Annotated in this window: 116 protein-coding genes, 1 tRNA gene and 4 pseudogenes (2 of these 121 running past the window's edge); 40 read left to right on the top strand and 81 right to left on the bottom strand. The window is 70.9% G+C overall.

Features of this window, described 5'->3' with window-relative positions; all coding sequences use genetic code 11:
- Positions 1–671, top strand: partial view of a prolyl oligopeptidase family serine peptidase gene (locus ACIRPU_RS12940; RefSeq protein WP_403865634.1) — the 3' portion only. It extends 1,147 nt beyond the left edge of the window; only the last 671 of its 1,818 coding nucleotides appear in the window; the start codon falls outside the window, past its left edge; the stop codon is at positions 669–671.
- Positions 672–1,006: 335 nt separating this feature from the next.
- Here ACIRPU_RS12940 and ACIRPU_RS12935 read toward each other — a convergent pair whose 3' ends face one another.
- Positions 1,007–2,899, bottom strand: coding sequence for an NAD-binding protein (locus tag ACIRPU_RS12935; RefSeq protein ID WP_403866246.1), 1,893 nt, complete (start codon positions 2,897–2,899; stop codon positions 1,007–1,009).
- Between the two features lie 198 nt (positions 2,900–3,097).
- Between ACIRPU_RS12935 and ACIRPU_RS12930 the strand changes: the two genes are divergently transcribed.
- From ACIRPU_RS12930 to ACIRPU_RS12915, 4 genes are all read left to right on the top strand, one after another.
- Positions 3,098–4,174, top strand: coding sequence for a permease (locus tag ACIRPU_RS12930; RefSeq protein WP_403865631.1), 1,077 nt, complete (start codon positions 3,098–3,100; stop codon positions 4,172–4,174).
- The gene (locus tag ACIRPU_RS12925; protein WP_403865628.1) at positions 4,171–5,001 is read left to right on the top strand and encodes a TIGR03943 family putative permease subunit; all 831 of its coding nucleotides are present in this window, start codon (positions 4,171–4,173) and stop codon (positions 4,999–5,001) included. The genes ACIRPU_RS12930 and ACIRPU_RS12925 overlap by 4 nt, the downstream gene beginning before the upstream one ends.
- Before the next feature lie 117 nt (positions 5,002–5,118).
- Positions 5,119–5,514, top strand: coding sequence for a luciferase family protein (locus ACIRPU_RS12920; protein WP_403865624.1), 396 nt, complete (start codon positions 5,119–5,121; stop codon positions 5,512–5,514).
- A 280-nt stretch (positions 5,515–5,794) separates the two neighbouring features.
- Positions 5,795–6,316: a hypothetical protein gene (locus ACIRPU_RS12915; RefSeq protein WP_403865621.1), complete on the top strand. Its 522-nt coding sequence runs from the start codon at positions 5,795–5,797 to the stop codon at positions 6,314–6,316.
- A gap of 55 nt (positions 6,317–6,371) precedes the next feature.
- Here the strand turns inward: ACIRPU_RS12915 and ACIRPU_RS12910 are convergent, their stop codons facing one another.
- The 4 genes from ACIRPU_RS12910 to ACIRPU_RS12895 form a co-directional block, all read right to left on the bottom strand.
- Positions 6,372–7,142: a glycosyltransferase family 2 protein gene (locus ACIRPU_RS12910; RefSeq protein WP_403865618.1), complete on the bottom strand. Its 771-nt coding sequence runs from the start codon at positions 7,140–7,142 to the stop codon at positions 6,372–6,374.
- Between the two features lie 357 nt (positions 7,143–7,499).
- Positions 7,500–11,759, bottom strand: a complete 4,260-nt coding sequence (locus tag ACIRPU_RS12905) for a hypothetical protein (protein ID WP_403865615.1) — start codon at positions 11,757–11,759, stop codon at positions 7,500–7,502.
- A 614-nt stretch (positions 11,760–12,373) separates the two neighbouring features.
- Positions 12,374–12,655, bottom strand: coding sequence for an MFS transporter (locus ACIRPU_RS12900; RefSeq protein WP_403866243.1), 282 nt, complete (start codon positions 12,653–12,655; stop codon positions 12,374–12,376).
- 147 nt (positions 12,656–12,802) lie between these two features.
- The gene (locus tag ACIRPU_RS12895; RefSeq protein WP_403865612.1) at positions 12,803–13,207 is read right to left on the bottom strand and encodes a hypothetical protein; all 405 of its coding nucleotides are present in this window, start codon (positions 13,205–13,207) and stop codon (positions 12,803–12,805) included.
- Positions 13,208–13,521: 314 nt separating this feature from the next.
- Between ACIRPU_RS12895 and ACIRPU_RS12890 the strand changes: the two genes are divergently transcribed.
- From ACIRPU_RS12890 to ACIRPU_RS12875, 4 genes are all read left to right on the top strand, one after another.
- Positions 13,522–14,943 (top strand): DUF2252 domain-containing protein, encoded by a 1,422-nt coding sequence (locus ACIRPU_RS12890; RefSeq protein ID WP_403865609.1) that lies wholly within the window; start codon positions 13,522–13,524, stop codon positions 14,941–14,943.
- 111 nt (positions 14,944–15,054) lie between these two features.
- Complete coding sequence (locus ACIRPU_RS12885; protein WP_403865606.1) at positions 15,055–15,216, top strand: hypothetical protein; 162 nt, start codon at positions 15,055–15,057, stop codon at positions 15,214–15,216.
- Positions 15,200–16,087 carry a bifunctional transcriptional activator/DNA repair enzyme AdaA gene (locus tag ACIRPU_RS12880; protein ID WP_403865603.1) on the top strand — a complete coding sequence of 296 codons (888 nt, stop codon included), beginning with the start codon at positions 15,200–15,202 and terminating at the stop codon, positions 16,085–16,087. The genes ACIRPU_RS12885 and ACIRPU_RS12880 overlap by 17 nt, the downstream gene beginning before the upstream one ends.
- A gap of 98 nt (positions 16,088–16,185) precedes the next feature.
- Positions 16,186–17,868, top strand: a complete 1,683-nt coding sequence (locus ACIRPU_RS12875) for an FAD-binding oxidoreductase (protein ID WP_403865600.1) — start codon at positions 16,186–16,188, stop codon at positions 17,866–17,868.
- A 92-nt stretch (positions 17,869–17,960) separates the two neighbouring features.
- Here ACIRPU_RS12875 and ACIRPU_RS12870 read toward each other — a convergent pair whose 3' ends face one another.
- Positions 17,961–18,458, bottom strand: coding sequence for an Asp23/Gls24 family envelope stress response protein (locus ACIRPU_RS12870; protein WP_403865597.1), 498 nt, complete (start codon positions 18,456–18,458; stop codon positions 17,961–17,963).
- A gap of 233 nt (positions 18,459–18,691) precedes the next feature.
- Between ACIRPU_RS12870 and ACIRPU_RS12865 the strand changes: the two genes are divergently transcribed.
- Together ACIRPU_RS12865 and ACIRPU_RS12860 are read left to right on the top strand one after the other, a co-directional pair.
- Positions 18,692–18,886, top strand: a complete 195-nt coding sequence (locus tag ACIRPU_RS12865) for a hypothetical protein (RefSeq protein WP_403865594.1) — start codon at positions 18,692–18,694, stop codon at positions 18,884–18,886.
- Positions 18,887–19,311: 425 nt separating this feature from the next.
- Complete coding sequence (locus tag ACIRPU_RS12860; protein WP_384110032.1) at positions 19,312–19,710, top strand: DUF5994 family protein; 399 nt, start codon at positions 19,312–19,314, stop codon at positions 19,708–19,710.
- An 84-nt stretch (positions 19,711–19,794) separates the two neighbouring features.
- On the opposite strand, the gene ACIRPU_RS12855 is transcribed toward ACIRPU_RS12860, so the two are convergent.
- Together ACIRPU_RS12855 and ACIRPU_RS12850 are read right to left on the bottom strand one after the other, a co-directional pair.
- A complete protein-coding gene (locus ACIRPU_RS12855) occupies positions 19,795–21,345 on the bottom strand; it encodes a sensor histidine kinase (RefSeq protein ID WP_403865591.1) in 1,551 nt (516 codons plus the stop codon).
- Positions 21,342–22,064, bottom strand: coding sequence for a response regulator transcription factor (locus ACIRPU_RS12850; protein WP_403865588.1), 723 nt, complete (start codon positions 22,062–22,064; stop codon positions 21,342–21,344). Before ACIRPU_RS12850 ends, ACIRPU_RS12855 begins: the two co-directional genes overlap by 4 nt.
- Before the next feature lie 141 nt (positions 22,065–22,205).
- Between ACIRPU_RS12850 and ACIRPU_RS12845 the strand changes: the two genes are divergently transcribed.
- Positions 22,206–23,453, top strand: coding sequence for a DUF3500 domain-containing protein (locus ACIRPU_RS12845; protein ID WP_403865585.1), 1,248 nt, complete (start codon positions 22,206–22,208; stop codon positions 23,451–23,453).
- 5 nt (positions 23,454–23,458) lie between these two features.
- Entirely contained in the window at positions 23,459–24,796 is a 1,338-nt protein-coding gene (locus tag ACIRPU_RS12840) for a HupE/UreJ family protein (protein WP_403865582.1), read from the top strand.
- Between the two features lie 115 nt (positions 24,797–24,911).
- Here ACIRPU_RS12840 and ACIRPU_RS12835 read toward each other — a convergent pair whose 3' ends face one another.
- From ACIRPU_RS12835 to ACIRPU_RS12820, 4 genes are all read right to left on the bottom strand, one after another.
- On the bottom strand, positions 24,912–25,373 hold the full coding sequence (locus ACIRPU_RS12835; RefSeq protein WP_403865579.1) for a hypothetical protein: 462 nt from the start codon (positions 25,371–25,373) through the stop codon (positions 24,912–24,914).
- 923 nt (positions 25,374–26,296) lie between these two features.
- Positions 26,297–27,094, bottom strand: coding sequence for a maleylpyruvate isomerase family mycothiol-dependent enzyme (locus tag ACIRPU_RS12830; protein ID WP_403865576.1), 798 nt, complete (start codon positions 27,092–27,094; stop codon positions 26,297–26,299).
- 137 nt (positions 27,095–27,231) lie between these two features.
- A complete protein-coding gene (locus tag ACIRPU_RS12825) occupies positions 27,232–27,486 on the bottom strand; it encodes a hypothetical protein (protein WP_403865573.1) in 255 nt (84 codons plus the stop codon).
- Between the two features lie 334 nt (positions 27,487–27,820).
- Complete coding sequence (locus ACIRPU_RS12820) at positions 27,821–28,309, bottom strand: hypothetical protein (RefSeq protein ID WP_403865570.1); 489 nt, start codon at positions 28,307–28,309, stop codon at positions 27,821–27,823.
- Between the two features lie 610 nt (positions 28,310–28,919).
- Between ACIRPU_RS12820 and ACIRPU_RS12815 the strand changes: the two genes are divergently transcribed.
- Positions 28,920–29,090: a hypothetical protein gene (locus tag ACIRPU_RS12815; RefSeq protein WP_403865567.1), complete on the top strand. Its 171-nt coding sequence runs from the start codon at positions 28,920–28,922 to the stop codon at positions 29,088–29,090.
- Between the two features lie 117 nt (positions 29,091–29,207).
- On the opposite strand, the gene ACIRPU_RS12810 is transcribed toward ACIRPU_RS12815, so the two are convergent.
- The 3 genes from ACIRPU_RS12810 to ACIRPU_RS12800 form a co-directional block, all read right to left on the bottom strand.
- A tRNA-Pro gene (locus ACIRPU_RS12810) sits at positions 29,208–29,281 on the bottom strand.
- Between the two features lie 42 nt (positions 29,282–29,323).
- Entirely contained in the window at positions 29,324–30,109 is a 786-nt protein-coding gene (locus ACIRPU_RS12805; protein ID WP_403865564.1) for a Pr6Pr family membrane protein, read from the bottom strand.
- A 169-nt stretch (positions 30,110–30,278) separates the two neighbouring features.
- Positions 30,279–31,205 (bottom strand): metallophosphoesterase, encoded by a 927-nt coding sequence (locus ACIRPU_RS12800; protein ID WP_355702664.1) that lies wholly within the window; start codon positions 31,203–31,205, stop codon positions 30,279–30,281.
- A gap of 94 nt (positions 31,206–31,299) precedes the next feature.
- On the opposite strand from ACIRPU_RS12800, the gene ACIRPU_RS12795 reads away from it, so the two are divergent.
- Entirely contained in the window at positions 31,300–31,764 is a 465-nt protein-coding gene (locus ACIRPU_RS12795; RefSeq protein ID WP_403865560.1) for a GatB/YqeY domain-containing protein, read from the top strand.
- Between the two features lie 243 nt (positions 31,765–32,007).
- Here the strand turns inward: ACIRPU_RS12795 and ACIRPU_RS12790 are convergent, their stop codons facing one another.
- Complete coding sequence (locus tag ACIRPU_RS12790) at positions 32,008–34,287, bottom strand: transglycosylase domain-containing protein (protein ID WP_403865557.1); 2,280 nt, start codon at positions 34,285–34,287, stop codon at positions 32,008–32,010.
- Between the two features lie 407 nt (positions 34,288–34,694).
- On the opposite strand from ACIRPU_RS12790, the gene wblA reads away from it, so the two are divergent.
- On the top strand, positions 34,695–35,033 hold the full coding sequence (gene wblA / locus ACIRPU_RS12785) for a transcriptional regulator WblA (protein ID WP_020129278.1): 339 nt from the start codon (positions 34,695–34,697) through the stop codon (positions 35,031–35,033).
- Positions 35,034–35,047: 14 nt separating this feature from the next.
- Here wblA and ACIRPU_RS12780 read toward each other — a convergent pair whose 3' ends face one another.
- Positions 35,048–36,466, bottom strand: a complete 1,419-nt coding sequence (locus ACIRPU_RS12780; protein ID WP_403865554.1) for an ArsA family ATPase — start codon at positions 36,464–36,466, stop codon at positions 35,048–35,050.
- A complete protein-coding gene (locus tag ACIRPU_RS12775) occupies positions 36,463–37,440 on the bottom strand; it encodes an ArsA-related P-loop ATPase (protein ID WP_403865551.1) in 978 nt (325 codons plus the stop codon). Before ACIRPU_RS12775 ends, ACIRPU_RS12780 begins: the two co-directional genes overlap by 4 nt.
- A gap of 120 nt (positions 37,441–37,560) precedes the next feature.
- Here ACIRPU_RS12775 and ACIRPU_RS12770 point away from each other — a divergent pair, with 120 nt between their 5' ends.
- The 4 genes from ACIRPU_RS12770 (at position 37,561) to ACIRPU_RS12755 (ending at position 40,275) form a co-directional block, all read left to right on the top strand.
- A complete protein-coding gene (locus ACIRPU_RS12770; RefSeq protein WP_319299652.1) occupies positions 37,561–37,719 on the top strand; it encodes a DUF4177 domain-containing protein in 159 nt (52 codons plus the stop codon).
- The gene (locus tag ACIRPU_RS12765; RefSeq protein ID WP_355702669.1) at positions 37,716–38,180 is read left to right on the top strand and encodes a RidA family protein; all 465 of its coding nucleotides are present in this window, start codon (positions 37,716–37,718) and stop codon (positions 38,178–38,180) included. Before ACIRPU_RS12770 ends, ACIRPU_RS12765 begins: the two co-directional genes overlap by 4 nt.
- Before the next feature lie 165 nt (positions 38,181–38,345).
- Positions 38,346–39,260: an NUDIX hydrolase gene (locus ACIRPU_RS12760; RefSeq protein ID WP_403865546.1), complete on the top strand. Its 915-nt coding sequence runs from the start codon at positions 38,346–38,348 to the stop codon at positions 39,258–39,260.
- Between the two features lie 172 nt (positions 39,261–39,432).
- A complete protein-coding gene (locus ACIRPU_RS12755; protein WP_385558587.1) occupies positions 39,433–40,275 on the top strand; it encodes an MBL fold metallo-hydrolase in 843 nt (280 codons plus the stop codon).
- Between the two features lie 199 nt (positions 40,276–40,474).
- On the opposite strand, the gene ACIRPU_RS12750 is transcribed toward ACIRPU_RS12755, so the two are convergent.
- Positions 40,475–41,317 (bottom strand): nucleotidyltransferase domain-containing protein, encoded by an 843-nt coding sequence (locus tag ACIRPU_RS12750; protein ID WP_403865543.1) that lies wholly within the window; start codon positions 41,315–41,317, stop codon positions 40,475–40,477.
- 208 nt (positions 41,318–41,525) lie between these two features.
- Positions 41,526–42,200: a Crp/Fnr family transcriptional regulator gene (locus ACIRPU_RS12745; RefSeq protein WP_020129286.1), complete on the bottom strand. Its 675-nt coding sequence runs from the start codon at positions 42,198–42,200 to the stop codon at positions 41,526–41,528.
- Between the two features lie 329 nt (positions 42,201–42,529).
- On the opposite strand from ACIRPU_RS12745, the gene nth reads away from it, so the two are divergent.
- The 3 genes from nth (at position 42,530) to ACIRPU_RS12730 (ending at position 45,689) form a co-directional block, all read left to right on the top strand.
- Positions 42,530–43,441: an endonuclease III gene (nth, locus tag ACIRPU_RS12740; RefSeq protein WP_403865540.1), complete on the top strand. Its 912-nt coding sequence runs from the start codon at positions 42,530–42,532 to the stop codon at positions 43,439–43,441.
- A 232-nt stretch (positions 43,442–43,673) separates the two neighbouring features.
- On the top strand, positions 43,674–44,369 hold the full coding sequence (locus tag ACIRPU_RS12735) for an NUDIX hydrolase (protein ID WP_403865537.1): 696 nt from the start codon (positions 43,674–43,676) through the stop codon (positions 44,367–44,369).
- Positions 44,370–44,489: 120 nt separating this feature from the next.
- Positions 44,490–45,689: a MarP family serine protease gene (locus ACIRPU_RS12730; protein WP_403865534.1), complete on the top strand. Its 1,200-nt coding sequence runs from the start codon at positions 44,490–44,492 to the stop codon at positions 45,687–45,689.
- 89 nt (positions 45,690–45,778) lie between these two features.
- On the opposite strand, the gene ACIRPU_RS12725 is transcribed toward ACIRPU_RS12730, so the two are convergent.
- The 6 genes from ACIRPU_RS12725 to ACIRPU_RS12700 form a co-directional block, all read right to left on the bottom strand.
- The gene (locus tag ACIRPU_RS12725; protein WP_253267937.1) at positions 45,779–45,961 is read right to left on the bottom strand and encodes a hypothetical protein; all 183 of its coding nucleotides are present in this window, start codon (positions 45,959–45,961) and stop codon (positions 45,779–45,781) included.
- Positions 45,962–46,088: 127 nt separating this feature from the next.
- A complete protein-coding gene (locus ACIRPU_RS12720; protein WP_384110130.1) occupies positions 46,089–47,039 on the bottom strand; it encodes an alpha/beta fold hydrolase in 951 nt (316 codons plus the stop codon).
- Entirely contained in the window at positions 47,036–47,524 is a 489-nt protein-coding gene (locus tag ACIRPU_RS12715) for a phage holin family protein (protein ID WP_403865529.1), read from the bottom strand. Before ACIRPU_RS12715 ends, ACIRPU_RS12720 begins: the two co-directional genes overlap by 4 nt.
- Before the next feature lie 57 nt (positions 47,525–47,581).
- Complete coding sequence (gene nhaA / locus ACIRPU_RS12710) at positions 47,582–49,078, bottom strand: Na+/H+ antiporter NhaA (protein WP_403865526.1); 1,497 nt, start codon at positions 49,076–49,078, stop codon at positions 47,582–47,584.
- A 174-nt stretch (positions 49,079–49,252) separates the two neighbouring features.
- Positions 49,253–51,211 carry an acetate--CoA ligase gene (gene acs, locus ACIRPU_RS12705; protein ID WP_403865523.1) on the bottom strand — a complete coding sequence of 653 codons (1,959 nt, stop codon included), beginning with the start codon at positions 51,209–51,211 and terminating at the stop codon, positions 49,253–49,255.
- A 273-nt stretch (positions 51,212–51,484) separates the two neighbouring features.
- Complete coding sequence (locus ACIRPU_RS12700) at positions 51,485–54,151, bottom strand: bifunctional SulP family inorganic anion transporter/carbonic anhydrase (protein WP_403865520.1); 2,667 nt, start codon at positions 54,149–54,151, stop codon at positions 51,485–51,487.
- 336 nt (positions 54,152–54,487) lie between these two features.
- Between ACIRPU_RS12700 and ACIRPU_RS12695 the strand changes: the two genes are divergently transcribed.
- The gene (locus tag ACIRPU_RS12695; RefSeq protein ID WP_403865517.1) at positions 54,488–55,768 is read left to right on the top strand and encodes a hypothetical protein; all 1,281 of its coding nucleotides are present in this window, start codon (positions 54,488–54,490) and stop codon (positions 55,766–55,768) included.
- Between the two features lie 29 nt (positions 55,769–55,797).
- On the opposite strand, the gene ACIRPU_RS12690 is transcribed toward ACIRPU_RS12695, so the two are convergent.
- Positions 55,798–56,778, bottom strand: a complete 981-nt coding sequence (locus tag ACIRPU_RS12690; RefSeq protein WP_403865514.1) for an ATP-binding protein — start codon at positions 56,776–56,778, stop codon at positions 55,798–55,800.
- Between the two features lie 101 nt (positions 56,779–56,879).
- On the opposite strand from ACIRPU_RS12690, the gene ACIRPU_RS12685 reads away from it, so the two are divergent.
- The gene (locus ACIRPU_RS12685) at positions 56,880–57,704 is read left to right on the top strand and encodes an oxidoreductase (protein WP_385558623.1); all 825 of its coding nucleotides are present in this window, start codon (positions 56,880–56,882) and stop codon (positions 57,702–57,704) included.
- Positions 57,705–58,114: 410 nt separating this feature from the next.
- Here the strand turns inward: ACIRPU_RS12685 and ACIRPU_RS12680 are convergent, their stop codons facing one another.
- A complete protein-coding gene (locus ACIRPU_RS12680; protein ID WP_355702684.1) occupies positions 58,115–58,948 on the bottom strand; it encodes an HAD family hydrolase in 834 nt (277 codons plus the stop codon).
- A gap of 573 nt (positions 58,949–59,521) precedes the next feature.
- Here ACIRPU_RS12680 and ssd point away from each other — a divergent pair.
- Both ssd and ACIRPU_RS12670 read left to right on the top strand, forming a co-directional pair.
- The gene (ssd, locus tag ACIRPU_RS12675; protein WP_403865509.1) at positions 59,522–60,634 is read left to right on the top strand and encodes a septum site-determining protein Ssd; all 1,113 of its coding nucleotides are present in this window, start codon (positions 59,522–59,524) and stop codon (positions 60,632–60,634) included.
- Positions 60,631–61,254 (top strand): annotated as a pseudogene (locus ACIRPU_RS12670) (ATPase, T2SS/T4P/T4SS family); the annotation flags it as partial. The gene ssd and the pseudogene ACIRPU_RS12670, both read left to right, overlap by 4 nt.
- Before the next feature lie 233 nt (positions 61,255–61,487).
- Here the strand turns inward: ACIRPU_RS12670 and ACIRPU_RS12665 are convergent.
- The 3 genes from ACIRPU_RS12665 to ACIRPU_RS12655 form a co-directional block, all read right to left on the bottom strand.
- Entirely contained in the window at positions 61,488–61,613 is a 126-nt protein-coding gene (locus ACIRPU_RS12665) for a hypothetical protein (RefSeq protein WP_403865507.1), read from the bottom strand.
- Between the two features lie 23 nt (positions 61,614–61,636).
- Positions 61,637–62,107 (bottom strand): glycine-rich domain-containing protein, encoded by a 471-nt coding sequence (locus tag ACIRPU_RS12660; RefSeq protein ID WP_403866239.1) that lies wholly within the window; start codon positions 62,105–62,107, stop codon positions 61,637–61,639.
- A gap of 161 nt (positions 62,108–62,268) precedes the next feature.
- Complete coding sequence (locus ACIRPU_RS12655) at positions 62,269–62,583, bottom strand: DUF6415 family natural product biosynthesis protein (protein WP_403865504.1); 315 nt, start codon at positions 62,581–62,583, stop codon at positions 62,269–62,271.
- A gap of 257 nt (positions 62,584–62,840) precedes the next feature.
- Here ACIRPU_RS12655 and ACIRPU_RS12650 point away from each other — a divergent pair, with 257 nt between their 5' ends.
- Positions 62,841–63,605, top strand: a complete 765-nt coding sequence (locus ACIRPU_RS12650) for a helix-turn-helix domain-containing protein (protein ID WP_403865501.1) — start codon at positions 62,841–62,843, stop codon at positions 63,603–63,605.
- A 54-nt stretch (positions 63,606–63,659) separates the two neighbouring features.
- Here ACIRPU_RS12650 and ACIRPU_RS12645 read toward each other — a convergent pair whose 3' ends face one another.
- The 48 genes from ACIRPU_RS12645 to ACIRPU_RS12410 all read right to left on the bottom strand — a co-directional run bounded on the left by ACIRPU_RS12645 (position 63,660) and on the right by ACIRPU_RS12410 (position 95,733).
- On the bottom strand, positions 63,660–64,028 hold the full coding sequence (locus tag ACIRPU_RS12645) for a hypothetical protein (protein ID WP_403865498.1): 369 nt from the start codon (positions 64,026–64,028) through the stop codon (positions 63,660–63,662).
- Positions 64,018–64,449 (bottom strand): hypothetical protein, encoded by a 432-nt coding sequence (locus ACIRPU_RS12640; RefSeq protein ID WP_403865495.1) that lies wholly within the window; start codon positions 64,447–64,449, stop codon positions 64,018–64,020. Before ACIRPU_RS12640 ends, ACIRPU_RS12645 begins: the two co-directional genes overlap by 11 nt.
- The gene (locus tag ACIRPU_RS12635; protein WP_403865492.1) at positions 64,449–64,715 is read right to left on the bottom strand and encodes a hypothetical protein; all 267 of its coding nucleotides are present in this window, start codon (positions 64,713–64,715) and stop codon (positions 64,449–64,451) included. Before ACIRPU_RS12635 ends, ACIRPU_RS12640 begins: the two co-directional genes overlap by 1 nt.
- Before the next feature lie 35 nt (positions 64,716–64,750).
- Positions 64,751–65,800: an N-acetylmuramoyl-L-alanine amidase gene (locus tag ACIRPU_RS12630; protein WP_403865489.1), complete on the bottom strand. Its 1,050-nt coding sequence runs from the start codon at positions 65,798–65,800 to the stop codon at positions 64,751–64,753.
- A gap of 60 nt (positions 65,801–65,860) precedes the next feature.
- On the bottom strand, positions 65,861–66,352 hold the full coding sequence (locus ACIRPU_RS12625) for a hypothetical protein (RefSeq protein WP_403865487.1): 492 nt from the start codon (positions 66,350–66,352) through the stop codon (positions 65,861–65,863).
- Positions 66,349–66,771: a hypothetical protein gene (locus ACIRPU_RS12620; RefSeq protein WP_403865484.1), complete on the bottom strand. Its 423-nt coding sequence runs from the start codon at positions 66,769–66,771 to the stop codon at positions 66,349–66,351. Before ACIRPU_RS12620 ends, ACIRPU_RS12625 begins: the two co-directional genes overlap by 4 nt.
- Positions 66,772–66,779: 8 nt before the next feature.
- Positions 66,780–69,248, bottom strand: a complete 2,469-nt coding sequence (locus ACIRPU_RS12615) for a LamG-like jellyroll fold domain-containing protein (RefSeq protein WP_403865481.1) — start codon at positions 69,246–69,248, stop codon at positions 66,780–66,782.
- Positions 69,249–69,264: 16 nt separating this feature from the next.
- Complete coding sequence (locus ACIRPU_RS12610) at positions 69,265–72,429, bottom strand: hypothetical protein (RefSeq protein ID WP_403865478.1); 3,165 nt, start codon at positions 72,427–72,429, stop codon at positions 69,265–69,267.
- A gap of 136 nt (positions 72,430–72,565) precedes the next feature.
- Positions 72,566–73,048 carry a hypothetical protein gene (locus tag ACIRPU_RS12605; RefSeq protein ID WP_403865475.1) on the bottom strand — a complete coding sequence of 161 codons (483 nt, stop codon included), beginning with the start codon at positions 73,046–73,048 and terminating at the stop codon, positions 72,566–72,568.
- 8 nt (positions 73,049–73,056) lie between these two features.
- Positions 73,057–73,563 (bottom strand): hypothetical protein, encoded by a 507-nt coding sequence (locus tag ACIRPU_RS12600; protein WP_403865472.1) that lies wholly within the window; start codon positions 73,561–73,563, stop codon positions 73,057–73,059.
- 7 nt (positions 73,564–73,570) lie between these two features.
- Entirely contained in the window at positions 73,571–74,557 is a 987-nt protein-coding gene (locus tag ACIRPU_RS12595) for a phage tail tube protein (RefSeq protein WP_403865469.1), read from the bottom strand.
- A 3-nt stretch (positions 74,558–74,560) separates the two neighbouring features.
- Positions 74,561–74,782, bottom strand: a complete 222-nt coding sequence (locus tag ACIRPU_RS12590) for a hypothetical protein (RefSeq protein WP_403865466.1) — start codon at positions 74,780–74,782, stop codon at positions 74,561–74,563.
- Between the two features lie 26 nt (positions 74,783–74,808).
- Complete coding sequence (locus ACIRPU_RS12585) at positions 74,809–75,273, bottom strand: hypothetical protein (protein ID WP_403865463.1); 465 nt, start codon at positions 75,271–75,273, stop codon at positions 74,809–74,811.
- Positions 75,274–75,825, bottom strand: a complete 552-nt coding sequence (locus ACIRPU_RS12580; protein WP_403865460.1) for a head-tail connector protein — start codon at positions 75,823–75,825, stop codon at positions 75,274–75,276. It lies immediately after the preceding gene.
- Positions 75,826–75,840: 15 nt separating this feature from the next.
- Positions 75,841–76,068, bottom strand: a complete 228-nt coding sequence (locus ACIRPU_RS12575; protein ID WP_403865457.1) for a hypothetical protein — start codon at positions 76,066–76,068, stop codon at positions 75,841–75,843.
- A complete protein-coding gene (locus ACIRPU_RS12570; protein ID WP_403865454.1) occupies positions 76,068–76,457 on the bottom strand; it encodes a hypothetical protein in 390 nt (129 codons plus the stop codon). The genes ACIRPU_RS12575 and ACIRPU_RS12570 overlap by 1 nt, the downstream gene beginning before the upstream one ends.
- Before the next feature lie 44 nt (positions 76,458–76,501).
- On the bottom strand, positions 76,502–77,752 hold the full coding sequence (locus tag ACIRPU_RS12565; RefSeq protein ID WP_403865451.1) for a phage major capsid protein: 1,251 nt from the start codon (positions 77,750–77,752) through the stop codon (positions 76,502–76,504).
- Positions 77,753–77,817: 65 nt separating this feature from the next.
- Positions 77,818–78,573, bottom strand: coding sequence for an HK97 family phage prohead protease (locus tag ACIRPU_RS12560; RefSeq protein WP_403865448.1), 756 nt, complete (start codon positions 78,571–78,573; stop codon positions 77,818–77,820).
- A complete protein-coding gene (locus ACIRPU_RS12555) occupies positions 78,557–79,879 on the bottom strand; it encodes a phage portal protein (RefSeq protein WP_403865445.1) in 1,323 nt (440 codons plus the stop codon). The genes ACIRPU_RS12560 and ACIRPU_RS12555 overlap by 17 nt, the downstream gene beginning before the upstream one ends.
- Positions 79,876–80,058, bottom strand: coding sequence for a hypothetical protein (locus ACIRPU_RS12550; protein WP_403865442.1), 183 nt, complete (start codon positions 80,056–80,058; stop codon positions 79,876–79,878). The genes ACIRPU_RS12555 and ACIRPU_RS12550 overlap by 4 nt, the downstream gene beginning before the upstream one ends.
- A complete protein-coding gene (locus ACIRPU_RS12545) occupies positions 80,052–81,518 on the bottom strand; it encodes a terminase (RefSeq protein WP_403865440.1) in 1,467 nt (488 codons plus the stop codon). Before ACIRPU_RS12545 ends, ACIRPU_RS12550 begins: the two co-directional genes overlap by 7 nt.
- Positions 81,511–81,786 carry a hypothetical protein gene (locus ACIRPU_RS12540; RefSeq protein ID WP_403865437.1) on the bottom strand — a complete coding sequence of 92 codons (276 nt, stop codon included), beginning with the start codon at positions 81,784–81,786 and terminating at the stop codon, positions 81,511–81,513. Before ACIRPU_RS12540 ends, ACIRPU_RS12545 begins: the two co-directional genes overlap by 8 nt.
- Before the next feature lie 219 nt (positions 81,787–82,005).
- Positions 82,006–82,443: an AAA family ATPase gene (locus ACIRPU_RS12535; protein WP_403865434.1), complete on the bottom strand. Its 438-nt coding sequence runs from the start codon at positions 82,441–82,443 to the stop codon at positions 82,006–82,008.
- A gap of 4 nt (positions 82,444–82,447) precedes the next feature.
- Positions 82,448–82,732, bottom strand: coding sequence for an HNH endonuclease (locus ACIRPU_RS12530; protein WP_403865431.1), 285 nt, complete (start codon positions 82,730–82,732; stop codon positions 82,448–82,450).
- Between the two features lie 16 nt (positions 82,733–82,748).
- Entirely contained in the window at positions 82,749–83,249 is a 501-nt protein-coding gene (locus ACIRPU_RS12525; RefSeq protein ID WP_403865428.1) for a hypothetical protein, read from the bottom strand.
- A 207-nt stretch (positions 83,250–83,456) separates the two neighbouring features.
- Entirely contained in the window at positions 83,457–83,657 is a 201-nt protein-coding gene (locus ACIRPU_RS12520; protein WP_403865425.1) for a hypothetical protein, read from the bottom strand.
- A 389-nt stretch (positions 83,658–84,046) separates the two neighbouring features.
- Positions 84,047–86,143 (bottom strand): cell division protein FtsK, encoded by a 2,097-nt coding sequence (locus ACIRPU_RS12515; RefSeq protein ID WP_403865422.1) that lies wholly within the window; start codon positions 86,141–86,143, stop codon positions 84,047–84,049.
- 86 nt (positions 86,144–86,229) lie between these two features.
- Positions 86,230–86,409: a DUF6257 family protein gene (locus tag ACIRPU_RS12510; RefSeq protein ID WP_403865419.1), complete on the bottom strand. Its 180-nt coding sequence runs from the start codon at positions 86,407–86,409 to the stop codon at positions 86,230–86,232.
- A 14-nt stretch (positions 86,410–86,423) separates the two neighbouring features.
- Positions 86,424–86,594: a hypothetical protein gene (locus ACIRPU_RS12505; protein ID WP_403865416.1), complete on the bottom strand. Its 171-nt coding sequence runs from the start codon at positions 86,592–86,594 to the stop codon at positions 86,424–86,426.
- Between the two features lie 99 nt (positions 86,595–86,693).
- On the bottom strand, positions 86,694–87,008 hold the full coding sequence (locus tag ACIRPU_RS12500) for a hypothetical protein (RefSeq protein ID WP_403865413.1): 315 nt from the start codon (positions 87,006–87,008) through the stop codon (positions 86,694–86,696).
- On the bottom strand, positions 87,005–87,175 hold the full coding sequence (locus tag ACIRPU_RS12495; RefSeq protein WP_403865410.1) for a hypothetical protein: 171 nt from the start codon (positions 87,173–87,175) through the stop codon (positions 87,005–87,007). Before ACIRPU_RS12495 ends, ACIRPU_RS12500 begins: the two co-directional genes overlap by 4 nt.
- Positions 87,172–88,350: a helix-turn-helix domain-containing protein gene (locus tag ACIRPU_RS12490; protein WP_403865408.1), complete on the bottom strand. Its 1,179-nt coding sequence runs from the start codon at positions 88,348–88,350 to the stop codon at positions 87,172–87,174. Before ACIRPU_RS12490 ends, ACIRPU_RS12495 begins: the two co-directional genes overlap by 4 nt.
- Positions 88,347–88,601 (bottom strand): hypothetical protein, encoded by a 255-nt coding sequence (locus ACIRPU_RS12485; protein ID WP_403865405.1) that lies wholly within the window; start codon positions 88,599–88,601, stop codon positions 88,347–88,349. Before ACIRPU_RS12485 ends, ACIRPU_RS12490 begins: the two co-directional genes overlap by 4 nt.
- The gene (locus ACIRPU_RS12480; RefSeq protein WP_403865402.1) at positions 88,598–89,353 is read right to left on the bottom strand and encodes a DUF6907 domain-containing protein; all 756 of its coding nucleotides are present in this window, start codon (positions 89,351–89,353) and stop codon (positions 88,598–88,600) included. Before ACIRPU_RS12480 ends, ACIRPU_RS12485 begins: the two co-directional genes overlap by 4 nt.
- Positions 89,354–89,450: 97 nt before the next feature.
- A complete protein-coding gene (locus ACIRPU_RS12475) occupies positions 89,451–89,660 on the bottom strand; it encodes a hypothetical protein (protein WP_384110222.1) in 210 nt (69 codons plus the stop codon).
- Positions 89,661–89,731: 71 nt separating this feature from the next.
- Positions 89,732–89,908, bottom strand: a complete 177-nt coding sequence (locus ACIRPU_RS12470) for a hypothetical protein (protein ID WP_403865399.1) — start codon at positions 89,906–89,908, stop codon at positions 89,732–89,734.
- Positions 89,905–90,534 (bottom strand): hypothetical protein, encoded by a 630-nt coding sequence (locus tag ACIRPU_RS12465; RefSeq protein ID WP_403865396.1) that lies wholly within the window; start codon positions 90,532–90,534, stop codon positions 89,905–89,907. Before ACIRPU_RS12465 ends, ACIRPU_RS12470 begins: the two co-directional genes overlap by 4 nt.
- On the bottom strand, positions 90,531–90,731 hold the full coding sequence (locus ACIRPU_RS12460) for a hypothetical protein (protein ID WP_403865393.1): 201 nt from the start codon (positions 90,729–90,731) through the stop codon (positions 90,531–90,533). Before ACIRPU_RS12460 ends, ACIRPU_RS12465 begins: the two co-directional genes overlap by 4 nt.
- A gap of 8 nt (positions 90,732–90,739) precedes the next feature.
- On the bottom strand, positions 90,740–91,234 hold the full coding sequence (locus ACIRPU_RS12455) for a single-stranded DNA-binding protein (protein WP_403865390.1): 495 nt from the start codon (positions 91,232–91,234) through the stop codon (positions 90,740–90,742).
- Positions 91,227–91,565 (bottom strand): hypothetical protein, encoded by a 339-nt coding sequence (locus ACIRPU_RS12450; RefSeq protein ID WP_403865387.1) that lies wholly within the window; start codon positions 91,563–91,565, stop codon positions 91,227–91,229. Before ACIRPU_RS12450 ends, ACIRPU_RS12455 begins: the two co-directional genes overlap by 8 nt.
- Before the next feature lie 75 nt (positions 91,566–91,640).
- A complete protein-coding gene (locus ACIRPU_RS12445; RefSeq protein WP_403865384.1) occupies positions 91,641–91,931 on the bottom strand; it encodes a hypothetical protein in 291 nt (96 codons plus the stop codon).
- The gene (locus tag ACIRPU_RS12440; RefSeq protein WP_403865381.1) at positions 91,928–92,143 is read right to left on the bottom strand and encodes a hypothetical protein; all 216 of its coding nucleotides are present in this window, start codon (positions 92,141–92,143) and stop codon (positions 91,928–91,930) included. Before ACIRPU_RS12440 ends, ACIRPU_RS12445 begins: the two co-directional genes overlap by 4 nt.
- A 276-nt stretch (positions 92,144–92,419) precedes the next feature.
- Positions 92,420–93,595, bottom strand: coding sequence for a DNA primase (locus ACIRPU_RS12435; RefSeq protein ID WP_403865379.1), 1,176 nt, complete (start codon positions 93,593–93,595; stop codon positions 92,420–92,422).
- Entirely contained in the window at positions 93,592–94,515 is a 924-nt protein-coding gene (locus ACIRPU_RS12430) for a bifunctional DNA primase/polymerase (RefSeq protein WP_403865376.1), read from the bottom strand. Before ACIRPU_RS12430 ends, ACIRPU_RS12435 begins: the two co-directional genes overlap by 4 nt.
- Before the next feature lie 84 nt (positions 94,516–94,599).
- Positions 94,600–94,869 (bottom strand): hypothetical protein, encoded by a 270-nt coding sequence (locus ACIRPU_RS12425; protein ID WP_403865373.1) that lies wholly within the window; start codon positions 94,867–94,869, stop codon positions 94,600–94,602.
- Entirely contained in the window at positions 94,866–95,189 is a 324-nt protein-coding gene (locus ACIRPU_RS12420) for a hypothetical protein (RefSeq protein WP_403865370.1), read from the bottom strand. The genes ACIRPU_RS12425 and ACIRPU_RS12420 overlap by 4 nt, the downstream gene beginning before the upstream one ends.
- Positions 95,186–95,410 carry a hypothetical protein gene (locus tag ACIRPU_RS12415; protein WP_403865367.1) on the bottom strand — a complete coding sequence of 75 codons (225 nt, stop codon included), beginning with the start codon at positions 95,408–95,410 and terminating at the stop codon, positions 95,186–95,188. The genes ACIRPU_RS12420 and ACIRPU_RS12415 overlap by 4 nt, the downstream gene beginning before the upstream one ends.
- Positions 95,407–95,733, bottom strand: a complete 327-nt coding sequence (locus ACIRPU_RS12410; protein ID WP_403865365.1) for a hypothetical protein — start codon at positions 95,731–95,733, stop codon at positions 95,407–95,409. Before ACIRPU_RS12410 ends, ACIRPU_RS12415 begins: the two co-directional genes overlap by 4 nt.
- A 449-nt stretch (positions 95,734–96,182) precedes the next feature.
- Between ACIRPU_RS12410 and ACIRPU_RS12405 the strand changes: the two genes are divergently transcribed.
- The gene (locus ACIRPU_RS12405; RefSeq protein ID WP_403865362.1) at positions 96,183–97,070 is read left to right on the top strand and encodes a helix-turn-helix domain-containing protein; all 888 of its coding nucleotides are present in this window, start codon (positions 96,183–96,185) and stop codon (positions 97,068–97,070) included.
- A 27-nt stretch (positions 97,071–97,097) separates the two neighbouring features.
- On the opposite strand, the gene ACIRPU_RS12400 is transcribed toward ACIRPU_RS12405, so the two are convergent.
- Positions 97,098–98,597: a recombinase family protein gene (locus tag ACIRPU_RS12400; RefSeq protein WP_403865359.1), complete on the bottom strand. Its 1,500-nt coding sequence runs from the start codon at positions 98,595–98,597 to the stop codon at positions 97,098–97,100.
- A gap of 36 nt (positions 98,598–98,633) precedes the next feature.
- Between ACIRPU_RS12400 and ACIRPU_RS12395 the strand changes: the two are divergent.
- From ACIRPU_RS12395 to ACIRPU_RS12370, 6 genes and pseudogenes are all read left to right on the top strand, one after another.
- Positions 98,634–99,239, top strand: a pseudogene (locus ACIRPU_RS12395) (ATPase, T2SS/T4P/T4SS family); the annotation flags it as partial.
- Positions 99,232–100,092 carry a type II secretion system F family protein gene (locus ACIRPU_RS12390; protein WP_403865356.1) on the top strand — a complete coding sequence of 287 codons (861 nt, stop codon included), beginning with the start codon at positions 99,232–99,234 and terminating at the stop codon, positions 100,090–100,092. The pseudogene ACIRPU_RS12395 and the gene ACIRPU_RS12390, both read left to right, overlap by 8 nt.
- A gap of 39 nt (positions 100,093–100,131) precedes the next feature.
- Complete coding sequence (locus ACIRPU_RS12385) at positions 100,132–100,917, top strand: type II secretion system F family protein (protein ID WP_403865353.1); 786 nt, start codon at positions 100,132–100,134, stop codon at positions 100,915–100,917.
- 158 nt (positions 100,918–101,075) lie between these two features.
- Positions 101,076–101,285 carry a DUF4244 domain-containing protein gene (locus ACIRPU_RS12380; protein ID WP_307164619.1) on the top strand — a complete coding sequence of 70 codons (210 nt, stop codon included), beginning with the start codon at positions 101,076–101,078 and terminating at the stop codon, positions 101,283–101,285.
- A gap of 34 nt (positions 101,286–101,319) precedes the next feature.
- Positions 101,320–101,670 (top strand): annotated as a pseudogene (locus tag ACIRPU_RS12375) (TadE family type IV pilus minor pilin); the annotation flags it as partial.
- A 380-nt stretch (positions 101,671–102,050) separates the two neighbouring features.
- Positions 102,051–102,464: pseudogene (locus ACIRPU_RS12370) on the top strand (Rv3654c family TadE-like protein); the annotation flags it as partial.
- On the opposite strand, the gene ACIRPU_RS12365 reads toward ACIRPU_RS12370, so the two are convergent.
- On the bottom strand, positions 102,382–105,018 hold the full coding sequence (locus tag ACIRPU_RS12365; protein ID WP_403865349.1) for a DEAD/DEAH box helicase: 2,637 nt from the start codon (positions 105,016–105,018) through the stop codon (positions 102,382–102,384). The pseudogene ACIRPU_RS12370 and the gene ACIRPU_RS12365 sit on opposite strands and share 83 nt — an antisense overlap.
- An 81-nt stretch (positions 105,019–105,099) precedes the next feature.
- Here ACIRPU_RS12365 and bldG point away from each other — a divergent pair, with 81 nt between their 5' ends.
- The 5 genes from bldG to ACIRPU_RS12340 form a co-directional block, all read left to right on the top strand.
- Entirely contained in the window at positions 105,100–105,441 is a 342-nt protein-coding gene (bldG, locus tag ACIRPU_RS12360) for an anti-sigma factor antagonist BldG (protein WP_009189842.1), read from the top strand.
- A gap of 110 nt (positions 105,442–105,551) precedes the next feature.
- Positions 105,552–105,986, top strand: coding sequence for an ATP-binding protein (locus ACIRPU_RS12355; protein WP_351764785.1), 435 nt, complete (start codon positions 105,552–105,554; stop codon positions 105,984–105,986).
- 321 nt (positions 105,987–106,307) lie between these two features.
- Complete coding sequence (locus ACIRPU_RS12350; RefSeq protein WP_403865346.1) at positions 106,308–108,713, top strand: sodium-translocating pyrophosphatase; 2,406 nt, start codon at positions 106,308–106,310, stop codon at positions 108,711–108,713.
- A 194-nt stretch (positions 108,714–108,907) separates the two neighbouring features.
- Positions 108,908–109,510 carry a small secreted protein gene (locus ACIRPU_RS12345; protein WP_355702691.1) on the top strand — a complete coding sequence of 201 codons (603 nt, stop codon included), beginning with the start codon at positions 108,908–108,910 and terminating at the stop codon, positions 109,508–109,510.
- 56 nt (positions 109,511–109,566) lie between these two features.
- On the top strand, positions 109,567–110,818 hold the 5' portion of the coding sequence (locus ACIRPU_RS12340; RefSeq protein ID WP_403865343.1) for a methyltransferase. It continues 290 nt past the right edge of the window; the window shows 1,252 of its 1,542 coding nt (coding positions 1–1,252); it begins with the start codon at positions 109,567–109,569; the stop codon falls past the right edge of the window.

The following is a 110,818-nucleotide window of genomic DNA, read 5'->3' as shown; positions in this document are numbered from 1 at the left end:
TCGACATCCACGGCGGCCCCACCTGGCACGACAGCGACGCCTTCGCGGCGGCCCCGGCGGCCTGGGTGGACCACGGCTACGCGGTCGTCCGCGTCAACTACCGCGGCTCCACCGGCTACGGCCGTGCCTGGACGGACGCCCTGAAGCACCGGGTGGGCCTGATCGAGCTGGAGGACATCGAGGCGGTCCGGGAGTGGGCGGTGAGCTCGGGCCTCGCCGACCCGGCCCGGCTGATCCTCACCGGCGGCTCCTGGGGCGGCTACCTCACCCTCCTCGGCCTCGGCGCCCAGCCCGACGCGTGGGCCGTGGGCATCGCGGCCGTCCCCGTCGCCGACTACGTCACGGCCTACCACGACGAGATGGAGGCCCTGAAGGCGATGGACCGCACGCTGCTCGGCGGCACCCCGGAGGAGGTCCCCGAGCGCTTCCAGGCCTCGTCCCCGCTGACGTACGTCGACAAGGTGCGGGCCCCCGTCTACATCTCGGCCGGTGTGAACGACCCCCGCTGCCCCATCCGCCAGATCGACAACTACGTCAAGCGCCTGGAGGCGAGGGGAGCGGTGCACGAGGTGTACCGCTACGACGCGGGGCACGGCTCACTGGTGGTCGACGAGCGCATCAAGCAGGTAAGACTGGAACTGGAGTTCGCAGAAAAGCACCTCCCCCACTAGCCTCAGCCCCACTAGGCCAGAGCCCCACTAGGCCACAGCCCCTCCGGCCCTCTCAACCCCCCGGAACTCCAAAACCCTCAGCCCTTCCGGCCCCCTCAGCCTCTCCGACACCTCCGGCCCCCAACCCCTCCGGCGCCTCCAGCATTCTCAGCCCCTCCGGCGCTTGAGGAGCGGGGGTCCGGGGGCGGAGCCCCCGAGGACGGGAAGGGTAGGGGCGGCGGGGGCGAAAAACCCTCCGCAGCCCCCACCCACCCGTGGCAGAGCGTTGGGCCCGGTGGGCCCGGTGGGGCCGGGAGGCCGGGGGGCCGGGGGGCCCGGGGCTACGCGCCGTCCCCTTACCGTCGGCGCCGCAACAACTCCGCCAGCCCCCGCCGCGTCGCGGCCAGCACCACCCGATCCGAGCCCCGCAGGACATACGTGTCCGGCAGATCCCACACCAGCCCCGGCCCACCCTGCCGTTCCCGCCCCCTATCCAGCGCCAGCACCCGCCAGTACCCCGCCCGAAACGCCTCCCCGACCGTCTTGCCCTCCAACTGCGCATGTCCCTCGACATGCAGCGCGGCGAACAGCAACACCCGCCGCTCCACCGGGATCGCCCCCAGGATCTGCCGCCCCATCATCGCCCCGGCGAACGACGGCGCCGCGAGATGCGTCACGCTCCGGCTCCGGGTCAGCGCCTGCGGATGCGCGGCCCGCAGGGTGCGGTACACGGCGGTCGCGAAGTCGTCGTCGTACAGCCGCAGCACGACCCGTAGATCGGGCCGCAGCGACCGCGCGTACAACGCGGCCTCCAGATTCGTGGTGTCGGAGCTGGTCACCGCGAGCAGCGCATGCGCGCGGTGGATCTTCGCGGCCTCCAGCACCCCCTCCTGCGTGACGTCCCCCAGCACCACCGGCACCCGCAACCGCCGTGCCACCGCGAGGCCCCGCGCCTCCGGCCCGGCCTCGACGCACACCACGGGGATGTTCAGCTCACGCAACCGGATCAGCACCCGTGTGCCGATCTTTCCCAGCCCGAGCAGCACGACATGCCCGCCGAGGCCCCGGGGCGGCCGGCGCAACGCCCCCGCCCCACGGAAGGTCCCGAGCGCCTCCAGCACCGCCGCCAGCAGCACCGGCAGCAGCAGCAACCCCATCAGCCCGGAGAGGAGTTGAAGAACCTGACGTTCGGTGGTGGCCCCGACGGCCGGGTCGTTGATGGCGAACAGATCCAGCAGCGTCAGATACAGCGCCCCCAGCGGATGGATGCCGGTCACCAGCCACAAGGCCATCGCCAGCGCGAACACGCATCCGACGAGCCCGGCCAGCGACCACCGCATCCGCCGCGAGAACAGCGAGGCGAACGGCATCACGACCCCGACGCCCCGCCCGGCCGGCAACGCGGGCCCGGCCGAGTACGCGACCTGCTCCAGGACGACGGACCCGCGCCTCCCGGACGCGGCCGCCTCCCGCACGGCCGCCGCGTCGGGCAACAGCAACGGCCCCTGTTCACCGCTGGTCTCGGAACCGTCCGCGAAGGCCGGGTCGCTGCCGTCGGCCGACAGCAGCGCGAGCGTGGGCAGGCCCGGCGGGTCGGACTCCCCGGGCCCGGTCGGCGGTCGCTCCACGGCACGCAGCAGCAGCCCGTCCGTCTGGACGACCTTGCTGGTGCCGACGACGGCGGTCGCGGCGAGCGCGGGAGCGGCGGTGTCGGCGTCCGACAGCACGGTGGTCGAGGCGTCCCCGGGGGAGGCGTCGTAGGCGTCCCCCGTCACTCCCGCGCTCTCGGCGGCCAACGCGGCTGCCTGGTCGAGGAGTTCCTCGATGTGCTGGCCCAACCGCCGGTTGTAGAGCCGCAGGACGAGTCGCAGCCGGGGGTTGAGCCGGCGGGCGGTGAGGGCGGCACGGATGTTGGTCTCGTCGTCGTCGTACACGAGTGCCAGCGCGGCGGCCCGTTCCACACCCGCCTCGGCGAGCACCGCCTCGGTGGCCTCCAGGGCCTCCAAGGTCCGCTGGCCGCTCGCGGGTTCGCTCGGGGCGGTGGGCGTGCCGTTGCCCGCCGCCCGGTTGACGGCGGCGCTCACCACCCGGTCGAGCAGAGCCGCCGACACGGCGCGGGCCCGCCCCACGACCGGCGGCCGTACCGTCCGCTCGGCGGGCGGTACGACGAGCGTGACCTGCTCCTCGTACACTCCCCGCAGTTCGGCTGCGAGCCGGTGCGCCAGACCGTCGTCACCGCACACGACCATGTGCGCGCCGGCGGCGCCCGGCGGCTGACCCTGATTCGGAACGCTCCCCACGAGGGAGAAGACTGCCTCACCGGGGCGGGAGGTTCCACGGATGAGGTGAACACGCGTGAACACCCCGAAGGGAACTCCCGTATGAAAGGGGAGGGAATGCGAGATACAGGCATCAGGGAGAACACGGAAGCCGGAGGTGAGCGACCCGTGGCCATCACCAGAGCGGCCCCGCACGAGGAGGGCGCCCGCCGGGACCGACCGCAGGCACCGCCCGAGACGCCCGGGACGCCCGAGACGCCCGGGATGCCCGACGAGCCCGGCCGGCCCGACCAGCCCGGCCGTCTCACCTCGCCCCTGGTCCTGACCATGCTGTTGCTCCTGATGGTGCTGCTCCAGAGCCCCATCCGCCGCGCGCTGTCCGCCCCGGTGATGCAGAGCTGGACGACGGTGTTCGTGGCGGTGGTGGTGCAGGCCCTGCCCTTCCTGGTGCTGGGGGTGCTGCTGTCGGCGGCGATCGCGGTCTACGTACCGCCCTCCTTCTTCGCCCGCGCCCTGCCGTCCCGCCCCGGGCTCGCCGTCCCGGTCGCCGGGGTCGCGGGCGCGCTGCTGCCGGGCTGCGAGTGCGCGTCGGTCCCTGTGGCCGGCGCCCTGGTCCGCCGGGGTGTGACCCCGGCCGCGGCCCTCGCCTTCCTGCTCTCCGCCCCGGCGATCAACCCGATCGTGCTGACGGCGACGGCCGTGGCCTTCCCCCGCAACCCCGAGATGGTGCTGGCCCGTTTCGTCGCCAGTCTGCTCGTGGCGTGTGCGATGGGCTGGCTGTGGCAACGGCTGGGCCGCACGGACTGGCTGCGTCTGCCGGCCCACGCCCCGCACGAGGGGGAGACGAAGGGGGCGGCGTTCTGGGACTCGGTCCGGCACGACGTGATGCACGCGGGCGGCTTCCTGGTCCTGGGCGCGATGGCGGCGGCGACGCTGAAGGCCGTGGCCCCGGAGAGCTGGCTGCGCACGGCCGCGGAGAACCCGGCGGTCGCCGTCCTGACCCTGGCCGTCCTCGCGGTGGTCCTCTCCATCTGTTCGGAGGCGGACGCGTTCGTCGCCGCGTCCCTGACCCAGTTCTCCCTCACGGCCCGGCTGGCCTTCCTGGTGGTCGGCCCGATGATCGACCTCAAGCTGTTCGCGATGCAGGCGGGCACCTTCGGCCGGGGCTTCGCGCTGCGCTTCGCCCCGGCGACCTTCGTGCTGGCCATCGCGTCGGCGGTCCTGACGGGATGGGTACTGCTGTGAACCGACAGTCCCAGGCGGCCGTCCTCTTCCTCCTCGGCGCGGCCCTGCTGCACGCCGGCACCACCGACCTCTACCTCCGCTACGTCAAGGCGGGCCTGCGTCCGATGCTGCTGGCGTCCGGCGCGATCCTGATCGTCACGGCGCTGGCGACGGCGTGGTACGAGCACCGCAGGACGAAGGCGACGAAGACGAGGACGACGACGCAACAGAAGCACGGGCACGGGCAGGGGCATGAGCAGCAGGAGCTGAGGCAGGAGCTGGGGCAGAACGCGGTGGACGCCCCCGCCCACACCCCCGTCTCCACCCTCGCCCACGTCCATCCCGAACCCCGGGTCTCCTGGCTCCTGATCCTTCCCCTCCTGGCGCTGATCCTGGTCGCCCCGCCGGCCCTGGGCTCGTACAGCGCGACCCGCACCGGCACGGCCCTCCAAGAGCCCCTCGCCTACCCGTCCCTCCCCGCCACGGACCCGCTGCCCCTGAGCGTCGTGGACTACGCGGGCCGAGCCGTATACGACCACGGCCGCACCCTCACCGGCCGCGAGGTCCGCCTGACCGGCTTCGTCGCCCTGGACCACGACGGCACGCCCTACCTGGTCCGCATGGCCCTCAACTGCTGCGCCGCCGACGCCCAGCCGGTCAAGGTCGGCCTGACCGGCGACATCCCCCCGGTACTCCAGCCCGACATCTGGCTGACCGTCACCGGCACCTACACCCCTCGCACCACGCACGACCCGGTCAACAACGGCCCGATCCCCTTCGTCAGCGTCACCACCGCCGTACCGACCCCCACCCCACGGGATCCCTACGACGAGTCCTGGAACAACTGAGGGGAAACCGGTCGGGGTGCCGGTCGGGGGGCCAGGATCGCGGCCGCCGCGATACAGCACGGTTAAGGCTCCCTCAACCTCTGGTGGCCGGGCGGTGAGCGCTTCATGATGGGGGCCATGACGGCGGCCTCGCGTGCCTTGACGCAACTGGCGACCTGGTCGGACCTCGTGGAGGTCCGACCCAGCTGCGGCACCGGTCGGGCGTTGCGCTCGGGCGGGGTCGAGATCGCGCACTTCCACTCCGACCGGAGTGTCGACCTGCACCTCACCGGCAAGGCGATCCACCGGTTCGAGAGGGACCTGAGGCACTCCACCGCGATCCGGCTGCTGCCCGGCTCGCCCTGGGTGACCGTCCATCTGGAGTGCGAGACGGACATCGACCTGGTCATGACGCTGGTCAGCGCCGCTCTCCAGGCCCACCAGAGGCACCCGGCCGCGGACGTCGCCGTCCTCCCGCGCTGCAACGAGGACCGCGAGGTGGCGCTCACCCGCGAGAGCGCCGGCGGCATCTAGGGTCTGTCGTTTGGATCATGTCGCGCGTCGCGGTCGGCGTCCTCCGGCGAGAACGCGATGCGCTGGTACTTCTTCGCCCCCTTCGCTCATGTCCCCCAGAGGCAGGCCGCGATGGGCGCCCTGCGCAGGGCCGCAGAGGGTCTGGTGAGCTGACGGGCCGTCAGTTATGGTCGCCCTGACGAGCCGAGGCCGGGCCGAACCACAGGCAGAACCCGGGCCGACCCAGGCCGATGCCGAAGCCGAAGCCGACGCCGATGCCGATATGGAAGGGGCGAGCGTCATGGAGAGCGAACCGGACCGTCCGACCCGTGCTCCCCGGAGTCCGCAGCCGCCGGGCGCGCCCCGCTGGGTGGCGATGTTCTACGACCCGGCCTCGGTGTCCTGGCGACCGGGCGCCGAATCCCCCGACCGCACGCCCGTGCTGTACGCGATCGGCGAGATGACGCAGGTCAAACGGGCCCGGGGCGACGAGTTCGCGGTCGCCCTGTGGGGGCCGAAGGACGGTGAGTGGCAGCGCTTCGACCCGTCCCGGGCCGCGTCCGCTCCGGAGGCGGCGGTCACGTCGGAGGCCGCGTCCCCGTCGGCGGGCGACGGCACCGCGCGGCCCGGTCACGCCAAGCTCGCGGAACGCATGGAGGACCGTCGGCATCAGGTCCTCATGGCGGGCCTGAGCAAGGCCGGCCTCTACGATCTCGCGCCGGACGACGTGACGGCCGTCCGGACCCTGGTCGACCAGGTGGACGAGGCCACGCTGCGCAGGGTCGCCCACTGGATGGCCCTGGCCGGCGGGCCGGTCGAGTGATCCGGCCGGAGGTCGGACACGTCGTGTGACGGCCGAGCGCTGCCGTCGCGGGCCGTCAGTGTCCGGGGGTTTCCCGGGGCGGATAGCTCCAGCGGAAGGACTCCAGCGCCCGGGTCCGCGCCTCCACCACCGCCATGCGCGCCTCCCGTTCGGCGGGGTCGACATGTGCGGACTGGCCGGTCACCTGACCGTCCCACTTCCGGTAGAGCAGCCCGGTCCGCGCCGAGAACCAGCCACGGCTCACCGAGTTGAGCGCCAGCAGGACGCCGGTGTCCTCGGAGGCCGGCAGGGCCATCCAGCCGCCGAGCGCGGTCAGCAGGTCCCGCCGTACGAAGAGACTCGCGGGGTGCACCGGCGCGCGGAAGTCGTTCGCCTTCCAGTGGTCGAGGACGGCCCCCCGCTCGATGGGCCCTTCGGCGGGATCGCCGGGAAACCCGACCGTGGAGCCGTCCGGCAGAAGGTCGAGGGCGCTCGAGGTCGCCCAGCCGAGGCCCGGATCGCGTTCGAGGGCGGCCAGGTCGCGGGCGAGGGTGCCGGGCGCCAGCCGGTCGTCGGCGTCCAGGACCTTCACGTACTCGCCCTCGGCGTGCGCGAGCGCGATGGTGCGGGCGACTCCGGGTCCGCCAGGCCGTCCCTGACGGAAGGTCACCCGGGCGTCGTCGGGAACGCGGGGCGCGACCTCGTCCGTCGTGCCGTCCTCCTGGATCACCCAGTGCCAGTCCCAGCCGGTGGGTAACTCCTGTGCGCGCAGCGACTCGTAGGCCTCGGGCAGGTATCGGGCCGAAGGGGCGTGCACAGCGGTGACTATGACGATGCGTCGGCTCATGAGGGCACTTCCGGGTGAAGTCCCGGGAGGTCCGGGCGCCCTGAGCGCTCGTGCCCCCCGCCGTCCCGGACCGCGATCACTTTGCTGGGTATCGGCACGCCGTCAGCCTACGACTCCCGGTCACCGGAACTCACCGAGGGTTCACCGGGGACTCGCGGGGGCGGGTCGGGCGGGAAAGCGACGGGAAAGGAGCAGGGGAGGGCGGAAGAGGGGCGGGGTAGGGCAGGAAAAGGCCCGGTCGCTGGCGACGGGGGATGCACCAGCGACCGGGCTATAGCCAAGGCTAACAAGGCTGCCGGTTCGACGGGAGCCGACTTCTCAGCTGCCTTGTCGTTGTGATCGGGATCACTCTCCCGGTCAGTCCTCGCACGGGGGCTCGTAGGAGAGCCGGGGGAGGTACTCGTGCCATTTGTCGGCTGTCAGCACCCCGTGCGTGGTCGCGCAGATCCGGGTGATCGCCGCGTCGACGTCCAGGTTCCACAGCCGTACGGTGTCGGCGCCGCTGGAGACGCCGAGCATGTGGCTGCTGGGGCTGAAGGACAGGAAGTTGCCGGTCTTGGCGTTGGGGCTCATCGACTGCCCGATGGGGGAGGCCCCTGCCGGGCCGGTCACGTTCCACAGCCGGATCGTGTTGTCGTTGCCGCCGCTGGCGAGGGTGTCGCCGTCCTGGCTGAAGGTCAGCGACACCACCGCCTCGGTGTGGCCGGTGAGGGGCGAGCCCCGCCGGGACGCCCGCGCCGGGTCGGTCACGTTCCACAGCCGTACCGTGTCGTCGTCGCTGCCGCTGGCCAGCGTGTGGCCGTCCGGACTGTAGACGAGCGCGTTGACGGGGCCGACGTGCCCGGTGAGCGGCTTGCCGATGGGCGTGGTGCGCCGGGGGTCGGTCACGTCCCACAGCCGTACGGTGTGGTCCGCGCTGCCGCTGGCGAGGGTGCGGCCGTCCGGGCTGAAGACGAGGGCGTTGACGAACCCCCTGTGCCCGGTGAGCGGGGAGCCGAGCGCGTGGGTGTGGGCGGGGTCGCTGACGTCCCACAGCTGGATGGTCCGGTCGTCGTAGGCGGTCGCCAGTGTGCGTCCGTCCGGGGCGAAGGCCAGGGCGTCGGGGCCCAGGAACCGGGTGCGCAGCTCGACGGGCGGCCCCGCGGAGACCGGCCGGGCCGGGTCCGTCACGTCCCACAGGTACACCGCGCGGTTGGCCGTCAGCACCGCGAGCGTATGGCCGTCGGGGGAGAACGCGAGCGTGCGCTCGCTGCCGTCGTCGGGCATGAAGGGCGCGCCCAGTGTCACGGGCCGGTCGGGGTCCGCCACGTTCCACAGCCGGACCCTGCCGTCGCGGGCGGCCGTGGCCAGCACCCGCCCGTCCGGCCGGAAGGAGCCGCTGCGGCCGATCATGTCCGACGTCGGGATCGACCAGAGCCGGACCTTGCTGTCGCCGTTGCCGGTGGCGAGGGTCCGACCGTCGGGACTGAAACCGACGGCGTACATCTCCCCGCTGCCCCCCGCGAGCGGCTCGCCGACCTGCGAGGGGTACGCCGGGTCGCTGACGTTCCACAGGCTGGCCGTGCTGTCCGCGCTGCCGGCGGCCAGCATGGTCCCGGCGGGGTTGAACGCCACCGACCACACGGGCCCGGTGTGCCCGGTGAGCGGCGGGCCGAGCTGGCTCGCCCGCTCGGGGTCGGTCACGTTCCACAGCCGGATCGTGTCGTCCGTGCTGCCGCTGGCGAGGGTGTCGCCGTCGGGGCTGAAGTCCAGGGAGTGCACGGTGTCCGTGTGACCCGCCAGGACCCGGTCGATCCGTTGCGGCCGGCGCGGATCGGTCATGTCCCACATCAGGATCGTGTCGTCGTCGCCGCCGGCCGCGAGGGTCCGGCCGTCGGGGCTGAACGCCACCGAACGCACGGCGGCGGTGTGGCCGGTCAGCGCGCCGAGCGCCGTGGGCCGGACCGAATCCTGCCCCACGCCCGGCTTCGCTCGCGCGGGAGAGCCCCCCATGTCCCACAGCCGTACGGTGTGGTCCTCGCCCGCGGAGGCCAGGGTCCGTCCGTCCGGGCTGAAGGCGAGCAGATAGATCGTGCCGGTGTGGCCGGTCAGGGGCTTCCCGAGCGGGCGTGGACGGGCGGGATCCCGGACGTCCCACAGCCGGACGGTGCCGTCGTCGCCCGCGCTGGCGAGGGTGTGGCCGTCCGGACTGAACACCGCGCTGCTCACCCAGCTCTTGTGGCCGGTCAGGGGCTTGCCCAGGGGCTTCGGACGGGACCGGTCACTGACGTCCCAGAGCCGGACGGTCCGGTCGTAGCTGGCGGTGGCCAGGACCTTGCCGTCCGGACTGAACGAGGTGAGGTAGACGGCACCGGTGTGGCCGAGGAGCGGCGTGGCCAGCGGCGCGTTCACGATAGAGATCAGGCGGTTGTTGGTGCCCGCGTCGCCCGGCCGCAGGTCGTGGGCCACCAGGTCGAGCTGCGCGGACAGCGACGGATCCGTGTACTGGACCCGGTCGGCCTCCGCGACCACCTGCTCGAACACGGCGTCGTTGCGCTGCTGCCAGGCGACCACCGCCGCGCCGACGGCGAGGATCGCCAGCACCACCAGCGCCGACACCGCACCCCGGCTGATCCACACGATGCGCCGGCGCAGCCTGACCGACGCGGCCAGGAACTCCACCGCGCTGCGGGTCAGGAAGGTGTCGCCGGCGGACTTCGCCCAGCTGTGGGCCTGCTCCAGCCGGGAACCCCGGTAGAGCAGCGCCGCGTCGCGGTTCGAGCTGTCCCAGGCCCGGCCGTCCTCCTCCAGCCGCTGACGCAGCAGATGGTCGCTGCGGTCCTCGTCGATCCAGTCGCGCAGCCGGGGCCAGGCGTGCAGCAGCGCCTCGTGGGTGATCTCGACGGTCTCCGCGTCGAGGGTCACGAGCCGGGCCCGCACCAGGGCCTCGAGCGACTCCTCCGTCTTCCCGGGGTCGGCCGACTCCTCCGCCAGCTGCCGACGCGTGCCCCGGCGCCGGGTGGCCTGGGTGTCCTCGCCGAGCCGGACCAGCCGCATCAGGAGCAGCCGGGCCGCCGTGCGCGCCGCCGGGTCGAGCCCGGACCAGGCCCGCTCGGCGGTCGCCGCCACCGCGCCCTGGATACCGCCCGCCGCGCGGTAGCCGGCCAGCGTCAGCCGCCCCGCCTTCCGGCGCTGCCAGGTGGCGAGCAGGGCGTGCGAGAGCAGCGGAAGCGCGCCCGCGTGCGCTCCGCGCTGACCGTCGACGGTCACCTCACGGATGATCAGCTCCGCCAGCCCCGGCTCGAGTTCCAGCCCCACGGCCCGGGCCGGCCCGGTCACCGCCTCGCGCAGCTCCGGAGTGGACAACGGCCCCAGCACCATGTGCCGGTGCTGGAGCGCGTCGGAGAGCTCGGGGTGACTGAGGCACTCCTCGTAGAAGTCGGCACGCACGCCGAGGACGACGAGGACGGGGGGCGATAAGGAGGTGGCGGCCGTGCCGGTGGCGGCGGCGGGGGTGCAGGCGGCGTGCAGAAGCTGGATGAAGAGCCGCCGGTCCGCCTCGTCGGGGCAGAGGGTGAAGGCCTCCTCGAACTGGTCGACGATGATGACGGGGCGGGCAGGGTGAGCGGAACCGGCGGGACCGCCGGGCCCGGAGAGGCCGGCGGGTTCGGAGGAGGGGGCCGCGTCTCGCCGCGCCCAGGCGGTGACGGCCTCCCGTACGGCCCTCGTGAAGCCGGGGGTGCCGGGTTTCCTGTCGGCGGCGTCGGCCGTAGCCGACTCCGAGGCCGAGGCGGTGAAAGGGGCGAGCTCGGGGATACGGCTGGTCAGCTCGGCGAGCGGATCGGCGCCCGGCACCAGCTGAAGGACCTTCGCGGGGCTCGCGGCCTCCGTCGCCTTCGAGGACTGGGACGCCTTAGGGGACTGGGACGCCTTCGAGGACTGCGACGCGTTCGAGGAGTGCGCGGAGGTGTTGGCCTTCGGCGCCCGGCCGCCGCTGTTCCGGTCGGCCGCCGCACCGTTCTGGAGGGCGGGCACGAGACCGGCGCTGAGCAGGGAGGACTTGCCCGCTCCGGAGGCGCCGACCAGCATGACCAGGCCGCCCGTCCGTTCCGCCGCGCGGAGCTGGGCGACGAGGGCGTCCGTGCTCCGCTCCCGGCCGAAGAACCACCGGGCGTCCTGCTCACGGTACGAGGCGAGCCCGCGGTAGGGGCACACCCCTCCGGGAACGCCCTGAGGCTCGGCCGCCGATCGCTCGCCCTCCTCCTCCGTCACCGGGGCGACGGGGTCGTCGCCGGCGACGGGATCGGCCACCGCCCGCTCCCACAGCCGCTGCCACTGGCCGATGTCGTACAGCCCGGTGGACACCGGTGCGGGCCGGGCGCGCCGCGCCTCGGGTATCAGAACGTGCAGCACCGCGGCGAGGGCGGCGAACTGGGCGGGCACGTTCTTGGCCCGGCGCCAGTCGCTGATCCGCTGGGTCGACACCCTTACGGGTCGTCCCCGCTCGTCGACCCGCTGAAGTCGGCCGACCGTCTCGGACACGCGTTTGAGTGGAGGGTTGCCAGCTTCCTTATACAGCAGCGCGAGTCGTTCCGCGAAGGCTGTGCGTGCGCCCGAGTCGGAACTCAAGGCCTCCACCCCTAACTTTCCCCGCACTTGCAATCCGGACCGGAAAAACCACTTTATATGGCTGACCTGCGGTTAAGTGGCTGACCGGATATCGGATCCTCCTCGGTTCGGGCCGCAGCTGGCAGGATCCGGAGGCAGAAGCGCATCAACCGGGCGTATCGCGGGCGACCGCGCGTCCGGCGCGCGAACCGCGCCGTCATGGCGTGGTCGACTCCGCCCGCACCGTTCGTCACCGGTCCGCACGAGGGGAGGGACCGGTGCCGAACGGTGCGGCGTGTGACGATCCTCAATTCGCGAACCCGACGACGCCTCGCGCCCGCCCACCGCCCGAACCCGCCGGACCACCGCCCGAACCCGCCGGACCACCGATCGTCGCGCCGGACCGCCGATCGTCGTGCCGGACCGCCGGCCGACCCGCCGGCCGACCCGCCGGACCGCCGCTCGACCCGGCCAGACCCTCCGCGTCCGCCGGACCGCCGCCCGACCCGCCGCCCGGCCGCCCGACCTGCCCGACTGCCGGACCGCCGCTCGACCCCGCCGAGCGTCGCGCCGGACCGCCGACCGACCGTCGGCCGACCCGCCGGACGCGGGGGGTCTGGTCGCGGTGGACGACGAAGCCCCCGTTAGCGCCGCGGGGACGATCCCGGCTGGGTCGTCGGGATTCGGTGGGTGAAGAACAGTGCGAGGAGAATGACGCAGCCGATCATGAAGGCCCGCTTGCGGCCGATCAGCGCGCCGACCTTGCCGCCGGGGATCATGAGCATCGCCATCACGAGGGTGTAGGCCGTGATCGCGCCCAGGATCCCGGTCACGGTCGAGTCCACGTCCTCGGCCACGGTGGCGATCGACACGTTCATGACGGAGCTGTCGAGCGCCATCAGGAACTGACCCGCCGCGAGTGTCAGCAGCACGATCCGCGCCGATGTCGAACTCTTGTGCCCATTCGCTGTGGGGGTCGCTGCCGCATTCTCGCCACGGTCACGCGGAACGTCTCGCGACCTGCCAGCGGGGTCAGCCGGGTGGTGGCCCGCCGCCCCGCGGCCGCTCGCGCGTCAGCGGGGGGCCGTGCACAGGGCCCAGATCACGAAGGCGTACAGCGCGATCAGGGTGAGCGACCAGACGGGGTAGTACGGGATCGACAGGAAGTTCGCGATGATCAGCAGCCCCGCGATGCCGACCGCGACGACCCGAGCCCAGGTGGCACGCGAGAAGAGGCCGACGCTCACGCCGATGGCGATCACGCCGAGGACCAGCTGGATCCAGCCCCAGCTCGTCAGGTCGAACTTGAAGACGTAGTTGGGGGTGGAGACGTAGATGTCGTCGTCGGCGATGGCCATGATGCCCCGGAACAGATCGAGGACACCGGCGATGAACAGCATGACGCCGGCGAATGTCACCAGCCCGCCGGCGGCTGCCTCGGACGTGGACGACCTGTGGTGCACCGTGCTCGTGGTCATGGCGGATTCCTCACTTCGTCGGGGATGTGCGACGTGCGGCACTGCCTCTTCGAGCCTGTGCCGTGGCCGGGGACGGGAGATCACCCGAGGCGGGTGAAGTTCGCGGCGCGGATCGCTGGTGCCCTGGAAGCGGACACACCGGCGATGCGGCGGGCGCCCGGAAGCCCGCGGCGGCCGGCGCCGACCGCGCTCCCGCCGAGGCGCGGGCACGCGGACCGCCAGTGATCGGCCGAAGGGAGCCGAAACCTCGCCATGGCCATGACCATCGCCACCGCCCCGGGCGTTCGGCGAGACCACCCCACGGAGCCGCAGCCATGACCGACAACCACCTGGACGGACACGACGTGCGGCACCGCGCCCCGCAGGAACGGGCCGCGCTCGGCAAGGCCGCGCGGGCCGACGTGCCCCGCTCCAGCCACGCCGAATTCGTGCCCGGACCGAAGCGGCCGGACCCGTTGAAGATCATCGAGAAGCAGTCGGCGACACGGCTGCCCGACCTCGTGCCGATCCGCTACGCCAGGATGTCCGAGTCGCCCTTCCGGTTCTACCGGGGGGCCGCCGCCATCATGGCGTCCGATCTCGCGAACACCCCGACGACCGGACTGCGCACCCAACTGTGCGGTGACGCCCACATGTTGAACTTCCGGCTGCTGGCCTCCCCCGAGCGGCGCCTCATGTTCGACATCAACGACTTCGACGAGACGCTGCCGGGCCCCTGGGAGTGGGACGTCAAGCGCCTGGCCGCCAGCCTCGCCATCGCGGGCCGGGCGAACGGCTTCAGCACCAAGGAGCGGGCCGCGATCGTACGGACCACCGTGCGGTCGTACCGGGAGAACATGCGGTCCTTCGCCGGACTCGGCAACCTGGCCGTCTGGTACGCCCAGTTCGACGTCGACTGGGTACGGGACCGCTTCGGCGCGGACCTGTCCGCGCGGGGCCGCGAACGCTGGGCACAGGCCGTGACCAAGGCGCTCTCGCGCGACACCCTTCAGGTCTTCGACAAGCTCACCCACGTCGTCGACGGCAGGCGCCGCATCGCCCCCGACCCACCGCTCATCACCCGTCTCGACGACCTGCTGCCCGGCGAAGGACGCGGGGGCGACGTGGAGAAGGACCTTCGCCGGCTGATCGAGCGCTACGGCCAGTCCCTCCAGTCGGACCGGCGGTACCTGCTGGAGCAGTACCGGGTGGCCGACATGGCCCGCAAGGTCGTGGGCGTCGGCAGCGTCGGCACTCGCTGCTGGATCGTGCTGCTGCTCGGCAAGGACGACGAGGATCCGCTGTTCCTCCAGGCCAAGGAGGCCGACGAGTCGGTGCTGGCGCCCTTCGCCGGGGTGAGCGCGTACCGGACGCAGGGCGAGCGGGTGGTCGCCGGACAGCGACTGATGCAGGCCACCAGCGACATCTTCCTGGGCTGGGAGCGCGTCGAGGGCATCGACGGCCGCCGACGGGACTTCTACGTACGGCAGCTGCGGGACTGGAAGTGGGTCGCCGTGTCCGAGGACATGGTGCCCCGCGGCATGCGCACCTTCGGCGCGCTGTGCGGCGCGACGCTGGCCCGGGCCCACGCCCGATCCGGCGACCGGATCGCCATCGCCTCCTATCTGGGCGGCGGCGACAGCTTCGACCGGGCGCTGGTGACCTTCGCCGAGCAGTACGCCGACCAGAACGAGCGCGACCACGACGCCCTCGTCACCGCCGTCCGGGAGGGCCGGCTGCCCGCCCAAGTGGTCTGAAGGGGTCGGAGGGCCGCGCACGGGGGCCGCGGCGCGCCGGACGGGGCTCCGCGGCAGGTCCTCCAGCGGTGCCCCACCAGGGCACCAACCGGGCTTGGCACGCTCCGGACCATGAACACGGCAGGCATCAACACGTCAGACGGCAACACGGCAGACATCAACACGGCAGCGGTGAAGTCGGCGGCGGAGAAGTCGGCAGAGGTGACCGAGGTCTGTCCGGACGCGGACGCGCGCGGGACGGACGGCAGAGGCCCGCATGTACGAGAGCGATGAGCAGCGCTGGCGTGCGGTCCGGGAGCGCGACGAGGCCGCGGACGGACGTTTCTACTACGTGGTGAAGACGACCGGCATCTACAGCAGGCCCTCGTGCGCGGCGCGGCTGGCCCGGCGCGAGAACGTGGAGTTCCACGCGTCGCTCGACGAACTCCACACGCGGGGCTACCGGCCCTGCCGTCGCTGCCGGCCGGGCGAGCGGCAGCGGAACCGGCAGCACGCCGACACGGTGGCCCGTGCCTGTCTGCTGATGGACGCGGCGGTGGATCCGCCGAACCTGGACGACCTGGCGCAGAGCGCCGGTTACAGCCGCTTCCACTTCCACCGCATGTTCAAGTCGCTGACCGGCCTCACGCCGCACACCTACTGGACGGCGGTGCGGGCCCGGCGGGTGCGGGAGATGCTGATCCGGGCGCGGACCGTCGCCGACGCGATCTACCAGGCGGGCTTCAGCACCAACGGCCAGTTCTACGCCGTCTCCTCGGCGATCCTGGGCATGACCCCGCAGGAGTTCCGCGCGGGCGGGGCGGGCGTCGAGATCCGCTCGGCCGTGGGCGTCACCGATGCGGGGCCGGTGCTCGTGGCCGTCGCGGGGAAGGGCGTGTGCGCGGTCATCGAGGGCCCGGAGGGCGCGACGCGGGCGCGACTGGCGGAGCTCTTCCCGGACGCGCGGCACCGCGCCGACGACAGGTGGCTGGTGGAACGCGTCGCCCGGGAACTGGCCCGTCCCGCGGCCCCGCATCCGGGCGCGTTTCTGCTGCCGTCGGAGGTCCGCAGGGTCTGCCGGCACGAACGGATCCGTCAGTCCCTGCGGACCCAGCTGCACCCGGCGTCCGGACCCGGCGAGATGGGGGCGCTGCGCGCCGGCTGAGCGGCGAGCCGAGTACGAGCGCAACTTTCTGAGTGCCGCGGCCCCCACCGGTCCATAGCGTGGGCGTGTCGATGCGTCGGGACGAGGGGGATGGGACGATGGCACGCCACGATCAAGGCATCCACAGGCGGAACTTCCTGGCAGGGGGTGCGGCCGCCGGAGGCGCCGCGCTGCTGACCGGGACGGGCCTGGCCACACCGGCCGCGGCGGCCGAGGGAGCCGCGGCAGCGGCGGAGCCGATCACCACGGTGACCCCTGGCGACAAGCGGTACCAGGACCTGGTGCGGGGCTACAACCAGCGCTGGTCCGCCACGCCCGAGAAGATATGCCTCGCCGAGACGACCGCGCAGGTGCAGGCCGTCGTCCAGAGCGCCGTGAAGGCGGGCAAGCGCCTCACGGTGCGCAGCGGCGGCCACTGCCACGAGGACTGGGTCTTCAACTCCGACGTACGCGTCGTCCTCGACATGGCCAAGATGAACAGGGTCTATTTCGACGCCGAGAAGAACGCCGTCTGCGTCGAGGCCGGCGCGCAGCTGCTGAACGTGTACGAGCGCATGTACCGCGGCTGGGGAGTCACCATCCCCGCCGGTGTCTGCTTCCAGGTCGGCGCAGGCGGCCACGTCAGCGGCGGCGGCTGGGGCCTGCTCTGCCGCCAGTTGGGCCTGGTGGTCGACCATCTGTACGGCGTCGAGGTGGTGACCGTCGCGGCCAACGGCTCGGTCAAGGTCCAGGTGGCGACCCGCGAGCCGAACGACCCGCACCGCGACCTGTGGTGGGCCCACGCGGGCGGCGGGGGCGGCAACTTCGGCGTCATCACCCGCTTCTGGTTCCGCTCCCCGGGGGCGGTCGGCACCGACCCCGCGAAGCTGCTTCCGCAGCCGCCCGCCGAGGTGCTGCTGCACGCAGCCTCCTGGCCGTGGGCCGAGATGACCAAGGAACGCTTCGCGCGCCTGATCACCAACTACGGCGACTGGCACGCCGAGCACCTCGCGCCCGGCACCGTCCACGACCACCTGTTCAGCGCGCTGTGGCTGACCCACAAGTCGAGCGGCTACATCGGCCTGGTCACCCAGCTCGACGCGACCGTCCCGGACGCGCGGCGGGTACTGGACGACTTCCTGGCCGCCATGACCGAAGGCCTGGACGTCGCGAGCGAGCCGATGGTGACCCACATGGGCGAGATGGCGGCCCTGCCCGACTTCGCCGAGCCGCGCCGGATGTCGTGGCTCCAGGCCGCCCGCTACGCCGGCACCACCAACCCGACGCTGAACGACCCCAGCCTGAACAGCGACAACAAGTCCGCGTACTACCGCACGGCCATGCCGGCGGCGCAGATCGACGCGTTCTACGAGCACCTGACGCGGGACGACCTGGCCAACACCACGGCCAACGTGCAGCTGAGCTCCTTCGGCGGCAGGATCAACGCCGTCGCCCCGGACGCCACCGCCTTCCCGCACCGCGAGGCCGCGTACAAGGCGGCCTGGTCGATCTGGTGGACCGACCCGGCCGACGAGGCCGACTCGCTGCGCTGGATGCGCGAGTTCTACCACGGCGTCTACGCCGGCACGGGCGGCGTCCCGGTCATCAACGACGTGACCGACGGCTGTTACGTCAACTACCCCGACATCGACCTGAGCGACCCGACGTACAACACGTCCGACGTCCCTTGGTACGAGCTGTACTACAAGGACAACTACGCCAAGCTCCAGCAGGTCAAGAAGACGTACGACCCGCGCGACTTCTTCCGCCACAGCCAGTCGGTCAGGCTCCCGACGACCTGACGCGCGTCAGCCGCCGGTGACACCGGTGACGGCGGTGCTCGGTGATCCGTCGACGTGGAGGGCGAGGACGTCGGGGCGGGCGTGGCGGCCGTTCATCTCACGCGGCCCTCGCCGGCTCCGGAGTCCTCTCCCTCGTCCTCCTCGTCGGGAAGGTGGACGTCGTCGACGGTGATGTTGACCTCGACGACCTCCAGGCCTGTCATCCGCTCCACGGCGCCGATGACGTTGGAGCGCACGTCACCTGTCACGTCGACGATGGGGACGCCGTACTCGACGACGAGGTTCAGGTCGACCGCGGCCTGGCGCTCGCCGACCTCGACCTTCACCCCGCGCGTGACGCCTCCGCCACCGCCTCCGCCGGGGACGCGTTCCCGCATGGCGCCGAGGGCGCGGGCCATGCCTCCGCCGAGATGGTGGATGCCCGGCACCTCACGGGCGGCCATGCCCGCGATCTTGGCCACCACGCCGTCCTCGATGGTGGTCCTGCCTCGAGTCTGCGCCGGCGCCCCGGCTCCGGTACGGCCCTTCAGCGTGCTCACGCCCGCTTCGGACCGACCGGCCGAGCCGACGCTGGTGGTGTTGTCCGTCATGGGGATCGCCTCAGCCTTGTCCGATGTGCTGTGCGGACCCCGGGTACCCGCTCCTCCCGAGCCGCGAAACGCGATCGGCGTCATCGAAGCGGGGCCGTTCCTCCGGCGTCGTTCCGGGGCGCGGGGGAGTAGTTTGGGGGAGCGAGGATCCTTCGTACACCGGCGTTCAGGCCGGTCTCGTCCTCCTGGTTCGACCACACCGGGTGCTTCGCGCTCGAGGCAGGTTCCGCCTTATGGCCGCTGAAGCAGCTCACCTGCCCGATCGTGCCCCGGCCGCGCCGAGCATGTCGCCGTACCCGGCGGTCGCCCGGCAGGTCGCCGACGCGCTCCGCTGGTTCTTCGCCTGCGACGAAGCCGGCGGCTCTCCCGCGGGGTACGAGGACGACGACTCGCGCGGGCAGCCCACCGCGTACGGCAGGAGGAGCTGACCCCCGCCCCCGCGGCGTCCGTCACCCGCGGATTCCGTGCCCTGCGGATTCCGTCCCGCGCAGAGGCAGCGCGTTCCCCGTCCGCGCCTTCGCCGGTCTTCGCCGGCCGTCGCCGGAGCGGTTCACCTTCAGCGAGGTTCTCTCCGCCGCTTTCATCCGCGGCGTCGAACGCCCTGGTCGGGTGCACGACGCGCGGCACACGACGGGCGGTGCACGACGGGCAGTGCACGACGGGCGTCGGCCCGCTCGGGCCCGGATCGCCGCGCGCCGGGCCAGAACCCGCGCGCCGGGCCAGAACCCGCGCGCCCGCCGATCACCGCCCACCGACCACCACCCGCCGATCACCGCCCCCCGGATCACCGCCCAGCGACCATCGCCCACCGCCGACTGATCCGACCGCCGTACGGCAGCCGACAGGAGCAGATATGACCACCGCACTCGATCCCCCGCTCCCCTCCCATCCCCTCCTCCGCCTGAGCCTGGCGCCCCGCGGCACCATGCCACGGCCCATCGACGGCGCATGGTGGCCCCGCTCCTACGACCTGCTCGCCGAACTCCCCCGTCTCCTCGGCGGACTGCCGCCCGAGTGGGGCCAGATCACCAGCGTCACCGTCAGCGGGGCGAAGTGGTCCGCGACGCCGGGCCGGACACTCGTCTGCAATCAGGTCGTACGACTGCGCAGAACCGTGACGGCGTCCGCCCCGGACACCGTCGTCCTGCTCGCGCCCGGCCGAGGGCGCTGGGATCTGCTGGTGGTCCCTCCGGACACCACCGAGCAGTCCGCACGGTCGTCCATGGCCGCCGCGGCCGACGGTCGCTCCTGACATCGACCCGCGCACGGACCGGCCCGCGACGGACGGACCGGCACGCGACGGACGGTCCGGCGCGACGGACGGACGGCGGTGCGGTCAGTCCGGTGTCGAGTCCGGTGTCGCGGTCTTCGTCCGTGGGCGGGTGGCCGGCAGGAGACGTGAGCGGCTCACGGTGAACCCCACCACGGCGCCACCGCCGGGCTGCGTACCCGCCGACACCGATCCGCCGTGCGCCTCCGCGACGTCGTGGACGATGGCGAGGCCCAGTCCGGAGCCGGGCAGAGCGCGAGCGCTGTCGGCCCGGTAGAAGCGGTCGAACACCCGGCTGGTGTCATCGGCGGCGATGCCGGGCCCCCGGTCGCGGACGGTGATCGCTCCCTGGCGGATGTGCACCTCGATGGGCTCGCTGCCGTCGGCGTCGAACTTGGCGGCGTTCTCCAGCAGATTGCCCACCGCGCGTTCGAGGCCGTGGGAGCTGCCGCGCACCACGCAGTCGTACGCGTCCACGTGGACCAGGCGTCCGGTGCGCCGGTACACGCGCCGCGCCGCTCGGCGCGCCACCTCGGCCAGGTCCACGGGTTCCTCGGTCTCCCCGCGGCGGCCTGCCAGTGCCAGTTCGACGAGTTCGTCGACGAGATGACCGAGTTCGCGGGTCTCGTTCTGGACGTCGTCGAGGAGTCGGTCGCGGGAGTCGGGGGACAGCTCGGCGACGCGGTGCAGCACGGTGGCGTTGGCCAGCAGGCTGGTCAGCGGGGTCCGCAGCTCGTGGGCGGCGTCGTGCACCAGCCGTTCCTGGGCCTCGCGGGCGGCGACGATGCGACCGAGCATCCTGCTGAAGGAGGCGGACAGCCGTCCGACCTCGTCGCGCCCGCCCGCCGGTTCCGAGGCGTCGTAGCCGAGCCGGCCGTCCGTGCTGACCTCTTCCGCGACTTCGGCCAGCCGGGCCAGGCGTCGGGTGACCCGTCCGGCGAGCAGTCGGCCCGCGGCCGCCGCGACGAGCATGACCGCCAGGCTGACCGCCGCGATCTGTCGCGCCATGCCGGCCAGCACGTCGCGGGTCTGGTCGATCTGGACCGCCACCTGCAGGGCGCCGCGGCTCTCGCCGAGAGCGGTCGTCAGCAGGCGGTAGCTGTGGCCGCCCGCGTCGATCTCGGTGATGTCGGACTGCCCGGCCTCGCCGGTGGCGGCGAGGGCTCGCGCGGTGTCGGACACCGGCAGCTGCTCCAGCGGGCCGCTCAGGCGGATGGGCCGACCGTCCCGGGCCACGGCCTGGAGGACCGGCTGCGGTGCCGCATCGCCTCCCGGGGCGGGCAGGTCCGGTCCGGGAAAGGGGGCGGGCCTCCGGCTTTCGGGACTTCCGCTTTCGGGTCTTCCGCTTTCGGGACTTCGGCCTTCGGGACTCAGGCTGGCAGGACTCTGGCTGACGGGGCTCTGGCTGACAGGGCTCCGGCCGGCCGTGTCGGACGGAGCCTGCTCCTCGCGTTTCTCCATGCCACGGGTCAGGGCCACGGTGGTCGACCGCAGCGTCCGGTCGACCTCCGCGAACACGCTGTCGGAGGCGGCGAGGTAGCTCAGCGCACCGACCGTCACCGCCACCACGGCGCCGACGGCGGCGAAGGCGAGCGCGAACCGCGAGCGCAGGCTCATGGCCGCCGCGCCGCGTAACCCACGCCGCGTACCGTGCGGATCAGGTCGGGCGCTCCGGCCTCGGTGAGCTTGCGCCGCAGGTAGCCGATGTAACCGGCGAGGTTCTTGGTGTCCACACCGGCGTCAGGACCCCAGACGGCCCGGTAGATCGCCGCATGGTCCAGTACGAGACCCTCGTCGCGCACCAGAAGCTCCAGCAGGTCGAACTCGGTCCTGGTCAGCCGGATTTCCGCCGCCCCCCACCAAGCGCGGCGCGTGCCGGGGGAGACGCGCAGTGCCGCCATCCGCAGCACGTCGACCGGGCGCTCGCGCTCCTCGGCCTCCTCGGCCGGTGAGGCGGACGACGCCGTCAGCACGGCCCGGCGCAGGAGCGCCCTCAACCGCGCGAGCAGCTCGGGCACTTCGAAGGGTTTGGGCAGGTAGTCGTCGGCGCCGGCGTCCAGGCCGTTCGCCCGGTCGGGGATCCCGGCCCGTGCGGTGAGGATCAGCACGGGGGTGCGGTCACCGTCGGCGCGCAGCACACGGCACACGGCCACACCGTCGATGTGCGGCATCATCACGTCGAGGACGAGCGCGCTGAAGGAGTCCCGGCGGGCCAGGACCAGGGCCTCCACGCCGTCGCCCGCGGTGACGACGTCGTACCCCGCCAGCTCCAGTGCTCGCTCGACGGCTTCGCGGACGGCACGATCGTCGTCGGCCACGAGGACACGCTCCGGCATGCGCGCATGGTCGCACAGCGTCCTGTGAGCCCGCTTCTCAGCCAAGCCCGCTTCTCATCCAATTCCGGACTGGCTCCGGCCGCGCTCTGAGACCGCTCTCCCACGATGGATGACTCCACCCCCTCACGTCAGAGGAGTCCCATGTCCTCCCACACCCGCCCCGTTCTGCGCCGGCCCGTGGTGCTCGCCGCGTGCCTCAGCGTCGCCCTCGGCACCGTCGGCTATCTCGCCTTCGATCCGGGGTCCGCCTCGGCGGCGGTCGCCAAGCAGGCGGTCCCGGCCTCCGCGGCCCGCACCGGAGCCGGTGGCGCCAACACCGCCCAGGTCGTGAAGGCCGTCAACGCCTTCCTCGCGACGTTGTCCGACGAACAGAAGGACGCCGTCCTCTACGACTTCGACGACGAGGCGAAGAAGACGGGTTGGTCGAACTTCCCGACGCCCGTCGTCGAGCGCAACGGGCTGAAGCTGGGCGACCTCACCGACGCACAGGACGCGGCGGCCATGAAGGTCATGGAGGCGGCGCTCAGCAAGCAGGGCTACGAGGAGCTCGTCGAGATCCGCACGGCGGACGACTACCTCGGCTCGCTGTCGGACACGGGGGACGGCTCGTCGGCCACTCCGACCATCACGCCTACCGCCACACCGACCACCACGCCCACCGCCACTCCGACCGCCTCGTCCACCGCCACGCGCACGCCGCCCTCCGGCGCACCGACCGGCGGGCCGGGCGGCGGCGGTGGTGGTGGCGGTGCCAACTTCGGCTCGGAGTGGTACTACATCTCCTTCTTCGGACAGCCCAGCAAGACCGGCGAGTTCACCGTCCAGTACGGCGGCCACCACGCGGCGTACAACATCACCTACGCCGGGAACAACGTGACCATGTCACCCACGCTGACCGCGGTCGAACCGGAGGAGTTCATCTGGAACGACAAGGCCTACGCTCCGCTCGCCGACAAGCGGGCCGCCACCGTCGGCGCCGTCCAGTCGCTCACCGCCGACGAACTGGCCGCCGCCGAGATCGACGGCAGCTTCGACGACCTCTACCTCGGCCCGGGCAACGACGGTCCCTTCCCGACCGAGCCCGAGGGCGTCCTCGTCAGCAGCCTCACCAAGAAGCAGCAGGCGAAGGTCACCGCGATGCTGCGCACCTGGGTCGACGACCTGGACGAGCAGGCCGCGGCGCGGCTCCTGACCAAGTACGTCTCCGAGTACGACGAGACGTACATCGGGTGGAGCGGCGGAACCACCATCGACAACGACCAGACGTACGTCCGTCTCGACGGGCCGTCCGCCTGGATCGAGTTCTCCAACCAGCCCGGCGCCTCGACCGACGAGATCCACCAGCACACGATCTTCCGGGACGAGACCTCCGACTACGGCTGGGAGTAACGTCCGTGCGCCGTCTCTTCTCCGCCCTGCTGCTCGCGGCGTTCCTGCTGGTCGGCGGCCTCGCGTCGCCGGCCGGCGCCCACCCGATGAGCACCTCGGCCGTCCTGCTCGACATCCGTGACGACCGGGTCGAGGGCGAGGTACAGCTGCCCATCGACCGTCTGGCGATCGCCGTCGCCCGCGACCTCACCCGCACCAGCGTGCTCGGCGAGGACCGGTCCTTCCTCAAGGGCTATACGGCACGGCACATCAGCGCCGTCGGCGAGGACGGCGCCGCCTGGACCGTGGCGCTCGGCACGGGGTCGGTGCGGACGATCGACGGGACGGCGCACCTCGTCTACCCGCTCACCATCCGTCCCCCCGACGGGCAGGTCACCGACTTCCGGCTGCGCTACGACGTCATCGTCGAGGAACTCCTCACCCACAAGGTCATCGCCACCGTCCGGTACGACTTCGACCGCGGCATCCTCAAGACGGACGACGCCGAGACACTCGGCGTCCTCGACTGGGACACCAAGAGCCTGAGAGTCCCGGCCGCCGAGGGTTCCTGGCTGAAGGGCTTCGCCACCACAGCGGGTCTCGGCATCGAGCATGTCGGTGAGGGCGCCGACCACCTGCTGTTCCTGCTGATGCTGCTCATCCCCGCCCCGCTGGTCGCCGCCGGCGGCCGATGGCGCACCGGGGCCACCTCGCCGCGCCGCAGTCTCGTACGTGTCGTGCACGTCGTGTCGGCGTTCGCCCTGGGCCACTCGCTCACCCTCGCCCTGGCGGCCTCGGGAGTGGTCCACGTGCCGTCACGGCCGGTCGAGACGCTCATCGCCTTCTCGATCGCGGTGTCCGCGGTCCATGCGATACGGCCGCTGGTGGCGCGCGGCGAGGTGCTCATCGCCGCGGGTTTCGGGCTCGTCCACGGCCTCGCGTTCGCCTCGCTCATCGGCGACCTCGGCCTCGACCGCGGGTCGCTCCTGACCACGCTGCTGGGCTTCAACCTGGGCATCGAACTGACCCAGTTGCTCGTCGTCGCCCTGATGATGCCGTCTCTGGTCGTGCTGGCCCGTACGACCTCCTACCCCGCGTTCCGCGTCGGCGTGGCCGTCATCGGGCTCGTGTTCTCGGTGTCCTGGATGCTCGAACGCGCGAACCTGACCGCCGGCGACCCGTTCGAGGGCGTCCAGACATGGCTGGTCGGGCACCCTCTGCTCGTCGCCGGGGCAGTGGCGGCACTCGCCGTCGCCGCCCGCCTCCGCTGCGGGGCGCCCCGGACGCCAGGTCCGGGAGCCGTCGCCGAGGAGGCGGAGGAGACCGCGTCACCGACCCGAGCCTCCTTGCCGCTCACTCCATGATCTGTATCCCGACCGGGCGAGCGCCCCCTGCCCGCCCGGTCCGCGGAAGGCGGACACGGACGATGGACACGGACGGCAGACGCGGACGGCAGACGAGGACGAGCAGGGGCCGGTCCTACGGCTCCTCGGTGATGGCGGTGGCGACCCCGTCGGTGACCAACACCGTGGCCGCCAGCTTCCCGCCCTTCGCGGCGGCCTCCAGCTTCGCCTCGGTGCACTGCGTGCCGGCCGCGCACATGGTGCCCGCCCCGATGATCTTCGTGTCCTCGGCCAGCCAGAACTGCTGCTCGGGGTCCTTCATGTCCGACACCGTGTACTTCCCCGGGGCCAGGTAGGACACAGTGCCCAGCCAGGTGCCGCTCACGCCCTTGCCCTTGCCCGCAGTGACGTCGCCTTCCCCGGTGTCCTTCGTGGCGGTGCTGTCCTGGTTCGAGGCACCGGTCGAAGTGCTGTCGGAGCCGCCCGTCGCAGTGTCGCTCGCCGGCGAGCCGGCCGGGTCCGACGCCTCGCTCGAGGCGGCATCGGAGGCGCTCGCCGTCACACTGGCTCCCGCCGAGCCGGTCGGGTCCGACGCCACGGCTTTATCGTCCTCCTGGCAGGCCGTCAGCGAGAACACTCCCGCCACCAGAGCCGTGGCAACCAATATGGAGCGGACACGCGAGCGGTAAGCCATGGCAGAACAACCCTTCACAGGCCAGACATAGGGAACGGCGAACGCGGGGCCACCTCACCACCGTCCGGCCGTGGACCGGCCGACGTTTCGCCGGGGCCAGCATAGGGTCCTCCCTCACCCCCTGATGAACCATCACGCCGCCCACGGACCACGCAACTCACCTGCGGAAAAAGCCCTGTTGAGGCAAGCTCGAACCCCGGTTCACCCTCCCGCAACGGCAGCGGCACACGCCCCCGAGGAGCCTCGACGACCGACGGGACCCACGGCACCCCGCGCCCCGGACCGCCTACGCCCGGACAGCCGACCTCGCGACGCCCGAGGACCGCCGATGAGGCAAGGCGAGGCTCACAGAAGCACAGCCCGACACAGCTCGTCGGGCGGGAGAGATGCCGCCGTTCACAGCACACCTTCGGTTGGAGCCCCGGCCTCCATGCAGCTGCACTGGTCCGCGTGTGGCGCGAGCCAAGGATGTGACACTCTCGCGGACCGGCTCGGTCAAACGACAGGCCGCCGCCGTGGAGGTGGTGCGGGCGTGTTCCTGGCGGCATCTCGACTTCGAAGACGGGTATTCGAACATTGCTCGCGCTTGAGGAGGCCTGATGCCCATGACCACCCCGATCGCCTACAAGGGGCTCGAGTCAATGCCGACATGGTTTGTCTCCGTGGTCGCGGTACTGGCTGCGATCGGAATCGTCCTGGCCTATCGACGGGGACGTTGACGCTCCGGCGCTGACCGCTGCGGTTCGTGCTTGTCGGTGTCAGCCGCCGGTGTCGGCCGCCGCCCGCAGTCTTGACGAGGCTTACTTCGCCGCTCTACAGCACCCGTCCTACTCCTCCGGCTCCCACGCGCGGAGCAGGTCGAACAAACCTGCGTCTCCCTCGAGCTGCAGGGAGTCCGCCGGGATACGGTCGTACACGAAGAGGACCAGCTCACTGGCCGTGCCGCGGACGGAGACGCCGGCCGCGTTCGGGCCCTCGTCGGCAGCGGCGACAGGCGTCGTGCCGGGCGCGGGGATACGGGTGGAGCGTGCGCCGTCGCCGTCGACCGTGAGGCACCAGGAGTGGCCCTCGGTGGCGTGGAAGTCGAAGGCGGTGGGCTTGTGCGGCCAGGCACTCGTCGTTGCGACGCAGGTGGACAGGAACTCGTCGACACCGTCGAGTGCCACCTCGGCGGGCAGCGGCTGCGGGGCACCCACGGTGATCTGGGCGTCGTAGGTGTGCACCGCGAGCTGCTGGAGCTGGTGCCGAGCTACGGCACCGGACGTCTGCGGCGACTGCGACGTCTCCCACCACGTCCAGCAACCGCGATCCGGGCCGGCCTTCCGCAGTGCGTCCAGCAGTTGCTCCGTGGACTCCGCCAACCAGGCCGACAATGCCTCACGCTCACGAGGCGCGACGGGGGTGCCCTCCGCTGCGGACTTGGCCGGAGCAGGACCTGCGGCGACGGTGGCGGCCCAGGAGCGGCGCCCCTCGCCGATGTGCTGCGCCAGATCGAACAGCGTCCACTCGGGGCAGGTCGGCACCTGCACGTCGAGGCTGGGCGCGGAGGCGACCGCGGCGCGGAAGGCGCTCGACCGTTCGTCGATCAGTCGCAACAGAACGGGGAACTCAAGTGTCGTTGTCACCCCGACTCTCTATCACCGCCGCCCGACAATGGGACAGCGATTTTCACAGCCGAGGCGGCGAGCACGCGGCACGGGCCGGGCGGCCTCGGATGACGCCGTGTCCCCACCCTGAAACGATCAGCGAGTCACGCAACGTACTAGTGGCCACTGCAGTTGGCGGCAATGTCTTCCAATTGCACCTGGAGTTGGGCTTCGTCGACCTCTATTCGATTTTTCAGTTCTTCAATTTCCTCCCTCAACTGTTGAGCCTTTATTGGATCCGTTTCATGCTTGTGCTTGAGCGCGGAGAGCTTTTTTCTCTCGTCCCTTAGTTCCTTTTTGCTCAGCTCGGCATCGTGCCTCATCTGGGCGCAGATGTCAGTGCTGGAGCCAGCGTGAGGTGTCGTTGCCATGTCGGCCCCTCTCCCACGTAGGGGCGGACGGCAGGCGGTGCCGGTCCGCTATTTCCAGCGTCGCACCGCCGTGCAGTCCACGCATCCGGGGGAGTTGGGATGTAGCTCCACCAGGCGGACCCGCCGCAACCGGAACGGCGCGGCTGTCGTGGCCCAGGATGTCGGCGAGCTCGATGGCGTTGGCGCCGGGCGGCATCGACCCTGATCCGACTGGATTGGAGGACTCCCGAACTATGCCTCCCCTGGATGGTCACCTGGTGCAGGGCTTGGACCTGACAGTGCTCCCCCCAGTATCTGGCAAGGGTCTGGCACGGGGCGCGTTCAGGCGGATTAGTCAGTCGCGCCGCGACCCCGGCACACCGATACCGGATCCGAGATCGGTGGAGGCGGCCAATGAGTGGGCCGCGGTCCTGAGCCCGTTCTCCCATCCCGGGAGTTCGTCCGTGTCCATCCATTCGCTGTAGTCCGCTGCGATGGAGAGGAACTGTGTCTCCTCCGGGGTGCGGGCTGCGACTGTCATCGACAGGCGGTCGACCACGTCCTTGGGGCTCAGTTCGGCATTCGCGAGACCGACCGCGAGCCTTACGAGAAGCCGGCGGCCGGCTGTCTCATCATCGGGAAGGGGTACGCCGCATTCGTGCAGGGCTTGGACGTACAGTTCACGGATCTCGGTCTCGTCGCTCCTGCGGGGCAGGCCGGCCAGTGAACGCAGGGCGGGGGAATCACGCCCGTCGACGAGCGCACGAGCAGCAAGCATCGGGAGCTCCTCGGGTGGGAGTATCTCCGCCACATACCGCCAAGCGCTGTGCTGCAACCGGTCCATGCACTCATCGTGCGAGCAACGAGACTTCCTGGCCACCTGATTGCCGTTTCGGCCTCGGCTTTCATCTGCGTTGAAGGCCCGCAGACGTCCGCGCTCGTTCGCCGTTGTGCGCGCGTTGTCACTCAGTCAGACAGACACAGCGGACGTGACACGAGCTTCAGTCGCCCGCGAACCACAAGCGACTTCCTGGAGTGGTCGCGCACTCTTCCAGCATCGTCGCGAGGTCGTCCAGTGCGGCGAGGTGACGTTCATCGCCGCATCTCCGCCTCAGACCGTGGATCTCCCGGAGGGCGGCTTCGGCCTCTTGCTCCCCGCCCACTGGGACTTCGCCGGTACCGGCCTCTCCGATGCCGAAGCCCGGCTCGCCGCCAGCCTCAGCAGTGACGGGCACCCCACCCACCAGACCGCCCCGAAAGGAGCCGCAGCATGACCGCCGCCACGCCCGAACTGCTCACCCTCCCGGAGGTCGTGACCCGGCTCAAGGCCGGCCGCACCAAGGACGCCCAGGCCGATGCCGTGCTCAGGGGAGCTGAGGGCACCTCGATGCACGGGTACATCGTGCTTGCGCTGCTGACCGGGGCCCGGACCGAGGAACTCCGGGCGCTGCTTCGTGTCTCTGCTGTCCGACCATGGCGTCTCGCTGGAGGTGATTTCGCGGCTCGTCGGGCACTCGGGGACGGCTGTGACGGAGGAGGTCTACCGGAAGCAGATCCGGCCCGTCATCCAGACCGGGGCCGTCGCCATGGGAGGCATCTTCGGCACCGATCCGCGGCGGCCGTAGCTGCCGTAGTCACGCACCCGAAGCACTCACGAATCGATAGTCACGCAGTGAGACACACAGCAACGCGAGAGGGCCCTTACCGACTCGGTAAGGGCCCTCTGACCTGCTATTCAGCTGTCGGGGTGGCGGGATTTGAACCCACGACCTCTTCGTCCCGAACGAAGCGCGCTGCCAAGCTGCGCTACACCCCGATGTCGCTGCTTGTCCTGCTTGTCGCGGCGACGTCGTTTACTTTAGCCCACCGGTGGCCCGAGACGAAATCCGGTTTTGAGGCGGTGGCTGATCGGGTTCGGGCGGGCATGGTCGAGGGCCACTAGGAGGACCGCGAGGGCGTAGAAGGAGAGGCCGAGGAGGAGGGCGTTGGCGAGGGCGTGCCTGTAGCCGTGGGCCTCGACGTCGAAGAAGGGGTAGAGGTAGCGACCCGGGGTGCCGACGGTGATCAGCTGGGCGCGGGCGAGGGAGAACGCCAGGTAGGCCACGGGGTAGATCATCCAGGTGGCGGCCCGGCGCAGGCGCAGTCGGCCCGGGGGCGTCAGCAGCAGCCAGTCCAGGACGGCGGCTATGGGGGTCACCGTGTGGATGAGGTGCCCGGCGACCAGGTGCCAGCCCGTGGGGGCGGTCGTCGTGCCGGTCACCGAGAAGGGGGTCGTCGCGTCCGTCAGGAGCAGGTGGTAGACCAGGCCGGTGATCATGACGTAGAGCAGTGCGGCGCCCGTCAGGGCGGCGGGGAGGGGTCGGCGGGCCGTCCACGCGCGGCGGGCGGACAGCAGCGTGACCAGGGCCAGCAGGATGTTGCTCTGGATCGCGAAGTGGCTCAGGACCCGCAAGGGGCTGCCGAGCAACAGGGCGAGCGTCACGCCCGCGGCCGCTGTGCCGGCCAGCAGCAGACGCAGGACGGCGGCGAGTGGACGGCGTACGGGGGTCACCACCGCCGACGCGGGGACGGAGGAGAGGAGTAGCGCGTGGGTCCGCGGGATCGCGGGCAGATCCGGGAGGTCCCTGGGTATCGGCGCGGTCATGCCCTCACGCTAGGCAAGCGTGACAAAAGCGGCGATATGGGAGGGCCGTTCGAGGGAACCTCTGCCACCCTCCGGCATTTCCGCCCCGCTTCGGCCCCTACCCCTCCCTCTGCTCCTTCCCCCTGCTTCTTCCCCGCTGCTCCCTCTCCCCCTCTTCCGATTCCTCGCCCTACTCCTTCTCGACCAACGTCAGCAACGTCACCTCCGGCGGGCACGCGAACCGCACCGGTGTGTAGCGGCTCGTTCCGCATCCCGCCGACACGTGCAGGTAGGACGTACGCCCCTCGACCGTATGCGTCGACAGGCCCTTCACCCGCTTCGTGTCCAGGTCGCAGTTGGTGACCAGGGCGCCGTAGAAGGGGATGCAGAGCTGGCCGCCGTGGGTGTGGCCCGCCAGGATCAGGGGGTAGTCGTCCGCCGTGTAGGAGTCCAGGACCCGCAGGTACGGCGCGTGCACCACGCCCATCGAGAAGTCGGACGACGTCGACGGGCCGCCGGCCACCCGCGCGTAGCGGTCGCGCTTGATGTGCGGGTCGTCCAGCCCCGTCAGCTCGATCGACACGCCCTCGACCTTCAGCACGCCCCGGGTGTTCGTCAGGTTCAGCCAGCTCGCAGCGTCGAAGCCGTCGCGCAGGCCCTCCCACGGGTTGTGGACCACGTCGACTGCGGGCGCGTTGCCGTTCAAGCCGTGGCGTCCCTGGGTCTTCTCCAGGAGATAGCGGGCGGGGTTGCGCAGCGTCGGGCCGTAGTAGTCGTTCGAGCCGAAGACGTAGGCGCCCGGGAACTCCATCAGCGGGCCGAGGGCGTCCAGGACCTCGGGCACGGCGTCCGGGTCGGACAGGTTGTCGCCGGTGTTGATCACGAAGTCCGGACGCAGACCGGCCAGGGAGCGCAGCCAGCGCTGCTTCTTGCGTTGGCCGCCGACCATGTGGATGTCGGAGACCTGCAACACGCGCAGGGGGCGCATCCCGGCGGGGAGGACGGGCACCGTCACCCGTCGCAGGCGGAAGGAGCGGGCTTCGAAGCCCGCCGCGTACACCAGGCCGGCGGCGCCGGCCGCCGCAATGGACAGTGGTACTCCGTATCGCGCGCGCATACGTCCATCGTGTCAGACGCCGCCAACGGCCTTTGCCCCGCCGCCCCTTAAATCGGCGGGCGTGCGGCCACCGACACCTGCGACAATCAAGCCCATGACCACGCTCAAGTCGAAGCTTCAGGAAGACCTCAACGCCGCGATCAAGGGGCGCGACGAGCTCCGCTCCTCGACGCTCCGGCTCACGCTCACCGCGATCACCAAGGAGGAGGTCGCCGGCAAGGAGAAGCGCGAGCTCTCCGACGACGAGGTCCTCAAGGTGATCACCAAGGAGGCGAAGAAGCGCCGCGAGGCGGCGGACGCCTTCGCGCAGGGTGGCCGGGTCGAGTCGGCCGAGCGGGAGAAGGCGGAGGGTGAGCTGCTCGCCACCTACCTGCCCAAGCAGCTCGGCGACGAGGAGCTGAACGACATCGTCGCCCAGGCCGTCGCTGAGGCCAAGGCGGCCGGTGCCGAGGGGCCGCGGGCGATGGGCGCCGTCATGAAGATCGTGAACCCGAAGGTGGCCGGCCTGGCCGAGGGCGGCCGCGTCGCCGCGGTCGTCAAGAAGCTGCTCGCGGGCTGACACGGTCACGCGACGGCCAGGCGCCTGCGCGGAGCATCAGCCTCCACCGAGCGCCACCGGCCCCGCACGACGAACGGCCCTGGTCGAAGAACGGCCCCGCACGACGAACGGCCCCTGCCTCTCCGTACGAGAAGCAGGGGCCGTTCGCTATGTTCCCTGCGGGCCTGCGGGCCTGCGGGCCTGCGGGCTGACCGGTCGGCCGCCGTTGGATCGGGCGACCGGTCGACCGCCGTCGGAACGGTCTCAGCCGCGTCCGCCGCCGTTTCCGTTGCCGTTGCTCTGGCCCTGGAAGAAGGTGCCTCCGTCGGTGCCGCCGGTCGAGTTGCCGCCGTTCGTCGTGCCGTTGGTGAGCAGACCGGTGAGGAAGCCGTCGTCCTGGTTGCCCGCGGTGTCGCCGTTGTCGTCCCCGTTGTCACCGTCGTTGTTCCCGTCGCCCCGGTCCTTGTCGGGCGGGTTCGGGATGTTGACGAGGTTGAAGGACGGGGCTTCCTTGCCCTCGAGCGCGCCGGTCATCGCGTCGCGCCAGATCGGGCCGGGGGTGTCGCCGCCGTAGACCTGGGAGTGGTAGACGCCGCCGATGGTGATGTCGGTCATCTCGACCTTCTGGGTGGCGCTGCCGACCCAGACGGCGCCCGCGAGGTTCGGGGTGTAGCCGACGAACCAGGCGTTCTTGCGGGAGTCCGTCGTACCCGTCTTACCGGCGTTGGCGCGGCCGGACAGACCGGCCTGCTTGCCGGTACCGGAGTCGGTCACACCGCTCAGCAGCGTGTTGACGGTGTCCGCGGTCTTCTCGCTCATCGCACGCGAGCAGGTCGACTTCGGCACCTCGAGCGACTTCTTCGTGCCGCCCACGGTCTGGGTGATCGACTCGATCGCGACCGGGGTGCAGTACATGCCCCGGCTGGCGAAGGCCGCGTACGCGGTCGCCATCGTCAGCGGCGAGAGGCCGGTGGAGCCGAGGGTCATCGAGGAGGGCACCTCGGGGACCTTGTCGCCGTTGCCCTGGACCACGCCCAGCTTGTCGGTCATCTTCACCACGGGGCACATGCCGATGTCGGCGAGCATCTGCACGAAGTAGGTGTTGACCGAAAGCTCCATGGCCTTCTTCAGCTGGTACGGGCCCTTCTCGGACTCGCTCTCGTTCTCCAGCTTGTCGTTGCCCTGGTTGGTCCACGGCTTGCTGCTGCACGTCTGGACCGTGGCCGGGTACGGCATCTCGTACGGCGCCGGGTAGCTCTGGTTCGCCGGGCGGCCCTCCTCCAGCGCGGCCGCGGCCACGAACGGCTTGAAGGTCGAACCGGTCGGGAAGCCGTAGTTCGAACCGCCCATGGAGGAGTTGACGGAGTAGTTGTACTCGGTCTCGTTCTTGCCGTAGCCGTACGGCTTCGACTGGCCCATGCCGAGGATCTTGCCGGTGCCGGGTTCGACGAGCGTGGCGGCAGCGGCGACCTTGTCGGACTTGTAGACGTGGTCCTTGAGCGAGGCCTGGACGGACTTCTGAGCCTGCGGTTCGAGCGTCGTCCGGATCGTCAGGCCGCCCTGGTTCCAGAGCTTCGCCCGCACTTCCTTGGTCTTGCCGAAGACCGGGTCGCTGAGGAAGACGCGTTCCACGTACTTGCAGAAGAAGCTGGCGCCCTTCACGGCGGTGATGCAGCCGTTCTTCGGCTGCTTGACCTTCAGGCTCAGCGGGGCCTTCTGCGCCTTGGCGGCCTCGGCCTCGGTGATGTCGCCGACCTCGGCCATGCGCTTCAGCACGACGTTACGGCGGTTGGTGGCCGTGACGTCGTCCTTGACCGGGTCGTAGACGGACGGGGACTGGACGATGCCGGCCAGCAGCGCCGCCTGGGGGAGGGTGAGGTCCTTGGCGTGCGTGGAGAAGTAGCGCTGGGCGGCCGCCTCGACGCCGTAGGCCTGCTCGCCGAAGAACGTGATGTTCAGGTAGTTCTCGAGGATCTTCTTCTTGCCGAGCTCCTCCTCCACCTGGATCGCGTACTTCAGCTCCTTGATCTTGCGGCCGATGGTCTGCTGGGTGGCCTGCGCGACCTTCGTCGGGTCGTCACCGGCCTCCTCCACGAAGACGTTCTTCACGTACTGCTGGGTGAGCGTCGAGGCGCCCTCGGAGACCCCGCTGCTCTGCACGTTCTTGTTGAGCGCGCGCAGCATGCCCTTCAGGTCGACCGCGCCGTGCTCGTAGAAGCGCGAGTCCTCGATCGCGACGATCGCCTTCTGCATGTACGGCGAGATGTTCTTGAGGTCGACCACCGTGCGGTCACGTGAGTAGACCGTGGCGATCTGGCCGCCGTCCGCGTCGAGGATGGTGGTGCGCTGGCTCAGCGGTGGCGTCTTGAGGTTGGCCGGGAGTTCGTCGAACGACTCCACCGACCCCTTGGCGGCGAGGCCCAGCGCGCCGAACGCGGGCAGAGCGATACCGGCCAGCACGGCTCCCGCGAGCACACTGACACCGAGGAACTTGGCGGCCTGCTGCGTTGACGACAGACCACCGCCCGAGCGCTTCTTTGGCATGAGGGCAGCCTACGTTCTCATTCGCCGGACACGCGTCAATGCCTTGGCCTAAGCTGCTCTCAACTGTCACAGCAGCAGGGCTACGTATCAATACGTCCGGCGACCCCGAATCGTTCCGGATGTTCCCCGACTTTTTTGGTGGGGACGTGTCCGAATCCGCCTTGTGTGTCACCCGGCGTCCGTTGTGACTCAACTGAACTGTCCCGGTTGCCGGGAAAGTCGCATATGTCGCGGGCTCACTCCCCCGGGTGATCTGCCGCTTACGCATAGTCCGTTCGGGCCATTCAAGATTGGGCCCGAAGGGGGTGTTGCGCTGTGCCCACCTTCCGTAACGTCCTCAACTGGCGGCGGTGAATATGCCGCTGCCGCCGTGGGGGAGCCTCGATTCGGGAGAGGACGGCGCCGGTATGGGCTGGGTAACCGACTGGAGTGCGCAGGCCGCCTGCCGCACTACCGATCCGGATGAACTGTTCGTTCAAGGAGCAGCGCAGAACAGGGCCAAGGCGGTGTGCACCGGATGCCCGGTACGCACCGAGTGCCTGGCCGACGCGCTCGACAATCGTGTCGAGTTCGGCGTGTGGGGAGGCATGACCGAGCGCGAGCGCCGCGCACTGCTGCGCAGGCGTCCGACTGTGACCTCCTGGCGCCGCCTCCTGGAGACGGCGCGTTCGGAGTACGAGCGTGGGGCCGGCATCCTGCCGCTCGACGACGACGAGATCTACGAGAACTACGCGGCGGTGGGCTGAGGAGAACCCTCGGCTCAGGCGTCGGCAGCCTCGGGCAGCTCCGGCCGGTTGGCCGCGAGCCGGTTCCCGATGTCCCGCAGTCCCGTGAGGTCATGCACATCGCCGGGCAGCGCGGCCACTTCGGACACCGCCACCTCGGGGTGCAGCGCGGTGAAGCGGTCACGCGTGCGCTGCTCGCGGGAGAGCAGGTGCATACGTTCGGCGTGCAGCCTCAGCAGGCCTGCGGTGAGATCGTCCACGGTCCGGTCCGCGTCCGCGCCGGTGTCCGCGTCGGCGCTCGCTGTCCGGTCCGTGTCGGTGGCCGTGGGCCGGTTCGCGCCGGTGGGGGCGTCGCGCTCCGGATCGGTTGCGGGAGATTCTGAACTGCCGTACGTGTCGGGAGAGTTACGAAGACCAGCTTTCCCGCCGTCCTGATCCACAATGCGGGGCTCTTCAAGATTTTCCGCAGCGCGGGCATGGACGAGGTCGAGGTTCTCCGCAGCGGCGAGCGCCCGCTCGGCGGACAGCTGGGCGGCGCCGCTGCCGTGCACGCGGTTCAGCACCAGGCCGGCCAGCGGCATGTCCTCGGCGGCCAGCCGCTCCACGAAGTACGCGGCCTCCCGCAGCGCGTCCCGCTCGGGAGCCGCCACCACCAGGAACGCCGTGCCGGGCGCCTGGAGCAGCTTGTACGTAGCGTCCGCGCGCGTGCGGAAGCCGCCGAACATCGAGTCCATCGCCGCGACGAACGTCTGTACGTCCTTCAGCAGCTGTCCGCCGAGCAGCTTGCCGAGCGCGCCGGTCATCATCGACATCCCGACGTTCAGGAACTTCATTCCCGCGCGGCCGCCGACCTTGGCGGGCGCGAGCAGGACGCGGATCAGCTTGCCGTCCAGGAACGACCCGAGTCGCTTGGGCGCGTCCAGGAAGTCCAGCGCCGAGCGGGACGGCGGTGTGTCGACGATGATCAGGTCCCACTCGTCCCGCGCGCGCAGCTGCCCCAGCTTCTCCATCGCCATGTACTCCTGCGTGCCCGCGAAGCCCGCCGAGAGCGACTGGTAGAACGGGTTGCCCAGGATCGAGGCCGCCCGGTCGCCGTCCGCGTGCGCCTCGACGATCTCGTCGAAGGTGCGCTTCATGTCGAGCATCATGGCGTGCAGTTCGCCGTCCCCCTCGACGCCTTTGACGCGGCGCGGGGTGTTGTCCAGCGAGTCGATGCCCATGGACTGGGCGAGCCGGCGGGCCGGGTCGATGGTGAGGACCACCACCTTGCGGCCCCGCTCGGCCGCCCTCAGCCCCAGCGCCGCCGCCGTGGTCGTCTTGCCGACGCCGCCGGAGCCGCAGCACACCACGATGCGGGTCGCCGGGTCGTCGAGCAGCGGATCGAGGTCCAGCACGGGCGCGGGGGAGAGCCGGCGCCGGGTGCTTCCTTGGTCGTGAGCCTGGTCCGGACTCATGCGATCCCCTGTTTCCGCAGTTCGTGGGCGAGTTGGTACAGGCCCGCGAGGTCCATGCCCTCGGCGAGCAACGGCAGTTCGTGCAGCGGCAGATCGAGCTCGCCGAGGACCGCGCGCTGCTCGTGCTCCAGCGCGTACCGCTCGGCGTACTCCTCGGCCTGCCGAAGGAGCGGATCCACCAGCCGCTCGGCGTGTCCCCCGCGCCGCGCCCCGCCGAGCCCGGCGGCGGACAACGACCGGGCGACAGAAGAACGAGGCGCGGTCCGTACGAGTTCCAGCCCGTCCTCGTCCAGTACCTCGGGCCGCACCATGTTGACGATGACCCGCCCTACCGGCAGATTGGCCGCCCGCAGCTCGGCGATACCGTCGGCGGTCTCCTGGACGGGCATCTCCTCGAGCAGCGTCACCAGGTGCACGGCCGTCTCCGACGACTTCAGCACCCGCATCACGGCCTGTGCCTGATTGTGTATCGGGCCGATCCTGGCCAGCCCGGCGACCTCGTCGTTGACGTTCAGGAAGCGGGTGACGCGTCCTGTGGGCGGGGCGTCCATGACGACGTAGTCGTAGACGAACCGCCCGTTCTTTTCCTTGCGCCGCACCGCCTCGCACGCCTTGCCGGTGAGGAGCACGTCCCTCAGGCCGGGCGCGATGGTGGTGGCGAAGTCGATGGCGCCGAGTTTCTTCAGGGCCCGTCCGGCGCCTCCCAGTTTGTAGAACATCTGGAGGTAGTCCAGAAGGGCCAGTTCGGGATCGATGGCCAGTGCGTACACCTCACCGCCCCCCGAGGCGACGGCGATCTTGCGTTCCTCATAGGGCAACGCCTGTGTCTCGAAGAGCTGTGCGATGCCCTGCCGGCCCTCCACCTCGACGAGAAGCGTCCGCTTCCCTGCCGTGGCGAGGGCCAGCGCGAGGGCCGCGGCGACCGTCGTCTTGCCGGTCCCGCCCTTGCCGCTGACGACCTGGAGCCTGCTCACGTCTTCGAGCGTAACCATTCGGCGCCCGAGGCAATCGGGAGGCTGTGGACAAGAGGGGGCGATATCGGCCACATGGCCTGTGGAACGGGCCGTCGGGCGACAGCGGATACAGTCGGCCTCATGACCAAGTGGGAATACGCAACCGTGCCGCTGCTCGTCCACGCAACGAAGCAGATTCTGGACACCTGGGGCGAGGACGGCTGGGAGCTCGTCCAGGTCGTGCCCGGGCCGAACAACCCGGAGCAGCTCGTCGCCTACCTGAAGCGGGCGAGGGCGTGAGCGCGGTCGAGGAGAGGCTCGCCGAGCTGGGACTGACCCTGCCGGCGGTCGTGCCGCCCCTCGCGGCCTACCAGCCGGCCGTGCGGTCCGGCCCGTACGTGTACACGGCCGGCCAGCTGCCCATGGTGGACGGCAAGCTGCCGATCACCGGCAAGGTCGGCGCCGAGGTCACCCCCGAGGAGGCCAAGGAGCTGGCCCGTACCTGCGCGCTGAACGCCCTGGCCGCCGTCAAGTCGGTCGCGGGCGATCTGGACCGCATCGCGCGCGTGGTGAAGGTCGTCGGTTTCGTGGCATCGGCATCGGACTTCACCGGCCAGCCCGCGGTCCTCAACGGCGCGAGCGAACTGCTGGGCGAGGTCCTCGGCGACAAGGGCGTGCACGCGCGCAGCGCGGTGGGCGTCGCGGTGCTGCCGCTGGACGCGCCCGTGGAGGTCGAGATCCAGGTGGAACTCGTCCCGTAGGCGACCTCCGCCCCCGCGGGCGCCTTCGCGCTGTAGGCGCCTTGCGGACGCCTCTCCCGGGTGCCACGCCGGCATCCCGGAGGCGTCCCCGCAGACACCCCGTGGACGCGCTCCGACCTCGGGGGCCTCTCGAACATTCGCGCACCACGGGATAGCCTCGCGCCCATGGCGAATGGGCAGTGGTTCCCCCAGGACTGGCCGGAACGCATCCGTGCTCTCGCGGACGGCACCCTCACTCCGGTCGCCCCGAAGCGCGCGGCCACCGTCATGCTCCTGAAGGACACCGACGGCGGCCCTGTCGTCCACATGCTGCGCAGACGCGCCTCCATGGCCTTCGCCGGGGGCGCGTACGCCTATCCCGGCGGCGGCGTCGACCCACGCGACGACGACCTTCACGTCCGCTGGGCGGGCCCCACGCGCGCGTGGTGGGCCGAGCGGCTCGGCGTCGACGAGACGGCGGCCCAGGCGATCGTCTGCGCGGCCGTACGGGAGACCTACGAGGAGGCCGGCGTCCTGCTCGCGGGGCCGACGCCCGACTCCGTCGTCGGCGACACCACGGGCGCCGACTGGGAGGCCGACCGGGCCGCGGTGGCCGCCCGCGAACTGTCCTTCGCCGAGTTCCTCGACCGCCGTGGTCTGGTCCTGCGTTCCGACCTCCTCGGCGCCTGGACGCGTTGGATCACCCCGGAGTTCGAGTCCCGCCGCTACGACACCTGGTTCTTCGTGGCCGCGCTCCCCGAGGGCCAGCGCACCCGCAACGCCTCCACCGAGGCCGACCGCACGGTGTGGATCCGCCCGGCGGACGCGGCGGCCTCGTACGACAAGGGCGAGCTTCTGATGATGCCGCCCACCATCGCGACCCTGCGGCGGCTCGTCCCGTACGCCACGGCGGCCGAGGCGCTCGCCGCGGCCCCCGACCTCGACCTGACGCCCGTCCTCGCGGAGGCCCGCCTGGAGGAGAGCCAGGTCGTGCTGTCGTGGCCGGGACACGACGAGTTCACCAAGCACATCCCGATCGAGACGACCGGAGTGACTGGTGCGACCGGTGCGGCCGACGCGGCGGGCGGGGGCCCCGCATGACGGACATCCGTGGGCGGACGCGAGCGGGCGGACTTCGAAGCCGGCCGCGTGGCGGAGGGCAGCTCCTTCGCGGGCCCCTCGCGCCGCCCGATGCGCCCCGACACGCCGTGCCGTCCATCGGCCTCGGCCGCCGTGGTGACGTTCCGCTCAGCCCTATGGAAGGCCCCTTCGCATGACCGACGCAGCCGCTCTCCCCGGCCAGCCGCGAGGCGGGGTCCTCTCTGGCCCGGCCACCCCGCGCGCGGTCAACGTCCTCGCGCCGAACGCGTCCGCGATGACCCTGGACGGCACGAACACCTGGATCGTCTCCGAGCCCGACTCCGACCTGGCGGTTGTGATCGACCCGGGCCCGCTGGACGACGGCCATCTGCGCGCGGTCGTCGACACCGCCGAGCGGGCCGGCAAGCGCGTCGCCCTGACCCTGCTGACGCACGGCCACCCCGACCACGCCGAGGGCGCCGCCCGCTTCGCCGGGCTGACCGGCACGAAGGTGCGGGCCCTGGACCCGGCGCTGCGGCTGGGCGAGGAGGGCCTGGCCGCCGGGAACGTGATCACGGTGGGCGGCCTGGAACTGCGGGTCGTCCCGACGCCCGGCCACACCGCCGACTCCCTCTGCTTCCACCTCCCGGCCGACCGGGCCGTGCTGACCGGCGACACGGTCCTCGGCCGGGGCACGACCGTCGTCGCGCATCCCGACGGTCGCCTGGGCGACTACCTGGACTCCCTGCGGCGGCTCAGGTCCCTCACGGTCGACGACGGCGTCCACACCGTCCTGCCGGGCCACGGACCGGTGCTGGAGGACGCACAGGGCGTCGTGGAGTTCTACCTCGCCCACCGCGCCCACCGCCTCGCCCAGGTCGAGACGGCCGTGGAGGACGGCTACCGCACCCCCGCCGAGGTCGTCGCCCATGTGTACGCCGACGTCGACCGCTCCCTGTGGCCGGCGGCGGAACTGTCCGTGCGGGCGCAAGTGGAGTACCTGAGGGAGCACGGGCTCATCCAGGGCCTGGCCTAGGCCGTTTCCGACCTGGGGCCTGTCGTTTGGATCATGCCGCGCGTCGCGGGGTGTGGCACGCACATCTGCGGCGTTGTCGTCGGTCGCCGAGGCTCCGCCTCGACTCCCTCCTCTGCCTTGCAGCTGCACGCACCACACCCCGCTCGGGCCCGCCGACAGGGCACCGTCGGTCAGGCCGACCTGATCCAAACGACAGGCCCTAGGCATCCCCCGGCCGGTCGGCCTTCACGCCGTGCACGCGCGTGTACTCCTCGGCGAGCCAGGGGCCGAGGTCGTCGACGTAGGACGAGAGGACGGCGCGGTCGCCGCTCGGCTCGTACCCGAGGGCGGCCGCCGTCCGTAGCTGCTCCGCACGCTGCGGGTAGTAGGCGCCGAACGCCTCCGCCATCTCGTGCAGGTCGCTCGTCCAGCCGTTCCAGCGGGGCATGACGAGCGTGAACGCGGTGCGCACGAGGCGACGGGACATGAACCGGACGAGAGGCCGCCGGGCCTCCTCGGAGTCGCCCGCCGCGGCGATGCGCTCGCGCCAGCGCGGCAGGACCAGGGCGAGGTCGCCGTTGGTCTCGCGGGCGAGCAGGGAGTCCGGGCGGTAGCGGGGGAGTTGCTCGGCCAGGTCCTCGCCGAGCAGCGGCGTGCACAGGCACGCCAGGAACCAGCCCAGGTCGTGCCTCTCCAGGTCGCTCAGCACGCGCGCGTGGCCGACCAGCAGAGTGCCGCTGCCGTCGATCTGCGGGAACTCCTCGTCTAGGGCCTCGTCGAGCGCACGGCCGTCGGCCCGGTCCGCCTCGGTCGGTTCCTCGCGCAGGACCACCAGAAGGTCCAGATCGCTGCGGCCCACGCGCGCGGTGCCGCGCGGAATCGACCCGTAGAGGTACGCGCTGTGCAGGCGGTCTCCGAAGACGCCCGGGATCCGGTCCCGAGCAGCGGCGACGATCGGCCGGAAATCATCCGCCACGCGCGTGAGGGAGCCTTCGCGGGCGATGTGCCCTCGGGAGTCGAGACCTCGGGAGTCGAGACCCGGGGAGGGAAGCGTTTCTGCCATGTGGCCACTGTGCTGCCCCGAGAGCGGTCCGGCGGACCATTTTCGGGCGCGGGCACCGGCACCGGCACGGGCGCGCGCACGCAGAGCAGTCCGTACGACGAGTTCGAGGACAAGGCCCGTTCAGGGCCGGCAGCGGGGGCCTGGGGGCGTCGGCCCCCAGGGACGGTCACACCGGACCGACGTCACCCCTCGGACAGCGGCGGTGCGGCTAGCGCGACCGCTTGGCCAGTCGCTCCACGTCCAGCAGGATGACCGCCCGCGCCTCCAGGCGCAGCCACCCGCGCTGGGCGAAGTCCGCCAGCGCCTTGTTCACGGTCTCGCGCGACGCGCCGACGAGCTGGGCCAGCTCCTCCTGCGTCAGGTCGTGGACGACGTGGATGCCCTCTTCGGACTGCACGCCGAAGCGGCGCGAGAGGTCCAGCAGGGCGCGTGCGACTCGGCCGGGGACGTCCGAGAAGACCAGGTCGGACATGGCGTCGTTGGTCTTGCGCAGGCGCCGGGCGACGGCGCGCAGCAGTGCGGTGGCCACCTCGGGCCGGGCGTTCAGCCAGGGCTGGAGGTCGCCGTGCCCGAGGCCGAGGAGCTTGACCTCGGTGAGGGCGGTGGCCGTCGCCGTGCGCGGGCCCGGGTCGAAGAGCGACAGCTCTCCGATCAGCTCGCTGGGGCCCACCACCGCGAGCATGTTCTCCCGGCCGTCCGGGGATGTGCGGTGAAGCTTGACCTTGCCTTCGGTGACGACATAGAGCCGGTCGCCCGGGTCGCCCTCGTGGAAGAGGGAGTCGCCACGGGCCAGGGTCACCTCGCTCATGGAGGCGCGCAGTTCCGCGGCCTGCTCGTCGTCGAGTGCCGCGAAGAGCGGGTTGCGCCGCAGAACGTCGTCCACGAGTTCTCTCCTTGTCGACCTGCTCAGGGGATCTTGTTCCCCCGCTTACCAGGGGACCGTGTTCCCCGTTTTGCTGGACGGTCCAAACAGTGTGATCTGTCACAAGGATGCCGCACACATGTCCCGAGGTAAGCGGCAGGGGTCCAATTGGGGGCCGATCTTCAGGGTCCAGGGCGGATGTCGGTGCCGGGCTTTAGGCTGGCCGAGTGTCCAAAACGCCGGTGAGAGCACAGGCCAAGGGGGCTGGGCGGGTGGTTGTACGTCGCGTTTCCGCTGTGGGCGAACAGGAACCCGGCGGTGGTAGCAATACGGCAAAGGTGACAAACGAGATGCCTGCGAAGAAAGCGGCCGACAGCGGGAAGGCGGCCGTCAAGAAGGTCGCGGCCGGGCGCGGTGCGGCCAAGGCCCCCGCGAGCAAGGCCCCCGCGAGTGAGGCCCGCACGAGCAAGGGTGCCGCTGCCAGGAAGCCCGAGTCGCGGACCGCTCTTGTCCGCCGTGCCCGCCGCATCAACCGCGAGCTCGCCGAGATCTACCCCTATGCCCACCCCGAGCTGGACTTCGAGAACCCCTTCCAGCTGGTGGTCGCCACGGTCCTGTCCGCCCAGACCACCGACCTCCGGGTGAACCAGACGACCCCCGCCCTCTTCGCCAAGTACCCCACCCCCGAGGATCTGGCCGCCGCCGACCCGGAGGAGGTCGAGGAGATCCTCCGCCCCACCGGCTTCTTCCGGGCCAAGACCAAGTCGGTGATGGGTCTTTCCAAGGCCCTGGTGGAGGAGTTCGACGGGGAGGTCCCCGGTCGGCTCGAGGATCTGGTCAAGCTGCCCGGCGTCGGCCGCAAGACCGCCTTCGTGGTGCTGGGGAACGCGTTCGGCCGGCCCGGGATCACCGTGGACACGCACTTCCAGCGGCTCGTACGGCGCTGGCGGTGGACCGAGGCGACCGAGCCCGACAAGATCGAGGCGGCCGTCGGCGCGCTCTTCCCCAAGAGCGACTGGACGATGCTCTCGCACCATGTGATCTTCCACGGCCGCCGCATATGCCATGCCCGCAAGCCGGCCTGCGGCGCCTGCCCCATCGCCCCGCTCTGCCCGGCGTACGGCGAGGGCGAGACGGATCCGGAGAAGGCGAAGAAGCTCCTGAAGTACGAGAAGGGCGGCTTCCCCGGGCAGCGCCTGAACCCGCCCCAGTCCTACCTGGACGCGGGCGGCAGGCCGGCCCCGCCGCTGGGGGCCGGATGACGCAAGGGCTGACGGCGGCCCGGGCCGAAGGGGCTGCACGGGCCGATGAGGGGCAAGCGGTCGACGAGGGGCAAGCGGTCGGTGAGGGCCGGACGACCGCCGCGGGGCAGCCAGCCGTACGCGTACCCGCGACCCGTACGACCCGCGGAAAGCACACGATCGGGGGGCGGCCCGCGGAACGATCTGTCGGTGCCCGGGCGTTGGACAGGGCAGAACGGGGGGTGGTGTGGCGATGACACGCGCGAGCAACACGCAGGGCGGTGCCGTGACGCTCAGCAAGGAGGGCCTGCCCGCCTGGCTGGACCCGGTGGTGCACGCCGTGGAGACGGTCCAGCCGCTCCAACTCAGCCGCTTCCTGCCCCCGGAGAACGGCGCGGGGCGCCAGTCGGCCGTCCTGATCCTGTTCGGCGAGGGTGAACGCGGCCCCGAGCTGCTGCTCATGGAGCGCGCCAGCTCCCTGCGCTCCCACCCCGGCCAGCCCTCCTTTCCGGGCGGCGCCCTCGACCCGCAGGACGGCGACCCGCACGGGGACGGGCCGCTGCGGGCCGCCCTGCGCGAGGCCGAGGAGGAGACCGGGCTCGACCCGGCCGGCGTCCAGCTCTTCGGTGTGCTGCCCAAGCTGTACATCCCGGTCAGCGGTTTCGTCGTCACCCCGGTGCTGGGCTGGTGGCGCGAGCCGAGCCCGGTCGGCGTCGTCGATCCCGCGGAGACGGCACGCGTCTTCACCGTTCCCGTGGCGGATCTCACGGACGCGGAGAACCGCGCCATGGCCGTGCACCCCAGTGGTCACCACGGCCCGGCATTTCTGGTCGAATCCGCCCTTGTGTGGGGTTTCACGGCCGGTGTGATCGACCGCCTGCTGCATTTCGCGGGCTGGGAGCACCCCTGGGACCGCGAGAAGCAGGTCCCGCTCGACTGGCGGTCATGACAGGGTGTCCACCGTGCTGTGTGCGCCCGGGGGGAGCTGTGTCCCCTCGCCGCTTCGCGGCGGGTCGGACCCCCGGCCGACCTGTGGTGACCGCGAATTGATGAGGCGAGGCGCGAAGCGGTGAACGTGCTGGACATCCTGTTGTTGGTCGCGGCCGTCTGGTTCGCTGTCGTCGGCTACCGCCAGGGCTTCGTCGTCGGCATCCTGTCGGTGATCGGTTTCCTGGGGGGCGGTCTCGTCGCCGTCTACCTGCTGCCCGTGATCTGGGACGCGCTGACCGACAACGCCGAGGTGAGCACCACGGCCGCCGTCGTCGCGGTCATCGTCGTGATCGTGTGCGCCTCGATCGGCCAGGCCCTCACCACCCACCTCGGCAACAAGCTGCGCCGGTACATCACCTGGTCCCCGGCCCGCGCGCTGGACGCGACCGGCGGCGCGCTGGTCAACGTCGTGGCGATGCTGCTGGTGGCGTGGCTGATCGGGTCCGCCCTCGCCGGCACCACCCTGCCCACACTGGGCAAGGAGGTCCGTAGCTCCAAGGTGCTGCACGGCGTGTCCGACGCGCTGCCCGACCAGGCCGACACCTGGTTCGCCGACTTCTCCTCCGTCCTCGCGCAGAACGGCTTTCCGCAGGTCTTCAGCCCGTTCTCCAACGAGCCGATCACCGACGTCCAGCCGCCCGACCCGGCCCTGGCGAACAGTGCGGTGGCCAAGCGCGCGCAGCGCTCCATCGTCAAGGTCATGGGCACCGCGGAGAGCTGCGGCAAGGTCCTGGAAGGCACCGGGTTCGTCTTCGGCGAGCGCCGCGTCATGACCAACGCCCATGTCGTGGGCGGCGTCGACGAACCCACCGTCCAGATAGGGGGCGAGGGCCGTAAGTACGACGCCACGGTCGTCCTGTACGACTGGAAGCGCGACATCGCCGTCCTGGACGTGCCCGATCTCGACGCGCCCGTGCTGGAGTTCACCACCAAGGACGCGGTGAGCAGCGACGACGCGATCATCGCCGGGTTCCCGGAGAACGGGTCGTACGACGTCCGCGCCGCGCGGGTGCGTGGTCGCATCACGGCCAACGGCCCCGACATCTACCACCGCTCCACCGTGCGCCGCGACGTGTACTCGCTGTTCACGACCGTCCGTCAGGGCAACTCCGGCGGCCCGCTGCTCACCACCGACGGCAAGGTGTACGGCGTGGTCTTCGCGAAGTCCCTCGACGACGCCGAAACCGGCTACGCCCTCACCGCGGACGAGATCCAGCAGGACGTCACGCAGGGGCGTACCGCGGGCCAGCAGGTGGACAGCGACAGCTGCGCGCTGTGAGAAGCCCGGGGGAAGATCCCTCTGAGGGGTCCGTAGAGGGGCCGCGCAGAGGGGCCCCGTAGAGGGCCCCTCGGAGATCCTTCGCCGGGTCAGCCTCGAGGATGACGCAGGCGGACCGAGACCCAGCGGGCTCGGCGGCGCAGGATGCGCGGAATGCCCACTCGGAGGTCGGAGCCCGGCAGTTGCGGGTCGGCACCTCGTCGGTGGGGGCTCAGGCCACTGGCCGAGCGGCGGTTGCGTGCTGCATCACTGTAGTCGTGCGTCCAGCCCATACACCGACGTCTGCCCCTGCCCCAAGGTCGATAACCGCGCTCAGAGCGGCCAATTGGCCTATGCGCCGGGCATTTGGCTGTTCGTCGTACAGACGTTCAGGACCGGGTGCCGGGCGCGATGGCGCGGTCACCGATCGGGCTCGGGATCCTTCAGCCAGTTGACCAGTTCGGTGGAGAACGCGACCGGGTCCTCTTCGTGCGGGAAGTGGCCGAGTCCGTCGAACAGCCGCCAGCGGTACGGCGCTTCGACGTACTCCCCGGAGCCGGCCGCGCTACGGGTGCGCATCACCGGATCGAGGGAACCGTGCAGATGCAGCGTGGGCACGCGCACGGGCCGCTTCATGCGCCGGTAGAACTGGACGCCGTCCGGCCGGGCCATCGAGCGCACCAGCCACCGGTACGGCTCGACGGCGCAGTGCGCGGTGGAGGGGATGCACATGGCGCGCTGGTAGACCTCCACCGCCTCGTCCTCCGGCAGCCTCGGCCCGGACCAGTCCCGGATCAGCCGGCCCACCAGTGCGCCGTCGTCGGCGCCGAGCTGCCGCTCGGGGATCCATGGCCGCTGGAACCCCCAGATGTGGGAGCTCGCGGTCGTCTGCCGGACGTCGGCGAGCATCGCCGAGCGCCAGCGCCGGGGATGCGGCATCGAGGCGACGGCGAGCCTGCGGACGAGCTTGGGGCGCATCACGGCCGCCGTCCACGCCAGGTAGCCGCCCAGGTCGTGGCCGACCAGCGCGGCGTCCGGCTCGCCCAGGGAGCGGATCACGCCGGTGATGTCGAGGGCGAGGTTGGCCGGGTCGTAGCCGCGCGGCGTACGGTCGCTGCCGCCCACGCCGCGCAGGTCCATCGCGACGGCCCGGAAGCCCGCGTCGGCCAGGGCCACGAGCTGGTGCCGCCACGTCCACCAGAACTGCGGGAAGCCGTGGACGAGCATGACCAGCGGACCGTCGCCGACCTCGGCGATGTGGAAGCGGGCACCGTTCGCGGCGACCTCGCGATGGGTGACCTTGACGCCGCAGACGGCGTCCGGCCGTACGACCGAAGCGGGCTGGGCCGGAGGAGTGGCGGGGTCCGTCATGACGACGAGCGTGCCACAGCCTCGATGGCCTCCGGGACCCGGTCCTGCGGGAGCTCCGGCCGCGGGTGCGGCTTGGCGTTCTGCAGAACGCCCGCCGACGCCTTCATGGACGCGGCGACCTTCTGCGGGCCCTTGCCCTTCTGCGCCTTCTTGGCGAAGACCACGCCGATCAGGACGAGGATGAGCGCGATGAGCACGTTCGCCGCGAAGGACAGCAGGAAGCAGATCGCGAGATTCCAGTCGCTCCACGTCCGAATGCCGTACGCCAGCGCGAAGTTGAGCATCGGAAGGGAGAAGAGCAGGACCGCGCCGGCCCCGGAGAACGCCCCACCGCTCGTCGCTCCGCGTTTGACGTCCTGCTTCAGTTGCGCCTTCGCCAGCGCGATCTCGTCGTGCACCAGCGCAGACATCTCGGTCGTCGCCGAGGCGAACAGCTGGCCGATGCTGCGTTCGGCGCCGACCGGGCTGCCGTCGGGTGCGCTCATCGCGTTCTCCCTCTTCTGCTGTGCTGCTTCTGGCTTCTTTTGTACCGTCCCGTCAGATCATGCCGGACGGTCGCCCTCCTCGCCTGCCCCGCCCATCACTTCGGCAGGCCCGTGGCGCGTGTCGGCCCCTCGCCGGACTCCCCCCGGAGCGTCCCCCCGCGCCTCCTCCCGGCCGCTCTCGCGGGCGATCTCCTCGGCTCGGCGGCGGTGCTCGGCGGCCTTGCCGTCGTAGATCTCCGCCATCCGCAGGTGATGGGCGGGGTTGTCCTCCTCGTACACGTCGGGGATGCCGTCGAGGTCGTCGTCGCGCTCTTCGGCCTCACACATCCGGCGGTACGCGGCGTTGCGGAGCTTCAGCAGGACCGTCGCGAGGGTCGCCGCGATCAGCGAGCCCAGCAGGACGGCGGCCTTGACCTCGTCGGTCAGCGTCGGATCGCCCTCGAAGGCGAGCTCCCCGATCAGCAGCGACACGGTGAAGCCGATGCCGGCGAGGGACGCGACGGCGAAGACGTCCGCCCAGGTGAGGTCGTCGCTCAGCGAGGCGCGGGTGAAGCGGGCGGTCAGCCAGGTCCCGCCGAAGATGCCGATCGTCTTGCCGACGACGAGACCGAGGACGACGCCCAGCGTCTCCGGCCTGCCGAACACATCGCCGATAGCGTCGCCCGAGATGGCCACACCGGCGCTGAACAGGGCGAACAGCGGCACCGCGAGGCCGGACGAAAGGGGCCGGACGAGGTGCTCGATCCGCTCGCCGGGGGAGTGTTCCTCGCCCTCGCGCGTCGTACAGCGCAGCATCAGGCCCATCGCGACCCCGGCGATCGTGGCGTGCACGCCGCTGTTGTACATCAACGCCCAGATGACGAGCGCGAGCGGGACGTAGACGTACCAGCCGGTCACGTCCTTGCGCAGCAGCAGCCAGAACACGAGGAGGCCGACGGCCGCGCCGCCCAGCGCCACGAAGTCGATGCTGCTCGTGAAGAAGACCGCGATGATCAGGATCGCGAACAGGTCGTCGACGACCGCGAGGGTGAGCAGGAAGGCGCGCAGCGCGCTCGGCAGGGACGTGCCGATGACGGCGAGCACGGCGAGCGCGAACGCGATGTCGGTGGCCGTGGGCACCGCCCAGCCGCTCAGCGAGCCACCGCCGCTGAGGTTGGTGAGCGTGTAGACGAGCGCGGGTACGGCCATCCCGCACAGTGCGGCCGCCACGGGGAGCGCGGCGGCCCTGGGGTCCTTGAGGTCACCGGCGACGAGTTCTCGCTTGAGTTCGATGCCGGCGACGAAGAAGAAGATCGCGAGCAGGCCGTCGGCCGCCCAGTGCGCGACGGAGAGGTTCAGTCCGAGGGCTTCGGGGCCGAGGTGGAAGTGGCTGACGCTCTCGTAGCTGTCGTGCAGCCCGGGTGCGTTCGCCCAGAGCAGCGCGGCCACGGCGGCGACGAGCAGCAGCACACCGCCGACGGTCTCGGTGCGCAGCGCCTCCGCGACGAAGTTCCGCTCGGGGAGGGACAGCCGTCCGAAGGCCTTGCGGGGGGCGGTGTTGCGGGGCGCGGACACGGTGGGGGCCTCCGGTCGGTGGGCAGCACGGAACACATGCCGACCAGACTTCCCGGCGCACCTTTTTCTTCAGCCTACCTAGAGTACGCAAGGGGGAATCCGGCGATCTCCACGTTAGGTGCGAAAAGGACACCCGGCGCGGTCATCGCCGCCGGGTGCCCTTTCCTTGCCCGCTCAGTCCTCGCTGGGCGCGGCCGGGAGCTTCGCCTGGATGAGATCCATGACCGAGGAGTCGGTCAGGGTCGTGACGTCTCCGAGTTCACGCTTCTCGGCGATGTCCCGCAGCAGACGGCGCATGATCTTGCCGGAGCGGGTCTTGGGCAGTTCCGTGACCGGGTGGATCTGCTTCGGCTTGGCGATCGGGCCGAGCGTGGTGCCGACGTGGTTGCGCAGGTCGGAGACGAGCCGCTCGTCCTCCGCGTTCGCGGTGCCGCGCAGGATGACGAAGGCGACGATGGCCTGCCCGGTGGTCTCGTCCGCGGCGCCGACGACGGCCGCCTCGGCGACGGACGGGTGGGACACGAGCGCGGATTCGACCTCGGTGGTGGAGATGTTGTGGCCCGACACGAGCATCACGTCGTCGACGCGCCCGAGGAGCCAGATGTCGCCGTCCTCGTCCTTCTTCGCCCCGTCGCCGGCGAAGTACCTGCCTTCGAAGCGCGCCCAGTACGTGTCGAGGAACCGCTGGTCGTCGCCCCAGATCGTGCGCAGCATCGACGGCCACGGCTCGGTGAGGACCAGGTAGCCACCGCCGCCGTCGGGCACCTCGTTCGCCTCGTCGTCGACGACGGTTGCGGAGATGCCGGGCAGCGGACGCTGTGCCGAGCCGGGCTTGGTCTCGGTGACGCCCGGCAGCGGCGAGATCATCATCGCGCCGGTCTCGGTCTGCCACCAGGTGTCGACGATGGGCGTCCGGTCGCCGCCGATGTGCTTGCGGTACCAGATCCAGGCCTCGGGGTTGATCGGCTCACCGACCGAGCCGAGCACCCGCAGGCTGCTGAGATCGAACTTCGCGGGGATGTCGTCGCCCCACTTCATGAACGTACGGATGGCGGTCGGCGCCGTGTACAGGATCGTCACCCCGTACTTCTGCACGATCTCCCAGAAGCGGCCCTGGTGGGGGGTGTCGGGCGTGCCCTCGTACATGACCTGCGTCGCGCCGTTCGCCAGCGGCCCGTAGACGATGTACGAGTGCCCGGTGACCCAGCCGACGTCGGCCGTGCACCAGTAGACGTCGGTCTCCGGCTTGAGGTCGAAGACCGCGTGGTGCGTGTACGCGGTCTGCGTGAGGTAGCCGCCGGAGGTGTGCAGGATGCCCTTGGGCTTACCCGTGGTGCCGGAGGTGTAGAGGATGAACAGCGGGTGCTCGGCCTCGAACGCCTCGGGCGTGTGCTCGGCCGACTGCCGCTCGACGATCTCGTGCCACCACACGTCACGCTCGCCGTTCCAGGCGACGTCCTGGCCCGTGCGCCGGACGACGAGCACATGCTCGACGATGCCGGCGCGGTCGGCCGCGTCGTCGACGGCCGGCTTCAGCGCGGACGGCTTGCCGCGCCGGTATCCGCCGTCGGACGTGATGACGACACGTGCGTCCGCGTCCTGGATGCGCGTGGCCAGCGCGTCCGCCGAGAAGCCGCCGAAGACGACCGAGTGCGCGGCGCCGATCCGGGCGCAGGCCAGCATCGCGACCGCCGTCTCGGGGATCATCGGCATGTAGACGGCGACCCGGTCGCCCTTCTGAACTCCCAGCTCCAGCAGGGCGTTGGCGGCCTTCGACACCTCGTCCTTGAGCTCGGCGTAGGTGATGGCGCGGCTGTCGCCGGGCTCGCCCTCGAAGTGGATGGCGACCCGGTCGCCGTGCCCGGCTTCCACGTGCCGGTCGACGCAGTTGTAGGCGACGTTGAGTTCGCCGTCCTTGAACCACTTGGCGAACGGCGGGTTCGACCAGTCCAGCGTCTCGGTCGGCTCCTTGGCCCAGGTCAGCCGACGGGCCTGCTCGGCCCAGAAGCCGAGCCTGTCAGCCTTGGCCTGCTCGTACGCCTCCGCCGTGACGTTGGCGTCGGCCGCCAGATCAGCGGGCGGCGCGAACCTGCGCTCTTCACGCAGCAGGTTGGCCAAGGATTCGTTGCTCACGACATCTCCCTCTCGAAGGGTGTCCGTGTCCGTTGTGTCCCAGGCCACAGCTCATCAGACCCAGGGCGCGGTGACAAGAGCCGACCAAAAATTGGTTTAGACCTGTAGGGGTCGCCGCGTCTCGACCCTGTTTCCGGTGGCCAGAGGTCATCCTCTGGACCGGCCCAGGGGTCATCCGTACCCACGGACACGGAGCGGAAGGAGTTCAGACGGTGTAACGCCTTTCACATCCCCGCCCCGCGCCGTGAGACGACGGGGAGGCGTCACGCCGGTTCAGGCCGGCATGTCCACCTCTCCCACATGACCGAACAACTCGCCGTCGCCCGCGGCCTCCTCGGTGAGCAGGTACGTCTGCGCCTCGCCCACGTGGAAGTACAGCCCGTGCAGTTCCAGCGCCCCACTCAGCAGGGACCGGGCCACCGACTCGTGGGCCCGTAGGTGCTCCAACTGCTGGACCACGTTGGTCAGGCAGAGCTGCTCGACCGCGTCCACCGGTGCCCGCCCGGCCAGTCGGGCGCGCGGGCGGTCGTCGTCGGCCATCCGCTCCAGGCTCGGCACACCGTGTCGCAGCCACCGCTGCAACGGGGTCCGCGCCCTGCCCGGTTCGGTGTCGAGCAGTGCCTGCATGGCACCGCATCCGGAGTGCCCGCACACCGTGATGGACCGCACCTCCAGCACGTCCACCGCGTACTCGATCGCGGCCGCCACCGAGTCGTCCCCGCTCTCCTCGCCGGGCGGCGGCACGAGGTTGCCGACGTTGCGCACCACGAACAGGTCGCCCGGACCACTGGAGGTGATCATCGAGGTGACCAGCCGGGAGTCGGCGCAGGTGAGGAAGAGCTGGGTGGGCTGCTGGCCCTCGCGCGCCAGCCGCGCCAGCTCGCCGCGCACCAGTGGCGCGGTGTTGCGTTGGAACGCGCTGATGCCACGCACCAGTTGATGCCCGCTCGGCTCGACGAACTTCCCCGGCTTCTCTGGCTGCCCGTCCTGCCCCGGCTGCCCCGGCTCGCTGAGCTTCGCCGGCTCCGTGGACTCTGTCGCTTCCCTCCCCTGGACTGTGCCGGGCGACCCCGCCGCCTCTGCTGGGCTCGCCGCGGAGGTCGCCTCTGCCGACTGAGCTGCCGGTGGCGTCGGCGTTGATGTCGGCGTTGGTGTCGTGGATGTCTGTGGTGTCCGTGTCGTTGCCCGAGGGACTTCACACTGGTGGTTGCGCCACGGCGTCCAGGGACGACAGCGGCAGTCGGCGATCGGGACCTCGCCGGCCCGAGCGGGATCGAGAGCCGGGGGAGCGGTCGAGTCACCGTCCCCGACGGCGATGCCGAGACGGCTGCGGGAGCCGATGCCTGCCTCGGCGTCCGCCTCGACGTCGGTTCCGGTGTCGAGCCCTGTGCCGGAGCGGCGGCCGGTCAGCTCGACGGAGCCACCCTGGGCGGTGTGTGACTTCTGCCAGTCCTGCAGGGCCTCGAACGCCGCGTGGTCCATGAAGGAGCCGTCCAACTCGACGACGGCATGGGTGGCTTGGGGTACGAGATGCAGGATGCGGCTCAGTCGCGGCACGGCGAGGAACGTCAGCTGGCCTCTGACGTGTACGTGATGGACTCCTTCCTTCTCGTAGTGCGTGATACGGGTGCGGGCGAGGCGGTGCAGGGCGACGGCCACGGCCACGGCGATGCCGAGCGTCACGCCCTCCAGGACGCCGAGGAACACCACTGCGAGGGTGGTGACGGCGTACACCAGCACCTCACGGTGGCGGGTCACCGTGCGAATGTGGTGCAGGGACACCATCTGGATGCCCACGGCCATCACCAGGGCGGCGAGTGAGGCGAGCGGGATGAGATCCAGAACCGGGACCATCAACAGCGCGGCGACTACTACGAGAACGCCGTGCAGCATCGTGGAGTTCCGGCTCACGGCACCGGCTCGGACATTTGCCGAACTGCGCACGGCCACACCCGCCACCGGCAGCCCGCCGAGTGCGCCGGAGACGATGTTGGCCGCGCCCTGGCCCAGCAGCTCGCGGTCCAGGTCCGAGCGGCCGACACGGGCGGAGCGGTCGCTGAGCAGGGCCGGCCGCGAGGCGATCAGCTTGTCCACGGCGACCGCGCCGAGCAGCGACTGCACGCTGCAGACCAAAGTGGTGGTGAGGACGGCGGCCATGAGCCCGAGCACCGGTCCCTCGGGCAGCCCGGCCAGCGCGTGGCTGCTCCAGGAGGGCAGGTCCACCTTGGGCAGGGTGAGGCCCGCGAGCGCGGCGGTGGCGGTGGCGCCGGTGACGGCGACGAGTGGAGCGGGGATTTTCTGCACCAGGCGGCCCACTCGGCCGGGGATACGCGGCCAGAGCAGCAGCAGGGTCAGGGTCAGCGTGCTCATGGCCACGGCCGCCGGCTGTAGTCCGGCCAACTGGGCGGGCAGGGCACGGAGATTGTCGAGGACCGAACTCTGGGGGGTGCCGCCGAGGACGACGTGCAGTTGGGCGACGGCGATGGTGACGCCGATGCCGGCGAGCATGCCGTGCACGATGGCGGGGCTGACGGCGAGGGCGGTGCGCGCCACGCGCAGGCAGCCGAGGCCCAGCTGAGCGAGTCCGGCCAGGACGGTGATGGCGCAGGTCGTCCGCCAGCCGTACCGCTGGATGAGGTCGGCGGTGACCACGGTCAGGCCGGCCGCGGGGCCGCTGACCTGGAGCGGCGCGCCGCCGATCCACCCGGCGACGATTCCGCCCACGGCGGCGGCGACGAGGCCGGCCTGGAGCGGCGCGCCGGTGGCGAGGGCGATGCCGAGGGACAGGGGCAGGGCGATCAGGAAGACCGCGATCGAGGCGGACACATCGGCGCCCGCGATGCGGAAGCGGCGGTGCGGGGCCGGTGGGGGGCTGTGGGGTGAGTGGATGCGCTCGGTGCGCGTCGAGTGGTCGGTGCGGGTGGGGGCGCAGGCGGACATGGTTCCCGTCTCCTCCGGGGCAGCGCGGTCGCGGAACATGTGGTCCCCCGGTTGGGGCGGGGGCGGTCGCGGCCGTGGGTCACGGCGTGCAGCGGCGGGATAAAAATCAACGCTCGGTAAACAGATCGTAATGCAGAGTAAAGGCCAAGCCTGGATTTTTGCGGCAAATGGGGCAGGTAATCACCCCCGAGAGTGAAGTGGCCTTTTTATCGGCTTGTCGTATTAATTCCTTCTCGACTCCGTGCGACCTTGACGGCGCTGCCGGCTCGTCCCGGCGCGTCACCAGAGAACGCCCTCGTCGGCGTTGGCCGAGAGAAGGAAGAAGGTGGGCGGAAGATGGCCGCCACCCAGAGGATCGCCGCGGGCGCAGTCGTCGCCGCGGTTGTCGCCGCATCGCTCGCCGGTTGCGCGACGGGAACCGGGGGTTCCCACGGCTCCGGGGAGGGAGTGCCGGGCCCGCAGAAGGTCAAGCCGGTCCCGGCCCCCAAGAGTGTCGTCCGCCTGATCGGCGACGGCTCCACCGCGTACACCGGAGCGCAGCCCCACCTGCCCCGCCCCGAACGGCTGAAGCCGGGCCAGAAGCCGCCGCAGTTCGTGGTCTTCTCCTGGGACGGCGCAGGCGAGGACAGCCAGAAGCTGTTCTCCCACTTCCGCCAGGTGTCCAAGGCCAACAACGCGACGATGACGTACTTCCTCAGCGGCGTGTACATGCTGCCGGAGGAGAAGGCCGACCTGTACAGGCCGCCGCAGCACTCGCCGGGCCGTTCGGACATCGGTTTCAACGACGAGCAGGGCATCGCCGAGACCGCGAAGCAACTGCGCCTGGCGTGGTTGGAGGGCAACGAGATCGGCACCCACTTCAACGGCCACTTCTGCGGGAAGAACGGTGGCGTCGGCGAGTGGTCGGTCGAGGAGTGGAAGGATGAGATCGACCAGGCCAAGCAGTTCGTGAAGACCTGGAAGACCAACACCGGCATGAAGAACGCGGCCCCGTTGCCCTTCGACTACGACAAGGAACTCATCGGCGCCCGCACCCCCTGCCTCGAGGGCCAGAAGAACTTCATGAAGGCCGCCCGCGAGCTGGGCTTCCGCTACGACACCAGCGGAGTCAACAACCAGGTGTGGCCCGGCAAGAAGCAGGGCCTGTGGGACCTGTCGATGCAGCTCGTGCCCTTTCCCGGCCACTCCTACGAGCAGCTCACCATGGACTACAACTTCATGGTCAACCAGTCCGGCACCTCCACGCAGGGCGACCCCGACAAGCGCGCGTTCTGGGGCCACCAGATGCGTGACGGCCTGCTGAAGGGGTTCGACCGGGCCTACTACGGCAACCGCGCACCGCTGATCATCGGCAACCACTTCGAGTCCTGGAACGGCGGCACATACATGCGCGCAGTCGAGGAGGTCGTCGAGAACGTCTGCAACAAGCCGGACGTGCGCTGCGTGTCCTTCCGGCAACTCGCCGACTGGCTGGACGCCCAGGACCCGAAGGTCCTGGCCAGGCTGCGCACGCTGGAAGTCGGCGAGTCCCCGAAGCACGGCTGGGAGTCCCTCCTGCCCGTCAGCCCCGCCCCGGCCCCGAAGGGCGTACCCGGGGCTCCGGCGGTCAGGCGGTAGGGGCCAGGGCGGCCGTCACGCAGGAACTGTCACACGGAGGCCGTGAGGCTTTCGCCGAGGACGAACCCGGGGTCGACCTGCGCGGCCAGGTCGACCCCGGTCCGTTCATTGCCCCAGGACTCGGCGTTCTTCAGGTGGAAGTGCACCATCTGCCGTGTGTAGCGCTCCCGGTCCCGCTTTTCGAACGCCGAGTCGACGGTCGTCCGCAGCAGGCGCAGGGCCTGACGGTTGGTGTCCTCCAGGAGCTCGAACCGTGGCGGCCGGCCCTTCTCCATGGCGCGCACCCAGTCCGAGTGGCCGACCGTCACGAGCAGGTCGTCCCCGACCTCGGCGCGCAGGAAGTCGACGTCGTCCTGGCCCTGCACCTTGTTGCCGACGACCTTCAGCTCGACGCCGAAGTCGCGGGCGTACTCCTTGTACTGGCGATAGACGGAGATCCCCTTCCGGGTTGGCTCGGCGACGAGGAACGTGATGTCGAAGCGGGTGAACATGCCGGAGGCGAAGGAGTCCGAGCCCGCGGTCATGTCGACCACGACGTACTCGTCACGGCCGTCCACCAGGTGGTTCAGGCACAGTTCCACCGCTCCCGTCTTGGAGTGGTAGCACGAGACCCCCAGGTCGGCGTCCGTGAAAGGGCCCGTGACCATCAAACGGACGGCGCCGCCGTCGAGTTCCACCGGCCGGGCACAGGCGTCGTACACCGGGTTGTTCTCGCGCACCCGCAGCAACCGGGAGCCCTCGCCGGGCGGTGTCGTCTTGATCATCGTCTCGGCGGAGGCGATGCGTGGGTTGGAGCCGCGCAGGTAGTCCTTGATCAACGGCAGCCGGTCACCCATCGCCGGCAGCCCCGCGGCCTCCGCCTCGTCGAGGCCGAGCGCGGGCCCCAGATGCTGGTTGATGTCCGCGTCGACCGCGATCACAGGTCCGCCGTCGGCGACCAGGTGGCGGATGAACAGGGAGGACAGGGTGGTCTTGCCGCTGCCGCCCTTCCCGACGAAAGCAATTTTCATGTTCACAAAGGGTAGTGCGGTGATAGCTGTGCGTGGCAGTCGCGCGTGAAGAAGACCACTCCTTCGTGGGGTGCGGGTGCTGGTTGCGTAGGGTCGTACTCATGAGTACGACAGGCGCGTCCGCCGATCCGCTCGCGGCCCTGGGCTCCCTGCCCGGTGTGGCCGAGTCCGTGGAGACCATGCGCAAGGCCGTGGACCGGGTCTACGGACACCGTGTCATGCGCCGCCGCAGCACCGAGATCACCTCCGAGGCCGCACTGCGCGGGGCCCGCGGCTCGGCGGCCCTCTCCGGCGCGGACTGGGCGCTGGAGGAGGTGCGTCGGCGCACCGACTTCGGCGTCGACGACGAGGCGCGCGTCATGGGCGCGGCTCTGCGGCTGTCCGCCGAGGCGGGCCAGTTGCTGTCCATCTGGCGGCAGTCCCCGCTGCGGGTGCTGGCGCGGCTGCATCTGGTGGCCGCGGCGACCAGCGACGACGAGGTCGGACGTCCGCGACAGGCCGGTGAGGCGGTCGACGAGCCGCTGATCGAGCTGCCGCTGCCGGGCGCCGCCGAGGTGGCCGGCCGTCTTGAGGGGCTGTCCGAGCTGATCATCGCGGGAGGCTCCGCGCCCGCCCTGGTGACGGCCTCCGTCGTCCATGGCGAGCTGCTGGCCCTGCGTCCGTTCACCTCGCACAACGGCCTGGTGGCACGCGCCGCCGAGCGCATCGTGCTGATCGGCAGCGGCCTCGACCCCAAGTCGGTCTGCCCGGCCGAGGTGGGGCACGCCGAGCTGGGGCGGGCGGCCTACCTGGCGGCCTTGGAGGGCTACGTCTCCGGCACACCGGACGGCATGGCGGCCTGGATCGCGCACTGTGGCAGGGCGGTCGAGCTGGGCGCGCGCGAGTCGACGGCGGTGTGCGAGGCGCTTCAGCGCGGGGCGGCGTGAGCCTCACGCGCGCGTGAGGCTCACGGGAAAGCCCCTCGCGGGGGCCTCACAAAGGGTTGCGGCGGTACGAGTCCTCGTACCGCCGCTGGCATGCTCACCCGGTTACCAAGCGTCCTCGATATATTGCCCATCAGGCCGGGATCTTCGCCCGTGACCTGGTGCGGCTGGCCCGTATTCGACGGGTCGACGTCGCGTGGGTGCCCAGTGGTCATGCGCGGTCCGTGGGGCCAAATGCGTTATCAAGGTGATCCTCTCGGATGTCCTTGGTCTCGCGGGCCGCTAAGTCCTTTGTACTCCTGGACCCGGACAAGCGGAAGTGCTGGCGCCAGTTCCTTTGCTTTTGCTCCCAAACGGGTTTTAAACGGACGGCCCTGAAGGGTGACAGGCCGTCCCGCGCGCGGAACGGCCTGTCAGACGGTCGCCGCCCGGCGTCGGTTCGCGTACCAGACGAGGCCCGCGGTGGCCGCCGCCGCTCCTATCGCCGCGGCCGCGACGAGCGCGGGGCGGGGCGGTACGGAGAACGAGGGAATCCGCTGCTTGAGGCGCACCGGCCGGTGGAAGTCGAGAATCGGCCACCCGCGCGCGACGGCCTCGCGCCGCAGGGCCCGGTCCGGGTTCACGGCGTGCGGGTGCCCGACCGCCTTCAGCATCGGCAGGTCGGTCGCCGAGTCGCTGTACGCGTAGCAGCGCGAGAGGTCGTACCCCTCGGACTCGGCCAGCTCCTTGACCGCCTCCGCCTTCGTCGGCCCGTAGGCGTAGTACTCCACCTCGCCGGTGAAGCAGCCGTCCTCGCCCACGACCATGCGGGTGGCGACCACGCGGTCCGCGCCGAGCAGCTCGCCGATCGGCTCGACCACCTCGGCGCCCGACGTGGACACGATCACGACGTCACGGCCGGCCGTGTGGTGCTCCTCGATCAGCGAGGCCGCCTCGTCGTAGATCAGCGGGTCGATCAGGTCGTGAAGGGTCTCGGCCACGATCTCCTTCACCTGTTGGACGTTCCAGCCGCGCACGAGGGCGGACAGGTACTCGCGGGTCCGCTCCATCTGGTCGTGGTCCATACCGCCGACGAGGAAGACGAACTGGGCGTATGCGGTCCGCAGGGCCGCCCTGCGGTTGATCAGACCGCCTTGGTAGAAGGACTTGCTGAAGGTGAGCGTGCTCGACTTCGCAATGACCGTCTTGTCCAGGTCAAAGAAGGCCGCTGTGCGGGGCAAGGAGTGGTTTTCCACAAGCATGAGCATAGGGGCAGCTCATTCGGCGTAAGGTTGGCGCGTGGGTTTGCCTGAGAAGGCTCTCGGGTACACCATGGAAGTCACGGATCGTTCGCGACCGTGCTAACGCGGTCCGACTCCTCCCCCCCCGAGTCGGCCGTGAAGGCGACCCCCGCTCTCCCCCCCGGCGGGGGTCGTCGCATGTCCGGGTGGGTTTTCCAGTTCTGCACGCGGCCGCTGTGCCGCACCGAGGCGGCTGCGGCCGCCTCTTTTTCTTGCCCGCCCTCCGTCACTGTGCGTAGTCGTCGGACTCCTCTGCGGAAGTCGCACAGCAGATGGTGTGGGGCTCACCGGTATGGGTGACGGCGATATTCACAACCATCTGCTCGTCCACAGTTTTCCACCAAGATCAACACGATTTCCGGCTTCGCTGCACGGTGATTCCGACGCGTTCGCACCGGGCCGGCTTCACATGGCCGGTTCCGTTTGCCGGGGGCGTTCGGCCGGATTCTGGCGGCCGTTCATATGGAGACCGGCTGCCGGTTCTTCACACGTTCGGGAATCGCGGGACCGCAGCGACTGCGCGCCCCGCAGTGAAGGGGGATGGAAAACGTGACCGGAGCCGTCACACACGACCCGCCGCCCACCGTCGGAGGCGAACCGGGCAAGCCACTGATCGTCACGGAGGACACGGAACTCCTCGACGATCTGCTGCGCCTGTGCGCCGCCGCCGGCGCCACTCCGGAGGTGCACCACTCGGTGCCGGAACGCCGGGGCAGCTGGGAGGCCGCGCCGCTCGTCCTGGTCGGCGACGACGCGGCACGCCGTGTCCGCGGGGCCGCCCGCAGACGCGGAGTGGTACTCGTCGGCCGCGATCAGGACGACCCCGGGGTGTGGCAGCGCGCCGTGGAGATCGGCGCCGACCACGTCCTGATGCTGCCCGACGGCGAACAATGGCTGGTCGACCGCATCGCCGACGTCGCCGAGGGCGTCGGACGGCCCGCCCTCACCGTCGGCGTCATCGGCGGACGCGGCGGCGCCGGAGCGTCCACGCTCGCGTGCGCCCTCGCCGTCACCTCCGCGCGAGAAGGGCTGCGCACCCTTCTGGTCGACGCTGATCCACTGGGCGGCGGACTCGACGTCCTCCTCGGCGGCGAGAGCACGGAAGGCCTGCGCTGGCCCGCGTTCGCAGCCTCGCGCGGGCGGGTCGGCGGCAGCGCGCTGGAGGAGTCGCTGCCCAGGCTGCACTCGCTGCGGGTGCTCAGCTGGGACCGGGGCGACTGCGTAGCCATCGCGCCCCAGGCCGTACGCGCGGTGCTGGCCGCGGCCCGGCGCCGGGGCGGCACGGTCGTCGTCGACCTCCCGCGCCGCATCGACGACGGCGTTGCCGAGATCCTCGCCCAGCTCGACCTCGGACTCCTCGTGGTCCCCGCCGAACTGCGCGCCGTCGCGGCGGGCAAGCGCGTGGCATCCGCCGTCGGCATGGTGCTGCGCGACCTGCGGGTGGCGGTGCGCGGCCCCTACGCGCCCGGACTCGACGACAGCGAAGTGGCCCGACTGCTCGGCCTGCCGCTGGCCGGCGAGGTGCCCGTCGAGTCGGGGCTGCTGCGCCCGGACGGCGGCAAGGCGCCACCCGGCGCGACCGCGCGGGGGCCGCTCGCCCGCTTCTGCAAGGAGTTCTGGGAGCGCGCGCTCACCGAGGCGGGTGGCGCATGAGCACGCCGCCCGAACTCGAACACGTGACAGGTACCGGGACGCTGCTCGACGGCGTACGGCAGTGGCTCGCCGACAGCGGCGCCGAACCGACACCCGCGCGCGTGGCGCAGGCACTGCGCGAACAGGGGCGGGTCCTCGGGGACGCGGAGGTCCTCGGCGCGGCCGAGCACCTGCGGTCCGAGCTGATCGGCAGCGGGCCTCTGGAGCCACTGCTCACCGACCCCAGGGTGACCGACGTACTGGTGTCCGCCCCGGACCGGGTCTGGGTCGACCGGGGCGGCGGCCTGGAGCTGACCGGCGTCTCCTTCCCGGACGCGGCGGCCGTACGGCGCCTCGCGCAACGACTCGCCGCCGTGGCCGGACGGCGCCTGGACGACGCCCGCCCCTGGACCGACGCCCGGCTGCCCGACGGGACGCGACTGCACGCGGTGCTGCCCCCGGTCGCCGTCGGCTGCACCTGTCTGTCGCTGCGCGTCGTACGGCCCCGAGCCTTCACGCTCGGCGAACTGGTGGCCGCGGGCACGGTGCCACCGGGCGGGGACGCGGTGCTGCGGGCCCTGATGCGGGCGCGGCTGTCCTTCCTGGTCAGCGGCGGCACCGGCACCGGCAACCCCAATCTATGACTACGACACCACTAAAAGGATCATGCTGGGAGAACCGCCTGTGGCCGCAGAAAGCACCCTCTGACCTGCGGTTATGTGGAGCGGTTCGAGGGCTTCGGCTCGTACCTTGGATTCCAAGGTTGGGCATGGGTGCGGCCCCGGTCGGCAACGGGATGCCGGCGGGGCCGCGTTTCCGCCCGCCCTCATGACGCCTGGGGTACGAGGGCGGGCGAGCTGCTGCTGGTAGTGCGTCACCCCTTGGGCGGGACGATGAAGCCCCGCTTGGGCTGCGGCTGCGGGTCACGGGACTGAGGCTGCTGCGTGCGCTTCCACGCCGCCACCACTTCCGCGTACCGCGGGTCGATCCACTCGGACATGCGGCCTCCCTTCAGCAGGGAGGCTAGACCACGCCGCCGGGCTTCGGCTTCGTGATGACGATGGTGCAGTCCCCGGAGTGCTGGCACTTCGCCGCCACGGACGCGAGCGTCTCGTCGGACGGCGGCCCCCACAGCTGCGGGTCCGCCTCCCACCCGAGTTCGGTGATCTTCTCGCGGGTCCGGTCGAGGATCGGCGGGTCGTAGTTCGTCGGATCCCACCCGGGGAAGTGGTGCACGAAGGCGCCGCCGAGCCGCTGGCAGAGGTCGGCGTAGGTGGCGGTGTGGAGGATGAGGGCGTGCCAGCCCTCGTCCACGATCCGCGACGGGGCGAGGCCGACGCCCGGGTTGCGGGAGCATGCGGCCACGAACTTGAGGCCCTCCTCGACGATCCGGCTGGCCATCTCTTCGGCCATGTCCGGGTTGCCGTCCATCACGGTGTTGCGGCAGCCGGCGAACTGTTCGTCGGTGATGAGCATGCGGGCGAGCGCGGGCATGGGTCCCGGGTCGGGCATGGGTCCCGGCGGTATGGTCACGTGCGTCTCCTTCGCTGGTTGCGGATGGGGACTGGCGCCCGGGCCGGGTTCTTCGCGGGATACGGCCCGGGCGTTCCTGCTGTCGGCGCGCCGTAGCGCAGGCCGCGGCAGGAGTCTGGGTCTCAGCTCCGGCTGAGCGTCTCGTAGTGGTCGCAGAGGGCGCCGAGGACGCGGGCCAGCTTCCGGGCGTAGACGAGGGCGCCGCCGGGTGCGCGGCTGGGCTCGGCTCGCAGCTTTCCGCGCGCCTCCCCGAGGCAGGCGAGCGCGCAGTAGCGGGGGATGCTGTCGCGCTTCAGTCGGCTGGCCGCCTGCTCTACGTCGGGGATCAGCAGCTCGAGGTGCCCGCGTGTGGCCAGCGTCAGCGTGTCCAACTCGGGCCCGGCCGGGGCGAGGGCGACGGCGTCGGGGTCGAGCAGGATCCGCGCGGTCTCCCGCATGGTGGCGATGTCTGGCGGATCGGCCGGGGGATGCTCTGCCGCCGGTGGAGGCTGCGCTGTAGCGTTCGGCACGTCGACCTGCTCTCTCAGGTTGGCCACGCTCCGGGGCCGTTCGCGCGGTCGCCGGGGCTTTCTGCTTCCGGCTACCGTCGTCCTGATGCGGCATGTGCCGCGACGACGTCAGAGGCGTCATGTCGGCGTCCAGTGGGACGTCATTCCGGTGTCATTTTCCGGGTGTGAGGGCTACCGTGATCTGCATGAGCACGCCGAACAGCACCCTCCGGGCGGTCCGTATGGGGCTGCTTCTGAGTCAGGACGAATTCGCCCGCGCCATCCGCGATGCCGGGCATCGCACCGGCTCCCCGAACGACGCCTCCAAGCGGCTCGTACAGCGGTGGGAGAGCGGCACGACCGTCGCACCCCGGCCGGTCTACGCGCGCGCCCTGGAGGCCGTCACAGGCCTGCCCATAGAAGCGCTCGGCTTCCCCGCCCCGGCCCTGGTGCGGATCTCCGAGGACGGGCACGGCGGCCACGACCTCCAAGGCTCACCCGTCGGTATCCCCGTCGCGGCCGGGTCTCCGACACCGCAGGCCGCACCGCGCGGGAACTACTCGGGCGTGTGGCTGAGCACATACGAGTTCGTGTCCAGTGGGCGGGACGACCAGGTGTTCACGGGTAAGCACTTCGTGGTGCTGCTTCAGCACGGCAACCGGCTCACCGGCCGGAGTCTGCCGAACGGATCCCTCAACCCGGACAGTCCGCTGACCCTCGACCTTCAGGTCGACGGCAGCACGGTGACTGGGACGTGGACCGAGCAGACGGCCGCCGAGGGCTACTACCGCGGGGCCCGCTACTTCGGGGCGCTACAGATGTTGGTCGAGCCGACGGGCCGGCGGATGGCCGGGAAGTGGGTCGGGTTCGGGAAGGAGTTCGACGTGAACACGGGGCCGTGGGAGCTGCGGCTGATGGACGCGTCGACAACGAAGGCCGTGCTGGACAGCTACAACCGGCCCCCGGAGTAGGTTCCCGGACGCACGAAAGCGGCCCCGCCCTCCCGGAGGAGAGCGGGGCCGCTGTCAGGTGTTCAGGTCGTGCAGGTAGGGACGCACCTCGTCCGGCACGGGCTGCGGTGGGGGCGGCGGCTCCAGCCGCTGATCCCGCATGTAACCGACCAGCGTCCGACACCAGCCAGCGACGTAGCGCAGCGCGAAGTCCTGCGCGCCGATCCGTGACCGGTCCCGCTCGGACTGTGCCTTCTGCTCGGCCAGCTCCGACTTCACCTCGCCGAGGCTCGTGCGTAGTTCGCCGACGATCGTGGTGAAGTCGTCCCGCCGCTGCTGCCCGCGCGGCGGCCGCCGGCCGACGATGGCCGTGAGGACCATGCCTCCAGCGGTCACCGTGGCGACGGCCAGCGCGGACAGTGCGGTCAGCATCTCAGCGCCCATCCGTGGGCTCCGTTCTCGCGCGCGGCGGTTCGTCCCAGCCGATCGCCACCAGGCACACCGCACCGAACGCGCCGAAGATCAAGGCTGCGACCCACCCTCTGGGATATTCGCCGAGCGGCCACCACGCCACCAGGTACGCCATCGACCACGGGGCGGTGATCGCCCAGACGGCGAGGAAGCCGGGCCAGTCGCGGCCCTGCGGCAGCCAGGCACAGAGCAGGGCGGTCAGCCCGGCCACGATCCACGCCGTGGCCCACGCCTCGAGGGGCACCCACCTCAGGAGCAGGCACAGGCCGCGCCGATCTCGGAGCGGCTCGATCAGCTGGCCGTATCCGTACAGGGTGGCGATCGTGCCCTTGAGGGTGAGCAGAGCGCCGCGGCGGCCCAGACGTCGGGTGAGCCGCCGGACCGCCGCGCGCATCAGACGCCCTTGGCCAGGGACGCCGAGTTCTTCGTGCCGAACGCTCGGGCGATCATGCCCTTCAGCAGGGTGCCGCCGGCGGCGATCCCGGCCGCGGCCATCGTCTCCCAGAACGAGGCGTGGAACATGTCGGCGGGCCCGGCCGCAACAGCCACGCCGCCGGCCGCGACGACGGCCGTCGCCAGGGTCCGCTCGGCGAGGTCTCTCGCATACGTCGCCGCGGTCTTGATGACGGTCTCTGCCTGGGGCAGCTGGATCTCAGACACGTGTTGTCCTTCCGTGGGTGGGGTCGGGGGGTGGGTCAGGAGGTGGCCCAGTAGGGGCCGGACGCGGTGCGGTGCAGCAGGTTCACCGGGCCGCCGTCGAGGGTCGTCACGCGCAGTTGGAACCGCAGGTGCTTGCCCGCCGGGACGGTGCCGGACAGGGAAAACTGGTGGCCGCCACCGCCGTAGCGGGGGCCCACTACCTGGTAGGCAGACGGGTTCCTGCCCGCCGTGTCGGTCAGGTAGAAGCGGCCCTCGACCGCAGCGCTGGCCGGGGTGTCCTCGGCGAGGGTGACGTGCACCAGGGTCTGGTGCAGACGCGGCCCGGAGTGGACGACCGGGTCCGCGAACGCCAGACCTACCCACTCGCCCGACGGCAGCTCGGCGTCGGTGGGGTTCGACTCGGACAGCATCATTGGGGCGGCAGCCACGTCAGCCTCCTGGGCGGGTGCGGTCGGGGTCGAAGGGGCGGGCGCCGGGGTGGTGCTGGGGGCCTTGGCCAGGCGCGCGGCGACCCTGGCGCGGAAGTCCGCCATCGCGAAGCCGCGGGGGTCGGTCTTCGTGTTCGTCCACTCCTTGTGTCCGATCACGGAGGCGGCAGACCAGCCGTGCGCCCGGCAGAGTGCGGCCGACGCGCGGACCATGGCCTCGAGCTGGACGGCGGGCCAGGGGTCGATGCCGTCGCCGAGGTTGATGCACTCGAAGCCGTAGAAGTGGACGTTGCCGTCGGTGTCGTTCTCGTTCGGCGCCGGCAGCGTGGCGCGCTCGGCGATGACCGCCTGGAGGACGTCACCGTCGCCGGAGCCCGCGTGGTTGGTGCGGCCCCAGCCGACGAGATGCACCGTGCCCTGCTTGTCGATCACGCCGTGGCACAGCGGGCCGGGCAGGCCCGCGTACCCGTCGCGGCAGATGGCCACCGAGTTGGCCGTGCCAGAGGTGACGGTGTGATGGACGACGACGCCGTTGACCGGGCCCCACGCGCCGTGGCCTTCCCGGTTGTGGGTGCGCCAGTCGCCGACCTCGACGACGGTCACGCCCTCGGCTCTGAGGGCGGAGAGGACCGCGGCTGCGGTGAGGGGATTGGACATGGTGCTCCAGACATGACGAACGCCCCGGCCATCGGCTCGGGGCGGCAGGTTGGTGGGCGGTCAGCTGGCGGTCTGGTACTCGACCTGCGCCCTGACGACATGCGTGTTGGCGAGGGTCTCGGGCACGGTGGCGGCGAGCGTCGCCGACCGGGTGTCCGTACTCGACGCGGGGAACGTGCAGTTGAACGCGGCCGAGCTGGCGGACATGACTACCTGCCCGTTCCAGGCGTTGGCCGCGACCAGCCGGGCGGTGCCGAGGTAGTCGACGCCGGCGGCCGCCGTGAACGGGAGGCCGAAGCTGTAGCCGCCGGATCCGTAGGTAGTGGTCGAGCCCATCGTGAGCTTGATGGAGACCAGGCACCTGCGCCCGATCTTGATGTACCTGCCGGTCAGGGAGCCGTTGCCGATGGCCGGGTTGGACGATGCGGTCCACGTTGGTGTGTACGTGGTCCACGGATCGAACATCGAGTTGAGCTGGTCGCGGATCTCCTGATTCATCAGGGCGGCGGAGACGACCTCGCCGACGACCCAGGTGCGGGGAGCGAAGGTCACACGCCACCGCCCGGGTCACCGACGACCGGGACGTCGGGGTTGCGCGGGTCCAGCGGGTTCCACCAGGTCCGCAGGAACGGAGCCTTCGGCAGAAGACTGGCCTCCACGGCGGCCGGGTCGCTGGGGAAGATCACGACGACCCAGCCCCATCCGCACTCGGTGCACGCGTACCGCTGGTCGGTGGGGCTGACGACCTGGGCGCTGCCACAGATGCAGTCGGCGACCCAACGGTTCTGGTTGATGCGCGCCCAGTACGGGGACTGGTCGGCATCGCCCTCGGGCGGGGTGACGCGGCGGCCCATACGGGCCTCGATCCATTTCCAGACCAGCTCGGCCGCAGGCACGTCTTTCCAGGCGTCCTTGGGCTGGCTCGTGGGGGGCAGATAAAACGTCTCTGCTCGCACGATGGCGATGGGCACGGGGGCTCCTAGTAGGCGAGGCGGGTAGTCGATCCGAGGACGGAGTACGTGGGGTCGTCCAGCACCCACACGGAGTCCGTGACAGAGGCGCTGGTGTGGAACTGGATCAGGTGCTCGGCGTGCCTGATGGTCTCCGTGTAGCCCTCGACGGTGACGCGCATCGACGAGGCCGGCGCCTGCGACGGCATGCCGGTGACAGAGAAGTACGAGCTGATGTCGGCGTCGAGGATGTCGAGGTAGGTAGACATCGAGTACGCCTGGATCGGAACCTCGCGCAGCTCCGGGTCGGGGTTCGCATAGCGGGACACCCGCCAGTACGCGGCGTCCAGCACGCTGTTGTCGGAGGTCTTGAGGATGTTCAGGACGCCCGGGTCGTACACCCCGAACGCCAGGATGCTGGCGGGCGCGGTCACTCGCTGGGTGGCGCCGCCCGGCCGGGACGCCTCGAGGGAGTTGACGAGCTTCTGGTCGTCGTCGGCCAGCTGGACGTCGGGCGTCTCCAGATCTGCGTAGGCGATCGTGAACACTTCGGATGCCGGGTCGGGGTTGTAGCGCAGGTCACGGGACTGGAACGCGAGGCCGTAATAGTCCCGCTCGGCGAACAGGCGGGCGGACTCGGTGGCTTCGACCTCCCGCATCCGGGCCACGACCGCCGAGCCGCCCGGGCCCTGCGAGGCGATCGGGTCGAAGGTGCTGCCCCAGATCGTCACCGAGCTGAGGTCGGCGTACCGGGCCAGGCGGGTGACGCGGGCGTCGGCGTCCTCCCCGGAGAACCCCGTCGTGGCCGCCGACCAGCGCAGCGGGGACAGGGTGGCGCCGATGCTGCCGGTGCTGAACGTGACCGCGACGTGGGCGATCTGCCCGACGAACATCCTGGCCCCGCGGTAGCCGCCGACGTGCAGGAAGCGCAGCCCGGACATGGCCGGGGTGAGGACGGAGACCGGCCCGGCGACGCCGTCGATGTAGAGCCGGGTGGAGAGGTTGCCGTCCCACAGAATGTGATGCCACGAGCCGTCGTTCAGCGTGCGCAGCGAGTTGTACACCGTCAGCGTGCCGCCGCTGTCGGTGTACTCCACGGTCAGCTGGCCGGAGGCGTCGAGGGCAAGCACCACCTGGTGGTCGAGGGACGGCTCGTACATGCCGAGGATCGCCCGGCTGGTCGTCGTCGTCTTGATCCAGAAGTCGATGCTGGTGACGTAGGGTCCGCTGTTCGTCTGGAACGCGGCGCCGAGGTCGCCGACGAGATACTTGCCCGCGCTGGTGCTGGCGGGGGTGAAGGTGACGCAGGTGTCGCCGGTCTCGGCCAGGCCGTCGGTGCCGAAGTCGAGCGTGCCGCCGGCGCCGACCTGGGTGACGGCGAGCGACCCGGAGCCGGAGCCGGAGATGTCGCCGGCGGACAGGGACTCGGACGGTTCGGTGAGCGGGTAGTAGGCGCCGAGCGCGGTGGTCACGCTGGGCACGGACTGGTGGAGGATCTCCTCGGCCAGCATCGACTTGAGCAGTGGCCGGCGGTTGAGCCACTTGAACAGGTCGGTGCACGAGATCCGGGTCTGTGAAGCGAGGCCGCGCCAGCTGACGGGGAACTCGTTGACGACACCCCAGAAGCGGGGCCGCACCTCGGCGCCGACCAGGTCCCACTCAACGAAGCCGCTGCTGCCGCCGGTGCGGGTGGTGGGGAAGTCCGCGGCCACGGTCTGCGAGGTGACCCAGGCCGGGGTGGCCAGGGTCCGCCGGACCGTCCAGTACGCGCCGTCGTCGGACGTCTCCCAGTAGACGTTGCCGCCGGACTCCCGCACCCGCAGCCAGGCGTGGTCGATGGCGCTGTAGGTGAGGTTGGTGGGGGTGCCGTCCGCGAATCCCACCTGCGACATGGCGGCGAGGACACCGGTCAGCGCGTCGTAGCGCCAGCCGATCCGGGTCCCGGACGTTGTCGACAGCACCCACATCGAGGCGGCGCAGTTCGACGATCCGTTCGCGGCCGGCACCGTCGTGAGCTTCGCCGTCAGCTTGGAGCCGACCAGCGTCCACTGCCGGGCCGACGTGAAGTTCGTGTCCACCCCAGGGGCGAGCGGGATGCGGAGCCGCCCCGTCGCCGTCTCCGTCGGACTGCCCGTCGCCGTCGGCCACAGCGTCGAGTTGATCCGCCCGTCGTCGAAGTCATCGCCCAACTGCGCGAGCGGGTAGGGCGCCGACCCGGACACCGTCGGCATGACCGCGACCGCCACCCGGATCGGCGCGTTGCGCCGCACGAACGGCCAGTACGGCGACCCCGAATTGCCGGGGGTGAACCGGCCGTCGGAGTTGTCCAGCCACAGGGTGGCCGTCCCCGGCTGCGTATCCGACAGCTCGTCGGACGCACCCCGGGTGACGGCCACCCCCTGCTGCTGCACGTCGGCGAACGTGGTGATGTCCGTCCACGTGATCGTCCATGGGTACTGGACCAGCCCGCCCCAGCCCATCTCCACCAGCAACGGCACGATCGTCTCCCCTTCGTCAGCCGAACCCGTAGGCCGCGCCGCCGCGGCCGCGCTTGTACTTGTTCAGCAGCTTCTCGACCTCGCGCACCGTGGCCTGTGGATCGCTGGCCCCGTTCACCGTCAGGTGCACCGTCAGGTTCCCGCCGCCGCCCGCGGCCGCGGCGGCCCTGCCCAGCACCGGCTGAGTGCCGGCGAACCGCCCGGCCACCGTCCCCAGCGCGCGGTCCAGGACCGGCACCCCCTCGACCAGGCCGACGGCCAGGCCCTGCGTGGAGTAGGCGCCGAGCTGCGCCATCACCCGGCTGGGGCTCTTGATGCCGAGTGCCTTCTTGATGCTGGCCTGCATCCCCTTGGCGATGCCGAGCATCAGCTTCTCGATGTCTTTCTGCTGCGCGGCGAGCCCGGCCAGGAATCCCTTCCCGGCCTGTTTGCCGCTGTCGTACATCAGGTCCGCGCCGGTCCGGCCGAGCGTGTCGGTCGACGACCGCAGCTGAGTCTGGAGCGAGTTGATGGCGCTGAACGTGGCCTTGTCCGCGCCGACCAGGGCGGACGCGTAGGCGAAGCCCTGCTCGGGGCCCATGTTGAGGATCTGCTGGAGCAGTCCCTTGTTGAGGCCCTTCTTCGCGAGGATCTGGATGTAGCTGGTGAACTGGCGGATGTTCGCCAGCTTCGTCGCGAGGCCGGCCTTGATGCCGCCGGCCGTGACCTGGTCGGCGTCCATGCCCAGGTTGGACAGGCCCGCGTTGTCCCGAGCGGACTGGGTGACGGTCGACGCGAACTGCCTCGCCGCGGTGATCGAGGTGGCCAGCTTGTCGCGTGCGGCCGCCATGCCCAGCAGCTTCTTCGTCTGGGCGTCGACTGCCCGGAGGAGGCCGGCTTCCTTCTTTCCGGAGAACGCCGTGCGGATGTCGGCGGCCAAGTCCTTGGCCGTGGACGCGATCTTCTCCCTGCTCGCCGTCAGCCCGGCGATCAGGCCCTTGCCGATGTCCTTGGCCAGCGCCGTCATCTTCTTCGACGGGGAGGCGATCTGGAGCTCGTCCTTCACCCCGGCCGTGACGGCGGCCGCCATCAGCCGGGCGGCGCCGCCGACCATGCCCGCCGAACCGGTCATCCCGGCGGCCAGGCCGGCCGCGACCGCGGCACCCGCGCCGGGCATGCCGACGCCGGTGCCCAGCGTGTCGTTGTTGATGGCCTCGACCAGGGGCCGGTACTTGGCCGTCGACCGGGCATTGATCATGTACTCGCCGTTCGAGGCCATGATCGGGATGCTGTCCGACGTCCCCGTCCCCGGGCCGCGGATCGCACCGCCACCGCTTGGCGATCCGACCGGGCCGCCTGCGGCCAGGCGACCGGCCGAAGCCAGCGGAGGCTTGGCGCCGTATGTCTGGTAGTAGGTGGCGATCGTGACCGTCGCGCTCTTGCCGTCGAGGCTGCTCAGCTGCCGGTTCGCCTCGGCAACCTTGGCCGTGAGGTCGGCGATGGTTGCCTTCAGCGCGGCCTGCTTGCTGGCCGGGACCGTCTTCAGCTTGGCCTTGGCCGTGGCCAGCTGCTCGGTCCAGTTGTTGATGTTCAGGCGCAGCTGACCCGCCGCCAACTTCGGCGCGGACGACGCCGCGAACGCATCCGCCTTCGCGGCCGCCGAGTCCAGCGTCGATGCGTAGCTCTCGCGGAACCGGTCGAACTCGGCGTTCGCGGCCGTGATCTTGCCGCCGATCCCGGGAATCCAGCCGAACGCCTTGGCCGCCGCGCTCACTGCCACGTTCGCGACGTCGAGGATCCCGGAGGAGATGAACCCGAATGCGCGGATGATGGTCGGCGCGGCCTGGATCGCGAACCCGGTCATCTCCAGGATCGCGGTACCGAAGACTCTGGCGCCCTCGAGGATCGCGCCCTTGTTGTTCCGGATGGCGTCGCTCAGTCGTTGCAGCGGCCCCTTGGCCTGGTCGAGCTGGGAGAACGACGGCAGCAGCGTGCCCACGATTGCGCTTCCGACGTCGGCCATCGTGGGGCCGATGATCCGCGTCAGGTCGATCACGGACTTCACGCCGTAGCCCAGGTCCTTGAAGACCGGCAGCAAGCCCTTGACGACGTTGCCGAGCATGTCCAGCGCCCCGGCGCCCTGAACGCCCAGGCCGGTGAACATCTGCCCGAGCAGCGGGCCGAAGGTACGGGCGACTTCACCGGAGAACCGGCCGAGGGCGGGAAGCAGGTTGTTGAGCATGCTGAAGAACCCGGCGAGGAACTTCGACGATCCGTCGATGCCGATCTTCAGCCCGTCGAACATGCCGGGCAGGCCGACACCGAGCAGGTCCCGGATCCCGCCCGACAGCACGGTCAGCGTCGGCCGCGAGGCGGCGCCGAAGTCCAGGAACGAGCGGCCGAGTCGACCGAGCCCCGACAGCATGTCGCCGACGAACAGGCGGCCCATGTCGAGGTTGTCCTTGAGGTCCTTCTGGAACTGGCCGTTCTTGAACATGCGGCCCGCGCCCTCGGCCGCCTTGCCGAACGCGCCGCCGAGGTCGGTCATCCCCTGCCCCACGATCTTCACCAGGGGCGCCGCGTCCTTCAGCGCCTTGGTGAATCCGGGCAGCATCGCGGCCTGGATCTGCTTGCCGAACCCGCTGGCCTCCTTCTTCAGCGAGACCAGCTCTTTGACGAATTCCCGTGCCGGAGCGGGCAGCTTCTTCAGTGCTGCCGCGTACTCCTTCTGGCCCTTCGTCTGGGCCTCGAGGGCGTCGGTGACGCCGGCGAAGCCGAGCTTCAGCGTGCCCATCGCCAGCCCGGCCCCGGCCGCCATGGGCACCAGCGCGCCGAGGGCGGGCAGCAGAGAGAGACCGACGATCGCGGCGACGCCCATCATGGCGCCGCCGAGCCCGCCGCCGCCCTTGCCGAGCGCGCCAGCGGCATCCCCGCCTGCGTCGCCGAGGTCGCCCAGGCGGCGGATCAGCATGGGCGTGCCGTCGCCCATCATCCGCTGGGCGTCGGCCGCCGACACGAACCGGCCTTGCAGGTCGCGCAGCCGGCCGTTGGCGTCCTGCGTGAAGCGGCGGACGGCCTGGCCGTTGTTGTTCATGTCGTCGTTGAGACGACGGTGCAGCCGGGCCGATGCGTCTCCGGCCCCGTTCAGGACTGGGGACAGGTGGTCGTCGCCGTCGAGGACGAACCGCAGGTGCTGCGCCATCACTCACCCCCCTGCTGCCGTAGTGCGGCTTCGTGTCGGTCGATCCAGGCGGCGAAGTAGTCGAAGCGCTCCTCGGTGAGCGCGTCGACGACGTCGGGCGGCCAGTGGAGGTAGAGGCCGAACAGCGGCAGGTAGGTCAGGACCCGGTCAGTGAAGGAGCGCTCTCCTCCATCGGCCCCGTCTCCGGCTCCGGTGCGGGCTCGGCGGGGGCCTGGACTTTTGGGGCCGTCACGGCGGCGATCGCAGTCTCCGCGTACTCACGGTCGAACGTGGCGTCGCGCAGCTCTTCGAACGCGTCCTCAAGATCCGGCGTCCCCTGGTACTTCTCGAAGAGCTGCTCGGCGAACGCCTCGGTCTCCGGCCTGTCGAGGCGCACCCGCAGCTCGCCCTCGAACGGGTCGAACTGAGCCAGGCGCAGGGACGGCTCGGCCCGCTTCTTCAGGACGTAGGCGACGGTGCGCATGGCGTTGATGTCACCCTGTCCCATCGCCGACTTGATCTCGTTCCAGCGTCCGTCTGCGGTGCGCTCGATGATCTGGATCTCGGAGGCGCGCAGCTTGCCCGGCCCAGCGTCGAAGTGCTGCTCGGCCCCGTCGGCGGGCGCGTAGATGATGATCACGGATGCTCCTATTCGAGGCGGCGCCGGACGTCGTCCAGGACGCGCGCGACCTCTCGTTCCATACGGGGGGTGTGGCGGCGCACGGTGTTGTCCCACCACAGCGGGGTGGCGTTCTGCTCGGTCCACCGGCGCCGGTTGCCGAACACGGGGTGCCGGACGCGGCCCTCGTTGAGGACCGTCGGCATGTTCCTCAGGTCTGGCGGCAGTCGGCCTTTGTCGACCCAGACGCGGGCGCCCGGGCTGGCCCCGGTGCGGACGCTGATCCGGATGGCGTCGGCGATCGTCGCGCGCAGCGGCCGGGTGGTCGGCGAGGGCCCGCCCCGCTTGCCCTGGCCCCGGCCGCGCGAGCGGATGTCCAGGCTGCGGATGCTGCTCTGGAGGTCGTCCTTCAGCGGCTCGGCCGCGCGCCGGATGCGGCGGTGCATGGACTGGCGGATGTTCTCCCCACCGGCAGCGCGCAGGCGCCGCGACAGCTCCAGCAGGCTGCCGGTGTTGGTCAGCCGTACATCGCGCACCGCAGACTCACAGCGTCACGTCGGTCGAGATGTACTCGATCTTCGGCTGGTTGGTGCCGTCGTACAGGCCGACGTAGGTGAAGCTCGGCTTGACGACGCCGAACCCGTCGACGACCGGCGGGCCCTCGTCCAGGCGGACCGCGGGCAGCGTGATCCGGAACGTCTCCGCGTAGGTCGAGGCGATGATGGGGCCGATGAACTCCAGGACCAGAGACGTCGCGGCGTCGCTGGTGTGGAGGTCGTCCAAGGTGGTCCCGACGTAGTCGGTCTCCAGCGTGCCGGAGATCTTCACCTGGTCGTTCTCGACGGGCTCCTTCTTCAGCCCGGCCTGCCCGGCGTAGAAACGCTCGACGTCCTGCGGCCGCTCGATCTTGCAGGACACCTTGCGGATCCCGTCGAGGGCGGTCTCTGAGCTGTAGGTGCCAGCCTTGACCGCCAGCTGCATGAAGTTGAACGGCGACATGTTGCTGTAGCTGGCGGTGGCCAGGGTCTGGGCCTCGTCGCAGTCCTTCGCGTCCACCTCGAACGACGCGGTGAGCATCTCGCCCACACCGCAGGAGAACTCACCCGACGTGATCTTGCAGCCGAGGAACGTCTTGTCGGTGACGACGCCCGTCGTGAGCGGGACACCCTTCTGGATTGTCAGGCTCTTGCCCGCGGTGCTGGCCAGGGTGTGGGTCTGGAGATAGGCGGTCGTCGCCACCTGCTGGACGGGTGTCACCGTCGTGCCCATGAGCGCCTGGAGCAGGAGGCCCATGTTCTTGTTGGTGACCTCCATCTCGATGGAGCCCGCACCCTCACGGCGGGTCAGCACACGCCGGGACGACAGCGGGAGCAGACGCCCCGCCGCGATGCCGGCCGACTGAGCGGTGGTCTTCTTGAGAGCGAGGCTCTCCTTGGTGAACTCGATGAACTTCGCCGGCGCGACGAACGTGCCGTAGGTGGTCTCGGCCGCGATGCCGAGCTGGGCGCCGAGGCCCGATCCGATCGCCATGGATCAGCCCTCCGTCTTCTGCGGCTTGGCCGCGATCTTCTTCAGCGGCGGGAGCGGCTCGGGCTCTGCGGCCCTCGGCTCCTCGATGACCTCCCAGTTCGAGGGCTGGCAGGCGTAGCCCTCGAACCGGTCGTCGGGTACCTCGACGATCTCGTCGGGCTCGATGGTCCGGCCCAGCTCGGGCACGGTGACCTGCTCGGGCCCCAGGTAGCGCACACGCGCCATGGCTGTACTCCTCGGGTAGGGGTGGGTCAGATGCGGGCGCGGCAGGCGATCGTGAAGGACAGGCCTGCGATCGCGCCCTCCGCGTGGGACTGGACCAGGTCGCCGGCGGTCAGCTCCGACCAGAGCACCGTGCCGTTCAGGGTGGGTGCCTCGGGTGCGTCGCTCGTGGCGCGTAGCGCCTGCTCGATGGCGGCGACCATCTCGAACACCTTGCGCCGGCGGAACGCCATGTCCGTGTCGCCGCCGCGGGATTCGGCGAAGCAGGCGATGGAGAACTCCTCGTCGCGGGTACGGGCCCCCGCCGCGTTCCACTGCTGTTGCAAGGTCACGGCCGACTCGGAGGACGGGGACCAGCCGATGTGAACGCGGTGCCGTTCGGTGGCGTTAACCGCGTCCGGCCCGTCGACGACCCGCACGCCGTCCAGGGCAAGGCCGACGACGATGGCCACCAGCGCGTCGACCGCGTCGGGCACGCGCGAGGTCGTCGGCATCTACGCCACCCCCGGCGGCAGCTTGAACGGCTCCAGCAGCTGCAGCACCCGGTTGGGCACCGCGTAGCCGAAGCCGGGGATCGGATCCGTCACCGACCAGTCGTCGGCCCCGCCGACCGGCACCCGGGACGCCCCGTACTGGGTGCGCCACAGGTGCTGAAGCAGGATCAGCGCCGCCAGCTTGATGGTCGGCGGGACCGTCGCACGGCCGGCCATGTACGTCACGGCGTACCGCCCGACGGGGAAGTGGCTGCCGTCCTGGAGCGCGATGATCCCGGCCGGGCTCGCATCCAGCGTGTCGGCCGCGTAGGTGGTGCTCCCGCCCGGGACGCCGCCCGCAAGCGAGGTCACGGACAGCAGCGGTGGGTGCAGTACGGACAGTGCGGGACCGCCGCCGGTGATGGCGTCGGTGACCTCGCGCTGCTCGACGACGCCCACGTAGCCCTCGATGACCGCGTCCAGCGAGTCGACGTACAGCTGGAGCTCGACGTCGTGGGTGTCGGTGTCGATGTCCAGCTGCCGCTTGGCTTCCTCGAGCGTCACCAGCGCCACGGATTCACCTCCTGGCTACGGTCCCGGCGGGGCGGGCGGCTTACGGCGGCGGGGCGGCTTGCGGGCGGATGTCTCGGTGGCGGTGGCCCGTTCGGGCGTCTCGACGGATGCGGTGCGCACCAGCTCGGCGCGCACCCCGTCCGCCCACTTCGCCGCCTCGGTGCCGGGCAGGTCGATCTCCTGCCCGGCGTGCCACTCGAAGTCCACACCCGCAACGCTGGTCAGCATGCGGATGCGGGCCATCAGCTACCCAGGCCCTGGTGCAGTTCGTTTACCTCGCGCTCGGCCTTGGCCTCGGCCGCCTTGACGGCCTCGTCCTGGGCGTCCTTGAGGGCCTTCACCTCGGCGTCCGGCTCGCTGGATCCGGTACCGTCCTCGGCCGGCCCAGCGGTGACGCCGCGGGCGGCGGTGTCGACGGCAGAGGCCGCCTGCACGGCGAGCTGCTCCTTGTTCGCGGCGAGGGTGGTTTCCCGGTCGCCGATGAACTCGGGGTTGACCTGGTCCATCGATCCGTCCGCCCGGCGCGAGGCCATGACGATGCGGTCGTGGTCGCCGTGCTCGGCGGCCTTCGGGGTGGGCGGGTTCTGCAGGACCCCGCTGTCCGGGGTCTCCTTCTTCGGGCTGGTCGCCATGAGGGCGTCCCTTCCTGTGAGTCGGCGTCAGGGCCGGGGCCGGATCAGGTCGCGGAGTTGCGGTACGCCTTGTAGGCGCTGAAGTCCTGCGGCGTGCCGTCGGTGCGCGCGAACGCGAGGAAGCCGACCTGCAGGTAGTCGGCGTAGCGCTCGGCCAGGCGCAGCATCTGCACGTCCGACACGTCGCGGATGAGGTAGCCCGCGTAGAAGTCGCCGAACAGGATCGACTTGGCGTTGGCCGCCATCACGGGCATGTCGGTGTTGATCGTGTACTTGTAGCCGAGCAGCCCGTCGGGGACGCCGACCTGCACGGACGGCTCCCAGAGGGGGCGCTGCTGGTTGTCCTTCAGCTTGCGGGCCGCGGCCAGGGTGCCGTCGGCCAGCATGAACTGGGCGCGACCGGAGTTGCGGTACGCCGGATCGACGCTGTGGATGAGGTCGATCAGGTCGTCGTAGATCACCGAGGTCGTCTGACCGGTCGTGCCGGTCTTGCCGATCGTCGCGTTGGTCTGCACGCCCTCCGGCTGGGCGGTGCCCGTACCGGTGGTGAAGTGCGTGTTCTGGATCCTGCCGATGCGACGGCCCAGAACGCCGGCCAGCCACGACTCCAGGTTGAACGCGGAGTCGTTGAGCAGCTGCAGCGAGACGCGCACCAGCTTCGACGTGTACATGTACGCGCCGACGTCGTTGGTCCCGAGCGTCACGTCCTGCTCGGTGACCTGGCTGTTCTCGGCGAGGATCGCGCCGACGTTGGCCGTGTCGTCGTTCGTCGGCCACGGCAGCGTGGCACCGGTGTCGGTCGTGATGACCTCGGCGACGTCGCGCATGCTCGAGTAGAACTTCATCGTCTCGATGAGCTGGGCGCGGAACGGGGCGGGCACCATGTAGCCGCCGGCCGCGCCGGTGGCCACGCCCGCGGCGCGCAACTCCTTGCCGTCGACCCAGCCCGAGCGCAGCGTGCTGCGCTCTTCGCTGCTGAGGTCGCTGGTGCCCTCGCGCATCCAGGAGCGCCAGGCGTTGGCGTAGGCGGCGGCCTTGTCCGTGCCGCCGTGCCGCTCCTCGTCGGACTCCTTGCCGGTCTCGATGACCTGGGTGTAGTCGACGCCGGCCAGGCGCTGGTGACGCTCGTCGCGCTCGATGTCGGCGGACAGCCGCTCGACGTCGGCGAGGGCGGCGTCCCACGCGGAGCGGTCCTCGGCGGACAGCTCCGTGTCGGTGGCCGCGCGGTTCTGGAACTCCTGCGCCTTGTTCCAGGCGGTGGCCCTCTGGTCCAGCAGGGTCTGAAGGGTGGGCATGCGTGCCTCCAGCACGAAGAGCCCCGGCGCCATGCGGCGGGGGCTGGGGATGGGTGTGGGTGCGTCTACCGCGCCAGGCGGTAGCGGGCGGCGAGCAGCTCCATCTGCCTCGCCTGACGGCCCCCAGTGGTCTCTCCCGGCTGGGTTGCGTCGCTGCCCCGAGTGGCCGCCGTGGCGGCCGGCTCGCGGCGGAAGTCGAGTAGTTCGGGCCGGATGGCGGCCCGGCGGTCGAAGGCGGCCTCGTCACCGCGGGCGGCCAGGGCCACGCCGACGGAGCGCAGGGCGGCGTCCGTTCCCTCGTAGGCAGGGAACGTCACGGCAGACACCTCGTACAGCTGGACCTCGCGCAGGACGCGCAGCTCAGCTTCCATGTCGCCCTCGGACGTGGAGACCGTGACAGACGTCCACTCGTCCTTGACGGTGCGGAACCCGAAGGACATCCCGGTGATGTTCCGCAGGTCGAGGTTGACCGCCAGGTCGCTGACGTAGGACAGGCGGGTGTCGAGGTCGGCGTCGACCGCCAGGCCGACCTCGTCCTGCGCCAGGCGCAGACTGCCGGCCGACACCCGGGATACGACCAGGCGGGTGTCGTGGTCGACGAGGAACCGGGCGTCCCCCTCGTCGAGGGTCTTCGTGAACGCGCCCGGCGCGATCTCCTCGTAGAAACCCCACGTCAGCGGGTTGCCGATCGCGGTGCGCTGGCTGAAAACAGCGGCGTGGCCGTCGAAGCCGCGCACGCCCTGGCCGTCGCCGGCCGCGCGCAGCTGCACCCCGGCCGTGGCCAGGGCGAGATCGCGGCGCTCCTCAGTGCTGCGGGTCATCGTCGCCGCCCTCCTCGGGTGGGTCTGGGTTCAGCAGTCGGTGCGCGGCCGCGAGGTGCCGGGCGGCACGCGCGGCGGGCTCGGCACCCGCCGGCGCTGCGGTCGTGGCCGTCGGGTCGCTGCCCAGCGGCGCCATGTACAGCGGCTGAAGATGCATGCTGCCCTCAGGTCCGCCGATCGGGGTGAGGTCCTCAAGGTCGCGGATGTCGTCCGCGGAGAACGCTCCGGTGTCGCGCATCGCCCGGTAGAACGTCGCCCGCGCTGCGCTGTCTCCCCTGAGCAGGCCACCGAGTTGGTACTTGGCGAACTGGTTGGCGGGCAGCAGTTCCTTGGTGACGCGCTGTTCGGTCGGCGTCAGCCATGTCGGCGACAGGTCCCACGTGACGAACCCCTGCGCCTGCTGCTCCAACCCCGTCCCCCAACTGGTCGACTTCTCGGTGGACATCAGCAGGAACGGCGGCACCCCGAACATGCGGGACACCTCGGTCACCTGGAACTGCCTGCTCTCCAGGAACTGGCTGTCCTTGTACGGCATCGTCACCGGCTGGAACGACGCCCCGGAGTCCAGCACGGCGATGTCGCCGGCCGACTCGTAGCCGGACAGCTTCGCCTTCCAGTTGGCCTTGAGCTGTGCGGCCTGCTCGGCATTCAGCCGCTGCTCGCTTTGCAGCACCCCGGAGATCATGTTGCCGGACCCGTACAATTTCGCCGCCGCCCGCTCCGCCGCCAGGCCCAGGCCGATGCCCTCGGCGGCCGCACGGACCGGAGAGCAGCCCGTGATGCCGTCGTAACCCAGGGCGGGCAGGTGCAGGATCTCCCGCGACGTCAGCCGCTGGCGGACCCCGTTGTCGTCCAGGACCCAGAACACCTTGCCGCCGGGGTTCTCCGGCGTCGGCTTCTCGCGGTCAACCTTGACTCGGTCCGGGCGGATGGGCCACAGCTGCACCACTGCACCCGCGCCGTTGAAGACCTTCTGTAGGTAGGCGTTACCCCACAGCAGTCGGTGTACGTACACCAGCCGCCACAGCTCGAAGGCGGTGAGCTCCGGGTGCGGGTTGTCCAACAGGGCCACCGTGACACGGTCCTTCGTGCCGGCGGCGTACACGTGCAGTGGCAGGGCCGCCGACACGTTCGCGACGACCGCCACGGCCCGCCACACGGCCGGCATGTGCAGGGCGGTGGTCTCGGTGACCGCCACCCCCGCCCTGCCGGGCGTACCGCCCAGCAGGCTGACCAGGTTTGCGGACGTGAGCGGCACCGCAGGGTTTTCCACGGACCGTCGCTCGAACAGACCGAACAGGCTCATGACGTCGGCTCCTTCGGGCGGGTGGCCAGCGGCCGGACGGTATGGGCGCGCTCGACGGCCACGACGCCCAGCAGGCCACCCAGGACCCAGGCTGCGGGCACGTAGACCAGGGCCACGCCGTACAGCAGCGCGAGCAGGCACACGGCTTCGACGCCGTACAGAACGGCGGTCCTCACCACAGGTTCGGCGCCCCTTCCTCTTCGACCTCGACGCCGAGCCCCCACTTGGCGAGCGTGACCGCCACCAGCGGGCTGATGTCCACCGACACGATGCGGCGGGCCCACGCCCACGCGTCGCCCAGCGGGCGCTTCTGTGCGCCAGCCAGAGCCGCCGCCAGTGGAGCCTGGTCAAGGTGGGACAGGGTCTGCTCGGCGACCGCGTCGTAGAACTGGCCGCACGCCGCGGCGACGTCCCGGCCCTTCGGCTGCACGACCGTGACGCCCAGGCGCTCCTCCAGGTCGGCGATGAGCGACCCGGCGGGGCCCGCGCCGTCGATGACCCAGCAGCGCGGGTGCCACTTCTCGTGCAGGTCGGCTGCCCGGTCGAGGATCCATCCGGTGCCGGGCCGGTGGTCGACGACCTCGGCGTGCGTGCCGCCTCGCCACTCGCCGGCCACACCGATCGCGGCGTGGCTCCGTTCCGGGGTCATGTCGATCGCGAATGCCACCGGGTCGCTGGGGGTCGAGTCCGCGGCCGCCAGAGCCCGCCAGGCGTCCTCGCCGATGACCTGCCAGGTGTCCGCGACGTCCGACGGGTAGTCGCCCACACCGAGCCGCTCACGGGCGTACCCGGCCGGGCTGAGGGTGGACCGCTCATTGGCCACCTTCTCCAGCGACAGCCGGTACCCGATGCCGGGGTTCGACTTCAGCACCGCGGCGTCCGAGGTCACATCGTCGTGCGCCGTGCAGTCGGCCGGGCACTCATCCATGTGGGGCTCCACCGACCACTCGAAGTAGCTCAGGCTCGGGTCCGGCTCGCCCATCTCGATCGCCGCCAGGGCGCGGCGGCGCAGGCGGCCCAGCTGGACGGACGGAGCGCCGAGACCGGCGCTGCCGAGGTACCAGATCTGCGGGTCCTCGACGGCCGCCATCGTCGGCAGCAGGGCGTCCATCTCGTTGTCGCCGAGGATCATGTCCTCGTCCATCACGTTGCAGTGGCCGGTGAAGCCGCGCCCGGAGCCCTTGCTGCGGGCGATGAACCGGAGCAGCTGCCCGGTGTGCAGCTCGATGCCTTCCTCTCCCACGGTCTGCCGGTACGTTTTGACACGTTTATGCAGGTCAGGAGTCTGACGGATCAGGCGCTCGATTCTCTTGAACGCGGCCTTGGCGGTCTTGAACTCGTGGGCCGAGTGCAGGATCAGTTCCTCGCCGCCGATGAACAGGCCCCACAACTCCCGCGCCTCGATCACCCCGCCCTTGCCGTTCTGCCTCGGCACGTTCACCGCGACCTCGAAGGAGGCCCAACTGCCGTCCGGCTTCTCGCCCATGCCGACCCGCAGGATGTGCTGCTGCCACGGGTCGAGCCGCAGACCAGCCCGGGCCGCGAGGTCGATGGCCTCCTGGCCTGCGCTCGACACGGCCGGGGGCGCGGTCTGGATCGGCGGGCACTGCCAGCCGTACACCGGGCCGTCGTCACTCACTGGCCGCCTGCTCGCGGGCGGCTGCCCGGCGCTTCGCTCGCTGCTCAGCAATGTCATCTACCGCATCCCCCTTCACTTGAACGGGGGCCAGCCTCCGCAGGTCGGCCATGATCGAGCGGAGCTTGTCGGCGACGGCCGCCTGCGCGGTGGGTACGTCCGTGCCGTCGATCGCCTTGGCGAGGGCAAGTGCGACGGCCGCCATTCCGGGCGAGGTCTCGTCCGCGTGGAGATCTTCGAGCTCGGCTGTGATCTTGTCGGCGACGCTCATGATCACCCCCGCAACCTGGAAGGCCGAACCGAGTTCGCGTGAAAAGCTCTCCGTCACTCAGGGTGACGTGACGCAGGGTGACCAACTTGGAAGGCTGAACCGAGTTCGCGCGGAATGATCTTTAAGATTCGGCCGCGCAAAAAATCGGGCGACAAGGGCGTTTGGGTCGCCCGGTCCGCTTCCCGACTTTTGACCCAGCTCTCTACCCTTATGTCCGATTCACCACCGTCGGGACGCCTGCGGCATGCCGGCGCGGGGTTGAGAGCGTCGCGCGTTGTACCAACGGGTGGCGACGCGCTCCATCTCTGGCGACCGCATCGCGGCAATACGTTCCGTGATGATGGCCTGGCCGGGGTCGACGACGACGATGCGGGCCTTGAGCCGCTTGTACTTGGCCATCGCCTTGGCGCTGGGCATCGTGTGGATCAGGTAGACGTCGAGCTTGTCCAGCATCTGGCAAGCCTCGTCGATGGCGGCGTAGCGGGCGCGCTGGGCGACGCGCTGGTGCAGCGGGTCGTGGTTCCAGTTGGGTGCGCCGGGTCCGGTGAGGGCGACGGTGATGCGGTCCAGGTCGATGACGATGTCCCGCGCGGTGGCGTGCGACTGGATCCAGCTGGACTTTCCCGCGGCCGGCGGACCTGTGACGACGTACAGCACGGCGTCACCACCTTCGTGAGGCGCGCTGTGGTGCCGCCTTGGGTGGCGCCGGGGTGCGGTTGCCCTTGCTGCTGTTGCACCGCCGGTGCGCCGGCCGGGCGTTGGCCGGGTCGAGGAGGCGGCCGCCGCGGCTGAGCGGGACCTCGTGATCGAGGGTGAAGCTGAGCGGGTGGCGGGCGTCGAGGTCGTAGCCGATGTTGTGGCCGCAGAGCCAGCACGGTAGGTGCTGGGCGCGGAGCCAGGCGCAGAGCCTGCGGTAGGGGCGCCCGTTGCGGGGGTTGCCGGGCACGGGCGTCTCCTCCGGGTCAGGGCGCTGGGGTGGCGTCCTGCTCGACCAGGTCGTCGGTGACGGCCTCAATGGCGGCGTCGAGTTCGGCATCGGACATGTCGCCGCAGGCGCTGCTGCCGGCGGTGGCGTCGATGCTGTCGGAGGAGTCGAGGAGCTCGCGCTCGATCCAGGCCCGGCAGTCGGCAGAGATCTCGGGCCCGGTGGGGACGGCGGCCGGGGTGGCGCTCTTGAGAGCGTCCTCGGCGACCTTGTCGGCCTGGTCGCTGTCGAGCCACTCGGTGGTGACCTCGCCGGTGAGGCGGGTGAGGGTGGCGTCGTCGACGCCGGCGCACGCAGGGGGCCGGCTGCCGGTAGGCATGGGAGAGGCGTTGGTCCTGGCGGCTACGCCTTGCTCGAGCTGCTTGGCCATGGCGGTCTTGCAGGCCGCGACGTCATCGGAGCCGCTGTCCGTGTCGGAGCAGCCGGTGAGGGCGGCGAGGGCGAGCAGGGCGGCGCAGGCTGCGGTGCGGGTGTTCATGGTCCCCCCAAGGACGTGCGGTGCTGAGGGGGCATCATCTGCCGCGTGGCGGTCGCCCGGGGGGCGTGTGTCCGGGTTGTGACCCGTGCGGGTGACACGACGAAGCCCCAGCCGGTGAGCAGTCGGCTGGGGCTTCGTCGTGTGTCTGTGGTGCCGGTTGAGGGCACAGTTGTACACCCGGATCGTCACACGCTGGCTGACCTGCGGTCAAGCGACTGCGCGTTCGGCGCGCGCGGCAACGATGGCGGCGACGGCCTTGGCGTCGTAGCGGGGGTGTCGTTCGGTGCCGCTGGCCCGGGTGAGCTGGCCGCGGTAGACGAGGTTGCGGAGGGCTCCGGCGGTGATGCCGAGGGCGTGGCGGGTCTGTGCGGCGGTGAGCTGGCCGGGCGGGGCGTAGCGGTCGTCCATGCCCCCATGATGCGTCAGCGGGCTCCAGCGTCGTAGGCGCGTCGCCAGGCGTTGTGGGCGCGCCGGCCGAGGCGTAGCCGGAGCTTCTTTCCTCGGCAGCGCGGGCAGGCTCGGGGCTTCCCGAACCGGAGGACCCCGCCCGCTCCGTGGCATCGGCGGCAGGGGCCGAACGGTTTCACGGCGCAGAGGACGCAGTAGTAGCCGAGGGCGGCGAGGACGAGGGCGCTAGCGATCAGCATGGGGTCTGGTTGCCTTCCGGAGGGCGTGTTTCGGCGTCTACGGGGCCCCGGCTGCTAGACGCTAGGTCGCAGGTCAGAGGCGGGTTGTGGTGCTAGCGGAGGTGCTAGGCCTAGCGGGGCGGGGTGCTAGGCCTAGTGGCCGTCCTGGGGCTACGCGGCGGCCCGGTCGGCGTCCCGGCGGGTGAGGGCGGCGGCGACGTCGGCGCGCTTGATGCCGCGCTTGGTGGTGCCCTTGCCGTCGTCTCCGGCGGCCCAGACGTCGGTGGTGGCGACGCCCCACGGCTTCAGCGCGGGGGCGACGGACGCGGTGGTCCACTCGCCGTAGACGTCGGGCCAGGCCTCGGCGAGGCGCGCGGCGATCCGCTCGCACCACAGCTGCTCGTCGTCGGCGCGGAACACCTTCAGCACGTCGCCGAGGACGTCCATGCCGCGCGACGTGGACGGGCCCTCGCCGATGGCGTGGCCGGTGATGTTGCCGTAGGCCTCGCGCAGCTCGCGGGCGCGTGCGACGACGCCCTCGGCTGCGGGGCCGTCCACGAAGGCGGATGCGGCGATGACGGGGTCGTCGCCCTCGCCGGACATGAAGCAGATGCCGCGGTCGGAGCGGGAGAACATGGTGGCGCGGATGCCGGCCTTGTGGGCGCCGGTGCCCAGCACCATGTCGTTCGCGGTGTGGCTCATGACCTTGAGGCAGAACCTGAGGATGGCGTTCGCGCTGATGCCGGGCGGCAGGCTCTTGGCGTCGGGGCGCTGGGTGGCGAACATACCGACGATGCCGAGGGCGGGCCCGCGCTTGGCGATGTCGGTGCAGATGGATTCGAGCTCGGCGCCGTACTTCTCGTGCTCGAAGGGGACTTGGCACTCGTCGAAGCCGACGACGATGGGGTGCAGGCCGAGGCTCTTGTCGCTGGCCAGGGCCGGGGTGACCTTCGACTCGGGGCAGCGGGACTTGGGCAGGTTGCGGATGACCTTCGCGCGGCGGCGCAGCTCTTCCTTGAGCTCGCGCATGGCGTGCAGGACGTACAGCAGGTCGTCGTCTTCCTCGCCGGAGCGGTAGCGGTGGCAGACGGGCTCGAGCGGGCCGAGGTCGCCGGTGCCCTTGAAGTCGAAGGCGAGGATCCCCGCGCGCGGGTCGAGGGAGGCGATGAGCAGCAGCAGCCTGAGCAGGAACGTCTTGCCCATGCGGGGGACGGAGCCGATGACGACGGAGACGAACATCAGGCAGACGACGATGTCCCGCATGCGCTGGTCGTTGCCGAAGACGACGGGCTTGAACAGGTCGACTTGGCCGTCCTTCAGCAGGGGCCACGGGGGCTTGGTGGTCTCGTTCATGGGCTTATCGCCGACCCACAGGATCAGGCGGCCCTCGTGCTCGTCGGGGTCGCCGGACGGCCAGACGCAGCCCAGCTTGCGGCGGAGCCCGGAAGCGAGGGCCTGGCGCTGCTCCATGATGTCCTCGGGCACGACGCCGTAGGGCAGGTCGAGGTCGGCGCGGTAGCCGGGGCCGTCGCGGGTGATTTCGCTGGTGAAGCGCATGCCGTTCATGTCGCCGCCCTTCTTGACGGCGGCGGAGATACGCGGGTTGCCGATGGAGTCCAGGGCGCGCAGGACGATGGTGCCGGTGAGCTTCTGGAGCTCGGTGCGCATGACGGCGGGGCCGATGACGGGGGCGTCGGGCTGCTGGCCGAAGTAGCCGAGGGTGAGCACCCCGCCGGCCGCGAAGGCGTACAGGAACTCGGGGGCCATGACGTACAGCCAGATGCTGAAGCCGAGGCCGAACGTGCAGGCCACGATGGTGACGAGGCCGCGCAGGCGGACGCGTCCGCCGCGGAGGCGGGCGAGGCGCATGTACTCCTCGACGTCGTCGGAGCGCACGGCGAAGTCGCGGAGCGGCGCGGCTTCGCGGTCCCACACCCACCGGTTCGTCGAGGTGACCAGGCGGGCGGCGCCGCGCGGGGCCATGAGAGTGAGCTGCGTGGCGTACCAGGGGGCGCGCAGGCCGTGGTAGGCGGTGGCGTATCCGGCGTGGCCGGCGGCGCGTTCGACGGTGGCGACCAGGTCGCGGCGGGAGCGCAGCCACGGGGTGATGACGGGGCGGCGCCGCTCGGTGGTCACGCCGGGGTCGGGCAGCTTGGGATTGTCGACGGGTACGGGCGGGGCCGGGGTGGCGGGATCGGCTGGCGGGGCGGCCTCGGTGGCGACCGGGGTCGGCTGGTCGGTGATGGGCGGGGCGAGGGTGTCCGTCATGCTGGTCTCTCCGGTCGTTCGGTTGGGCGGTCCGGGGCCCGGGGACGGCCGCTGACTTGCCGGTGAGGGCCGTCCCCGGGGCGTGGCTACTTCTGCTTGCGGCGCAGGGCCTGCTTCTCGATGCGCTCGATGCGCTTCTTCAGGTCGCTGGTGTCGACGCGGTCGCTGCCGTCGTCGGCCAGGCCGCGCTTCGCCATCCGTGCCGTCAGGGCGGCGATGCGCACCTTCTCGCCGGTGGTGAAGTCGGAGAACTTCAGGTCGTCCATGGGGTCCTCTCGGGTCAGTGGCGGAAGAAGGGCTTGTAGTGCTCGCGGATGTGCCGGGCCTCTTCGGCGTCGGCGTTCTGGTCGGCGGCCTGCGCCTGAGGCGAGTCGGCGCCGTGCGTCTGGCAGGCCTTGACGTGTGCCTCGTGTGCGTCGTCCACGCGGTCGATCGACTTGCCCCAGCTCATGATCGGGTCCTCTCGGGTTGCGGGCCGGGCTGTCCGGCCCCACCGCACCCCCGCAACCGCTGCTCAGACGGCAACGGTTGCGGAGGACGGAAGGGCAGGTCAGCGGCCCTTCTGGAAGTCGGCCCACAGTCCGCGCAGGACCAGGGCGAGGATGGCGACCGATACGGCGCCGATGGCGACGGCGACGGCGAACAGCGAGGCGACCAGGCCGCCCGCGATCCCCAGGCCGCCGAGGACGAACCACTTGCGGGCGTCGAATTCCGGGCGGGCCGGAGCGGGCGGCTGGGCGGAGGCCTGCTGCTGGGCAGCTGCCGTCTTGGCCAGCTCGACCGCAGCGAGCGCGAGCTGTACGGCGACGGTGTCGGTCTGGGCGTCCCGGACCGCGGCTTCTGCCTTGGCGAGGGCGTCGCTCACGCGGTCCACCTCCGGACGCTCCGGACGAGGGTGGGACGGGCCAGGACGCCGAGGGTGAAGACGAGGACGGCGGGCTGTGCGGCGGTTGCCACGGTGGCGGCGAGCGACAGTGCGGGCGGGCAGAGGAGGAGGACGCCGAGGACGGCGCCGAGCAGGAGCGCCTTCATACCGGCACCCCCTGCCAGGGCGCGGTCAGCTGGTCGGGGTGGAACAGGTTGCGTCCTCGGGCGTCCTTCTTGAACGGGGCGAGGCGTCCGGCGGCAACCCAGTTCCTGACGGTGGAGGGCTCGACGCCGTAGTGGTCGGCGACGTCGGCGGTCGTCATCAGGGGCGGCTCGGGCGGGGGCGCGTCCTGTTCGTCCTCGCCGTCCTCGGTCGTGTCCTCGCCGTCCTGGCCGGGCGGCGGCGTCGGTGCCGGGCGGGAGACGATCGGCAGCAGCCGGGCCCTGGGCGGGACGGGACGCGGAAAGGGCGGGACGGGGCCGGACGCGGGGGCGTCCTCGGTGTCCGGCGCGTCCTCGGTGGCGTCCTGCCACGGGGACGGCAGATCGATGGTGGCGAGGGATGCGGCGTGGCGGCGGGCGGCGAGGAGGTCGAGGAGCCGGGCCCGCTGCTCGCTGTCCGCGCCGGCCTGGGCCTTGCCGACGGCGACGGACAGGCGCCGCTCGACGCGGGCCCGGCCGCGGGTGCCGGCCTTCATCGTGGCGAGCTTCGCGGCCAGGGCGACGGCGCGGACCATGGCCCGGTCCCGGGTGATCTGCTCCGCGGTACGGTCCCGGACCGCGAGGCCGAGGCGGGAGAGCAGGCGCTCGCGGGCCTCGCGGGCGATCAGGGCGGGCAGGCTGGTCGAGGCGGCGTCCGGGCGGGCGTGCCGGAGTTCGATGCCCATGGCGAGGTGCCAGAGCAGGGCGGCCATGACGGGGCCGACGACGGCGCGGACGGTGCCGCCGACGATCCCGGACTCCGAGTAGGCGGGGATGATCTGCACACCGGTGATGACCCAGACCAGGACGCCGGGTGTGCCGGGGGCGCCCTTGGTGCGGAGGTTCTGGCGGGCCATCAGGGCGCAGGCGAACAGCGCGAGCTCCGCGGCGGCGAACAGCGCGGCCCGCTCGCCGGCGGACGCCATGCCGAGGCGGTGCCCGGCGAACCGCCAGCTGGTGTCTGCGCTGTAGGCGGTGCAGGCGAGGGCGGCGAGGGCGGCGACGGCGACGGCGGCGGGCGGCCAGTCGGCGGCCTTGCCGATGCCGCGGGCAAGCCATGCGAGGGCGGCCAACAGCAGGGCGGCGGCGGCCCCGGTGGCGAGCGGGTTGGCGTGGGACCAGGCGAGCAGAGTGGTCACTGCGTCGCCTCCCCTCGGAACGTGGCGTAGTTGCCGGGCGGGTAGACGTAGTTGGACAGGGCGCCTTCGGCGGCCACCGCTGCGGCCCCGGCGACGGCGATCGCCGTTGCGGCGCCGGTGTGGCCTTGGTCGGCTGCGGCGTTGGCGGCGACGGCAGCGAGCTGCGTGGCGCGGCGCGCGGAGGCGGGCGTGCCGTCGCTGGTGTTCATGGCGTTGTACAGCGCCTCGCGGGCGCGGTCCCGGATGCTCACGGGCGCTCACCTCGCAGTCGGGCGACCTCGGCGAGAGCGCGGTCGAGGCGCAGCGAGGCGACGCGCAGCCCTTGGGCGACCTGCCGACCGTCGGCGGGCGACAGATCGGCGGTGACGTCGAGGTGCAGTGACAGCACCGGGTGGGGCTCCGGCTGCTCGACAGCGTGCGGGGCGTGGCTGATGCACGCGGTCATGATCTCGACGAGGCCCAGCTCATGGGTGTTGGCGCTGGCCTTCACGGGCGGGCCGTTGTGGGTGACGTCGACGAGGTGACCGACGAGTTCGCCGTCGTGGCCGGTGCACCATGCGGGCTCGGGGATGGCGACCTCGCCGTGGTCGAGGGTGTCGAGGATGACGGTGCCGTCGCGGTAGCGGGGACTCTGCGCCCGGGCCTCGCCGGCGGGGCGGGTGTAGGCGCGGTCGATGGCTGCGTCGAGCTCGGCCGTCAGCTCCGCGGACAGCCTCATGGCGTCGGCTTCCCGCTCGAGTTCGAAGATGGCGCCGACAGCGAGGTAGCCCTCGACTTCGCGGCGGACGTCGAGGACACCCATGTCCGCCAGGGACGGTTCGGCTGCAAGTTCGGCGTGGCCGATGGCGAGGGCGGTTCGCAGCTGGTCGCGGGTCAGGGTGAGGGCGACCTGGACGACAGCGAACGGCTCGGCGTTCTCGTCGGCGGGAATGACGTCGGTGGGCCCGAAGCCGGGCAGCGGGGCGGTGTCGTCCCCGCATGAAGGCATGGAAAGATCGGCCATAGCCGGATCTCCTCCTGGTCTAGTCAGGAAGGCGGTCTCGGTCAGGCCCTTGGCTGGGACGGCAATCCCGGCCTTGGGCCGTCTTCAGTTGTGGGTGTTACTCGGTCTTCTTCTGGTAGGCGCGGATGGCCTGGTTGACGCTCGGGGTCTTGATGCCGAGCTCTCGGGCGACGGCTGCTTGTGTGCCGAGTTCTTCGACGCCGGCGAGGAGGGCGAGGGCCCGTTCGTCGGTGGCGTCCTGGTAGGCCTGCTGTGCGGCTTGCTGCTTGCGGACGGCATCGTCGTGCCGTGCTTTCCACGTAGTCACGTCCCTCCTCGTACCGGAGGTGACTGCCTGAGTACAAGGATAAGCACCCCTACTTATCCCGGTCAAGGGGGTCACGCCGGGCCCTTGCCCTTGCGCGCGGCCCGCTCGAACGCCTGATGTATGAGGCGCTGCGCCTCGGCCAAGTGCCGTGCGCAGATCTTCAGTTCGGCGCCCGGGTCGACCGCCTCACCGGTGCACTGGATGCCGCGCCCCGACAGCACGCGGCAGGTCACGATGCGCCCTGTCACACCGACTCCTTCGGCTGGTGGTGCAGGAGCAGCAGCCAGTCCTGCTCCGTGGCGTACACCGCGTGGCACCACTCACACACCAGCCTGGTCTGCCCAGGCTGGTGCCGGATGACCGCGCCGCAGATGACGCCGGACGCATCGATCGACACGCACTGCCCGATCCGCCGGCCCCGCTCCGGCAGCGCGCCGACGATCGACAGCGCGGCACCCTCCATCTCGCGGACCTCCCGGGCCAGATCGCCAGCCGCCGGGTACGCGGCGGCGATCCAGTCCAGGCTCATCCCGATCCAGCGGGCCGCGGCCAGCACGCGCCGCTCGACGCTGCCGGTGACGGCGGGCTCGCCCCAGCCACGCACCCGCTGCACGTCCGACCGCCAGCCCTCCAGGACGAGGGCGATGCCCCCGTACCGGAGGTCGAGGACAGCCTCGTCGACGGGCAGCCCGGGGGCGGTGCGGCTGGCCGAGACGCGCTCGCCGCCGCCGCGGACGGCCGGGGTGAGGAACCCGGCCAGCGCCGCGTACAGCTTCGGCATGCGCTCGAGGCGCTCCGCCAGGGCGAGGGTGTCGCCCGGGCAGAGGTAGCCGTGATCGAGGGCCCGCTCGCACAGGCCGCAGGCCGCGGTCACACCCGGCTCCGGTGCTGCAGCTGGTAGAGGCGGAGGCTGCCCAGGTACCGGTCGCCGGCCGCGTTCTTCCACGCGGCCTGTGCGGCGGTGGCGGACCGGCTCGCCTCCCTGCTAGCCCAGTAGGCGTGCAGGACGTTCGCCACCATCCAGCCGAGGGCAAAGCCGACGGCCAGTATCGAGATCTCGTTCGCGGTCACGTCGACTCCTAGAAGGGGGGCTCGTCGGAGTGGCCCGCGCCCTGCGCGGCGGGCTGCTGCTGGCCGGTGGCGGGCTTTGCCCCCGCCCAGGGGTCGTCGCTACGCGGGGCGGCCTGAACGTTCTGCGGATTGCCCTGCCTGTTCTGCCGCTCGACCTTCGCCGTTGCGCGGGCGAGGGACGGCCCGACCTCGTCGACGTCGAGCTCGTACACCGTGCGCTTCACGCCCTCGCGGTCCTCGTAGGACCGCTGCTTCAGCCGGCCCTGGACGATGACGCGGACGCCGCGGGCGAGGGACTCGGCGACGTTCTCGGCAGCCTGCCTCCACACGGAGCAGGTGAGGAACAGGCTCTCGCCGTCCTTCCACTCGCTCGTCTGCTTGTCGTAGATGCGCGGGGTGGAGGCGATGCGGAACTTAGCGACGGCCGCGCCGGCCGGAGTGAAGCGCAGTTCGGGGTCGTCCACCAAATTCCCCACCACGGTGATCACGGTCTCGTTAGCCACGGTTCAGTTCCTTCGGGTCGATCGTGAGGGTCAGGGCGACGATGTCGGCGGGGCCGACGGGCTCGGCGTGCAGGCAGTAGGGGCAGGTGCAGGTGTGGTCGGCGTAGAGGTTGGCCTCCTCGATCAGCACGGCTCGCCCCTTCGCCGTGCTGCCCTCGGAGCCGAAGCCGTTGGCGCGCAGGTCGCGGACCAGCTGCTCGATGTCGTCGAGGGCGGCCGCGCTGATGTCGGGCTCCTTGTCGTAGCCGCGGGTACGCAGATCGCCGAAGGCGCCGACGAGGGCCTGCGAGGCGACGGTGAGCCGGTCCATCCAGTGGTCGAGTTCGGACACGATGGCCTCCTTCTGTGGTGTGCTGGGCGGGAGGCCGGGCCCGATATCCGCGGGCCCGGCCGGCGTGCGTGCAGGTCAGGGCGCGAACGGGCCGGCGGTGGCGGGCGTCGTGGCGTGGCGAAGGGTGATGAGGCCGAGGCCGGGGGTGTGCTCGCGCAGGTCCGCCTCGGTCCAGACCATGTCGCCCCAGACGAACGCGGGCTTGATCTCGGTGCTGGCGGTGCCGTCGTTCATGTGGGCGGCTACGACCGTGGCCCACCCGATGACCGGGCAGACGACCGCGCCGGTCTCGCCGGCGAGGTTGAAGGCGATCTCCCAGCCGGTCGCCGGGGTCATGCTGAGGGTGCTGCCGGTGCTGAGCTTCATGAGTTCTCCTCGATGGTGGTGTCGCCCTCGCTGTCTGCGGGGGCGGGTCCGTCCGTCGTGCGGGCGGAGGCCTGGTTGCGGAGCTTGGCGGCGTGCCGGTGGGCGAGGCCGCGCTGCCGGGCGGCGGTGAATGCTGCGCGCCGGCGCTTGGCTGCTTCGGCGCGGGCCCGGGCGGCGGCGATCTTCTCGGCCACGACGTCGTCGACGTTCACGGTGCGGGCTCGGCTGTGGTGAGGACGGGCATGGGATCGGCTCCTGGTGCGGTAGTGGTGACCTCGTCCCGCCGTCGCCTGCTGGGGCAACCCCTCTGTGTAACCTCGTCCTCGTCCCACCTAAAGAAGTGGGACGAGGGACGAGGACTCACGACCTCGTCCCGGACGAGGTGGGACGAGGTCGGACGAGGTCAACTACGGGTGGTGTGGATCAAGCAGCTAGGGCAAAGTGGGACAGACTCGGGCAACCGACCTCGTCCCATGCTCGGGACGAGGTCAGGCGGCGTCCTCCTTGGGCGGTTCATCCCGTTGTGTGACGGGGGTTGCGAGTCGGTGGAGAACGGCGCCGCGCGGCCCCGCCTCGGTCACGATGCGGCCGCTGTCGACGAGGGCCGCGACCGCTCGACGGACATCGACAGCACGCCCGGCGACCCGGTCCTCGATGCCCTTGCCGGGCAGCGGCGCTTTCGCTCCGTCGAGCGCCTCGAGCACCTTGGCCTTCAGCTTGCCGATCCGCTTCTCGTCCTCGTCGGCCTCGCGGTCTTCCGGATCGCGCTCCCGCGGGGCGTAGAGGTGGGCCTCGGCGTACTCCTGGGTCTCCGACTTGACGACGAGGTCGGCGTACCAGTGCATGCCGCTGGAGTGCGACAGCCCGTTCTTGCGGATCTGGCCCGGCCGGTCCTTGGCGACGCGGATGATGGACTTGCCGGTGACGCCGATGCCGAACGGGCGGTGGTTCTCCAGCATGTACATCACGCCGTTGAGACCGTTGAGCTTGTGGACTCCACCGATGCTGTACCGGCCGCGGTTCTCCGAGGACTTGACGACGTGGTCGAGGGTGACCACGGCGGCGCCGGAGTTCATCAGCGGCCGCAGCAGGAGCCGGCCGAACTTGGCGATGTCGGTGTTGTCCTTCAGCTCGAGGCCGAAGAGGCTCATGCCCTCGGTGACTCCGTCGACGATGGCGAGCGTCGGACTGAGTTGCAGTACGCCGTCGAGGTCGATCGCGTCGACGGGCCCCATCTGGTTCTCGGGGCGGACGTAGTGGAACCGTTCGAGGATGTCGGCGGGCACACCGCCGAGGCAGAGCAGTCGGCCGACGACTCCGCCCGCGTCGTCCTCGAAGTCGACGTACAGGACGTGGTTGCCATCGTTGATCTCTTGCAGGCAGGCGATCAGGGCGAACCATGTCTTGCCCGCCTCGGACTCGCTGGCCACGCTGTTCATGCGGCCCGGGTAGAACAGCCCGATGCCGTCGTCGCGGCGGCCGACGGTGGGCTGCGGCGGCCGGTAGGTGCCGTCGAGGACCGACCGAAGATCTTGCGGCGCCCAGGTACGCGGCGCCGGCTCACGGTCGGAGGCCGCAGGCGCGGCTTCCCCCCAGTCGTCAGGCGGATCTTCGCCCTCCGGACCGAAGTAGGCGTCCATCGCCTGGTCGATGTCGGTGGTCACGCGGCTCCCCTGTCGCCGGGCCGGGTGGCCGCACTGTCGAAGCTGGCGCGGGCTTCGGATTCGGTGAGCCCGACAGCTGCGGCAGCGGACATCAGCCCAGAGCAGGCGTCGCAGAGGTCGATCAGGTTCTGCTCGGCCAGCTCGTGGGCGCGGCAGGCGGCGAAGAAGAAGGCGTTGTTCCGGTGCCCCTTGCCCGCGTCCATGACGTGCTGGACGAGGTCGGTGACGGTCCACATCCGGCCCCCGCCCGGCCTGCCCTTGGACCGTTCGCCGTGGATCGGGAATCGGTGGCGTGCCGGGCGAGGCGCCGGGATGGCGGGGCGCTCCTTGCGGGGCAGCAGCGCTGCGGGCCAGGCGACAGTCGGCGCGTGGAACTGGACCCCGCCTGCCCACTGGTAGCGCCCTCCGGATGCATGCATGGACGGGGCGAGCAGGATGTAGCCGTTGTGCTTGAAGTCGATGCCGGGGAACGGTTCGCCAGGCAGGTCGAAGCCAGGTGAGAGGTACAGCATGTGGAGTCCGTCGCCGCCGGTGACCTGCGTGGTGGTGCCGGGCAGGACGCCGACGCGCTTCTCCAGGGCGAGCAGGGATTCCCGCCCTCCGTTGCGGGGGTCGACGTCGATGACAGCCCAGCCGTTGAGCTTGCACGGCGCGCCGATGTTGGCGTCCGGCTCCTCTGTCCACCACTTGTGGATAAGTGCCGGGTCGGTGGTGGCCGCCCAGAATCCGTGACAGGTGGGGATGCCGCACTGGCAGTCCTCGGGGCGGTGCTTGATATAGATGCTGCTCTGCCGGTCGCACCGGGGGCAGTTGGCGTATGGGGTCTTGTTGCGGCGGACGCGGAAGACCTTGATGCCGGCGGCAGCGTAGGCCGCGGCGGCGGCCGGGAGTGCGGCGGGGATACGGAGGCCGACGGTCACGAACGTGCTCTCTTCTACGAGCTGGATCGGGTGGTTCGTGGGGTGCGGGCGGGCGCCGCAGGGGGAGTCGACGCCCGCCCGCGGTCAGGCGGCCTTGCGCTTCTCCCGGGCGATGTCGTCGGCGGCCGCGGTGATGCGCGTGCACCAGTTGCGGGCGGCGGTGAGGACCGACAGGGGCGTGGGCTGCTGTCGCAGGTCGTGCTGGATGGAGTCGAGGACCATCTCGTGCAGGGCCCGCTCGGCGGCGCGCTGCATGTACAGCTCGTCGTCGGTGGGCTCGGCAGTGCCGAGGGCACCGAAGTCGACGGGCTCGGCGACGGGCCACTGACCGGACCCCGTGCCGTGGCCGCTCACGGTGTGCCGTCCACGTTCTTCGCGATCCAGTCGGCCAGGTCCTGGAAGGACTGGGCGCGCTCACCGGTCGCGAGGGCGTACAGCGCCCGCATGCTGAGCTCGAACTCGGCGGCGTTGGCGGCTGCTGCCTTCGGGGTGGCACCGCGGGCGGCGAGGTACCTCTCGGCGGCGAACGGTTCGGACCGCGCCCAAGGGGCTTCGACGTCGGACTCGGCTTTGCTGAGGAGTTGGAAGCAGGCTTCCGGGATCTCGTCGCCTTCGCCCATGTCGTGGACGACGACCAGGAACTGGGCGCGTTCGGTGTACGTCAGGCCCTTCATGCCGCCTCCCGGGATTCGTCCACAGTGCTGATCGAGTTGAGACTCACGGTGCTGAACGCCGTCCGGATCACGGCCTTCTGTTCGTCGCTCAAGGGGGGCGCCTGCGACACGATGCGGTCGATGCGCTCCCAATAGCCCGGCGGCCGAGCGGGCCGGGGCGGCGGGCCGGGGGTGTCCACGAGCTGCACACCCCCGGCCAGCGCAGCGTCCAGGGCGGTCACGCCCTTGCCCCTTCGTCAGCGATGCTGAAGCGGGTGACCTGGAAGACGTCGGGGAACAGGTGGGTGGGCAGCTCGAGGTGCGTGGTGATGAGGAAGCGGATGGCACCGTCGCGGGTGTCGGGGTGGGCCTTCGTCGGCGTGTGGATGGTGACGCGGCCGGAGGCGGTGACGGTGACGTAGCCGATGAACTTCGGCTCGTTGATCTCGGTGGTGTCGAGTACGCCGTTCACTCTTGCGAGGAGCTCGTCCATGGGCAGGTCACAGACCTGCTCGGGGGTGAGGGGTGCGGGCGATGCTGTCGTGTGGAGCTGTACCTTGGGCATAGAGCTGTCCCTGTTTCTCATTGCGTGGGTACTGGGTTGCTCGACTGGCGCCGCCGGCTGGACTCCGGCGGCGCCGCCGTTTAGGCGGCAGATCCCGACTGGACTTCGGGACCGGCCACGCTGCTGGGTTCTCCGTGGGGCGCGATGTGCAGGACGCGGAGCAGGTCCGCCGTGATGGCGCGGTAGGAGCGTCCCGCGCGAATGACCTGACACGGAAACTCCCCGCTTCGGGCCAACGCGTAGGCGGTGGTGCGGCCAACCCCGAACGCACGTCCAGCCGTCACGATGTCGATGCTGGCTGGCAGGGCCAGTAGTTCTTCTCGTGTCAGCGCGTGCGCCTCTGTGTCGACTTGTGTCATGGCGTGTCACTCCGGTGAGCCGTTGAGCACTTGCATCACAGCATGGAGTGCTGTCTTGCTGCGTGTCAAGCAGTGTCGTACTGTGCTGCCATGACACAACAGGGGTGGCCCGAGCGTCTGGCTGCGCAGGTAGCGGTGGAGCTCCGGCGGCATCGAGCCAGGCGCGGCTATAGCGCCCAGCAGTTGGCCGACGAGTGCGCCAAGCTGGGCATGCCTATTCAGAGGTCTGTTATCGCCAACTTTGAGAATGGTCGGCGCGCTAATGTCAGTGTGGCGGAGCTCTTGGTATTTGCCGCAGCGCTCCGCATTTCTCCGCTAGAGCTTGCCTTCCCGGTTGGGTATGAGCGCTTGGCGGAGGGGCTGCCGGGGCGATCTGACGAGACGTACAACTGGGCTGCCTGGTTCTCTGGAGAGGAGTCGGGTTTCGACTTCTCCTCTGAAGAGATCAACGCCATGGATATTGTTCGTGCCCTGCTTCCAGAATTTGCCGACCTCATGCGAAGCAAGGGAAAGCTGACAGAAGCGGAAGCGTCTCTTGACCAGGTGAGGCCGGATGTTGAAGCGCTGGAAGCGCGTATCGCTGAGGCTGAGCACCAGATGGATGTGATCCTGGAGCGGCGCGAGGCGAATATTGCCGACCGCGAGGCTGCGACCGATCTATTGTCGGAAGAATATAAGGGGTTGGCGGACGAGGGTAAGCGACTAGCGGCGATGCACAGGGAGGCGCTCGAACGGCTGCAGTCAGCGCGAGCCGCAGGTGAAGAACTCCTGGCTAAAAGGGCGTCAGTTGAGCGTTGGCGTGAGCATGTAGCAGAAGATGAACGAGCTGTCCGTGAGGTTATCGCGGAGTTCGACAAGCACGGTTTCGTCACTCCCGATTTGCCCGATGAGTGGGCGTACCTGCTGGAGCCTGAGGCGAAGAAGATCCCTGCGGAAGGGAGGCGCGGAAGGGGAAAGCCTCGGACCCGAAGGGGCTAGGAGCCTGCGTTGACCCGCACCTGCGGACTATTCGATGGTGCGAGCTCCCCGCTTCCATGCGAACACCACGGCGTCGTAGTCGAAGTACCCGCCGTCCGGCATACGGCCTGGGCGCGGCGTCTTCAGCGTCACCTCGACGAGCGCCCGCAATACGTTCCGCTTCTGGTCCAGGTCCAGCGCCTTCCACGCCTTGCCCACGTCCGGCGCCCCCACCAGAGCGGCGAGCGGGTCCTGCGTGGCAGCCCGGGCCAGTTGATGCGTGACACCGTCCAGCTGCGCGCGCGCCGTATCGGTGCCCACCGTGAACGCGACCATGTCGATCTGCCCGGCGCCGAACAGGCCGCCCAGGTCCCGCATCCGCCCACGGATCTCCTCGGCCTCGGCCTGTAGGCCGGCCACGTCCACGTCACCCCAGCCCGGCAGGAGCAGCTCGTGCGCGTCCGGCTGTTGCAGCCGGGTGATGACGGTCTCCTCGACGTACTGGTCCACCACTTCGGCGCGCCGGCCCCCGCCGTGCGCGCTCTGGCACCGGTAGGACGGATAGCTCCGGCCGCCGGACTGGGTGACGTACACGAAGTGCGGGCAGTCCCCGCGGCCGCACCGGTACAGCAGCGAGCCCAGCCACTTCGGCGTCGCACCCGGGGTCGTCGTCCGGGACGGATCCTTCAGGATCGCCACTACGGCCCGGTACTTCGCCTCGTCGACGATCGGGTCCCACTTGCCCCGGCCTACCTCCTCGCCCCGGTAGACGGCGATCCCGGCGTTCCTCGGGCGCAGCAGCATGTCGCGCATGTCGGTGTGCGTGACGGGGTTCCCGCGGGTGGTGGTGACGCCCTTGTCGGCGCACCACTTCACCAGCGACCGGATCGAGGCGCCGGACAGCATCTCGTCCGTCCAGTGGCGCAGCGCCTCGGCCTCCTCGGGCACGGCCTTCAGCATGTCGAGCTCGGGCGCGTCGACCTCCTCGCCCGTTTTCCGGTCGACCTTCTTCTTCGTTTCGCCCGTGGGCATGCCCCAGCCGAACGGGCGGATGCCGCCCATCCACTCGCCCTTCAGCGCCTTCTGCTGGCGGGCCCGGGCGACGCGTTCGCCCTTGTGCTCCGACTCCAGGCGGGCGACGACGCCCATGAAGCGGGCCTGTGCCCGGCCGCTCGGGGTCACCAGGTCGAGGGCCCCGGCCTGCACGGTGTGCGTGCTCACGCCGCGCTTCTCGCAGAGGTTGATGTACTCCTCGAGCTCCAACGGCGACCGGTGCAAGCGGTCGGTGTGCCACACGATGACGACGGTCGCGGTGCCCTGGTCGAGGTCGGCGAGCATCTTCTGGTAGCCCTTGCGGCGCTTTCCGCTGTAGGCGCTCACGTCGTTGTCGACGTACACCTCGACGACGTCCCAGCCGTTCCGCTCTGCGAGCGCCTCACAGTCCTGCTGCTGGCGTTCCACGCCGAGGCCGCCGCCGGTGCGGTCCTGGCTGATGCGGCAGTAGATGACGGCGCGCGTCCGGCCGCCCGCTGTCTGGGTGGTCTTCATGCCCTGAGTGTGGCTCACCAGTGGTGTCTTTGTCCGGGGTTCGGGAAGACGACCCTGCTGAGCGCGCTGCTGGGCCTCGTCGGGCCGGGCGAGCGGATCGTACTCGCCGAGGACTCCGCGGAACTGCGACCGGACCACCCGCACGTCGTCCGCCTGGAGACCAGACCCGCGAACCAGGAGGGAGCGGGACTCGTCACGCTCGAGGACCTGGTGCGGCAGGCCCTGCGGATGCGGCCCGACCGGATGGTCGTGGGCGAGGTGCGCGGGCCGGAGGTCGTCCATCTGCTGGCCGCGCTCAACACGGGCCACGAGGGCGGCTGCGGGACCGTCCATGCCAACGCCGCCGCGGACGTCCCCGCCCGGTTGGAGGCACTCGGCACGGCGGCCGGGCTCGATCGGGCCGCTCTGCACAGCCAGTTGGCGGCGGCTCTGTCGGTGGTCCTGCACCTTGTGCGCGACCCGGCCGGGCGGCGACGGATCGCCGAGGTGCACGTGCTGGAACGGGACCCGTCCGGGCTGGTGCGGACTGTGCCGGCACTGCGGTGGCGGGCGGACGCCTTCGCCTACGAAAGGGGCTGGGAGCGGCTGCGGGAACTGCTGCGGGGCGACGAGAACGAAGGGAGGGACGGGCGGGATGAGTGAGGTGCCGATGGCCGCGGCCGTGGCCTGTGCCGGAGCGGCGGCGTGGCTGCTGGGCGGACCGTACTCGGGGGCCAGGCGGGCGCAGTTGCTCCTGGCCGGAGGAGGCGTGGTCGGCAGCGGGCCGCCTCCGTGGCGGCAGCTCACCGGCGAGCTGCGGAGGCTCCGGGGACGCTGGCGACCCGAATGGTGGGCACCGGTCGCCGGGCTGGTCCTGGCGCTGCTGGGCGGTTCGGTGCTGCCGGTCGTCGCGGGGGCGGCCGGGGTGCCCCTGCTGCGCCGGGCGCGACGGGCCGCCGAGACCCGGCGGGCGGGAGAGCGCCGAGGGGACGCGGTGATCGCGCTGTGCGCGGCGCTGGCCGGGGAGGTGCTCGCCGGTCGACAGCCGGGGGAGGCGCTGCGGCGGGCCGCACAGGACTCCGGAGGGCTCGGCGCGGCACAGCCCGCGGTGTTGGCGGCGGCACGGTTCGGCGGGGACGTGCCCACGGCTCTCGCGGTCGCCGCACGGCAACCGGGGGCCGACGGACTGCTGGGACTCGCCGCGTGCTGGCGGGTTGCCGTGGACCAGGGCGCCGGTCTGGCTGCCGGACTCGACCGGCTGGAGACGGCGTTGCGCGCGGAGCGCGAACAACGTGCGGACCTAAGGGCTCAGTTGGCCGGCCCGCGCGCCACGGTGGTGATGCTCGCCGGCCTGCCGGTCCTGGGCCTCCTGCTGGGGGCCGCGCTCGGGGCGGACCCGCTGCACGTCCTGCTGCACACCGGAGCGGGCCTGGGCTGCCTGCTCGTCGGCGGTGTGCTGGAGGGCGTGGGGATGTGGTGGGCACTGCGGATCGTCCGCCACGCGGAGGCGAAGTGAGGCGGCGAGAGGGAGATGGGTGACGTGGACGGAGTAGGCATGAGCGTGGAAGTCGTCCACAAGGTGGGGGCGGCCGTGGGGATCGTGGCGGCCTTCTGGTGGCTGACGCGGTGGTGGGAGACCGAGCGGCTCGAACGCAGGGCACGGCGGCGCCTGGCCGAACTGCTCGCCTCGGGGACGGCGGCGACCGTCCGAGGAGCCGGGCTGCGGGATGCCCTACGGCGGTGGCTTCCCGAGGCATTGGTGGTCGGCGCCGGATGGGTGGTGGTCGGCGGCGTCGCCGGACTTGTGCTGGGGCTGATCGGCGCGGTGGGTCTGGGGCGGTGGCGCCGTCGGCAACAGACGGCGGATGTGGTGAGCGAGGCCGACGCTCGGCTCGCCGCACGCCAACTCCCGCTCGCCGCCGATCTGCTGGCCGCGTGCATCGCGGTCGGCGCCGGACCGGTGATCGCGGCGCAGGCCGTGGGCGAGGCTCTCGGCGGCCCCGTGGGGGAAGGGCTGGCGCGTGGTGCCGCCGAGGTACGGCTGGGCGGTGAACCGGCAACCGCCTGGCGCAGGTTGGCCTCGACGCCGGGTGCCGCGGCCCTGGCCCGCCTGCTGGAGCGGGCCGACGTCTCGGGGCTGCCCGCGGCCGGGCCGGTTGCCCGGCTCGCCGCCGACACCCGCGCCGACTGGACGCGTGCCGCGACGGCCCGGGCCCGGCGGGCGGCCGTCATGGTCACCGTGCCGGTGGGGCTCTGCTTCCTGCCCGCCTTCATCGCGGTCGGGGTGCTGCCCATCGTCATCGGGCTCGCGGGCGGGGTGCTGGGAGGAGGTGACCGATGACGGGGTGGACGACGTGAACGCCGAGGAGCGACGGCGCGGGTGGCCGAACAGCCGGCCGCCGACCGACGGGCGGCCGTGCGGCCGTGTGGCGAACGGTCGATAGCGAAGTAGCCGAACCACATCAGAGATCAAGGCGACGAAACCACACGGGGGTTGAGATGTACAAGGCGGTATGGGCGCGACTGAGCGCCCTGGTGTGCAGGATGCGTGCGGCGCGCGGTGACGCGGGGATGGTGACGTCCGAGTACGCGATGGGGATCGTGGCGGCCGTGGGCTTCGCGGTGCTCCTCTACCAGGTGGTGACGAGCGAGGTGGTCGCGGCTCAGCTGCAGGCCATCGTGAAGCGGGCGCTCAGTGCGGGGGCGTGAGCGCGGACCAGAGCCCCGGCGCGTATGCCGGTGGGTGTGCGTCGGGGACCGGGGGTTCGTGACGGCGGAGTCGGCCGTGGTGCTGCCGGTGCTGGTGGTGTTCGCGACGGCGCTGGTGTGGGGGTTGCTGGTCATGGCGGCCCAGATCCAGTGCGTGGACGCGGCCAGGACCGGCGCCAGGGCGGCGGCCCGGCAGGATCCGGCCAGCGCGGTGCTCGAGGTGACCCGCGCGACGGCGCCGCGCGGGGCGGAGGTGACGGTCAGCAGGGAGGGCGACCAGGTCCGCGTCGTTGTCGTGGCCAAGCCACCCGCCCTGCGCGGCCTGCCCTTCGAGGTACGGGAGGAGGCCGTGGCGGAAGCGGAGGAGACCGTGGGGACGGCGGATGGGGCCGCGGGGTCGGCGGAGGAGGCCGAGAGCACGACCGAGGAGGCCGAGGGCACGGCGGAGGAAGCCGAGGGCACGGCGGAGGAAGCCGAGGGCACGGCGGAGGAAGCCGAGGGCACGGCGGAGAAGGCCGTAGGGGCGGCTGAGACGGCTCGGGATGCGCCAGGTGATGCCGGCGCACCGGGTGACCTCAGGGACGCACCGGGGGCCGCCCACGCGCCGGGGGACGCCCACGCGCCGCGTGACCTCCGAGGCGCGGAAGCGGACGCCGGTGGGCCAGGTGTTCCCCGGGGTGCGTCAGGAGACGCCCAGCGGTCTGTGGGAGACGTGCCGTGACCGCGGGGCGTGGAGGCGGGGTCGCGGGCCTTGGAGGTGGGGCCATGTGGGCCCGGGTCCTCGGCGGGCGCCCCAGGGACGTGGACCGTGGCTCGGCCACCGTCTGGAGCGTGGGCGCGATCGCCGTGCTGTGCGTGGTGTTCGGGATCGTGCTGGCCCTCGGGCAGGCCGTGGCGGCCAGGCACCGTGCCGCGGGCGGCGCCGACCTCGCGGCGCTCGCGGCCGCCGACCACTGGACGGACGGCGTCGCACAGGCCTGCGACCGGGCGGACCGGGTGGCCCGGGCGCAGGGCGCGCGACTGGTGCGGTGCGTGGTCGTCGGCGAGATCGCGGACGTGACGGCGGCGTCGGGACGGGGGCTGTTCGCGGCCGAGATCAGGGCGCGGGCGGGTCCTGCGGATGCGGTGCAGGCCCCGCAGCGGCCTCCGCAGCCCGGCCCGATGCCGTCCCCGGCCCCATATTCGGCCCCTCCTTCGGCTCCTCCTCCAGGTCCAGGTCCTCCTTCAGCTCCTCCCCCGGCTCCTTCTCCCGCTCTGCCGGAGGCTTTCCCTCCCGGGTTTTCTCCTCGGGAGCCTCCCGCAGCAGTTCCGTGAGCAGCCGTACGGCTCCCCGCTTGTGCAGTGGGTCGTTGCCGTTGCCGCACTTGGGGGACTGGATGCAGGACGGGCAGCCCGCGTCGCACTCGCAGGAGGCGATGGCCTGGCGGGTGGCCGTCAGCCAGGAGCGTGCCGTGTGAAAGGCCCGCTCCGCGAAGCCGGCGCCGCCGGGATGACCGTCGTAGACGAAGACCGTCGGCAACAGAGTGTCGGGGTGGAGGGGGACCGAGACGCCGCCGATGTCCCAGCGGTCGCAGGTCGCGAAGAGGGGCAGCATGCCGATCGAGGCGTGTTCGGCGGCGTGCAGGGCACCGCCGAGGATCTCGGGGTTGATCCGGGCCGCGTCCAGCTGGTCCTCGGTCACGGTCCACCACACGGCGCGTGTGCGCAGCGTACGAGGAGGGAGGTCGAGCTTCGACTCGCCCAGGACTTCACCGGTGATGACACGTCGACGCAGGAAGGAGACGACCTGGTTGGTCACTTCGACGGAGCCGTAGCACAACCGGCCCTGGCCCCAGGGAATTTCGACGTCCGTCTCCAGGACGGAGATCGACGTCGTGTCACGGGCCACCGTCGAGTACGGGGGGTTGGCCTCCTCGACCAGGGCGACGGAGTCCTCCAGGTCCAGGGAACGCACGAGATACGTGCGGCCCTGATGGAGGTGGACAGCACCCTCGTGGACGGTGGTGTGGGAGGAGCCCGCGTCGACCGTGCCGAGCAGTCGGCCGGTGCCGGCCTCGACGACCTGGACGGGGCGGCCGCCCTCGCCGCGGATGTCCGTGAGGTCGGCGGCCCGCTCCCGGCGGGTCCAGTGCCAGGCCTTGGTCCGGCGGCGCAGCAGCTTCGCGGCCTCCAGCTGCGGCAGCAGGCCCTCGGCCTCGGGGCCGAACAGGGCCAGATCCTCGTCGGTCAGCGGGAGTTCCGCCGCCGCCGCGCACAGGTGGGGGGCCAGGACGTAGGGGTTGTCGGGGTCGAGGACGGTCGACTCCACCGGGCGGTCGAACAGTGCCTCCGGGTGATGGACGAGGAAGGTGTCCAGCGGGTCGTCCCGGGCGATGAGCACCGCCAGCGCGCCCTGCCCGGACCGGCCCGCCCGGCCGGCCTGCTGCCACAGGGACGCGCGCGTGCCCGGGTAGCCGGCGATCAGGACGGCGTCGAGTCCGGAGACGTCGATGCCGAGCTCCAGGGCGGTGGTCGCGGCGAGACCGAGGAGCTCGCCCGAGTGCAGGGCCTGCTCCAGGGCGCGTCGTTCCTCGGGGAGGTAACCGCCGCGGTAGGCCGCGACACGCCGGGCGAGTGAGCGGTCGACCTCGGCGAGGCGTTCCTGGGCGATCACCGCGATCAGCTCGGCGCCCCGCCGGGAGCGGACGAAGGCGACGGTGCGCACGCCCTGGACGGCGAGGTCGGTGAGCAGGTCGGCGGTCTCGGCGGTGGCGGTACGCCGGACGGGTGCGCCTTTCTCACCCACCATCTCGGTGAGCGGGGGCTCCCACAGGGCGAACACCAGTTCACCGCGAGGTGAGGCGTCGTCGGCGACCTCGACGACCCGCAGGCCGGTGAGGCGCCCGGCGGCGACCGCGGGTTCGGCGGACGTCGCGGAGGCCAGCAGGAAGACCGGGGAGGCGCCGTAGCGGGCGCACAGACGACGCAGGCGGCGCAGCACATGGGCGACGTGGGAGCCGAACACGCCGCGGTAGGTGTGGCACTCGTCGATGACGACGTACTTCAGGGACTTCAGGAAGGAGGACCAGCGGGGGTGGGACGGGAGGATGCCCCGGTGCAGCATGTCCGGGTTGGTGAGGACGTAGTTGGCGTACTGGCGGATCCACTCCCGTTCCTCGAACGGGGTGTCGCCGTCGTACACGGCCGGCCGGACGGCGTTGCCGAGAGGTTGTGAAAGTTCCTTCACGGAGCGGCACTGGTCCGCCGCCAGGGCCTTGGTGGGGGCCAGGTAGAGGGTGGTGGCCCCACGGCCGTTCGGGGCCTCGGAGCCGTCCAGGAGGGCCGAGAGGACCGGTACGAGGTAGGCCAGGGACTTGCCGGACGCGGTGCCCGTGGCGACGACCACCGACTCGCCGTCCAGTGCGTGCTCGGCGGCCCGGGCCTGGTGGGCCCAGGGGTGTTCGATGCCGCAGGCCTGCACGGCCGCGATGACCTCGGGGCGAATCCGGTCCGGCCAGACGGCATGGCGGCCCTCACGCGGGGGCAAGTGCTCCGTATGAGTGATGCGCGAGGCCCGGCTCGGTCCCGGGGCGAGCCGGGCCAGAACCTCGCCCGGGGACAGGCGGGGCACGGCCTCGGGCGAGGGTCGATCGGATCGGTGATTCTTGGCCATCGGCACCGAGTGTGTCACCGGCTTGACGGACAATGGGGCCAAGGCGTCGTGCACGCCTGCCGGTAAGTGATTGAATGCCATGGCGGCTGGCGTACCGTCCCGGGGACTCCTGCCCAGGTGTTCCGAGGGGCGACCGCTCGATAGCAAGGTGCTGGAGGATCCGTGGACCTGTCTCTGTCGACCCGTACCGTCGGCGATCGTACGGTCGTCGAGGTCGGTGGCGAAATCGACGTATATACCGCGCCCAAGTTGCGCGAGCAGCTGGTCGAGCTGGTGAACGACGGGAATTTCCACCTCGTCGTCGACATGGAGGGCGTGGACTTCCTCGACTCCACCGGGCTCGGCGTGCTGGTCGGCGGACTGAAGCGGGTGCGTGCCCATGAGGGCTCGCTCCGTCTGGTCTGCAACCAGGAGCGTATTTTGAAGATCTTCCGCATTACCGGTCTGACCAAGGTGTTCCCGATCCACACCTCGGTCGACGAAGCGGTCGCTGCCACCGACTGACCACCCCGTCCCGGGCCCGCGCGGCTCGGCACGGCTGGTCGAACAAAGAGGGGGTCCGGGCTTGGCGGCCCGGCCCCCCGACAGCACGCCCGTAGTTCCGAGGGGGACGTATGGCCACCGTTGAACTCCGCTTCAGCGCGCTGCCCGAGCACGTCAGGACCGCCCGACTGGTGGCGGCAGCGGTGGCGCGCAGGGCCGGAGTGGACGAGGCCGTCCTCGACGAGGTCAGGCTCGCCGTCGGCGAGGCTTGTACCCGTGCCGTCGGACTGCACCAGACCGGCGGCATCACCGCGCCGGTGAAGGTGTCGCTGATCGAGGAGGAGAAGCAGTTCTCCATCGAGGTCGGCGACGAGGCGCCGCGCTCGGCGCCCGGTGACCGGGCGCCCGGATCGGGCGCAGGCGTCGACGTGGAGGCCGAGGAGGACGAGATGGGCCTGGCGGTCATCAGCGGCCTCGTCGACGACGTCGAGGTCTCCGCGGGCGAGCACGGCGGGCTGATCCGCATGACCTGGCCGACCACGCCGGTGTCCGCGACGCTGTCCTGACCCGTACCTCGCGATTCAGTCACCCGAAGGGCCCTACCTCGTAGGGCCCTTCGGCATGTGCGGACCTAGGCGACCGCGCTTACAGTGGTTCCGTGAAATGAATCTTGGAATCTCGGTGAAGTGAATCTTGGCGAAATAAATCTTGCCGCGAGTATCGTGAATAAATTCACGAACCCCAATGCCTCGAAGGCATTACCGGGCGAGATCGTGCGGGTTTTGCGTGCGAAGGCGAATTCCGCTTGCCGCACTCTGTTTTGATCAGCTTCCGGTACCTACAATCCGTCCACATCTTGAGCTCAGCCCAAGCGTCAAGGAGGACGAATGGCGGGGCTTTCTACCCCTCATCGGTTGGACCACTCCACAACCTTCGCAGCCGCAGTGCTGACCGACGGCAACCGCCTGCTCGTGGTGGTCATCGCGGTCGTGGCGCTGGCCGCGCTCGTGGTTGCGGGCGTACTGGTACGGCAGGTGCTCGCGGCCGGCGAGGGCACCGACAGCATGAAGAAGATCGCGGCGGCGGTCCAGGAAGGCGCCAACGCGTATCTGTCCCGGCAGTTGCGCACGCTCGGCGTATTCGCCGTCGTCGTGTTCTTCCTGCTCCTGTTGCTGCCCGCGGACGACTGGAATCAGCGCGCCGGACGATCGATCTTCTTCTTGATCGGTGCCGGGTTCTCCGCGGCCACCGGCTATATCGGCATGTGGCTGGCCGTGCGCAGTAATGTGCGCGTCGCCGCGGCGGCCCGGGAAGCGACTCCGGCAGAAGGCGAACGGGAAAAGGATCTCACCGCCGTCTCGCACAAGGCGATGAAGATCGCATTCCGCACCGGCGGCGTCGTCGGCATGTTCACGGTGGGGCTGGGTCTGCTCGGCGCCGCCTGCGTGGTGCTGGTGTACGCGGCCGACGCGCCGAAGGTGCTGGAGGGATTCGGACTCGGCGCGGCCCTCATCGCCATGTTCATGAGGGTGGGCGGCGGCATCTTCACCAAGGCCGCCGACGTCGGCGCCGACCTGGTCGGCAAGGTCGAACAGGGCATCCCGGAGGACGATCCGCGCAATGCCGCGACCATCGCCGACAACGTGGGCGACAACGTCGGCGACTGCGCGGGCATGGCGGCGGACCTGTTCGAGTCGTACGCCGTGACGCTGGTCGCCGCGCTGATCCTCGGCAAGGCGGCCTTCGGCGACGCCGGGCTCGCCTTCCCGCTGCTCGTTCCCGCCATCGGCGTGCTCACGGCCATGGTCGGCATCTTCGCGGTCGCCCCGCGTCGTACCGACCGCAGCGGCATGACCGCGATCAACCGGGGCTTCTTCATCTCCGCGGCGATCTCGCTCGTGCTGGTCGCGGTGGCCGTCTTCCTCTATCTCCCCGGCAAGTACGCCGACCTCGACGGTGTCACCGACGCGGCGATCCAGGGCAAGAACGGCGACCCGCGCGTTCTCGCGCTCGTCGCGGTGGCGATCGGCATCCTCCTGGCCGCGGTCATCCAGCAGTTGACGGGCTACTTCACCGAGACCACCCGCCGACCCGTGCGCGACATCGGCAAGTCGTCGCTGACGGGCCCCGCCACCGTCGTCCTCGCCGGTATCTCCGTCGGCCTCGAATCGGCCGTCTACACCGCCTTGTTGATCGGCCTGGGCGTGTACGGGGCGTTCCTGCTCGGCGGTACGTCGATCATGCTGGCGCTGTTCGCGGTGGCGCTGGCCGGCACCGGTCTGCTCACCACGGTCGGCGTGATCGTCGCCATGGACACCTTCGGGCCGGTCTCCGACAACGCGCAGGGCATCGCCGAGATGTCCGGTGACGTCCAGGGCGCGGGCGCGCAGGTGCTCACCAACCTCGACGCCGTCGGCAACACGACCAAGGCCATCACCAAGGGCATCGCCATCGCCACCGCCGTCCTGGCGGCGTCGGCGCTCTTCGGGTCGTACCGGGACGCCATCACGACGGGAGCGCAGGACGTCGGGGAGAAGCTCTCCGGGGCGGGCGCGCCGATGAGCCTGATGATGGACATCTCGCAGCCCAACAACCTCGTCGGCCTCATCGCGGGCGCGGCGGTCGTCTTCCTCTTCTCGGGGCTGGCGATCAACGCGGTGTCGCGGTCGGCGGGTGCCGTGGTGTTCGAGGTGCGGCGGCAGTTCCGCGAGCACCCCGGGATCATGGACTACAGCGAGGAGCCGGAGTACGGCAAGGTCGTCGACATCTGTACTCGGGACGCCCTGCGCGAGCTGGCCACCCCCGGACTGCTCGCCGTGCTGGCGCCCATCTTCATCGGGTTCACCCTCGGCGTCGGAGCGCTCGGCGCGTTCCTCGCGGGCGCGATCGGCTCCGGCACGCTGATGGCCGTCTTCCTCGCCAACTCCGGCGGCGCGTGGGACAACGCCAAGAAACTCGTCGAGGACGGCCACCACGGCGGCAAGGGCAGCGAGGCCCATGCGGCGACGGTGATCGGGGACACGGTCGGCGACCCGTTCAAGGACACCGCGGGTCCGGCGATCAACCCGCTGCTGAAGGTCATGAACCTGGTGGCGCTGCTCATCGCGCCCGCCGTGATCAAGTTCAGTTACGGCGAGGACAAGAGCATCGGCATGCGGATCCTGATCGCGGTCCTGGCGCTCGCGGTCATCGTGATCGCGGTGTACGTCTCCAAGCGGCGCGGGATCGCCGTGGGTGACGAAGACAACGCCGATTCCTCGACCAAGTCCCCCGATCCGGCGGTGATTTCGTAGACCCGCCCACCGGTGCCCAGCTCAAGGGGCGGGCGGGTGACGCGCGTTGTCGCGTCGCCCGCCCGTTGTGTTGAGTATGTGTCGGAGCCGTGAGCCTTCTCTCTCCTGGTGCAAATGGCTGTAATGGCTTGCATAGCGGACATTCGTTCTGGGGTTCTCGCCCGGTTGCCGTGTATGTTCCGGGGCCGAGAGCCATGGAAGGGACCAACCCGGTGAACAAGAAGCTCGCGGCCGTGGTGTCCGGCGGTGCGGTACTGGTACTGGCGCTGTCCGGATGCAGCAGCGACGACGATGGCAACAAGGAACTCGACGCCTGGGCCAAGCAGGTCTGCGACGCGCTGCCTGCCCAGGACGCGAAGGTCGACGCGGCCAACGCCGCGATCAAGCAGGCCGCCACGGACAACAACGCTCCGGCGAACGTCCAGAAGACCGACTCGCAGGCCTTCCAGGACATGTCCGACGCCTACGGAGCGCTCGCCCAGGCCGTCCAGAAGGCCGGCACGCCGCCCGGTGTCGACGACGGCGAGAAGAAGCAGAAGGACGCCGTCTCGGCGCTCACCACCCTCTCGACCTCCTACGCGGGCCTGAAGAAGCAGGTCGACGCGCTGGACACGAAGGACCAGGCGAAGTTCGCCGACGGCCTCAACGACATCGCCACCGACCTCGGCGAGCTCAGCAAGAGCGGCAACACCGCGCTGAAGAACCTCGAGCAGGGCGACGTCAAGAACGCCATGGCCAACCAGGCCAGCTGCAAGAAGGTGGCCTCCTCGGCCTCGGCCCGCGCGACGACCAGCTGAGGCCGCGCGGCCGGGGGCGATGCGGGGGAACGCGCCCCGAGTGGTGACGGGAGACAATGGGGGGCGTGAGTAACGCCACCCTCTCCCCCCTGCCCTCCGCCGACCGCCCCGACGTGGCCGCCCTGCTGCGCGAGGCGCTGCTCGCGGCCTCCTTCACCGCGGACGGCCTCCTCGAGCTGCTCGGCGCGCCCGCCTACGCGGCCCTGGCCCGCAGCGAGACCGTGCCCGCGCTGCGCGCGACCCGCGGGGACACGCCGCTGGAGACGCTCGTCCGCCTCTTCCTGCTCCAGCAGCCCGTGCCGCACGCGCGCGTGAAGGAGTTCCTGCCCGTACACGCGTGCGTGGAGAGCGGCTGGCTGGTCCCCACGGGTGAGGACGAGGTCGCCGCGACCGTCGACGTCCGGCCCTACGGCGGGCCGGGCGGCGAGGACTGGTTCATCATCTCCGACCTCGGGTGCGCGGTCGGTGGCGCGGGCGGCAGCGGGAGCGAAGGCGGCCAGGCGGACACGGCCGTCGTCCTCGGCGTCGGCGGCGCGTCGACGACCCTCGCCGGTATCACCGTGCGCACGCCCGTCTCCGCCGCCCTCGACCTCGGCACCGGCTCCGGCATCCAGGCGCTGCACGCCGCCCAGCACGCCACGCGCGTGACGGCGACCGACCTCAACCCGCGCGCCCTGCACATCACCGCGCTCACGCTCGCGCTGTCCGGGGCTCCGGCGGCGGACCTGCGCGAGGGCTCGCTGTTCGAGCCGATCCGGGACGACGAGACGTACGACCTGATCGTGTCGAACCCGCCGTTCGTGATCTCGCCGGGCGCCCGGCTGACCTACCGGGACGGCGGGATGGGCGGGGACGATCTGTGCCGCTCGCTCGTTCAAGGGGCGGGGGAACGGCTGAGCGAGGGCGGGTTCGCGCAGTTCCTCGCCAACTGGCAGCACGTGGAGGGGGAGAACTGGCAGGACAGGCTCAGGTCGTGGGTGCCGCGCGGGTGCGACGCCTGGATCGTGCAGCGCGAGGTGCAGGACGTCACGCAGTACGCGGAGCTCTGGCTGAGGGACGCCGGCGACCACCGGGGCGACCAGGCCGAGTACCAGGCGCACTACGACACCTGGCTGGACGAGTTCGAGGCGCGCAAGGTGAAGGCCGTCGGCTTCGGCTGGATCACGCTGCGCAGGACGGCGGCCGCGGAGCCCGTGATCACGGTGGAGGAGTGGCCGCACCCGGTGGAACAGCCGCTGGGCGACGCCGTCCTGGCGCACTTCGGACGGCTGGACTACCTGCGCGCCCATGACGACGCGGCCTTGCTCG

This window comes from Streptomyces sp. NPDC102259 (assembly GCF_044766465.1).
In the GTDB taxonomy this organism is placed as follows: Bacteria; Actinomycetota; Actinomycetes; order Streptomycetales; family Streptomycetaceae; genus Streptomyces.
Note: the sequence above shows the minus strand (reverse complement) of the source record. Positions and strands in the feature narration are given on the sequence as shown.

Coding starts and splice junctions, on each gene's coding strand:
- ACIRPU_RS12935 (WP_403866246.1), bottom strand. CDS start 2,899: ATGGTCGTGTGCGGTGACGACGGTCTGGCGCACCGGCTCGCAGCCGAA.
- ACIRPU_RS12920 (WP_403865624.1), top strand. CDS start 5,119: ATGACGGCGGCCTCGCGTGCCTTGACGCAACTGGCGACCTGGTCGGAC.
- ACIRPU_RS12915 (WP_403865621.1), top strand. CDS start 5,795: ATGGAGAGCGAACCGGACCGTCCGACCCGTGCTCCCCGGAGTCCGCAG.
- ACIRPU_RS12910 (WP_403865618.1), bottom strand. CDS start 7,142: ATGAGCCGACGCATCGTCATAGTCACCGCTGTGCACGCCCCTTCGGCC.
- ACIRPU_RS12895 (WP_403865612.1), bottom strand. CDS start 13,207: ATGACCACGAGCACGGTGCACCACAGGTCGTCCACGTCCGAGGCAGCC.
- ACIRPU_RS12890 (WP_403865609.1), top strand. CDS start 13,522: ATGACCGACAACCACCTGGACGGACACGACGTGCGGCACCGCGCCCCG.
- ACIRPU_RS12885 (WP_403865606.1), top strand. CDS start 15,055: ATGAACACGGCAGGCATCAACACGTCAGACGGCAACACGGCAGACATC.
- ACIRPU_RS12880 (WP_403865603.1), top strand. CDS start 15,200: ATGTACGAGAGCGATGAGCAGCGCTGGCGTGCGGTCCGGGAGCGCGAC.
- ACIRPU_RS12875 (WP_403865600.1), top strand. CDS start 16,186: ATGGCACGCCACGATCAAGGCATCCACAGGCGGAACTTCCTGGCAGGG.
- ACIRPU_RS12870 (WP_403865597.1), bottom strand. CDS start 18,458: ATGACGGACAACACCACCAGCGTCGGCTCGGCCGGTCGGTCCGAAGCG.
- ACIRPU_RS12865 (WP_403865594.1), top strand. CDS start 18,692: ATGGCCGCTGAAGCAGCTCACCTGCCCGATCGTGCCCCGGCCGCGCCG.
- ACIRPU_RS12860 (WP_384110032.1), top strand. CDS start 19,312: ATGACCACCGCACTCGATCCCCCGCTCCCCTCCCATCCCCTCCTCCGC.
- ACIRPU_RS12855 (WP_403865591.1), bottom strand. CDS start 21,345: ATGAGCCTGCGCTCGCGGTTCGCGCTCGCCTTCGCCGCCGTCGGCGCC.
- ACIRPU_RS12850 (WP_403865588.1), bottom strand. CDS start 22,064: ATGCCGGAGCGTGTCCTCGTGGCCGACGACGATCGTGCCGTCCGCGAA.
- ACIRPU_RS12845 (WP_403865585.1), top strand. CDS start 22,206: ATGTCCTCCCACACCCGCCCCGTTCTGCGCCGGCCCGTGGTGCTCGCC.
- ACIRPU_RS12825 (WP_403865573.1), bottom strand. CDS start 27,486: ATGGCAACGACACCTCACGCTGGCTCCAGCACTGACATCTGCGCCCAG.
- ACIRPU_RS12820 (WP_403865570.1), bottom strand. CDS start 28,309: ATGGACCGGTTGCAGCACAGCGCTTGGCGGTATGTGGCGGAGATACTC.
- ACIRPU_RS12805 (WP_403865564.1), bottom strand. CDS start 30,109: ATGACCGCGCCGATACCCAGGGACCTCCCGGATCTGCCCGCGATCCCG.
- ACIRPU_RS12800 (WP_355702664.1), bottom strand. CDS start 31,205: ATGCGCGCGCGATACGGAGTACCACTGTCCATTGCGGCGGCCGGCGCC.
- ACIRPU_RS12795 (WP_403865560.1), top strand. CDS start 31,300: ATGACCACGCTCAAGTCGAAGCTTCAGGAAGACCTCAACGCCGCGATC.
- ACIRPU_RS12790 (WP_403865557.1), bottom strand. CDS start 34,287: ATGCCAAAGAAGCGCTCGGGCGGTGGTCTGTCGTCAACGCAGCAGGCC.
- wblA (WP_020129278.1), top strand. CDS start 34,695: ATGGGCTGGGTAACCGACTGGAGTGCGCAGGCCGCCTGCCGCACTACC.
- ACIRPU_RS12780 (WP_403865554.1), bottom strand. CDS start 36,466: ATGAGTCCGGACCAGGCTCACGACCAAGGAAGCACCCGGCGCCGGCTC.
- ACIRPU_RS12770 (WP_319299652.1), top strand. CDS start 37,561: ATGACCAAGTGGGAATACGCAACCGTGCCGCTGCTCGTCCACGCAACG.
- ACIRPU_RS12760 (WP_403865546.1), top strand. CDS start 38,346: ATGGCGAATGGGCAGTGGTTCCCCCAGGACTGGCCGGAACGCATCCGT.
- ACIRPU_RS12755 (WP_385558587.1), top strand. CDS start 39,433: ATGACCGACGCAGCCGCTCTCCCCGGCCAGCCGCGAGGCGGGGTCCTC.
- ACIRPU_RS12750 (WP_403865543.1), bottom strand. CDS start 41,317: ATGGCAGAAACGCTTCCCTCCCCGGGTCTCGACTCCCGAGGTCTCGAC.
- nth (WP_403865540.1), top strand. CDS start 42,530: ATGCCTGCGAAGAAAGCGGCCGACAGCGGGAAGGCGGCCGTCAAGAAG.
- ACIRPU_RS12735 (WP_403865537.1), top strand. CDS start 43,674: ATGACACGCGCGAGCAACACGCAGGGCGGTGCCGTGACGCTCAGCAAG.
- ACIRPU_RS12725 (WP_253267937.1), bottom strand. CDS start 45,961: ATGGGCTGGACGCACGACTACAGTGATGCAGCACGCAACCGCCGCTCG.
- ACIRPU_RS12720 (WP_384110130.1), bottom strand. CDS start 47,039: ATGACGGACCCCGCCACTCCTCCGGCCCAGCCCGCTTCGGTCGTACGG.
- ACIRPU_RS12715 (WP_403865529.1), bottom strand. CDS start 47,524: ATGAGCGCACCCGACGGCAGCCCGGTCGGCGCCGAACGCAGCATCGGC.
- ACIRPU_RS12700 (WP_403865520.1), bottom strand. CDS start 54,151: ATGTCCGCCTGCGCCCCCACCCGCACCGACCACTCGACGCGCACCGAG.
- ACIRPU_RS12695 (WP_403865517.1), top strand. CDS start 54,488: ATGGCCGCCACCCAGAGGATCGCCGCGGGCGCAGTCGTCGCCGCGGTT.
- ACIRPU_RS12690 (WP_403865514.1), bottom strand. CDS start 56,778: ATGAAAATTGCTTTCGTCGGGAAGGGCGGCAGCGGCAAGACCACCCTG.
- ACIRPU_RS12685 (WP_385558623.1), top strand. CDS start 56,880: ATGAGTACGACAGGCGCGTCCGCCGATCCGCTCGCGGCCCTGGGCTCC.
- ACIRPU_RS12680 (WP_355702684.1), bottom strand. CDS start 58,948: ATGCTCATGCTTGTGGAAAACCACTCCTTGCCCCGCACAGCGGCCTTC.
- ssd (WP_403865509.1), top strand. CDS start 59,522: ATGGAAAACGTGACCGGAGCCGTCACACACGACCCGCCGCCCACCGTC.
- ACIRPU_RS12665 (WP_403865507.1), bottom strand. CDS start 61,613: ATGTCCGAGTGGATCGACCCGCGGTACGCGGAAGTGGTGGCGGCGTGG.
- ACIRPU_RS12660 (WP_403866239.1), bottom strand. CDS start 62,107: ATGCCCGCGCTCGCCCGCATGCTCATCACCGACGAACAGTTCGCCGGC.
- ACIRPU_RS12655 (WP_403865504.1), bottom strand. CDS start 62,583: ATGCGGGAGACCGCGCGGATCCTGCTCGACCCCGACGCCGTCGCCCTC.
- ACIRPU_RS12650 (WP_403865501.1), top strand. CDS start 62,841: ATGAGCACGCCGAACAGCACCCTCCGGGCGGTCCGTATGGGGCTGCTT.
- ACIRPU_RS12645 (WP_403865498.1), bottom strand. CDS start 64,028: ATGGGCGCTGAGATGCTGACCGCACTGTCCGCGCTGGCCGTCGCCACG.
- ACIRPU_RS12640 (WP_403865495.1), bottom strand. CDS start 64,449: ATGCGCGCGGCGGTCCGGCGGCTCACCCGACGTCTGGGCCGCCGCGGC.
- ACIRPU_RS12630 (WP_403865489.1), bottom strand. CDS start 65,800: ATGTCCAATCCCCTCACCGCAGCCGCGGTCCTCTCCGCCCTCAGAGCC.
- ACIRPU_RS12610 (WP_403865478.1), bottom strand. CDS start 72,429: ATGGCGCAGCACCTGCGGTTCGTCCTCGACGGCGACGACCACCTGTCC.
- ACIRPU_RS12595 (WP_403865469.1), bottom strand. CDS start 74,557: ATGGCGATCGGATCGGGCCTCGGCGCCCAGCTCGGCATCGCGGCCGAG.
- ACIRPU_RS12590 (WP_403865466.1), bottom strand. CDS start 74,782: ATGGCGCGTGTGCGCTACCTGGGGCCCGAGCAGGTCACCGTGCCCGAG.
- ACIRPU_RS12585 (WP_403865463.1), bottom strand. CDS start 75,273: ATGCCGACGACCTCGCGCGTGCCCGACGCGGTCGACGCGCTGGTGGCC.
- ACIRPU_RS12575 (WP_403865457.1), bottom strand. CDS start 76,068: ATGGCCCGCATCCGCATGCTGACCAGCGTTGCGGGTGTGGACTTCGAG.
- ACIRPU_RS12570 (WP_403865454.1), bottom strand. CDS start 76,457: ATGGCGACCAGCCCGAAGAAGGAGACCCCGGACAGCGGGGTCCTGCAG.
- ACIRPU_RS12565 (WP_403865451.1), bottom strand. CDS start 77,752: ATGCCCACCCTTCAGACCCTGCTGGACCAGAGGGCCACCGCCTGGAAC.
- ACIRPU_RS12560 (WP_403865448.1), bottom strand. CDS start 78,573: ATGACCCGCAGCACTGAGGAGCGCCGCGATCTCGCCCTGGCCACGGCC.
- ACIRPU_RS12555 (WP_403865445.1), bottom strand. CDS start 79,879: ATGAGCCTGTTCGGTCTGTTCGAGCGACGGTCCGTGGAAAACCCTGCG.
- ACIRPU_RS12540 (WP_403865437.1), bottom strand. CDS start 81,786: ATGAGCGTCGCCGACAAGATCACAGCCGAGCTCGAAGATCTCCACGCG.
- ACIRPU_RS12525 (WP_403865428.1), bottom strand. CDS start 83,249: ATGAACACCCGCACCGCAGCCTGCGCCGCCCTGCTCGCCCTCGCCGCC.
- ACIRPU_RS12520 (WP_403865425.1), bottom strand. CDS start 83,657: ATGGACGACCGCTACGCCCCGCCCGGCCAGCTCACCGCCGCACAGACC.
- ACIRPU_RS12515 (WP_403865422.1), bottom strand. CDS start 86,143: ATGACGGACACCCTCGCCCCGCCCATCACCGACCAGCCGACCCCGGTC.
- ACIRPU_RS12510 (WP_403865419.1), bottom strand. CDS start 86,409: ATGGACGACCTGAAGTTCTCCGACTTCACCACCGGCGAGAAGGTGCGC.
- ACIRPU_RS12505 (WP_403865416.1), bottom strand. CDS start 86,594: ATGAGCTGGGGCAAGTCGATCGACCGCGTGGACGACGCACACGAGGCA.
- ACIRPU_RS12495 (WP_403865410.1), bottom strand. CDS start 87,175: ATGAAGGCGCTCCTGCTCGGCGCCGTCCTCGGCGTCCTCCTCCTCTGC.
- ACIRPU_RS12480 (WP_403865402.1), bottom strand. CDS start 89,353: ATGGCCGATCTTTCCATGCCTTCATGCGGGGACGACACCGCCCCGCTG.
- ACIRPU_RS12445 (WP_403865384.1), bottom strand. CDS start 91,931: ATGAAGCTCAGCACCGGCAGCACCCTCAGCATGACCCCGGCGACCGGC.
- ACIRPU_RS12420 (WP_403865370.1), bottom strand. CDS start 95,189: ATGAAGGGCCTGACGTACACCGAACGCGCCCAGTTCCTGGTCGTCGTC.
- ACIRPU_RS12410 (WP_403865365.1), bottom strand. CDS start 95,733: ATGCCCAAGGTACAGCTCCACACGACAGCATCGCCCGCACCCCTCACC.
- ACIRPU_RS12405 (WP_403865362.1), top strand. CDS start 96,183: ATGACACAACAGGGGTGGCCCGAGCGTCTGGCTGCGCAGGTAGCGGTG.
- ACIRPU_RS12400 (WP_403865359.1), bottom strand. CDS start 98,597: ATGAAGACCACCCAGACAGCGGGCGGCCGGACGCGCGCCGTCATCTAC.
- ACIRPU_RS12390 (WP_403865356.1), top strand. CDS start 99,232: ATGAGTGAGGTGCCGATGGCCGCGGCCGTGGCCTGTGCCGGAGCGGCG.
- ACIRPU_RS12385 (WP_403865353.1), top strand. CDS start 100,132: ATGAGCGTGGAAGTCGTCCACAAGGTGGGGGCGGCCGTGGGGATCGTG.
- ACIRPU_RS12380 (WP_307164619.1), top strand. CDS start 101,076: ATGTACAAGGCGGTATGGGCGCGACTGAGCGCCCTGGTGTGCAGGATG.
- ACIRPU_RS12365 (WP_403865349.1), bottom strand. CDS start 105,018: ATGGCATTCAATCACTTACCGGCAGGCGTGCACGACGCCTTGGCCCCA.
- ACIRPU_RS12355 (WP_351764785.1), top strand. CDS start 105,552: ATGGCCACCGTTGAACTCCGCTTCAGCGCGCTGCCCGAGCACGTCAGG.
- ACIRPU_RS12350 (WP_403865346.1), top strand. CDS start 106,308: ATGGCGGGGCTTTCTACCCCTCATCGGTTGGACCACTCCACAACCTTC.
- ACIRPU_RS12345 (WP_355702691.1), top strand. CDS start 108,908: ATGGAAGGGACCAACCCGGTGAACAAGAAGCTCGCGGCCGTGGTGTCC.